General features: G+C 29.5%; 123 protein-coding genes, 1 pseudogene and 3 riboswitches (1 of these 127 running past the window's edge). Of the genes and pseudogenes, 105 read left to right on the top strand and 19 right to left on the bottom strand.

All coding sequences use genetic code 11. The features are described 5' to 3' along the window. From B5D41_RS14070 to B5D41_RS14075, 8 genes are all read left to right on the top strand, one after another. On the top strand, window positions 1–440 hold a 440-nt coding region (locus B5D41_RS14070; RefSeq protein ID WP_159442899.1), incomplete at its 5' end, for a hypothetical protein. Between the two features lie 45 nt (window positions 441–485). Continuing rightward, window positions 486–2,468 carry a heme lyase CcmF/NrfE family subunit gene (locus B5D41_RS05835; protein ID WP_078809685.1) on the top strand — a complete coding sequence of 661 codons (1,983 nt, stop codon included), beginning with the start codon at window positions 486–488 and terminating at the stop codon, window positions 2,466–2,468. Next, on the top strand, window positions 2,461–2,931 hold the full coding sequence (locus B5D41_RS05840; RefSeq protein ID WP_078809686.1) for a cytochrome c-type biogenesis protein: 471 nt from the start codon (window positions 2,461–2,463) through the stop codon (window positions 2,929–2,931). The genes B5D41_RS05835 and B5D41_RS05840 overlap by 8 nt, the downstream gene beginning before the upstream one ends. Window positions 2,932–2,948: 17 nt before the next feature. After that, entirely contained in the window at window positions 2,949–3,227 is a 279-nt protein-coding gene (locus tag B5D41_RS05845) for a hypothetical protein (protein ID WP_078809687.1), read from the top strand. A 131-nt stretch (window positions 3,228–3,358) separates the two neighbouring features. Further along, entirely contained in the window at window positions 3,359–4,078 is a 720-nt protein-coding gene (locus B5D41_RS05850; RefSeq protein WP_078809688.1) for a DUF169 domain-containing protein, read from the top strand. Window positions 4,079–4,286: 208 nt separating this feature from the next. After that, on the top strand, window positions 4,287–4,979 hold the full coding sequence (locus tag B5D41_RS05855; protein ID WP_078809689.1) for a GGDEF domain-containing protein: 693 nt from the start codon (window positions 4,287–4,289) through the stop codon (window positions 4,977–4,979). 20 nt (window positions 4,980–4,999) lie between these two features. Further along, the gene (locus B5D41_RS05860) at window positions 5,000–5,209 is read left to right on the top strand and encodes a zinc ribbon domain-containing protein (RefSeq protein ID WP_268794136.1); all 210 of its coding nucleotides are present in this window, start codon (window positions 5,000–5,002) and stop codon (window positions 5,207–5,209) included. A gap of 57 nt (window positions 5,210–5,266) precedes the next feature. After that, window positions 5,267–5,428 (top strand): hypothetical protein, encoded by a 162-nt coding sequence (locus B5D41_RS14075; RefSeq protein ID WP_159442900.1) that lies wholly within the window; start codon window positions 5,267–5,269, stop codon window positions 5,426–5,428. A 28-nt stretch (window positions 5,429–5,456) separates the two neighbouring features. Here the strand turns inward: B5D41_RS14075 and sigE are convergent, their stop codons facing one another. Then, window positions 5,457–6,194: an RNA polymerase sporulation sigma factor SigE gene (gene sigE, locus B5D41_RS05865; RefSeq protein WP_078809691.1), complete on the bottom strand. Its 738-nt coding sequence runs from the start codon at window positions 6,192–6,194 to the stop codon at window positions 5,457–5,459. A gap of 378 nt (window positions 6,195–6,572) precedes the next feature. Between sigE and B5D41_RS05870 the strand changes: the two genes are divergently transcribed. Then, window positions 6,573–7,718, top strand: a complete 1,146-nt coding sequence (locus B5D41_RS05870) for a M20/M25/M40 family metallo-hydrolase (protein ID WP_078809692.1) — start codon at window positions 6,573–6,575, stop codon at window positions 7,716–7,718. A 211-nt stretch (window positions 7,719–7,929) separates the two neighbouring features. After that, window positions 7,930–9,792, top strand: coding sequence for a methyl-accepting chemotaxis protein (locus tag B5D41_RS05875; RefSeq protein WP_078809693.1), 1,863 nt, complete (start codon window positions 7,930–7,932; stop codon window positions 9,790–9,792). Between the two features lie 115 nt (window positions 9,793–9,907). On the opposite strand, the gene B5D41_RS05880 is transcribed toward B5D41_RS05875, so the two are convergent. Continuing rightward, window positions 9,908–10,522, bottom strand: coding sequence for a BsuPI-related putative proteinase inhibitor (locus tag B5D41_RS05880; protein WP_078809694.1), 615 nt, complete (start codon window positions 10,520–10,522; stop codon window positions 9,908–9,910). Between the two features lie 276 nt (window positions 10,523–10,798). On the opposite strand from B5D41_RS05880, the gene B5D41_RS05885 reads away from it, so the two are divergent. From B5D41_RS05885 to asrC, 4 genes are read left to right on the top strand one after another with little or no spacing between them, the layout of a single operon-like run. Next, on the top strand, window positions 10,799–11,617 hold the full coding sequence (locus tag B5D41_RS05885; RefSeq protein ID WP_078809695.1) for a formate/nitrite transporter family protein: 819 nt from the start codon (window positions 10,799–10,801) through the stop codon (window positions 11,615–11,617). Window positions 11,618–11,642: 25 nt separating this feature from the next. After that, a complete protein-coding gene (gene asrA, locus B5D41_RS05890; protein ID WP_078809696.1) occupies window positions 11,643–12,653 on the top strand; it encodes an anaerobic sulfite reductase subunit AsrA in 1,011 nt (336 codons plus the stop codon). Continuing rightward, the gene (gene asrB, locus B5D41_RS05895; protein ID WP_078809697.1) at window positions 12,654–13,448 is read left to right on the top strand and encodes an anaerobic sulfite reductase subunit AsrB; all 795 of its coding nucleotides are present in this window, start codon (window positions 12,654–12,656) and stop codon (window positions 13,446–13,448) included. A 13-nt stretch (window positions 13,449–13,461) separates the two neighbouring features. Beyond that, complete coding sequence (gene asrC / locus B5D41_RS05900) at window positions 13,462–14,466, top strand: sulfite reductase subunit C (RefSeq protein ID WP_078809698.1); 1,005 nt, start codon at window positions 13,462–13,464, stop codon at window positions 14,464–14,466. A 55-nt stretch (window positions 14,467–14,521) separates the two neighbouring features. Here the strand turns inward: asrC and B5D41_RS05905 are convergent, their stop codons facing one another. Then, a complete protein-coding gene (locus tag B5D41_RS05905) occupies window positions 14,522–14,944 on the bottom strand; it encodes a DUF1232 domain-containing protein (RefSeq protein WP_078809699.1) in 423 nt (140 codons plus the stop codon). Window positions 14,945–15,181: 237 nt separating this feature from the next. Between B5D41_RS05905 and B5D41_RS05910 the strand changes: the two genes are divergently transcribed. The 7 genes from B5D41_RS05910 to B5D41_RS05940 all read left to right on the top strand — a co-directional run bounded on the left by B5D41_RS05910 (window position 15,182) and on the right by B5D41_RS05940 (window position 25,463). Further along, window positions 15,182–17,245, top strand: a complete 2,064-nt coding sequence (locus B5D41_RS05910) for a sensor domain-containing diguanylate cyclase/phosphohydrolase (RefSeq protein WP_078809700.1) — start codon at window positions 15,182–15,184, stop codon at window positions 17,243–17,245. 50 nt (window positions 17,246–17,295) lie between these two features. Then, window positions 17,296–18,669, top strand: coding sequence for a CCA tRNA nucleotidyltransferase (locus B5D41_RS05915; protein WP_078809701.1), 1,374 nt, complete (start codon window positions 17,296–17,298; stop codon window positions 18,667–18,669). Between the two features lie 158 nt (window positions 18,670–18,827). Further along, on the top strand, window positions 18,828–19,739 hold the full coding sequence (locus B5D41_RS05920; protein WP_078809702.1) for a L,D-transpeptidase family protein: 912 nt from the start codon (window positions 18,828–18,830) through the stop codon (window positions 19,737–19,739). 14 nt (window positions 19,740–19,753) lie between these two features. Beyond that, window positions 19,754–21,178 (top strand): ABC transporter substrate-binding protein, encoded by a 1,425-nt coding sequence (locus B5D41_RS05925; protein ID WP_078809703.1) that lies wholly within the window; start codon window positions 19,754–19,756, stop codon window positions 21,176–21,178. A 70-nt stretch (window positions 21,179–21,248) separates the two neighbouring features. After that, window positions 21,249–21,362: riboswitch (SAM riboswitch) on the top strand. Window positions 21,363–21,447: 85 nt separating this feature from the next. After that, window positions 21,448–22,644, top strand: a complete 1,197-nt coding sequence (locus B5D41_RS05930; RefSeq protein WP_078809704.1) for an O-acetylhomoserine aminocarboxypropyltransferase/cysteine synthase family protein — start codon at window positions 21,448–21,450, stop codon at window positions 22,642–22,644. Between the two features lie 32 nt (window positions 22,645–22,676). Continuing rightward, window positions 22,677–23,825, top strand: coding sequence for a homoserine O-acetyltransferase MetX (gene metX, locus B5D41_RS05935; RefSeq protein ID WP_078809705.1), 1,149 nt, complete (start codon window positions 22,677–22,679; stop codon window positions 23,823–23,825). 201 nt (window positions 23,826–24,026) lie between these two features. Then, window positions 24,027–25,463: a vWA domain-containing protein gene (locus B5D41_RS05940; RefSeq protein ID WP_078809706.1), complete on the top strand. Its 1,437-nt coding sequence runs from the start codon at window positions 24,027–24,029 to the stop codon at window positions 25,461–25,463. A 110-nt stretch (window positions 25,464–25,573) separates the two neighbouring features. Here the strand turns inward: B5D41_RS05940 and B5D41_RS05945 are convergent, their stop codons facing one another. After that, window positions 25,574–26,098, bottom strand: coding sequence for a hypothetical protein (locus tag B5D41_RS05945; RefSeq protein ID WP_078809707.1), 525 nt, complete (start codon window positions 26,096–26,098; stop codon window positions 25,574–25,576). A gap of 121 nt (window positions 26,099–26,219) precedes the next feature. Between B5D41_RS05945 and B5D41_RS05950 the strand changes: the two genes are divergently transcribed. The 12 genes from B5D41_RS05950 (at window position 26,220) to B5D41_RS06005 (ending at window position 36,152) form a co-directional block, all read left to right on the top strand. Continuing rightward, a complete protein-coding gene (locus B5D41_RS05950) occupies window positions 26,220–26,492 on the top strand; it encodes a DUF1540 domain-containing protein (protein WP_078809708.1) in 273 nt (90 codons plus the stop codon). An 81-nt stretch (window positions 26,493–26,573) separates the two neighbouring features. Beyond that, window positions 26,574–26,674: riboswitch (TPP riboswitch) on the top strand. Between the two features lie 47 nt (window positions 26,675–26,721). Beyond that, complete coding sequence (gene thiT, locus B5D41_RS05955; RefSeq protein ID WP_078809709.1) at window positions 26,722–27,270, top strand: energy-coupled thiamine transporter ThiT; 549 nt, start codon at window positions 26,722–26,724, stop codon at window positions 27,268–27,270. 13 nt (window positions 27,271–27,283) lie between these two features. Beyond that, window positions 27,284–27,928 carry a thiamine diphosphokinase gene (locus B5D41_RS05960; protein ID WP_078809710.1) on the top strand — a complete coding sequence of 215 codons (645 nt, stop codon included), beginning with the start codon at window positions 27,284–27,286 and terminating at the stop codon, window positions 27,926–27,928. A gap of 78 nt (window positions 27,929–28,006) precedes the next feature. Then, a complete protein-coding gene (locus tag B5D41_RS05965) occupies window positions 28,007–30,100 on the top strand; it encodes a molybdopterin-dependent oxidoreductase (RefSeq protein ID WP_078809711.1) in 2,094 nt (697 codons plus the stop codon). A gap of 13 nt (window positions 30,101–30,113) precedes the next feature. Then, complete coding sequence (locus B5D41_RS05970; protein WP_078809712.1) at window positions 30,114–30,563, top strand: 4Fe-4S dicluster domain-containing protein; 450 nt, start codon at window positions 30,114–30,116, stop codon at window positions 30,561–30,563. A gap of 60 nt (window positions 30,564–30,623) precedes the next feature. Further along, window positions 30,624–31,316: a twin-arginine translocase subunit TatC gene (gene tatC / locus B5D41_RS05975; protein WP_078809713.1), complete on the top strand. Its 693-nt coding sequence runs from the start codon at window positions 30,624–30,626 to the stop codon at window positions 31,314–31,316. A gap of 335 nt (window positions 31,317–31,651) precedes the next feature. Beyond that, window positions 31,652–31,939, top strand: a complete 288-nt coding sequence (locus tag B5D41_RS05980) for a TMEM165/GDT1 family protein (RefSeq protein WP_078809714.1) — start codon at window positions 31,652–31,654, stop codon at window positions 31,937–31,939. Between the two features lie 251 nt (window positions 31,940–32,190). Further along, the gene (locus tag B5D41_RS05985) at window positions 32,191–32,430 is read left to right on the top strand and encodes a hypothetical protein (RefSeq protein ID WP_078809715.1); all 240 of its coding nucleotides are present in this window, start codon (window positions 32,191–32,193) and stop codon (window positions 32,428–32,430) included. A gap of 278 nt (window positions 32,431–32,708) precedes the next feature. Further along, complete coding sequence (locus B5D41_RS05990; RefSeq protein WP_078809716.1) at window positions 32,709–33,527, top strand: ATP-binding cassette domain-containing protein; 819 nt, start codon at window positions 32,709–32,711, stop codon at window positions 33,525–33,527. Window positions 33,528–33,614: 87 nt separating this feature from the next. Beyond that, entirely contained in the window at window positions 33,615–34,349 is a 735-nt protein-coding gene (locus B5D41_RS05995) for a class I SAM-dependent methyltransferase (protein WP_159442901.1), read from the top strand. A gap of 384 nt (window positions 34,350–34,733) precedes the next feature. Then, the gene (locus tag B5D41_RS06000) at window positions 34,734–35,186 is read left to right on the top strand and encodes a hypothetical protein (RefSeq protein ID WP_078809718.1); all 453 of its coding nucleotides are present in this window, start codon (window positions 34,734–34,736) and stop codon (window positions 35,184–35,186) included. Between the two features lie 186 nt (window positions 35,187–35,372). Then, window positions 35,373–36,152, top strand: coding sequence for a hypothetical protein (locus tag B5D41_RS06005; protein ID WP_078809719.1), 780 nt, complete (start codon window positions 35,373–35,375; stop codon window positions 36,150–36,152). Between the two features lie 83 nt (window positions 36,153–36,235). Here the strand turns inward: B5D41_RS06005 and B5D41_RS06010 are convergent, their stop codons facing one another. The 3 genes from B5D41_RS06010 to B5D41_RS14475 form a co-directional block, all read right to left on the bottom strand. Next, window positions 36,236–37,603: an MATE family efflux transporter gene (locus B5D41_RS06010; RefSeq protein ID WP_078809720.1), complete on the bottom strand. Its 1,368-nt coding sequence runs from the start codon at window positions 37,601–37,603 to the stop codon at window positions 36,236–36,238. A gap of 120 nt (window positions 37,604–37,723) precedes the next feature. Beyond that, entirely contained in the window at window positions 37,724–38,005 is a 282-nt protein-coding gene (locus tag B5D41_RS06015; RefSeq protein WP_234983904.1) for a small, acid-soluble spore protein, alpha/beta type, read from the bottom strand. 171 nt (window positions 38,006–38,176) lie between these two features. Further along, entirely contained in the window at window positions 38,177–38,305 is a 129-nt protein-coding gene (locus B5D41_RS14475; protein ID WP_268794137.1) for a hypothetical protein, read from the bottom strand. 183 nt (window positions 38,306–38,488) lie between these two features. Here B5D41_RS14475 and B5D41_RS06020 point away from each other — a divergent pair, with 183 nt between their 5' ends. From B5D41_RS06020 to B5D41_RS06080, 13 genes and pseudogenes are all read left to right on the top strand, one after another. Beyond that, window positions 38,489–38,695, top strand: coding sequence for a DUF1657 domain-containing protein (locus tag B5D41_RS06020; RefSeq protein ID WP_078809721.1), 207 nt, complete (start codon window positions 38,489–38,491; stop codon window positions 38,693–38,695). 137 nt (window positions 38,696–38,832) lie between these two features. Beyond that, complete coding sequence (locus B5D41_RS14370) at window positions 38,833–39,375, top strand: stage V sporulation T C-terminal domain-containing protein (RefSeq protein WP_078809722.1); 543 nt, start codon at window positions 38,833–38,835, stop codon at window positions 39,373–39,375. Window positions 39,376–39,560: 185 nt separating this feature from the next. Next, window positions 39,561–40,574 (top strand): 4Fe-4S binding protein, encoded by a 1,014-nt coding sequence (locus tag B5D41_RS06030; protein WP_078809723.1) that lies wholly within the window; start codon window positions 39,561–39,563, stop codon window positions 40,572–40,574. Between the two features lie 162 nt (window positions 40,575–40,736). After that, window positions 40,737–41,477 carry a ZIP family metal transporter gene (locus B5D41_RS06035; RefSeq protein ID WP_078809724.1) on the top strand — a complete coding sequence of 247 codons (741 nt, stop codon included), beginning with the start codon at window positions 40,737–40,739 and terminating at the stop codon, window positions 41,475–41,477. A 69-nt stretch (window positions 41,478–41,546) separates the two neighbouring features. Further along, entirely contained in the window at window positions 41,547–41,915 is a 369-nt protein-coding gene (locus tag B5D41_RS06040) for an ArsR/SmtB family transcription factor (RefSeq protein WP_078809725.1), read from the top strand. A 153-nt stretch (window positions 41,916–42,068) separates the two neighbouring features. Beyond that, window positions 42,069–42,749 (top strand): nitrite/sulfite reductase domain-containing protein, encoded by a 681-nt coding sequence (locus B5D41_RS06045; protein ID WP_078809726.1) that lies wholly within the window; start codon window positions 42,069–42,071, stop codon window positions 42,747–42,749. A 38-nt stretch (window positions 42,750–42,787) separates the two neighbouring features. Beyond that, on the top strand, window positions 42,788–43,309 hold the full coding sequence (locus B5D41_RS06050) for a NapC/NirT family cytochrome c (RefSeq protein ID WP_078809727.1): 522 nt from the start codon (window positions 42,788–42,790) through the stop codon (window positions 43,307–43,309). 33 nt (window positions 43,310–43,342) lie between these two features. Continuing rightward, entirely contained in the window at window positions 43,343–43,789 is a 447-nt protein-coding gene (locus B5D41_RS06055) for a DMT family transporter (RefSeq protein WP_078809728.1), read from the top strand. Window positions 43,790–43,892: 103 nt separating this feature from the next. Continuing rightward, on the top strand, window positions 43,893–44,075 hold the full coding sequence (locus B5D41_RS06060; RefSeq protein WP_078809729.1) for a hypothetical protein: 183 nt from the start codon (window positions 43,893–43,895) through the stop codon (window positions 44,073–44,075). Between the two features lie 94 nt (window positions 44,076–44,169). Continuing rightward, window positions 44,170–44,493 carry a thioredoxin gene (gene trxA / locus B5D41_RS06065; RefSeq protein ID WP_078809730.1) on the top strand — a complete coding sequence of 108 codons (324 nt, stop codon included), beginning with the start codon at window positions 44,170–44,172 and terminating at the stop codon, window positions 44,491–44,493. 159 nt (window positions 44,494–44,652) lie between these two features. Beyond that, window positions 44,653–45,033, top strand: coding sequence for a rhodanese-like domain-containing protein (locus tag B5D41_RS06070; RefSeq protein ID WP_078809731.1), 381 nt, complete (start codon window positions 44,653–44,655; stop codon window positions 45,031–45,033). Window positions 45,034–45,286: 253 nt separating this feature from the next. Then, window positions 45,287–45,469: pseudogene (locus B5D41_RS06075) on the top strand (glutaredoxin family protein); the annotation flags it as partial. A 376-nt stretch (window positions 45,470–45,845) separates the two neighbouring features. After that, window positions 45,846–48,137 carry an adenosylcobalamin-dependent ribonucleoside-diphosphate reductase gene (locus B5D41_RS06080; protein ID WP_078809733.1) on the top strand — a complete coding sequence of 764 codons (2,292 nt, stop codon included), beginning with the start codon at window positions 45,846–45,848 and terminating at the stop codon, window positions 48,135–48,137. A 61-nt stretch (window positions 48,138–48,198) separates the two neighbouring features. Here B5D41_RS06080 and B5D41_RS06085 read toward each other — a convergent pair whose 3' ends face one another. Further along, window positions 48,199–48,768 (bottom strand): metal-dependent hydrolase, encoded by a 570-nt coding sequence (locus tag B5D41_RS06085; protein ID WP_078809734.1) that lies wholly within the window; start codon window positions 48,766–48,768, stop codon window positions 48,199–48,201. 179 nt (window positions 48,769–48,947) lie between these two features. On the opposite strand from B5D41_RS06085, the gene B5D41_RS06090 reads away from it, so the two are divergent. The 25 genes from B5D41_RS06090 (at window position 48,948) to B5D41_RS06195 (ending at window position 69,687) form a co-directional block, all read left to right on the top strand. Beyond that, window positions 48,948–49,607, top strand: coding sequence for a cell wall hydrolase (locus B5D41_RS06090; RefSeq protein ID WP_078809735.1), 660 nt, complete (start codon window positions 48,948–48,950; stop codon window positions 49,605–49,607). 823 nt (window positions 49,608–50,430) lie between these two features. After that, window positions 50,431–50,733: an NADH-quinone oxidoreductase subunit NuoK gene (gene nuoK / locus B5D41_RS06095; protein ID WP_078809736.1), complete on the top strand. Its 303-nt coding sequence runs from the start codon at window positions 50,431–50,433 to the stop codon at window positions 50,731–50,733. 38 nt (window positions 50,734–50,771) lie between these two features. Then, on the top strand, window positions 50,772–52,700 hold the full coding sequence (gene nuoL / locus B5D41_RS06100; RefSeq protein ID WP_078809737.1) for an NADH-quinone oxidoreductase subunit L: 1,929 nt from the start codon (window positions 50,772–50,774) through the stop codon (window positions 52,698–52,700). Window positions 52,701–52,704: 4 nt separating this feature from the next. Further along, window positions 52,705–54,168: a complex I subunit 4 family protein gene (locus B5D41_RS06105; RefSeq protein ID WP_078809738.1), complete on the top strand. Its 1,464-nt coding sequence runs from the start codon at window positions 52,705–52,707 to the stop codon at window positions 54,166–54,168. A 1-nt stretch (window position 54,169) separates the two neighbouring features. Beyond that, window positions 54,170–55,597: an NADH-quinone oxidoreductase subunit N gene (locus B5D41_RS06110; RefSeq protein ID WP_078809739.1), complete on the top strand. Its 1,428-nt coding sequence runs from the start codon at window positions 54,170–54,172 to the stop codon at window positions 55,595–55,597. 66 nt (window positions 55,598–55,663) lie between these two features. Next, the gene (locus B5D41_RS06115; protein ID WP_078809740.1) at window positions 55,664–56,017 is read left to right on the top strand and encodes an NADH-quinone oxidoreductase subunit A; all 354 of its coding nucleotides are present in this window, start codon (window positions 55,664–55,666) and stop codon (window positions 56,015–56,017) included. Continuing rightward, complete coding sequence (locus B5D41_RS06120; RefSeq protein WP_078809741.1) at window positions 56,008–56,502, top strand: NADH-quinone oxidoreductase subunit B; 495 nt, start codon at window positions 56,008–56,010, stop codon at window positions 56,500–56,502. The genes B5D41_RS06115 and B5D41_RS06120 overlap by 10 nt, the downstream gene beginning before the upstream one ends. 12 nt (window positions 56,503–56,514) lie before the next feature. Beyond that, window positions 56,515–56,910 carry an NADH-quinone oxidoreductase subunit C gene (locus tag B5D41_RS06125; protein ID WP_159442902.1) on the top strand — a complete coding sequence of 132 codons (396 nt, stop codon included), beginning with the start codon at window positions 56,515–56,517 and terminating at the stop codon, window positions 56,908–56,910. Between the two features lie 22 nt (window positions 56,911–56,932). Next, window positions 56,933–58,066 (top strand): NADH-quinone oxidoreductase subunit D, encoded by a 1,134-nt coding sequence (locus tag B5D41_RS06130; protein WP_078809743.1) that lies wholly within the window; start codon window positions 56,933–56,935, stop codon window positions 58,064–58,066. A 39-nt stretch (window positions 58,067–58,105) separates the two neighbouring features. After that, window positions 58,106–59,140, top strand: a complete 1,035-nt coding sequence (gene nuoH, locus B5D41_RS06135) for an NADH-quinone oxidoreductase subunit NuoH (RefSeq protein WP_078809744.1) — start codon at window positions 58,106–58,108, stop codon at window positions 59,138–59,140. Window positions 59,141–59,154: 14 nt separating this feature from the next. After that, window positions 59,155–59,529 carry a NuoI/complex I 23 kDa subunit family protein gene (locus B5D41_RS06140; RefSeq protein WP_078809745.1) on the top strand — a complete coding sequence of 125 codons (375 nt, stop codon included), beginning with the start codon at window positions 59,155–59,157 and terminating at the stop codon, window positions 59,527–59,529. A gap of 54 nt (window positions 59,530–59,583) precedes the next feature. Further along, a complete protein-coding gene (locus B5D41_RS06145; RefSeq protein WP_078809746.1) occupies window positions 59,584–60,081 on the top strand; it encodes an NADH-quinone oxidoreductase subunit J family protein in 498 nt (165 codons plus the stop codon). 128 nt (window positions 60,082–60,209) lie between these two features. After that, window positions 60,210–61,895, top strand: a complete 1,686-nt coding sequence (locus tag B5D41_RS06150; RefSeq protein ID WP_078809747.1) for a TIGR04190 family B12-binding domain/radical SAM domain protein — start codon at window positions 60,210–60,212, stop codon at window positions 61,893–61,895. A gap of 110 nt (window positions 61,896–62,005) precedes the next feature. Further along, window positions 62,006–62,353 (top strand): P-II family nitrogen regulator, encoded by a 348-nt coding sequence (locus tag B5D41_RS06155; protein WP_078809748.1) that lies wholly within the window; start codon window positions 62,006–62,008, stop codon window positions 62,351–62,353. A 54-nt stretch (window positions 62,354–62,407) separates the two neighbouring features. After that, on the top strand, window positions 62,408–63,616 hold the full coding sequence (locus B5D41_RS06160) for a cation:proton antiporter (RefSeq protein ID WP_078809749.1): 1,209 nt from the start codon (window positions 62,408–62,410) through the stop codon (window positions 63,614–63,616). A 252-nt stretch (window positions 63,617–63,868) separates the two neighbouring features. Then, window positions 63,869–64,033 (top strand): hypothetical protein, encoded by a 165-nt coding sequence (locus B5D41_RS14080; protein ID WP_159442903.1) that lies wholly within the window; start codon window positions 63,869–63,871, stop codon window positions 64,031–64,033. Between the two features lie 193 nt (window positions 64,034–64,226). Next, on the top strand, window positions 64,227–64,424 hold the full coding sequence (locus tag B5D41_RS06165) for a hypothetical protein (protein ID WP_078809750.1): 198 nt from the start codon (window positions 64,227–64,229) through the stop codon (window positions 64,422–64,424). A 20-nt stretch (window positions 64,425–64,444) separates the two neighbouring features. Next, on the top strand, window positions 64,445–64,585 hold the full coding sequence (locus tag B5D41_RS14085) for a hypothetical protein (protein WP_159442904.1): 141 nt from the start codon (window positions 64,445–64,447) through the stop codon (window positions 64,583–64,585). A gap of 116 nt (window positions 64,586–64,701) precedes the next feature. Further along, window positions 64,702–65,541, top strand: a complete 840-nt coding sequence (locus tag B5D41_RS06170) for a cytochrome c3 family protein (protein ID WP_078809751.1) — start codon at window positions 64,702–64,704, stop codon at window positions 65,539–65,541. Window positions 65,542–65,559: 18 nt separating this feature from the next. Next, the gene (locus B5D41_RS06175) at window positions 65,560–66,405 is read left to right on the top strand and encodes a formate dehydrogenase subunit gamma (RefSeq protein ID WP_200806426.1); all 846 of its coding nucleotides are present in this window, start codon (window positions 65,560–65,562) and stop codon (window positions 66,403–66,405) included. Between the two features lie 137 nt (window positions 66,406–66,542). Continuing rightward, a complete protein-coding gene (locus tag B5D41_RS14090) occupies window positions 66,543–66,704 on the top strand; it encodes a hypothetical protein (protein WP_159442905.1) in 162 nt (53 codons plus the stop codon). A 93-nt stretch (window positions 66,705–66,797) separates the two neighbouring features. Further along, entirely contained in the window at window positions 66,798–67,307 is a 510-nt protein-coding gene (locus B5D41_RS06180) for a protease complex subunit PrcB family protein (protein ID WP_078809752.1), read from the top strand. A 160-nt stretch (window positions 67,308–67,467) separates the two neighbouring features. Further along, window positions 67,468–68,568 carry a GerAB/ArcD/ProY family transporter gene (locus tag B5D41_RS06185; RefSeq protein WP_078809753.1) on the top strand — a complete coding sequence of 367 codons (1,101 nt, stop codon included), beginning with the start codon at window positions 67,468–67,470 and terminating at the stop codon, window positions 68,566–68,568. A gap of 33 nt (window positions 68,569–68,601) precedes the next feature. Then, complete coding sequence (locus tag B5D41_RS06190) at window positions 68,602–69,477, top strand: YIEGIA domain-containing protein (protein WP_078809754.1); 876 nt, start codon at window positions 68,602–68,604, stop codon at window positions 69,475–69,477. A 24-nt stretch (window positions 69,478–69,501) separates the two neighbouring features. Further along, on the top strand, window positions 69,502–69,687 hold the full coding sequence (locus tag B5D41_RS06195) for a capping complex subunit for YIEGIA (RefSeq protein WP_078809755.1): 186 nt from the start codon (window positions 69,502–69,504) through the stop codon (window positions 69,685–69,687). Window positions 69,688–69,695: 8 nt separating this feature from the next. Here the strand turns inward: B5D41_RS06195 and B5D41_RS06200 are convergent, their stop codons facing one another. Beyond that, entirely contained in the window at window positions 69,696–69,887 is a 192-nt protein-coding gene (locus B5D41_RS06200) for a hypothetical protein (RefSeq protein WP_078809756.1), read from the bottom strand. 230 nt (window positions 69,888–70,117) lie between these two features. Here B5D41_RS06200 and B5D41_RS06205 point away from each other — a divergent pair, with 230 nt between their 5' ends. The 9 genes from B5D41_RS06205 (at window position 70,118) to B5D41_RS06245 (ending at window position 78,138) form a co-directional block, all read left to right on the top strand. Further along, window positions 70,118–70,438: a hypothetical protein gene (locus tag B5D41_RS06205; RefSeq protein ID WP_078809757.1), complete on the top strand. Its 321-nt coding sequence runs from the start codon at window positions 70,118–70,120 to the stop codon at window positions 70,436–70,438. Window positions 70,439–70,461: 23 nt separating this feature from the next. Beyond that, window positions 70,462–71,628: a M48 family metallopeptidase gene (locus B5D41_RS06210; RefSeq protein ID WP_078809758.1), complete on the top strand. Its 1,167-nt coding sequence runs from the start codon at window positions 70,462–70,464 to the stop codon at window positions 71,626–71,628. Window positions 71,629–71,720: 92 nt separating this feature from the next. Then, window positions 71,721–72,452: an N-acetylmuramoyl-L-alanine amidase family protein gene (locus tag B5D41_RS06215; protein ID WP_078809759.1), complete on the top strand. Its 732-nt coding sequence runs from the start codon at window positions 71,721–71,723 to the stop codon at window positions 72,450–72,452. A 192-nt stretch (window positions 72,453–72,644) separates the two neighbouring features. Next, the gene (locus B5D41_RS06220) at window positions 72,645–73,220 is read left to right on the top strand and encodes an RNA polymerase sigma factor (protein WP_078809760.1); all 576 of its coding nucleotides are present in this window, start codon (window positions 72,645–72,647) and stop codon (window positions 73,218–73,220) included. A gap of 22 nt (window positions 73,221–73,242) precedes the next feature. Next, the gene (locus tag B5D41_RS06225) at window positions 73,243–73,776 is read left to right on the top strand and encodes a zf-HC2 domain-containing protein (RefSeq protein WP_078809761.1); all 534 of its coding nucleotides are present in this window, start codon (window positions 73,243–73,245) and stop codon (window positions 73,774–73,776) included. A 31-nt stretch (window positions 73,777–73,807) separates the two neighbouring features. Beyond that, window positions 73,808–74,662, top strand: a complete 855-nt coding sequence (locus B5D41_RS06230; RefSeq protein ID WP_078809762.1) for a hypothetical protein — start codon at window positions 73,808–73,810, stop codon at window positions 74,660–74,662. Window positions 74,663–74,694: 32 nt separating this feature from the next. After that, window positions 74,695–75,738: a lysylphosphatidylglycerol synthase transmembrane domain-containing protein gene (locus tag B5D41_RS06235; RefSeq protein ID WP_159442906.1), complete on the top strand. Its 1,044-nt coding sequence runs from the start codon at window positions 74,695–74,697 to the stop codon at window positions 75,736–75,738. A 5-nt stretch (window positions 75,739–75,743) separates the two neighbouring features. Next, entirely contained in the window at window positions 75,744–76,931 is a 1,188-nt protein-coding gene (locus B5D41_RS06240) for a glycosyltransferase (RefSeq protein ID WP_078809764.1), read from the top strand. Window positions 76,932–77,184: 253 nt separating this feature from the next. Next, window positions 77,185–78,138, top strand: coding sequence for a DMT family transporter (locus B5D41_RS06245; RefSeq protein ID WP_078809765.1), 954 nt, complete (start codon window positions 77,185–77,187; stop codon window positions 78,136–78,138). 166 nt (window positions 78,139–78,304) lie between these two features. Here the strand turns inward: B5D41_RS06245 and B5D41_RS06250 are convergent, their stop codons facing one another. Next, window positions 78,305–78,547: a YkuS family protein gene (locus B5D41_RS06250; protein WP_078809766.1), complete on the bottom strand. Its 243-nt coding sequence runs from the start codon at window positions 78,545–78,547 to the stop codon at window positions 78,305–78,307. A 355-nt stretch (window positions 78,548–78,902) separates the two neighbouring features. Between B5D41_RS06250 and B5D41_RS06255 the strand changes: the two genes are divergently transcribed. Both B5D41_RS06255 and B5D41_RS06260 read left to right on the top strand, forming a co-directional pair. Continuing rightward, entirely contained in the window at window positions 78,903–80,093 is a 1,191-nt protein-coding gene (locus tag B5D41_RS06255) for a NupC/NupG family nucleoside CNT transporter (RefSeq protein WP_078809767.1), read from the top strand. A 191-nt stretch (window positions 80,094–80,284) separates the two neighbouring features. Further along, window positions 80,285–82,537: a sensor domain-containing protein gene (locus B5D41_RS06260; RefSeq protein ID WP_159442907.1), complete on the top strand. Its 2,253-nt coding sequence runs from the start codon at window positions 80,285–80,287 to the stop codon at window positions 82,535–82,537. A gap of 863 nt (window positions 82,538–83,400) precedes the next feature. Here B5D41_RS06260 and B5D41_RS06270 read toward each other — a convergent pair. Continuing rightward, window positions 83,401–84,546 carry an iron-containing alcohol dehydrogenase gene (locus B5D41_RS06270; protein WP_078809770.1) on the bottom strand — a complete coding sequence of 382 codons (1,146 nt, stop codon included), beginning with the start codon at window positions 84,544–84,546 and terminating at the stop codon, window positions 83,401–83,403. A gap of 201 nt (window positions 84,547–84,747) precedes the next feature. Between B5D41_RS06270 and B5D41_RS06275 the strand changes: the two genes are divergently transcribed. The 9 genes from B5D41_RS06275 to B5D41_RS06315 all read left to right on the top strand — a co-directional run bounded on the left by B5D41_RS06275 (window position 84,748) and on the right by B5D41_RS06315 (window position 96,420). Beyond that, window positions 84,748–87,222, top strand: coding sequence for a U32 family peptidase (locus tag B5D41_RS06275; RefSeq protein WP_078809771.1), 2,475 nt, complete (start codon window positions 84,748–84,750; stop codon window positions 87,220–87,222). Between the two features lie 30 nt (window positions 87,223–87,252). Continuing rightward, window positions 87,253–88,125, top strand: a complete 873-nt coding sequence (locus B5D41_RS06280) for an alpha/beta hydrolase (RefSeq protein ID WP_078809772.1) — start codon at window positions 87,253–87,255, stop codon at window positions 88,123–88,125. A gap of 121 nt (window positions 88,126–88,246) precedes the next feature. Continuing rightward, window positions 88,247–89,101, top strand: a complete 855-nt coding sequence (locus tag B5D41_RS06285) for a DMT family transporter (protein ID WP_078809773.1) — start codon at window positions 88,247–88,249, stop codon at window positions 89,099–89,101. A 16-nt stretch (window positions 89,102–89,117) separates the two neighbouring features. Beyond that, a complete protein-coding gene (locus tag B5D41_RS06290; protein ID WP_078809774.1) occupies window positions 89,118–89,420 on the top strand; it encodes a hypothetical protein in 303 nt (100 codons plus the stop codon). Window positions 89,421–89,641: 221 nt separating this feature from the next. Continuing rightward, entirely contained in the window at window positions 89,642–90,961 is a 1,320-nt protein-coding gene (locus B5D41_RS06295; RefSeq protein WP_078809775.1) for a TolC family protein, read from the top strand. After that, complete coding sequence (locus tag B5D41_RS06300) at window positions 90,945–92,243, top strand: efflux RND transporter periplasmic adaptor subunit (RefSeq protein ID WP_159442908.1); 1,299 nt, start codon at window positions 90,945–90,947, stop codon at window positions 92,241–92,243. Before B5D41_RS06295 ends, B5D41_RS06300 begins: the two co-directional genes overlap by 17 nt. Before the next feature lie 2 nt (window positions 92,244–92,245). After that, window positions 92,246–95,323: an efflux RND transporter permease subunit gene (locus tag B5D41_RS06305; protein ID WP_078809777.1), complete on the top strand. Its 3,078-nt coding sequence runs from the start codon at window positions 92,246–92,248 to the stop codon at window positions 95,321–95,323. 113 nt (window positions 95,324–95,436) lie between these two features. After that, a complete protein-coding gene (locus B5D41_RS06310; RefSeq protein WP_078809778.1) occupies window positions 95,437–95,700 on the top strand; it encodes a TIGR04076 family protein in 264 nt (87 codons plus the stop codon). A 78-nt stretch (window positions 95,701–95,778) separates the two neighbouring features. Next, on the top strand, window positions 95,779–96,420 hold the full coding sequence (locus B5D41_RS06315) for a hypothetical protein (RefSeq protein ID WP_078809779.1): 642 nt from the start codon (window positions 95,779–95,781) through the stop codon (window positions 96,418–96,420). Window positions 96,421–96,532: 112 nt separating this feature from the next. On the opposite strand, the gene B5D41_RS06320 is transcribed toward B5D41_RS06315, so the two are convergent. Beyond that, window positions 96,533–96,757 carry a hypothetical protein gene (locus B5D41_RS06320; RefSeq protein ID WP_078809780.1) on the bottom strand — a complete coding sequence of 75 codons (225 nt, stop codon included), beginning with the start codon at window positions 96,755–96,757 and terminating at the stop codon, window positions 96,533–96,535. A gap of 149 nt (window positions 96,758–96,906) precedes the next feature. Between B5D41_RS06320 and B5D41_RS06325 the strand changes: the two genes are divergently transcribed. The 3 genes from B5D41_RS06325 to B5D41_RS06335 all read left to right on the top strand — a co-directional run bounded on the left by B5D41_RS06325 (window position 96,907) and on the right by B5D41_RS06335 (window position 98,757). Continuing rightward, window positions 96,907–98,073: a DUF2935 domain-containing protein gene (locus B5D41_RS06325; protein WP_078809781.1), complete on the top strand. Its 1,167-nt coding sequence runs from the start codon at window positions 96,907–96,909 to the stop codon at window positions 98,071–98,073. A gap of 226 nt (window positions 98,074–98,299) precedes the next feature. Next, entirely contained in the window at window positions 98,300–98,551 is a 252-nt protein-coding gene (locus tag B5D41_RS06330) for a LysM peptidoglycan-binding domain-containing protein (RefSeq protein ID WP_078809782.1), read from the top strand. 47 nt (window positions 98,552–98,598) lie between these two features. Beyond that, window positions 98,599–98,757: a Spo0E family sporulation regulatory protein-aspartic acid phosphatase gene (locus B5D41_RS06335; protein ID WP_078809783.1), complete on the top strand. Its 159-nt coding sequence runs from the start codon at window positions 98,599–98,601 to the stop codon at window positions 98,755–98,757. A 135-nt stretch (window positions 98,758–98,892) separates the two neighbouring features. On the opposite strand, the gene B5D41_RS06340 is transcribed toward B5D41_RS06335, so the two are convergent. Continuing rightward, window positions 98,893–99,117 (bottom strand): hypothetical protein, encoded by a 225-nt coding sequence (locus B5D41_RS06340; RefSeq protein ID WP_078809784.1) that lies wholly within the window; start codon window positions 99,115–99,117, stop codon window positions 98,893–98,895. A gap of 635 nt (window positions 99,118–99,752) precedes the next feature. Between B5D41_RS06340 and B5D41_RS06345 the strand changes: the two genes are divergently transcribed. After that, a complete protein-coding gene (locus tag B5D41_RS06345; protein ID WP_078809785.1) occupies window positions 99,753–100,916 on the top strand; it encodes an iron-containing alcohol dehydrogenase in 1,164 nt (387 codons plus the stop codon). A 72-nt stretch (window positions 100,917–100,988) separates the two neighbouring features. Here the strand turns inward: B5D41_RS06345 and B5D41_RS06350 are convergent, their stop codons facing one another. Then, a complete protein-coding gene (locus B5D41_RS06350; protein WP_078809786.1) occupies window positions 100,989–101,456 on the bottom strand; it encodes a YoqH family protein in 468 nt (155 codons plus the stop codon). Between the two features lie 83 nt (window positions 101,457–101,539). Continuing rightward, the gene (locus B5D41_RS06355; protein ID WP_078809787.1) at window positions 101,540–101,797 is read right to left on the bottom strand and encodes a hypothetical protein; all 258 of its coding nucleotides are present in this window, start codon (window positions 101,795–101,797) and stop codon (window positions 101,540–101,542) included. 229 nt (window positions 101,798–102,026) lie between these two features. On the opposite strand from B5D41_RS06355, the gene B5D41_RS06360 reads away from it, so the two are divergent. The 6 genes from B5D41_RS06360 (at window position 102,027) to B5D41_RS06385 (ending at window position 107,841) form a co-directional block, all read left to right on the top strand. After that, window positions 102,027–102,290, top strand: coding sequence for a hypothetical protein (locus B5D41_RS06360; protein WP_078809788.1), 264 nt, complete (start codon window positions 102,027–102,029; stop codon window positions 102,288–102,290). A 104-nt stretch (window positions 102,291–102,394) separates the two neighbouring features. After that, a complete protein-coding gene (locus tag B5D41_RS06365; protein WP_078809789.1) occupies window positions 102,395–103,162 on the top strand; it encodes a hypothetical protein in 768 nt (255 codons plus the stop codon). A 24-nt stretch (window positions 103,163–103,186) separates the two neighbouring features. After that, window positions 103,187–103,873: a vitamin B12 dependent-methionine synthase activation domain-containing protein gene (locus B5D41_RS06370; protein ID WP_078809790.1), complete on the top strand. Its 687-nt coding sequence runs from the start codon at window positions 103,187–103,189 to the stop codon at window positions 103,871–103,873. A gap of 107 nt (window positions 103,874–103,980) precedes the next feature. Then, window positions 103,981–104,167: riboswitch (Lysine riboswitch) on the top strand. Between the two features lie 56 nt (window positions 104,168–104,223). Next, window positions 104,224–105,804, top strand: coding sequence for a Na+/H+ antiporter NhaC family protein (locus tag B5D41_RS06375; protein WP_078809791.1), 1,581 nt, complete (start codon window positions 104,224–104,226; stop codon window positions 105,802–105,804). Window positions 105,805–106,030: 226 nt separating this feature from the next. Further along, complete coding sequence (gene lnt, locus B5D41_RS06380; RefSeq protein WP_078809792.1) at window positions 106,031–107,539, top strand: apolipoprotein N-acyltransferase; 1,509 nt, start codon at window positions 106,031–106,033, stop codon at window positions 107,537–107,539. A 26-nt stretch (window positions 107,540–107,565) separates the two neighbouring features. Further along, the gene (locus B5D41_RS06385; RefSeq protein WP_159442909.1) at window positions 107,566–107,841 is read left to right on the top strand and encodes a 4Fe-4S dicluster domain-containing protein; all 276 of its coding nucleotides are present in this window, start codon (window positions 107,566–107,568) and stop codon (window positions 107,839–107,841) included. A 45-nt stretch (window positions 107,842–107,886) separates the two neighbouring features. Here the strand turns inward: B5D41_RS06385 and lexA are convergent, their stop codons facing one another. Next, window positions 107,887–108,507, bottom strand: coding sequence for a transcriptional repressor LexA (lexA, locus tag B5D41_RS06390; protein WP_078809794.1), 621 nt, complete (start codon window positions 108,505–108,507; stop codon window positions 107,887–107,889). 185 nt (window positions 108,508–108,692) lie between these two features. On the opposite strand from lexA, the gene B5D41_RS06395 reads away from it, so the two are divergent. The 4 genes from B5D41_RS06395 to spoVB all read left to right on the top strand — a co-directional run bounded on the left by B5D41_RS06395 (window position 108,693) and on the right by spoVB (window position 112,678). After that, window positions 108,693–109,013: a LysM peptidoglycan-binding domain-containing protein gene (locus tag B5D41_RS06395; RefSeq protein ID WP_159442910.1), complete on the top strand. Its 321-nt coding sequence runs from the start codon at window positions 108,693–108,695 to the stop codon at window positions 109,011–109,013. Window positions 109,014–109,238: 225 nt separating this feature from the next. Then, window positions 109,239–109,415 carry a hypothetical protein gene (locus B5D41_RS14225; RefSeq protein WP_200806427.1) on the top strand — a complete coding sequence of 59 codons (177 nt, stop codon included), beginning with the start codon at window positions 109,239–109,241 and terminating at the stop codon, window positions 109,413–109,415. 669 nt (window positions 109,416–110,084) lie between these two features. Then, a complete protein-coding gene (locus tag B5D41_RS06400; protein WP_078809796.1) occupies window positions 110,085–111,017 on the top strand; it encodes a tyrosine recombinase XerC in 933 nt (310 codons plus the stop codon). Between the two features lie 65 nt (window positions 111,018–111,082). After that, window positions 111,083–112,678, top strand: coding sequence for a stage V sporulation protein B (gene spoVB, locus B5D41_RS06405; RefSeq protein WP_268794138.1), 1,596 nt, complete (start codon window positions 111,083–111,085; stop codon window positions 112,676–112,678). 11 nt (window positions 112,679–112,689) lie between these two features. Here the strand turns inward: spoVB and B5D41_RS06410 are convergent, their stop codons facing one another. The 3 genes from B5D41_RS06410 to B5D41_RS06420 all read right to left on the bottom strand — a co-directional run. After that, window positions 112,690–114,108 (bottom strand): FMN-binding glutamate synthase family protein, encoded by a 1,419-nt coding sequence (locus tag B5D41_RS06410; protein WP_078809798.1) that lies wholly within the window; start codon window positions 114,106–114,108, stop codon window positions 112,690–112,692. A 127-nt stretch (window positions 114,109–114,235) separates the two neighbouring features. Further along, window positions 114,236–115,279, bottom strand: coding sequence for a DNA polymerase IV (locus B5D41_RS06415; RefSeq protein ID WP_078809799.1), 1,044 nt, complete (start codon window positions 115,277–115,279; stop codon window positions 114,236–114,238). Window positions 115,280–115,332: 53 nt separating this feature from the next. Continuing rightward, on the bottom strand, window positions 115,333–115,343 hold the 3' portion of the coding sequence (locus tag B5D41_RS06420) for a tetratricopeptide repeat protein (protein WP_078809800.1). Its footprint extends 616 nt past the window's final position; 11 of the gene's 627 nt are visible here — the last part of the coding sequence; its start codon lies off the right edge, out of view; the stop codon is at window positions 115,333–115,335.

The raw sequence follows: 115,343 nt of genomic DNA on the forward strand, positions 1-115,343 counted from the left end.
CTAATTTAAATGAAGCTAGAGTGCAGACTGATGGCTATGGACTTAAAAACCATTTTTATCAATTAGTGAATTTAAATGAAGGAGAAAATGTCAACATAACAGTTAAATATGATCGTTCTAACACTGGACCATCTATTACTAGAACTAATAATCAAAATACAGACACAATTGCTAGTCAACAGCCTGTTAGTAATGAATCGAATTCTAATAATTCAATGTTATTAATTTTAGCAATTATTATTATTGGGATAATGGGCTATTTTATTTATAATATGATTAATGATGATTCAACTTCGACAAAGAATAAACATAGAAACAAGAAGAAAAATAATAAAAAATTAAGTCCAAGAGAAGAAAAGAAAAAAGCTAGAAACTTATTATTAGAAGGTAAGATAAGTGAAAAAACTTATCAAGATATTATAGATGATATAGAAGATTAAATTTTAAAGTAAATAAATTAAAGATTATCTAGGGGAGGTATTAGAATGTCAGAAGTTGGATCAGTTACCTTACTAATGTCATTACTATTTACAGTTTATACAATAATTGCTTATATTGTAGGTTTAATACAGAAGAATAAAAAATTAATAAAGAGTGCTCAAAATGGGGTTTTTACTAATGTCGTTTTGACTTCGGTTGCTTCAATTTCTTTGCTTTATGCATTAATTACTAGTGATTTTAGTATTGAGTATGTCGCTCATTATACTAATCGTGCTTTACCATTATTTTATAAAATTTCAGCTTTTTGGGCTGGAAATAGCGGTTCATTACTATTGTGGTTTTGGCTTCTTTCAATTTATGCCGCAATAATTGCTCTCTCTAACAAGCCTCAAGGAGCAAAGATGAGACCATATGCTAGTTTGATTATAATGGTGATTGGCTTATTCTTTGCAACATTACTGAACTTTGAAGCTAATCCTTTTACTGAGCTAGGATTTGTTCCTCAGGATGGGCAAGGATTAAATCCAATGCTGCAAAATGTCGGGATGGTAATTCACCCAGTAACATTATACTTAGGGTATGTAGGCTTTACAGTACCATTTGCGTATGCTATGGCAGCTTTATTCTTAAAGAAGACAGGTGCTATTTGGATTAAGTTAACCCGAAGATGGACATTGGTTGCTTGGCTATTCTTAAGTATCGGTATAATTTCTGGTGGTCAATGGGCTTATGTAGAGCTTGGCTGGGGAGGTTATTGGGCTTGGGATCCGGTAGAGAACGCTTCCTTATTACCATGGCTAACTAGTACAGCTTTTCTACATTCAGTAATGATTCAAGAACGTAAAGGAATGTTAAAGGTTTGGAATGTATTATTAATAATTATCACATTTGTTTTAACATTATTCGGAACTTTCCTAACTAGAAGTGGAATATTATCCTCTGTCCATGCCTTTGGTCAATCTGATGTTGGATTATATTTCTTGATCTTCATGGGAGTTGTTTTAGCAGGAGCTCTTAACTTGTTTGCTATAAATCGTAAAACACTTGAGAGTGAAAATGAATTTGAATCTATATTATCTAAAGAAAGTAGTTTCTTATTCAATAACCTATTATTGGTAGGAGCAGCATTTGCTACTTTTTGGGGAACAATTTATCCTATTATTTCCGAAGCAGTAAGAGGCGTTAAGATTACAGTTGGACCGCCATTTTTTAATGAAGTAATTGTGCCAATTGGAATCTTACTAGTTATCTTAACAGGAATTTGTCCTTTAATTGCTTGGCGTAAATCATCATTTGAAAATTTAAAGAAGAATTTCATGATTCCTTTTGTTGTAAGTATTATCTTTGCCCTAGGGCTTTATGTTATTTTAAATATTACAAGCTTATATCCACTATTAGCTACCACAGCTTGTATTTTTGTACTGATAACAATCATTCTAGAGTTTTATCGAGGAGTTAAGGTGAGGATGAAGATGACAGATGAAGGAGTTATGACTTCGTTATTCAGATTAATTAGTCGTAATCGACGGCGATATGGCGGTTATATAGTTCATTTAGCTGTGATTATTATGGTGATTGGAATTACAGGATCTAGTGCCTACCAAAAAGAGATGGAAGTTACAGTTAATAAAGGAGAAGTCATTGAATTTCATGATTATGATATTACATATAATGGCTTAGAAATTAATGAAGATCCCAACAAGACTACAGTTTATGCTGATTTAGATGTGAGAAGAAATGGAAAGCCCTATACTACCTTAAGGCCAGCAAAACAATATTTTAAAACATCAGAACAACCTGCTTCGGAAGTTGATTTTAAGAGTAGTATTAAAGAGGATTTATATTTGATTTTAGCTGGTTGGACAGATAGTGGTCAAAAAGCTATATTTAAAGTTGTTATTAATCCTTTAATCAGTTGGTTATTCTTTGGAGTAAATATTTTAATCATCGGTACCTTAATTGCAGTTTGGCCTGATAAGAGACAACGTTCTATTGAGTTGTTAAAGGAGATGCATAGAGATGGCTAAAAAGATGATTGCTACTTCGGTCTTAATAAGCATAATAGTCATTTTTACTTCAGGAATTAGTTATGCTTTAACAGTAAAAGAAGTAGGTAGTGAGCTAATGGTGATTAATCATGATATGTTAGTTTCAGTCTGTCCAAGTGAGACTGGTCAACAGATGAGAGACCAAATTTCTAAAATGATAGATAAAGGAATGACTAAAGAAGAGATTATTGATTCCTTTATTAAAGAATATGGTGAGAAAGTATACGCAGCACCAACTAAGGAAGGATTTAATCTAATTGTAGCGTGGATTTTACCCTTTTTAGTAATTTTAATTGGTGGATTATTCCTCTATTACTTTACTAAGAAATGGCAGACAGCTTATGAAGTAAATAATAATTCGAAGCAAGAATTGCAAATAAGTTCCGAAGAGCAGGAAGAATATGAAGAAAAATTAAATGATGAATTAAAGAAATACTTATAATCTAAGGAGGATATAACATGAGTTTAATAACTGGTATTGTTTTTGGGATCATGGGGCTTTATTTAATAGGATATCCTATAATAATGAGTGATGAGATTAATGAATTAGATTATGAAGAACGGTTATCCTCCTTAGAAGAGGATATCGAATTACAAAAAGAGGCTGTTTTTTCAGAATTAGGTGAAATAGAGTTAGATTATCAAATGAACAAGTTATCTGAAGAGGATTATCAAGAATTAAAGGGAAGATTACAGAAATTAGCTGTGGAAATATTACAGGAGGAAGAGAATAACTAAAGATTAAATACCTAAAGCTCTTTAGAGTATAAGAGTTTTAGGTATTTTCTTTTTTGGTTGCAGGAATTATAGTAACTATTAAGGTATTTATAAATAAGATGCATACAATTAATTATAAAGGAGGGGATATTATGAAAAGTAAGATAGCTGAAGCCATAAAATTAAATAATTCTCCGGTTGCTATATTATTAATAGATCAAAGACCAGACGATGCATTACAATTTAAAGAAGGAAAATGGGGTTGTGTTGTGGCAATGTTAAATAAAGCCACAGAAGGTTATACTGTTGTATTTGATGAAAAGACCTATGGATGTGAAGGTGGAGGAAAAGGTTTAGGCATTAAAGATTATGAAATGGGAGAGATTGAATACTTTCTTTCTACAGGTGAGGGAATAGATAGAGAAGGAGAATTTTACAAAAAGACTCCTGAGTATGCTAAAAGCTTTATTAAAAGCCTTCCTAATATTTCAGTTTCAAAAGAATACGTTGTTTTAAAGCCTTTAGACCAGATAACTGAAGATGAAACACCAGAGGGAATTATCTTTTTAGTAAATGCTGACCAACTTTCTGGATTAGTTTATCTTGCAAATTATGATAAACCTACAAAAGACAATGTAACAACATTTTTTGGAGCAGGTTGTCATAGTACAATATTAGAAGTCCTAGAACAAGGAAAAACAGAAGAACCAAAAGCGCTTATTGGTTTGACTGATCCTTCAGCTAGAAAATTTATTGATGAAGATATACTTTCTTTTAGTATTCCTTATGATCGATTTTTAGAAATGGAAAAACAAGTGGAAGAAAGCTTTTTAACTAAGAAGAATTGGGCTACAATTAAAAATAGAATCTAAAGAGTTTATGAGCATACCTTTAAAGGTATGCTTTTATTTTTGGGACTAATGTCATAATTAATTTGTGATTTTTGTCACTAATTTTACTAAAAAGCATCAGTAAAGAAGGTCATATTAAAATAATGTATAATTTTACATTAAATGGAAGATAATATAGTAAGGTGTGCTTTTAGACACGAGCCAAAATATATTAGAGATGAGGGGTAGGATGTGGAAGAATAAAAAACATGTAAAATTTTTTATTTTTATAAGTAATCTTATGCTAGGAGTTATCTATGGATTAGCATGTAATTATCTAATTATGCCTCATAATCAATTGGTCTATTTTATACTTACAGGTGCTTTTTTTGGACTGATTAACTATTTTGCATTTTATAAAATATTGGAAAAATATATTTCTTTGAAAAGGTATAATATAGAATTAAATCAAAAATTAAAGACTGATAAATTAACTGGATTATTTAATCGTAGGACATTTGAAAAAGATACTAAGATATTAAATAATAAATGTTACTCAATTATTTTTATTGATATAGATAATTTTAGAGAGTTTAATAATAAGTTTGGTCATAAAATAGGAGATTCTACTTTAAAAAAAGTTAGTCAGGCTATTCAGAATAGTGTAAGGGATGGCGATAAAGTATATAGATATGGTGGCGAAGAAATAGTAGTATTATTAAAAGATTGTAATAAAAAAAGAGCTTTAACTATCTCAGAGCGAATTAGATTGCAGATAAGTCAATTAGACAATTCTCCTTATTCTGAAATTACAGCATCGTTGGGAGTTGCTACTTATCCAGAAGACGGGAATCATATTCAGGATATTATTGAGGCTAGTGATATTGCCTTATTATCTGCTAAAGATAGGGGGAAAAATTGTACTATTCTTTATATGGGTTAGTAAAGTAGGAGGTGGAAAGGTTGGTTAGGAATTATCAATGTCCAAAGTGTGGGTCTAATTCCTATGAACGAGATGAAATTAGAGCTGCAGGTGGTGTTTTTTCCAAAATATTTGATGTTCAAAATAAGAAGTTTATAGCTGTAGTTTGCACAGATTGTGGATATACTGAGTTATATAAAAAAGGGAAAAGTAGTCTTTTAGGGAATATTTTTGATTTTTTCACTGGTTAATCTACTATATTTTGAAAACTGATTGGTAGTGAAAATATTGAGAAAACAGTAGACAGTATGACAGATATTAATGAAACTGTTAAAGCTGATAATAGTAATCAAATGATAAATGCAACTGCTGAAATTGAAGAGGTATCTTCCGAATTCACAGCTGCATCACAAAAATTACTAAGTATGGCACAGGAGTTACAGTGGGAAGTTAATCAATTTAAAAATTAGTAAAGAAAGAAGAAGGGAGCGGGACAGATTATTTCATCTTAGAAATTTGGTGTTGGAGTTTGTTAATAATTCTTTTCTCCAGTCTAGAGATATATGATTGAGAAATTCCCAAAATATCAGCTACTTCTTTTTGGGTCATTTCTTCTTTATCTTTACTTAACCCAAATCGTAAAATCATAATCTTTCTCTCCCTTTTTGTTAATACTTTCATAGCTTGTAATAATAATTCTCTATCCACATCTTCTTCTATATATTTGTAGATTAAATCAATGTCAGTACCGAGTACATCAGATAATTTTAATTCATTACCATCCCAATCTACATTTAGAGGTTTATCAAATGAAATTTCAAATTTCCTCTTATTATTACGACGTAAATACATTAAAATTTCATTTTCTATGCATCTAGAGGCATAAGTAGCTAACTTAATTTTCTTACTAACATCAAAGGTATTGACTGCTTTAATTAAACCTATGGTCCCAATGGAGACTAAATCTTCAAGATCTATTTTTGTATTTTCGAATTTGCGAGCTATATAAACCACTAATCTTAAGTTACGTTCAATTAATACACTACGTACTGCATCATCCCCATTTTCTAACTTAGAAAGTAAATAACTTTCTTCTTCAGTAGATAAAGGTGGCGGTAAAGCTTCATTACTTCCAATATAAGAGATATTTTTAGAGATACATATATCTAATCTCTGTAATAATTTAATAAATTGTAGTCTAAAGATTAATCTTCCTTTTTTAAATAATGATAACAAATATAACCCTCCTTTATGTAAATGATTATAAATCACCTATTAATGGTATTGATTACTAAAAATGGTTATATAATATGTATATTAAATTATAATCAAAAAATTACTATACTTACTATGTTATTACTAATTTAATAGAATAAATTTATTTAAGTCATAAGATAATATCTATAATGAGAATTCTATTCTAAAGTACTATATAATTTTGATTTTTACCCTAGTAATTTAAATTACTAGGGTTTGTCTAATTCTTGCATACTTTATTATTAAAAATGATATCAAAAGCAGGATAAATGAGTAATATTGATGAACAATATTATATATTATAATGAATAATAATATAATAGCAGGGAATATTTGATTTTCTCAAAGGGGAGAGAGATGTTTAAAGAAGAGAATATAGTAAATAAATTTATAGAATTAACTAAGATTGATAGTGAATCGGGACAAGAAAGGGCAATAGCAGATAAATTAAAGATGGAATTGCTTAATTTAGGTTTAGAAGTTAATGAAGATAATGTTGCAGATAAGATTCAAAATGATATTGAGGGTGATATTAAAGATAATACAGGTAATATAATTGCTAAATTAAAAGGTAGTGATCCAGAATTACCAACATTATTACTATCAGCTCATATGGATACTGTCAAACCTGGACAGGATGTAAAGCCAGTAATTGAAGATGGGACTATTTTTAGTGAAAGTGAAACTATATTAGGTGCAGATGATAAAGCAGGGATCACAATGATTTTAACGATTTTAAGAGAGTTAAAGCAAAGAAAATTGAGGTATGGAGATATTGAAGTAGTATTTACTGTCTGTGAAGAAGAAGGGTTACTAGGGTCTAGAAATTTAGCTGTTGATAAATTAAATGCTGATTACGGAATAGTTTATGATTCAGGTGAAGAAGTTGGTACTATTATCACAGAAGGCCCAGCTCAAACTGAAATAAAAATAATAGTTAAAGGGAAGGCTGCTCATGCTGGGAGGGAACCTTATAAAGGTATTGATGCTATTAAAATTGCAGGTACTGCCCTTGCTAAAGTGAATTTAGGCAAGATTGATGAAGAAACAACAGCTAATATAGGGATTATTAAAGGAGGAAAAGCTACTAATATAGTACCAGATGAAGTAGAATTAGTAGGAGAAGTTCGTAGTAGAGATGAAGTAAAATTAGAAAAACAGATACAACATATGATAGAAATCTTCAAAGACACAGCTAGAGAATATGGTGCAGAGGTAGAATTTGAAATTGAGCGATTATTTTCACCATTTAAACTTAATAAAGATCTTCCACTTATTCAGTTAGCTATTGATTCTGCTAAAGAATTAGATTTTACTCCTGAATTAATTACTACTAGAGCAGGTAGTGATGCAAATATTTTTAATGATTATGGTATTCCTACTTTTAACTTTGGTCTAGGTACTAATCATGGACATACACCTGATGAAAATATTCAAATAGAAAATTTTACAAAGATTATAAAATATTCTTTGAATATAATTGAAAATTTGAATTCTCTTTAAATAAAAATGACTCCATATTGGGGCCGTTTTTTTATTTAGAATGTAATTTTAGCTATAGCAGTAATTAATAAAGTCAGATTATTGTTCATTTTGTTAATAAAGTTATAATTCAATATATTAAGCAGGAGATAAGTAGTTATATGTAGTAATAATTGTATTAGATATAAATAGTTTCTAAATAAAATTAAATAAGAGCCTGGAGGGGAAATTTATGCTAAAAAATATGAACTTACGCAAAAAATTATTAAGTGTTTTAATCTTAATTTCAGTTATTCCAGTATTAATAGTCTCTGTCATTTTATATGGACAAGCTAAAGAAGGTATGGATGATACTGTAGAAATGAATATGGATCAAGCAATTAAAACTGTTGACTATTATTTCAAAGATAAGAAGGAACGAGCATTATCCTTAGCTAAAAAGTATGCTAAAGATGATATGCTTGTTTTTGAATTCAAAAATAAGAATCGTGATGTGCTAAACGCAAGAATTAAACCGATCTTTAAGAGTTTAAAAGAAGAAGGGATAACGGTTTTTGAATTTGAAGACCAAGATGGTATTGTTTTTACTAGAGGACATAATGTAGATAAGTATGGTGATGATAAAAGTGATAATCAAGCCATTAAGACAGCATTACAGGGAAAAGCAGTAAGTGGATTTGCACTTGGCAAGAGTGGATTAGCTGTTAGAGGCTTTGCTCCAATTAAGAATAGAGAAGACCAAGTTATAGGTGCTTTTCAGATTGGTTTTAATTTAAATGATGATATGTTAAAGGATATTAGTGATTTAATTTCTGGAAATATAGCTTTTTATAAAAAAGATAAGTTAATTCAAACATCTAGAGAAGAAGAGCAAGATAAAGTCGGAACTAATTTAGAAGATTCTTCAATATTTAAACAGATTAAGAATGGTAATGAACGGGTACAAGTTGCTAATCAGAATGGTGCTTTAGAAACTTTTCATCCGTTGTATGATCCATCAGGTAATGAAATTCAAGGGATGATTAGAATTAGTCAAAGTTTAAAATTCATGAATCAATTCCAACAACAAGTGCTTAAAGTAGCAATAATAAGTATAGTAGTCATTTTAATTTTAGTATTTTTATTTTCTAGCTTCTTTAGTAAGAAAATAACTGCTCCAATAATATCGGCTATGGAATTCATTACAGAGATTGCTAATGGAAATTTAAATGTAGAAAAACTTCAAGTAAAGACTAATGATGAAGTAGGTAATTTAATTGATTCACTTAATAAAATGCATCAGAAATTAAAAGAGATGATTGGTAGTTTAGTAGATACGACAGAAAATTTATCAGCACATAGTGAAGAACTTTCGGCTTCTGCCCAAGAAGGTAATGCTGTAATTGGGACCAGTATGCAGAATATCGAAGAGATGACTGCTAGTATTCAGCAAATTTCAGCTAGTAGTCAACAAGTGACTGGGATTGCACAGGAGGCTAATTCAAAAACTCAAGTTGGTAATGAAAAGGTTGCTAAAGCAGAAATGGGTATGAAACAAATTAATCAGAAGATAAAAACTACTGTAAGTACTATCAGTAGTCTAGATGATAAATCACAGGAGATAGGACAAATTGTAGAGTTAATAAATGATATAGCTGATCAAACTAATTTATTAGCTTTAAATGCAGCTATTGAAGCTGCTAGAGCTGGAGAACATGGACAAGGTTTTGCTGTAGTAGCAGAAGAAATTAGAGAGTTAGCTGAAGAAACCGCAAAAGCTACTAATGAGATTGCTAATTTAGTTAAAGAGACTCAGGAGAAATCAAGTAGTGGTTTAAAGGCAATTAAGCAAGTCGAAAATGAATCTAAAAAAGGTGAGGAAATTGCAATAGAAACAGGACAAATATTTACGAAAATAAAAAGTTCAATTGAAGACACTTCAGCGCATATTCAGCAGACTGCAGCATCTACTCAAGATTTAGCTAAAAATAGTGATGAAGTCATGGAAGCTTCAGAAGATATAGAGAATGTGGCTCAGGAAGTAGCAAATGCTTCTCAAGAGTTATCTGGAATGGCTCAAGAATTACAGAATTTAGTTGAAGAATTCAAACTGTAACTTACATTTCCTGGAAAATATTTTAAATCACATGATGATTTATTAATATTTTAAAGAAAGAGTTAGCAAGATATCTTGCTAACTCTTTTTAAATGTGCAAATAGATTCATATTAATTATTCAATCTCAAGGAATATATCTAACTTATTATCTTCAAGTTGTTGGGCTGTATTCCAACCTTGAATTCGGTACCTACCTGTTTCTATTTGTTGATTATTATTATTTTGTTGGTCCCAGATAGCCCGGTATACTACTGCTTCCTCAGGTTCTAAGGTAATTCTCTTAGTAACTTGAGCAAAAGAACGGTCTTGTGACCAAGTCCAGATTCTTCGTCCAGATTTTCTAGCGATGAATTCAAACCTTTGTCCTGAATTATAATTTAGGGCAATTGATGACCGACTAATATTAACCTTTACTAAGTTAAGCCTAATATTTTCACCTTGTTCATAACTTTCTTCATCTGTAAAGAGTATGATTAATAGGCCGTTTACTATTTCATAATCAAAGTTTTGTGTTGGTAAAACAGTTACATCTTCTTCAATAATATCCTCTCGGTCTTCAATAATTTCTTCCATATCTTCGTGATCTTCTACTGGAATAATTATTACTTGACCTACTTCTAAAACATTAATATTTTGTAGTTGGTTAGCCTCAACAATTTCTGCCACAGTAGTATTAAAACGACGAGCAATCTTATAGAGAGTGTCACCACGTTTAACTACATATTCCATTTTACAACCTCCTTCGCTTAATTATTTAAAACCTTCTTACTTTTATTCTATTCTAGACATTATTTTTAAGTGAAGGATTTCATTGAGATATTAGCCTTAATTTACTAAAAAAATCAAAAATAAATTTACAAAAAGTGAGATTTGTCACACCATGTCGAAAAATGATATGTTATCATGAGTATCGTGATGATCGTCACAAGGGATTTAAAATATTTTTTTGTAGAGGATAGTTCACATCTTCACAATACAATTATATAATTGAGAGGAGAGATATGGATGTTTACAAAAACTACTAATAAAGTTGCTATGGCAGCTAAAAAGAAAGTAGACTTTATGAATAATCAATTAATGAAATATTTTATTTTATCAGCTTTTGCTGGTGCTTTTGTAGGATTGGGAATTATGCTTATCTTTTCTGTGGGAGCGCCGTTAGTAGCTATTAATTCACCTTTTGTAAAACTAATCATGGGAAGCTCTTTTGGAGTTGCTTTAACCTTAGTCATCTTTGCTGGTTCCGAGCTATTTACTGGAAATAATTTAGTGATGACAATCGGCTGGTTATCTGGAGAGGTTAAATTTAAAGATGTATTAAAGTTATGGTTTTGGTGTTATTTAGGTAATTTAGCTGGCTCCATTGTAATTGCTTTATTAATTTTTAAGACTGGTTTAATAGCAGAAGGAACTGCTACAGGTGCTTTTATTGTAAAAGCTTCAGCTAGTAAGATGAATGCTCCTATTTATGAATTATTTTTTAGAGGGATTTTGTGTAATATGCTAGTTTGCTTAGCAGTTTGGATGAGTATTAAAGTTAAAAATGAGGTTTCAAAGCTGATCTTAATTTTTTGGTGTTTGCTAGCATTTATTGGTAGTGGATTTGAGCATAGTATTGCCAATATGAGTTTGTTGGCTATGGGCTTATTAACTCCACATTCTGAAGCAATTACTGTTATGGGATATATTAGAAATTTAATACCTGTTACTTTAGGTAATATGATTGGTGGAGGTTTACTAATTGGTGCTTTATATTGGTATGTGTCTAACAATCCTTTAAGTGCTAGTCAAAAGGCTAATCGAAATATTAAGAAAGCCGCTTAATATATAGAAAGGATAGGTGGAGAATATGTCATACAAATTAACTAAAGAAGAATTTAATAATCAATTACAGCAACTGACTGATGAATATAAAATTTATGCACCAACAATAAAAGAGGGAGAAGACACTTTTTCAGATACAGACTTACTAGTTTATGATGAGATTAAAGTTTTAAGTGATATTGAATTTAATAGTAAAACAAAGTTTTCTCCTAAAGAAATTGTTTTTCCTATTACTCAAACATTATTCTACTTTACTGAAGACGAATATAAAGAACCTAAAATAGATGATAAAGATATTCTTATTTTCTTAAGACCATGTGAAGTAAATAGTTTTGAACGTTTAGATAAGATATTCTTAGATAATGGTTCTGAAGAAGATATTTATTATAAGAGATTGAGAGAGAAAGTTAAATTTGTAGTTATGGAATGTACTGAAGGATTTGATTCTTGTTTCTGTGTAACAATGGATACGAATGAAACTGATAATTATTCTTTATTTTTACGAAAAGAAGCTGATCATATTTTATGTGAAGTTAAAGATGATGCATTAAATAACATCTTTATGGAGCAAGAGAGAGTAGGCTTTACTCCACAATTTATTCAAAAGAATAAACAAGAAGTTAAAATGCCTAAATTAGAAAAAATTAATCAAGATATTTTTACGTCGGAGATTTGGAAAGAATATAGTGGTAGATGTATAGCTTGTGGTCGTTGCAATACTGTCTGTCCAACTTGTAGTTGCTGGACGATGCAAGATATTATTTATCGTGATAATGAAAATGCCGGAGAGAGAAGAAGAGTATGGGTAGGATGCCATATTGATGGTTATACTGAAATGGCTGGAGGACATCGTTTTAGAGAAGAATACGGTGATCGAATGAGATTTAAGACACTTCACAAAATTTATGACTTTCGTAAACGATTTGGAATTAATATGTGTGTAGGATGTGGACGTTGTGAAGAGGTTTGTCCAAAATATATTTCATTTCTAGAAGCAATTAAGAAGTTAAATCAAGCTATTGAGGAGGGAGTTTAAATGAGTAATAATCCTTATTTACCTGAACATGCAGAGGTTATAGATATCATTCAAGAAACAGATGTTGAATATACTTTTCGGTTAGACACAGAATTAGAACCTACTTTTGGACAATTCTTAGAAGTTTCTATTCCTGGTTATGGAGAAGCTCCAATTTCTGTTAGTGATTTTGGAGATGGGTGGTTAGATTTAACTATTAGACGAGTTGGAAAATTAACTGATAAAATTCATGAATTAAAGATTGGAGACCATCTTGGAATCCGAGGGCCTTATGGAAATGGTTTTCCTATAGATAAGTTTAAAAATAAAGATTTAGTAATTGCTGCAGGTGGAACGGGGTTAGCTCCAGTACGAAGTATGATTAATTATTTTTATAATAACTTAGATGATTTAAAACAATTTAACTTATTAACAGGATTTAAGAATTCTGAAAGTATTCTATTTAAAAGAGATATCGATAACTGGAAAGAATCTATTGATTTATTAATTACAGTTGATGAAGGCACTGAGAAATGGGAAGGGAATACAGGTTTAATTACAGAATATGTACCTCAAATTGAAATATCAGCAGTTTCAGATATGGAGGTAGTAGTGGTTGGTCCACCAATAATGATGAAGTATACAGTAAAGGAATTTAAAAAACTTGGTATTCCAGAAGAGCAAATTTGGGTTTCTTATGAAAGAAAGATGCATTGTGGATTAGGAAAATGTGGTCATTGTAAGATAGATGACACTTATATTTGTTTAGAAGGACCGGTATTTAACTATAGTGAAGCAAAAGAATTAATAGACTAAGGAGGGAAAGATTATGTCGCTAAATGTTAAAGAATTTAAAAAGAATGCATATAGGATTACTAAACAACGAGGAATTACAGCATTAAGAGTTAGAGTTCCTGGTGGTCATTTAGAAGCTAAATATCTTTCTATTCTTCAAAAGGTTGCTGAGGAATATGGAAATGGAGATATTCATATTACAACTCGACAAGGATTTGAGATTTTAGGGATTCCTATGGATAAAGTTCAAGAAGTTAATAAGGAAATTGCTCCAATTTTAGAAGGAATGGAAGAAGCTATTGGAGTTGAAATTGGTAACCCTGAGGATGGATATCCTGCTGCTGGTACACGTAATGTGTCGGCTTGTATAGGAAATAGAGTCTGTCGAATTGCTAATTATGATACTACTAGATTAGCTCAGCGAATTGAACGAAATATATTTCCTAATGATTATCATGTGAAAATTGCTTTAACCGGGTGTCCAAATGATTGTATTAAGGCTCATATGCAGGACTTTGGAATTGTAGGTATGGCTAAACCAGAGTATGATGCTTATCGTTGTATCAGTTGTGGAGCTTGTGTGGATAAGTGTCAAAAAACTGCAACCGGTGCTTTGCATTTTGAAAATTATAAAGTAATTAGAGATGAGACGAAGTGTATTGGATGTGGAGGATGTATTAATGATTGTCCTACTAACGCTTGGAAACGAGATACAAGTAAAAATTATTATAAATTATTAATTATGGGTAGAACAGGAAAAAGAAATCCTCGTTTAGCTAAACCATTTTTAGAATGGGTAACAGAAGATGCTATTATTGATGTTATTAATAACACTTATAACTATATTGATAGATATATTGATCGCAGTCTATCGAAAGAACATGTTGGCTATATTGTTGACCGTACTGGTTTTAATGTCTTTAAAGAAGAAGTATTAGAAGGAGTAGATTTAAACCCAGAATGTAAAGTAGCTCAATATATTGATTTTGGAGGATATAAGACTAATAGAAATGTTCATTTTAATCAAGTAGGTGAATAGTAGAGAATGAGAAAAGCTCGAGGCAATCTGTTCTCGAGCTTTTTAAGTTTTATAATTAAATGTCAATTATATCATCATCTAATTCTTCATCATTCGTCTCTTCTTTCTTCCAAGTTTTATATTTAGAAACTTCACTGCTAAGTTGATTTAAGACTAAAGTAAAAGCAGCAGCATCATCAGTAAAGCCAATTATAGGAATAAAGTCTGGGATTATATCGGTTGGTAAGACTAGGTAAGCTAAACAGGCAATAATTAATCCTAAATGTTCATCTGCAATATAGTAATCACGATTTGAATGATCTTTTAACATAGAAACTAAAATTCGTACTTGATCTAAAAATTCAATTTTTTCACTCTGTTTTTGTAAAAAATTCTCTACCTTATTTAGAATTTTAGTAATACTATCATGTCCGGTTCCCCATTTATTTGTTAACTTTCCTAGAAATTTAAATATTTGAGCTTCTGTGAATTTAGCCATATTACTAGACTCCTTTCTATGCTAATTAGTTATATACTATCATATTTCAATTTATAGTATAAGATATCCTGCAAAATCATCGTGTATCTAGATTGATTATGTTGTATATATTAGTTTTATTTTTCTTTTGTATTAAAAAAGGATATTTATATCATAATGTCTAATATTGAATTGTAAAGTTGATAACATATATTATTATTAGTTTATACTTTTAATAAGAGGAGTTGAAAATATAGATTGAAGATAAAGAGTGAAGTGAAATTTTTCATTATATATATATTGGTTGGTTTTAGTTGGATTCTATTTTCTGATAAATTAATAAATCGTTTGCTAGTAAATCAAATATTTATTGGTCAATTACAAACGATTAAAGGTATGATTTATGTTTTAATTAATGGTGTAATAGGGTATTTATTTATTCGTAGAATTTTAGAAAAAGTTAAAAGAAATAAAGAAAAGATTAAAGAGAAAAATAAAGCACTTGAAGACAATTATTTAAAAATTCAATCATTAAATAGAAAGTTAATTAGAAGTAAAGAAAAATATCAAAAAATCTATAATAATGCCCCCTTAGCATTTATTATTTGGGATAATAATTTTGAAATTACTGATTGGAATAAGTATGCAGAGAAGATTTTTGGTTGGAGTAAAGAAGAGATGGTTGGAAAGAATATATTAAAACATTTAGTTTTAAATCCTAATATTGAAGATATGGATAAAATTACAGATGACACATTAAAGTATATTAATATAGCAAATATAAATAAGAATTTCACAAAAAAGCGTGGTATAATTACTTGTGAATGGTATAATCAACCTTTATATGATACGAATGGTGATATTTTTAAAGTCATTTCTTTGGCTAAAGATATTACTAATGAAAAGAGATTAGAGCAAAGATTGAAAGAGCAAGAACAGATGTATCGAACTTTATTTGAAAATACAAGTACATCTACTATGATTCTTAATAGGTCAGGTACAATTGAACTTGTTAATAACAAGCTAGTTGAAATGTCTGGCTATTCTAAAGAAGAGTTAGTCGGTAAAGGTTATGAAGACTTTCTAGCAAGTGAAGATGGTTTAGAATCAGTAAAAGAATGTCGTCTCCAAAGCAAGAGCGCAACTAAAAAAGTCCCCAATAAATATGAAATTAAAATTCTTGATAACTGGGAACAGATAAGAAGCATATTAGTTCAAGTAAACATTATACCTGACACAGGAAAGATAATTGTATCTTTTATTGATATTACTAAACGTAAGAAGAAAGAAGAAAAAATTAAGAATATGAGTTATCGTGATCCTTTAACAGGTTTATATAATAGAAAATATTATGATGAGAAATTAGAAAGATTAGATACTCAACGGGAACTTCCTTTAAGTATAATTATAGGTGATGCTAACAGATTAAAGCTTACTAATGATATTCTTGGTCATAAAACAGGAGATAATTTATTAAAAAAAATAGCAAAAATACTTAAAGAATCTACTAGAAAATGTGATATAATAGCCCGATGGGGCGGTGATGAATTTGGCATTATATTACCGCAAACTAGTAAAGTAGAAGCTCAGGAAGTTATTAAAAGAATTAAAGAAAAGGTTAAGAATGAAAACCTTAGTTTTGTTCCGTTACAAATTGGGTTAGGTTGTGCTACTAAAGTAGATATTGATCAATATATTGAAGAAGTATTTGAAGAAGCCGAAGAAGAGATGTATCAAGATAAGCAGGTTCAAAAGAATAATTCAGATAGTCAATTATTAAAGATGTTAATTAATAAATTGGAAAGTACAGATTATAAAGCAGTAGGTCATACTCCACAAATAGTAAGTTTAGCTCAAATAATGGGAGAGAGATTAGATCTAGAAAATCATAAATTAAAACAATTATCATTATTAGCTAAATTTCATGACATAGGTAAATTAATTAATTCTGATGGAATATCAGATGATAATGTAGAAATTGCCTATGATTTTAAAGAACATACTGAGACAAGTTATGATATACTTACTAGCTTTCAAGAATTAAGGCCGATTGCTAGTTATATTTTTTATAATTATGAACACTGGGATGGAAGTGGATTTCCTAAAGGGTTAAAACATAAGGAGATTCCTTTAATATCTAGAATTATACATATTATAGATGCGTTTGACACAATGACTCATGAGGTAGAGTATCCAATAGATATAGAAAGATATTCTCAAGAAGCTATTTCTGAAGAAGAAGCTATAGTAAAAATTGAAAACCTTTCCGGGAGTATATTTGATCCGAATCTTGTAGATGTTTTTGTTGAGATAGTAAAGTAATTATTAAATCTGTCAAATAGAATAATTATTCTTGTGAAAGGAAGTTAATCATGAAATATATTAATCAAATCATTAAAATATTAGATCGGTATGAAGGTGATGGTTATTTAGTAGGTGGTTTTGTTCGTGATTACTTATTAAATAGAGAAAGTAATGATATAGATTTAGCTATTAATGTCCAAGTAAAAGAAGTCGCAAGAGAATTTTGTGACATAGTAAATGGTAGTTTTGTGGTATTGGATGATTTGCATAATATTTATCGAGTTGTTATAGATGATATGATTTATGATTTTACTCCAGTAGTTGGCAATTCCATAAAAGAGGATTTGCTTAATAGGGATTTTACTATAAATGCTGTAGCTATTTCTTTGTCTACTATAAATTTTACTAATCAGGGGTATAAGATTAAGAAAATGATTGACCCTACGAATGGTAGAGAAGATATTAATAATGGAGTAATTAGAGCTGTAAATAAAAAGGTATTTAGAGAAGACCCCCTTAGGTTATTTAGAGCCATTAGATTTAAAGCAGAATTAAATTTCACTATTGAAAAAAATACAGAAGTAATTATGAAAGAAAATCCTAAAATGATTAAAGATATAGCCAGGGAGCGGATTCATGATGAATTAATCAAAATATTAAATACTAAAAGAGCGGCTAAAAACTTGTTCTATTTAGAGAATGAATTTTCATTATTATCGAATTTAATTTCTGATGTTAATGAATTAAAAGAGATAGGAGAATGTAAGTATCATCGAGAGGATGTTTGGACTCATTCCTTATACGCAGTTAAGAAGTTAGAGCAATTATTAGAAGAGGATTATTGGAATAAAAGAATCGATAGTGATAAAATACCATTACTCAAATTTGCTACTCTTTTTCATGATTTAGGTAAGTTAATCACTGAAGAGGTAATAGATGGTGAAATTCATTTCTATGGCCATGATAAAGAAGGAGCTAAATATATAGAACCGATTTTAAGAGAATTATGTTTTAGTAAAAAATCAATTACATATATTAAAAAAATAATTAGATATCATATGCGGCCATTATCTTTATATTATGCTGATAACTTAACAGATAAAGGAAAGTATCGTTTCTTTAGAACAGTTGAATCTTCAGTTGTAGATGTCTGTCTATTAGCTGCAGCAGATACTCTAAGTACTAAATTATTAAATAGTCGTCAGGATGAAATCAAAGATAATCTTGCCTTCTTAAAGGAGCTTATTAAAGAGTGGCAAGAAGTAGAAGAAAGAACAGCAGAGCCTCTATTAACTGGATATGATATAATAGAAATCTTTTCTATAGAAGAAGGGCCTCAAATTGGTGAAATTTTAAAAGAAGTAAACGAAGCTCAGGCACAAGGTTTGATTACAAATTATCAAGAAGCAATTGAATATATAAAGAATATTATAAATCAATAGTAATGGAAAACCTCTCAACTTGAGAGGTTTTTTTATTTTAATAGTATAATCTTAGTCCTTTATGCGTATCTATTTATACTAAAGTCAATGACTATATGAAAGTAGTCAGGAGTTAAAGAAAGGAGGGGACTTAGATTTTTAAAAGATTAAATTTATTGATGATCTTAATAATTATTTTTGGATGTACTTTAACTATATTCGCAATTGAATCGGGACCCACTTGTGATTGTGGTCAACTTCGTATTTTGGGTTTAAAGCAGTCAAGAATGCAAGGTCAAGATGTTCAGGAATTACAACGGCAATTAAAAGAATTAGGTTTTTATAAACGAGAATTAAATTTAGTCTATGACTGGAATACATATTTAGCAGTTAATAAATTTCAAAAAGCTAATAATTTAACAATTGATGGAATAGTTGATGAAAAAACTTGGTTAAATTTAGCTCAAGCTTTGGATAAGGGAAAGAGTCAAGAAGTTGCTAGTGAAAAATTAAAGCCACCAGAGGGAGAGGTTTTTCTTTTAATAGATGCATATAAGAAACAAATGACGGTTTATTCAGATGGTGAACCATACCATAAATTCCCGGTAGCTGTAGGAAAACCTTCGACTAAATCGCCGATTGGTGAGTGGGCAGTTATTGCTAAAGATGCTCATTGGGGTGGAGGATTTGGTGTTCGTTGGATGAGACTAAATGTACCGTGGGGAATTTATGGAATGCACGGCACTAATAAGCCTGGGTCTATTGGAACAGCAGCTAGCCATGGCTGTATTAGAATGTTTAATAGACATGTAAAGATACTCTATTCGTGGGTAGATGTTGGTACTAGAGTAAAGATTATTGGAAGAAGAGATCCGATTAAAATAACTCATAATCTTCGTTCTGGACAGTCAGGGAAAGATGTATTGTTATTTCAAGAGAAATTAAGAGAACATGGTTTAGATCCTGGTTATACAGATGGAAGATTTGGTGATAGTACTAAAAAAGCGATGAAAGATTTTAAGTATATTTATGGTTTGAAAGATGATTTAGTTGGAGATGAAAATACATTTTATATTTTAAATATTAAATAAAGGGGGGGTTAGGTGTGCTAGAAAAATTAAAGTCTAATTTTGATTGGCCTATATTAATTGGGATGATAGGATTAATTATTATTGTTACCTCGGCTTTAACATTTTATCTTAGCTATAAAGATCAGCAAGGTTTTACAATTGATCCTAAAGTAGAATTAGTGGCTGACAAGGAATATCAAATAACTTATTGGGATTATCCCCTCTTTATTGGTCAAGATGCAGAGTATAAAAAGTTTTTACAAGAAACAATTACAGAATTTAATGATATGTATCCGAATATTAAAGTGAAGTATGAATTACTATCATTTATAGAAGGCAGAAATAAATTGAAGAAAAGGTTAACAGAAGGGAAACCACCTGATATATATAATGATTTATTTGGTACTAAATTAATAAGTGAAGAATATCAGATTCCAGTTAATATATTCTTTGCCGAGAATGAAATAGAAGACTATAATCAGTTAGGAACTTCAGCATTTACTTATGATCAAAAAGTATGGGGATTACCGAATTGGTTATTACCTCAAGTTTGGGTTGGGAATCGCAAATTACTTACTAAGACAGATTTAGACCTGAGTAGAGTTAAAGAAAAAGGCTGGCCATGGGAGACTTTTTACCAAACAGCTAAAGAAATCAAAGGTTTAAATAAAAAAAGTTGTATAATCTTTAATCCATATAATTCAGAATTGTTTTATCAATTATTAAGTATGAATGACAGTCAGGAACTAGTTTCTAAAGAAGGTAAATTGCTTTTGACAGAGAAGAATTTAAAAGGTACTTTTGAATATTTAGATGATTTACGTAGTCATAAAGTATTCTATGAAGAACCAGAAGAGATGAATAAAAAATTACTACCTTATTTTTGGCAAGGTAGAGCAGGAGTGATTGCTCCAGTTAATTTATGGTTATTAAATAATTTGTATCAGCGAGATAAAAAAGAAAAGAATGTAGAATTAACTTTATTACCGATACCTACTAATGATCCTGAAGTGAGTAAAGTACCGCTAAAGGTAAGAGGTTTAGTGCTTTTTAGACAAGAAGAGTATAAAGGGGACGATCATACAAAAGCTGTTTATAAATTTGCTAAGTTTCTTAATCAACAGAAATCACTTTTTATAGCTAAGAAGTTAAGAGTGGTACCAAGTTATCTACCTTTAATTTCTCATTGGAAGCAAGAAGTAAATCTAACAACTGATATTCAAAATCAACTATTGACTTATGTAGACCGTGGTAGTTATAAGGAGTTAAGTGGTTTTAATAATGAGAAATTAGAGTTAGAGATTAAGCAAGTGATTGATGAGCGGTACGAATCATTCTGGTTAGAAGGAGAATCTATTCCTAAAGTAAGTAGAGAAATCTTAAATATTGCTGAAGATATATTAAATGTTACTGATAATGAAAAGAATAAGGTCGAAAAAAAGAATGAAGATAAAAAATGAATAATAGAGTTGACATATTTAGTGATTTATGTTATTATAATTTAAAGTAAAAAGTTAATATGAATGAAAGCTCTTATTAAGAGTGGCTGAGGGACTGGCCCGATGAAGCCCGGCAACCGGCATTCGTTTAGAATGCAATGGTGCCAAATCCTGCAACGAAAAAATTTTCGTTGAGAGATGAGAGAGGAGTATAATTATAATAAATTATAAACCTCTTCTCATCAGAGAAGAGGTTTTTTTATTTTTAATTAAAAATGGAGGTAATAAATATGACAAAAGAAGAAAAAAGAAATTTAGGATTTGACACACTGTCTTTACACGCAGGATATGAACCAGAGGAAACAACTGGGTCAAGAGCGGTGCCTATTTATCAGACAACATCTTATGTATTTAATGATGCTGACCATGCAGCACGATTATTTGCTTTAGAGGAAGAAGGGAATATTTATACTAGAATTGGAAATCCGACTCACTCAGCATTTGAGAAGCGAATAGCAGCTTTAGAGGGAGGCGAAGCAGCTTTAGCTACATCATCAGGGATGGCAGCTATTAATTTAACTATATTAGGTTTATTAGAGGCAGGAGATGAAATTGTTTCTTCTAGATGTATCTATGGTGGAACTTATAATCTCTTTTCAGTGACTTTACCAAAGTATGGGATTGAGACTACATTTGTAGATCCAGATGATTTAGATGCCTGGGAAGAGGCTATTACTGAAAATACAAAAGTTCTTTATTTAGAATCACCTGGTAATCCACTTTTAAATATTGTTGATATCAAAAAAGTAGCAGAAATTGCTCATGAAAATGATATTACAGTAGTCTTTGATAATACTTTTAATACTCCTTACTTATGTCAACCTTTAAGTTTAGGAGCAGATATTGTGGTTCATTCGGCAACTAAATATATAGGAGGTCATGGAAGTTCTATAGGAGGAGTTATTGTTGGTTCAGAAGATTTTATTTTTAAAGTTAGAACTGAAGGATATCGTGACACAGGTCCAGCTTTAAGTCCAATGAATTCGTGGTTATTTATTCAGGGATTAGAAACACTCTCTTTACGTATGGAAAGACATTCAGAAAATGCACAACAAGTAGCAGAATGGTTAGAAGAACATGATCAAGTAGAGTGGATTAAATATCCAGGATTAGAGAGTCATCCACAACATGAATTAGCTAAAAAACAACAAGAGAATTTTGGAGGTATGGTCTGTTTTGAAATTAAAGGTGGCTTTGAAGCTGGTAAGAAGCTAATTAATAGTGTAGAGTTATGTTCACTTTTAGCCAACGTAGGTGACACTAGAACATTAATTATTCATCCGGCTTCGACTACTCATGAACAATTAGGAAAAGAGGAGCAAGAAGAAGCTGGTATTACTGAAGGTTTAATTAGATTATCGGTAGGGATTGAGAATGTAGAAGATATAATTGCCGATTTAAAGCAAGCATTTGCAACTATTGATTAGTTTTTAAGTTTAACTGGAAGGAAGGGAGAGTTATGAGTATTTGTAATAGAGAAGTAGAGTATATTAGTGATGAGGTGAGTTTAACTTCACCACACAATCTGACTCTTTTTGATGCTAAAGAGAAATTTAAGACTGAATCCGGTAAAGAGTTAGGGCCTATAGAAATTAATTATGAAACATATGGTAGATTAAATTCTAATCAAGATAATGTAATTTTAATTGTTCATCATTTAACAGCTAACGCCCATACTGCCGGTAAATATCAGACAGGTGATCAAGAAGTAGGTTGGTGGAATAATTTAATTGGTCCAAATAAAGCAATTGACACCAATAAATATTATGTAATTTGTAGTAATGTGTTAGGGAGCTGCTATGGCACAACTGGTCCTGCTTCTATTAATCCAGAGACAGGAAGAGAGTATGGAACTGATTTTCCTGTAATAACAATTAAAGATATGATTAAGCTACAGAAAGCATTATTAGATAAATTAGGGATTAATCATCTTCGAGCAGTAATTGGTGGTTCCATGGGAGGTATGCAAGCCTTAAAGTGGGCAGTAGAGTATCCAGATTTTGTAGATAAGGTAATACCAATTGGAACACCAGGAAGACTTAAAGCTCAAAGTATAGCATATAATCAAATAGCAATTGAGGCTATCAAAAATGATCCAGATTGGCAAAAAGGAGATTATTATGGCTCTGGTCGTTATCCGAAGAAAGGGATGGCATTAGCTAGAAAGATTGGGATGATTACTTTTAGAAGCCCTGAATCTTTTCAGAATAAATTTGGTAGAGAAGAGTTGGAAAGAAAAGATTTTTATACCCTTGATAGTCAGTTTAAAATAAATAGTTATTTAGATTATCAAGGACAAAAGTTTATCGAACGTTTTGATGCAAATTCATTCTTATATCTTACTAAAGCCATGGATCTTTTTGATTTGGGTAGAGGATATGACTCATTTTCAACAGCTTTAAGTCGAATTCAAGCTAAAGTACTGTTGATTACTATTAATTCGGATCAACTTTTTCCACCAGAAGAATCATTAGAAGTAGTAAATATATTACAGCAGATGGGGAAATGGGCTGAACATTATGAGATAGATTCTAAACTTGGACACGATTCATTTTTAGTTGAGTTTGATAAATTCAAATTTCCAATTAGTGATTTTCTTAATAAATAATACTTTGCTAATATAAATCCTAAGCAGATATCTGCTTAGGATTTTTTTATTATAATTGTTATAATAATGGTCTCTAATAACTTAGTCACTTATGACTAATAATCTTTAACAAACAAAGCAGGAAGATAATTCTTACTATGGAATTATAATTATTAAGGTTAGTATAATACTCAAGAATATTTAAAAAGGAGTCATTTAAAAATGAGTTATGAGCCTACTAAATTAGAAGTGGAAAATATAATGACAAATCAGGATGATACTAAAGTTCCTAATCATATTGAAAATAATATAATTAAATTCATTCGGATTTTAAGAAGTTTAGGTATTAGAATTAGTTTGGTGGAGACCATTGATGCTATGGATTCATTAAATATAGTAAATATAGCCAAAAGAAGTGAATTTAAAATTGCTTTGCGTTCATTAATAGTTAAAAATTATGAAGAGAAGGTGATTTATGATAGGGCGTTTGATTTATTTTTTATGCCTGAAGAAATTGAAATGGACGAAAAAGAAGTAGAAGATAATAATGATGAAGAAGTAATTCATGATGCCATTGAACGTAAAGATTTAAAGGATAAGGAAAAGAAATTAGATGATCTAGAATTAGAATTAGATTTAGATGATGAACAACAAGAGTTATATGATGAATTAGATCCTGAAGTTAAAGAAAAGGTGAGTGAACAAGTTAGAGATAAGTTTGGCGAAGCACTTTTATATGCTCCAAAGACTAAATCGATGGTTAATAATTTTATTCGTGGTAGTTTAAAATACTGGAAAGCAAAATTAAATGAAAATAGAGATGGTCTTATTGATTTAGAATCAAGTCTAGATGTTAAAAAAACTGGAGATCAGGAATTAGATAAGACTTTACGAAAAATAGTAAATAAATTAGATGAAGAATCAGAGTTTCTTCTTGCTAAGGATATAAAAGAAATAGCAGATGAAGAAATGGGTGAAGTTACTGAGATTATTAAACGTCTTACGCGTAAATTAGCTACAAAATTATCTAGAAGATATAAGAGGAGTAATAAGAATAAGAAGATAGATTTGCGTGCTACATTACGTAAGAATATTAAATATGGAGGTTCGTTGATTGATTTAAGTTATAAAAGTCAAAAGGTACAGAAGCCAAAATTTTTGTTAATCTGTGATGTATCAGATTCTATGGCTAAGTATTCAAGTTTTGTACTCCAATTTGTTTATGGGCTTTCTAGTGTCGTTAAAGAGATTGAAAGCTTTATATTTGCAGAAGATTTAGAACGAATAACAGATTATTTTATTGATGATAATTCTTTTGAAAATCAGATGTCAAAAATAATAGCAGAAAGTGAAGGATGGGGAGGTTCAACTAATTTAAATCAAGCATTAGAAACATTTAATCGAAATTATAAATCTTTACTTACTTCTAGAACAGTAGTATTTATTGTTAGTGATACCAAAACCCTCAGGTTAAGAAAAGCAGTACAGAAGATAAAAGATATAAACCAACAAGTTAAAGAGATAATGTGGTTAAATACACTGCCTAAAGCAGCTTGGAGGAATAGAAAATCTGTTGAATTATTTCAAAAACATTCTCAAATGTTTAAATGTAATATGATAAAAGATTTACAAAGAATAATTAAAGAAGAATTTTTATAGAAAGTCAGTAGTTAATCTACTGGCTTTTTATATTTCTATCAAGTTTTTATTAAGTAGCTTCAATTCCTAAACCATTATGTGAATAAATTATCTTAATCTTACTCTGATCTTTATTTTTTAATAGTTATTGTTTTTAGTTTAAAAAAATATATCACTCCAAATGTTAATATATTTCTACCTTTATTAGGGCCAGGATTCCCTAATTGATGTCCACCATTGGACATATGGCGATAAGAAATATAGAAATTATCATAGCCTATAGAGATAGATTCAGTAAACATATTATGAGAGGATAGATAGTCATCAGTATTGTTTACATATCCTATGCCTAGAGATATTTTTCCATAAAGAGAATCTGTGAAATCTCTCCAGTAACCTATTTCACTAAATAGGTAAGTTGTAGAATGCTTTTGATTTATAGTTCCGCCAAACACTTGATAGTAGATATTCTTTTTTCTATATCCATATCCTACTTGAACAACATTTAGGTTTTCAATATCATTATATACACCTGTAGCTATTGAACCTGTCTCCAGTATATAAAATTTTTCTGCATAAGAGATATTATTAAAAAATAAAGTAAATAGAATTAAGGTAAGCAGGGTCATTATAATTTTGAATTTTATTTTAGTCATGAGAATGAGCACCTCCTATTATATCATATGAAATATGTATAGAATTTGTTTAAATTGAAATCATAATTAATAATTAAGGATTTATTTTTAACAATTAAATTTACCAAGGAGGAACTTTATAATGACCCAACAATCACATGTACATTGTACTGTTGATAATTGCCAATGGTGGTCTGAACCAAATTTATGTGTTGCGGAAAAGTTATTAGTTACTAGTGATGATTTTGCTAAAAAACTTCCTAATGAAATAGATGTTGAAGAGACCAATCAAATTGTTAATCAAGAAGGTTTATCACCGGTTACAGAATGTTATCAAAGTTGTTGTAAAACTTTTGTCCCTCGTGATAAGTATCAACGAGGAGAGGGAGGTACTAACCCTAATCAATTAACTTAATGTAGATTTTTATAATGAACTGCCTTTAATTATCTTGTTTATAAAGAATAAAAATGTTATAATGATTAACAGAACTAAATATTGGAACACTAGGGGTGCCTGTTTTAGGCTGAGAGGCTATCTAGCTGACCCTTAAACCTGATCTAGATAATGCTAGCGCAGGAAAGTGGTTAGATACTAAAGACTACTCTCCTTGAGTAGTCTTTTATTAAATAGGAAGGAGAAAATAATGAATAATCTAAAAACTAAAAAATTAACAGAATTAGGAATTGCTTTAGCATTAGCGACTATATTAAATTTTATTAAAATCTATGAATTACCACAAGGTGGTTCGGTTTCATTAGAGATGGTACCTATTTTCTTTATTGCCTTAAGATGGGGAATTAAGGAAGGACTGATATTAGGAAGTACATATGGTGTTTTACAATTATTATTAGGAGCTAAGATTTATTATCCTATACAGGCAGTTCTGGATTACCCAGTGGCTTTCAGTGTTTTAGGATTAGCGGGTATAATTAATACTTGGCTAAGAAAAGCAAAGATTAAGAAACGAATTATATTAGTTATTATTGGAGTATTATTAGGAGGAGCTTTGAGATTATTAGTTCATACTATTTCTGGAGTGGTCTTTTTCAGTCAATATGCACCGGAAAGTCAGAATGTATGGATTTATTCTTCAGTATATAACTTAAGCTATATGCTTCCTGAAACTATTATTACAATTATTATTATGATATTCTTACTTAAAAGTTCAGCAGATTTATTGGAGAGAAATTAAAGGAAGTGAGAAGATGCAGCGAGCAATTGTTTTTGCAAATGGGGAATTAATTGGGGATAAAGCTTTTTATCAAGATTACATTAATCAAGATGATATTATTCTTTGTGCAGATGGTGGGGCTGAATATGCTTATGAATTAGATGTTAAACCTGATTTAATTGTAGGGGATCTCGATTCGGTTTCTAAAGAAGTACTAGATTATTATCAAAATCAAGGTGTTCTTTTTAAAAAATATCCTACAGATAAAGATAAAACAGACACTCAGCTTCTTTTAGAAGAGTTAGCAAATCAAAATTATGATGAAATAATAGTTTTGGCTGCTTTAGGTGGTAGGCTAGATCATACTTTAGGAAATATATATTTAATGGATGGTTTATATCATCCAAAGATTAATATAAAATTAGTAAGTTCCCGAGAAATAGTAGAAGTAATTGAAGATAAGAAGATTATTAAAGATCAAATTAATAAAACAATTTCTTTAATCCCTATAACCTTAAAAGCAACAGGGGTTAATTTATCAGGATTTAAATATGAATTAGAAGACGCCATCTTTAAAAGGGGAGGTACTTTAGGATTGAGTAATATCATTCGTACAAATAAAGCAATGATTAGTATAGAAGAAGGAAGATTATTAATGATAATTAATGAAGATAATTGACTATGATATTTAATAGGAATATAATAATGTTTTATAGTAAACTAAAATTAAAAATAGTAAGCTGTTGGAGGTATTTAGATGAAAGAGGAAAATATATTAACTACAGCTTGTATTCGTAATTGTAGCGGAAGTTGTATAATTAAAGCTCATGTGAAGAACGGTAAAATAACACAGATTACTACTGATAATTTAATAGATGATAGTCTAGAGACACCACAGTTAAGAGCATGTGTTAAAGGAAGGTCATATCGAGAGCGGGTTTATTCTCCTAATCGACTTAAATATCCTATGAAAAGAGTTGGGGAAAGAGGAGAAGGTAAATTCAAGCGGATTTCTTGGGATGAAGCTTTAGATATTATAGCTGATAAGTTAACTAGCATCAAAGAAAATTATGGAAATAAAAGCATGATGGATTTGTTTCATTCTGGAGTTGTTCATACTGTATTACATTCGACTTGGAGACAATTATCGAATAGGTTTTTTAATATGTTTGGAGGTTCTGTTCAACAGGATTTTACTTCATTAAGTGAAGGGGCTAAGGATGCTGCTATTCCTTATATTTTAGGAGATATAGAATATAGCAGTCAATCTGACTTATTAGAGACTGAACTGATCATTATGTGGGGTTGGAATCCAGCCGAGACTACTTCTGGGACTAATACTTCTTGGTATATTGCTCAGGCTAGACAAAAAGGAATTAAGACCATCTGTATTGATCCTAGACATACAGAGACTGTAGCTACTTTAGCAGATGAATGGTTACCAATTAAACCAGGAACAGATATTGCTTTAGCCTCAGCTATGGCTTATGTAATGATTAAAGAAGATTTATGTGATGATAAATTTATCAATAAATTTACTATCGGTTATGAGGAATATAAAAAGTATATTTTAGGAAAAGAGGATGGAATACCTAAGACCCCTCAATGGGCAGCAGAAATTACCGGACTTTCTAGTCAACAGATTCAAAGTCTAGCTAGAGAGTATACTAAGGCTGATTTAGCTATGTTAATTCCAGGTTTAGGATTGCAACGTACTGCTTATGGTGAACAAATTTCTAGGGCGTTACCTACTTTAGCAGCTATGACTGGTAATATAGGACTTAAAGGTGGAAATTCTGGTATTCCTCAATATAATATGAAGACTAATGATATAGGATTAGGAAGGTTACCTACTTTTGAAAATTCAACAGGAATTGAATTCCCTATTTATACTTGGTCTGATTATATTTTACAAGGTAAAGATGGTGGCTATCAAAGTGATATCAAGGCATCTTATTTTATTGGAAGTAATATATTAAATCAAACTGCTGATATAAATAAAGGAATTAAGGCACTTAAATCTTTGGATTTTATTGTAGTCCATGAATTATTTATGACTAGAACGGCTAAGTATGCTGATATCTTACTACCTGTTACTACTTTCTTTGAACGAGAAGATATTATGGAGTATGATGGAGTAGCAGTTTTTATGCCACAAATTATTGAACCTATGTATGAAGCTAAATCTGATTTTGAAATTTTTACTGAATTAGGAGCTCGATTAGGTTTTGATTATACTGGTGGGAAGAGTAAAGAAGAATGGTTGCGAAATTTTGTTGAAGAATCTGAAATTCCTTATAGTTATGAAGAATTTAAAGAGGAAGGAATCTATAGAAATGATAATAGGGATTTGAAACCATCTTATTATCAGCAAATTCATGAAGGTAAACCGTTTAATACTCCTTCAGGTAAGATCGAAATTTATTCAGAAAGATTAGCAAGTTTAAATGATTCAGAAATACCACCTATACCAAAATATATTGAAAGTTGGGAAACACCAGATGATGAATTAATTAATGAATATCCTTTACAGTTGATTTTACCACATGATAAATATAGAGTGCATTCTCAATTTAATGATAATCCGTTATTGCAGAATTTAAAATTAGATGCTATTCAAATTAATACAGAGGATGCTAAAGAAAGAAATATCAGTGATGAGGATGAAGTTCTAATTTATAATGAACGAGGGAAAGTAATTTTAGCAGCAGATGTAACAGAACGAATTCGACCTGGAGTAGTTGCTATCAATCAAGGCGGTTTGGTCAATATTTTAACTAGTGCTCGACCTACTCCATTAGCGAAAGCAGCTACCATGCATACTACATTAGTCGAAGTTGAAAAAAATTAGGGGGAGGAGTTATATGCAGCTTAAATTTTATTTTGATCAGAATAAATGTATTAATTGTAATGCTTGTGTAGTAGCTTGCAAGTCATGGAATAATTTAGATGGAATAAGCTATAGGAGAGTGATTACAAAAGAGAACGGTAAATTCCCTGATGTATCTGTGGAGAATATATCTGTCTCGTGTAATCATTGTCAAGAACCAGCATGTCAAAGAGTCTGTCCAATTGATGCAATTAGTAAAGATAAAGAAAATGGGGTTGTTAATGTAAATCAAGATAAATGTATAGGATGTATGAAATGTAAAGAGGTGTGTTCTATTGATGCACCACAATTCTTGGATAAAATTAATGCAAAGATGCAGAAATGTGACTTTTGTTATGACAGATTAGGTGAAGGTAAAGCTCCTATTTGTGTAAAAGCATGTATAATGAGAACTTTAAAATTTGGTACTCTTGCAAATAACTGAGATTAGTGATAAAATTAAAATGCAAATTATATAACTTTAGTTTAAGATGGGGGAATGCTTATGTCAAATGAAGAGATGTCATTGGTTGATCATTTAACGGAATTAAGGAAACGATTGATAATTGCTATTGGGGTTTTAATTGTTGCTTCAATAGGTAGTTATATATATTCATCACAGATTATTGAGATATTAACTAATCCTGTAGGAAAGGAATTAGTTTATCTTTCACCACCTGAAGCTTTCTTTACACAAGTGAAGGTTTCATTTTTTGCTGGATTTTTAATATCTTTACCGATTATTTTGTATAATATTTGGCGTTTTATTTTACCTGGACTTGAAGATAATGAAAAGAATTATTTACTTATTTTAGTACCGTTATCATATCTTTTCTTTGTAGGTGGAGTAGCTTTTGGATTTTTTGTAGTAATTCCTTTTGGAATTAAGTTCTTTTTAGGCTTTACATCTGCTAATTTAGAAGCTATGTTCTCATTAAGCAAGTATATTTCATTTATTGTTAGTATTTTAATTCCGTTTGGTTTAGTTTTTGAATTGCCATTATTAATAACTTTATTAGTTAAAATGAATTTAATCACATCTAAATTTTTAACTGACAATCGTAAGTATGTAATAGTTGCTACTTTTTTATTTGCGGCGATTTTAACTCCGCCTGATATCATATCTCAAACGATGATGGCTTTACCTTTGATTGTACTTTATGAAGGTAGCATTATAGTAGCAAAGATAATTGAATAGAAGTTAGTACTTAAAACTAGTTGATAATATAAATGCTAACTACTTGTAATATTACTCAAGACGACTATGTAAGTGGAGTAGAAGAAGGATTTAGTCTATTAATAGATGTAGCAGAAGAATTAAAAAGAAAATATTTGGAATAATATTTTTAATAACAAATAAGTATAATTTAATAAAGCGTATAAATACCATTAACTTGATTTATGATGTATATAGGAGATCAATTAGTACTTATCGAATTACATTATGGTTTTTTGAATTAAATAGTGATAGGCTACAAATAGTATTAATAATTAAAAAGATTATTTAAAAACTATTTTTAAGGAGCGTTGGTTATGGACTGGAAATTATTTCTCATGGCTTATGGGATGTTATTTTTAGCGGAGTTAGGAGATAAAACTCAACTAGCAGTATTTACATTAGTGACTCAATATAAATCTCCAATTCCTATTTTCTTAGGTGCTTCAGCAGCTTTAGTAACAGTTACATTAATTGGAGCATTCTTTGGAGAAGTGGTTACCCGATATATTCCTACTGAATATTTACAATTAGGGGCAGGTGTAATTTTTATTGTGATTGGAATTTTTGTTTTAAGAGAAGCTCTTGGTGGTATAATTGTATAGTTAAAGTTAGGATAGAGTAGTAATTACTACTCTATCCTATTTTTTATTAATCAAAGTTTTCCATCCATTCTATAGAGTCTTGGACAGGGTAAGATTTAAATTTTTTTAATCTTTTTTGTAAATCTTTATTATCTTTTTCTTTTATTGATCCAGTTTTTTCTTTCATTTGCTAACCTCCCTTCCTAGTTATATTTTGAGTATAATTGGTTAAAATAATAACAACTAAATTATAGAAAAGGATGATAAAAAGAATGGTTAAGGAAATTACTTTACATTTGTCTGCCGAAATTGATGGCTTCATTTCAGATTTAGCATATCAAGAAGAGGTTTCTCAAGAGGAAGTAATTATTAAAATATTAACTAATTATTATTATAGTTTAGATAATGAAGGAGGTAGTGATGAGATCCCTGATGAATTAGCGATGTTAAAAGAAGAAGAAAACTTATTAACTATATCTGATACTTTTAAGAAAGAATTTAATGAAAGTTAATATTAATTTATAAAAATCATGAAAAATGTATAAGGGTTAGGAGAAGATTATTATAATTATAAGCAGGATTTTTTACTAAAATGTCTAAATAATTATATACAGTATTATCAAAAAAAGACAAGTTATTAAGTTAATATACTTTCTTATCTGACTTGAATCAGTAATATTTTTTGATATTGTCGTGTTACTTTTCTAATGGTTTGTGCACAAAGTCAGTTTTGGAATAGCAATTATTATTTTATCAATATCAATTTTTTATTAGATGAAGGGGGAAGTCAGTGGCTGCTATTATTGAGGTAGATAACTTAGCTTATCAATATGAGGATGGAACTAAAGCATTACAGGATATTAATTTGTGTATTGAAGAAAATGCTAGAGTTGCAATTTTAGGGCCTAATGGGGCTGGAAAGTCGACATTATTATTTCATTTAAATGCTTTATATTTAGCACAACAAGGAAGTGTAAAGATTGATTTTAAGGAAGTGAGTCACCAGAACAAAGATTGGGTTAGAAGTCAAGTTGGTTTAGTATTTCAAGACCCTGATGATCAAATCTTCTCAACAACAGTTTTTGAGGATGTCGCTTTTGGGTTATTAAATTTTGGTTGGGAAGATTCAGAAGAGATTAAAGTAAGAGTAGAATGGGCTTTAAAAGCAGTTAATATTTTAGATCTAAAAGATAAACCACCGCATAATCTAAGTTATGGTCAAAAAAAACGGGTTGCTATAGCTGGTATATTAGCAATTGAACCAAAAATTATTATCTTTGATGAACCTATGGCTTATTTAGATCCTAAAGGTCAAGAGGAATTCTTAAATATAATCAACCAATTGCATGAGAGAGAGAAAACATTATTAGTAGTTACCCATGATATTGACTTTGCAGCGGAGTGGGCAGATACTATAATAGTTATCAAAGATGGAAAGGTGTTAGCAACAGGAGGAACTAAGCTATTATCAAACTTGGATTTAATGGGAGATGCTAATTTGTCATTACCTACTATTACTAATTTGTTTAATCAACTTAATATTAATGGGGATATTACTTTACCACAAACTATTGATGAAGCAGTAGAAATTTTAAGTGATTTATTGTAATATCTAAGAATGATAGAGTTGAATTTTGTTTTTTCGTTATTAAATTATAATAGTTATGCTAGAATTAAAATCATTGAGGTGAATAATATGGAATTTTATACAGAAATCAGTAAGTATTATGATTATATATTTCCTTTAAGTGAGGAAAAATTTAATTTTTTTAAGAATAATTTATCTAAAAATGGAGAGGATAAGTCTTCAATTTTAGATATAGGAACATCTACTGGAAGTTACGCTGTAAGACTTGCAGAGTCAGGTTATAAAGTAACAGCTATTGATTTGGATGAAATAATGGTTCAACGATGTCAGCAAAAGGCAAGTGAAGCTGAGATAGAGGTAACAACATTTAAATTAGATATGATGAAATTAACTGATAAATTAAAACAAAAATTTGATGGAATTATCTGTATTGGAAATACCTTAGTGCATTTATCTAATTTAGATGAGATTACTGAGGTTATTTCACAAATACATGAATTGCTAAATTCAAGTGGTAAATTAATGATGCAAATAGTAAATTATGATCGTATTTTAAAGTATAAGATTAATGAGTTACCACGGATTGATAGAGAAGAAATAGGACTAACTTTTATTAGGAAATATAATTTTAGGAAGGATAATAAAATTGACTTTAATACTACATTAAAAGTAAATGATGATCAGTTTAAAAATTCTATTCAATTATATCCCTTAACCTCTACAGAATTAATCACAGTTATAGAAGAAGTAGGTTTTAATAATTATAAATTGTATGGTGATTTTAATTTTAATGATTATAATCAGGATGAATCAGGACCACTAGTGTTAGTGGCAGAAAAGTAGATAAAGATAAATAGGAGCAGATTATGCTCCTATTTATGTAATTATAATTTAAAATCTTTACTGTAAAAACATCTCCGATCTTTAACCCTATTTTATTATCTTCTAATATACCGAAGTCATTTCCTTTAATGTAATAAAAATTCTTATCTTCTTTAATGGATTCAGTATTCATTTATATAACTTAAATATATATTACTATAGAGTAGTGTAAAAAAATATTCTTAAATTATATGAGATAAGTCAGGTTATTAATAAAATTGAGATTGGGAAGGTAAAATTGATTAATATAACTAATATTTGTATAGTTGAATTAAAATTAGAACAGGGATGATTTTAGAAATAATTTATGTAATTGATAAACTGATTGTTAGAAGGAGGAGCATTGTGGATAATGATTTATTTGAAGACCAATTATTGCTTAAAAATCATCGTAAAAAAATTAAAGAGTATTTAGAAGGGAATATAGATGAAGAGAAATTATTAATAAAAAAAGAAATACTTAATCATATTCCTGATGAAATAGTTAAAAACTTGGAGTTTTTTGTTAAATTAGACTCAGAGTTTAAAAAATATGGTGAAAAACCCCAGTTGAATGATCCTGAGTTTAAAATGTTTTCTATTAATCATATTAAAGATAAAAGTTGGAGGGGAGTTTGGTTAAAGGCAACTGGGAGAGATAGTACTTTGTATTTAAATTGGCTGTTTGCTGGAATTAAACGTGAAAAATATAAAGAAAAAAGTTTGAACTATTGGTATCGGCAAGTACATCCTAGTGAAAAATATATTCCACATTCAGTAATAGTAGCTGAGAAAATGTTTAAAAAATATTATAAATAATTATTATATTATAAAATGCTAAATGAATTATGAATTTTATAATAGAGTAGAGAAAATATGTAAAAGTTAAAAGTATACATAACAAATGAAATATAACTCAATAACAAGGAGCTAGTTATAAATATGAATTAGGATATTTTTAGCTATTATAAGAGGATTAGAATATATCAGGAGGTAGAATAATATATGAAAAAGAGTAGAAGAAGAAAGGAATCATTTCTTAGTTACATATTGAATTGGAAAACAACTTTTGCTTTAGGACTAATAGTAACTTCAGCAGTTGTCTATTATATTCATTATAATATATTTAAAGATTTGCATCATATTTTAATCTTTCTTGTAGAGGATATAGCATTTATACCAATTGAAGTATTAATTGTAAGCTTAATTATTCATAGATTATTAGAGGCTAGGGATAAGCAAAAGATGTTAAAGAAATTAAATATGGTTATTGGAGCTTTTTATAGTGAATTAGGAAATGATTTAATTACAAAATTTGTTTCTTTAGATATAAATTGTCAAGACTTTAGATGTAAATTACAATTAGATTCATCATGGTCAGAAGATGAATTTCAGGAAGCAAGGAATGAATTGTTGAATTATGAACATAATATAAAAATTGAGAATATTGAAGAACTTCAGGCCATAAAAGAGTTCTTATCTGAAGAAAAATCATTTTTACTTGATCTTTTAGAGAACCCTAATTTATTAGAACATGATTCATTCACTGATTTATTGTGGGCAGTATTTCATTTAACCGAAGAGCTTATGTATAGAGAGAATATTCAAAAAATGTCCGCAAAAGATATAGAGCATATAGAAGGTGATATACAGCGGGCTTATGTGCATTTAATTGAAGAATGGATTTTTTATATGGATCATTTGGAAAAGGATTACCCATATTTATTTTCTTTAGCCGTTAGAATAAATCCATTTAATGATAAATCAAATGTAGAAATCAAATAATTGCTGTTAGTAAAATGATGAGGTTAAGTCTTAGAAAAGATTTTATGTCATTATTTAAGAATCATTTATCATATTTAATTAAATTAAGATGTTTTTTTGATATCTTCTAATAAATTATTAACTACATAAAAGAACCATGTAGTACTAATTACTCCGAAGATTACATTAGATACTGCCATTCCTGTCCAAAGGCCACTTGGTCCAGTATCAAAAATAAATATCAAAAGCCATGATAAAGGAAGTGCAACAATTCCAAATCTAATAAGATTATTAATAAAAGCTGGAGAACCATGTCCGATTCCTTGAAAGGAAGCTATTGATAAGAAACCTAGACCTAAGAAACCATATGTTAACGAAACATATTTAAAGTATTGAACTCCATATTTAATTACTTCTGGATTTGAATTAAATAATTTAACTAAGGTTTTAGGTATAAAGAAAAAGATAATTCCAACTCCACTCATAATCCCAAAAATTAGTTTTAATCCAGCAGTAGTTATTTTTTTAGTTCGATTTAGTTTATTAGCTCCAAAGTTATATCCTACCATGGTAGTCATTGTAGCCGCTAAGCCTAAGCCTGGTAAGACGGCTAATGTGTCTAATCTAAACCCTAATCCAAAGGCCGCTACTATATTTGGTCCAAAAGCAGAAGCCAACTTATTAAAGCCTACTAAAGCTACTGAAAAAATAGCTTGCGATATAGAAGCAGGAAATCCAACTTTGATAATTTTAATAATAATATTAAAATCAAATTTAAAGGATTTAATGTCTAATGATAATACATTATCAGATTTCAGAAAATAGAATAATGTCCAAATAGTAGCTATACCTCTAGCAATTACAGTAGCTAAGGCGGCTCCTTTCATGTCTAAGCGAGGAAAAAAACTTAATCCAAATATTAAAAAAGGATCTAATAGTATATTAACTATTGTAGCTATTCCAAGATTAATCATAGAGGTAGTCATGTTACCTTGACCACGTAAAATTCCATCTAAAGAGCTAAATAGAAAAATAAAAAGGCTACCTGAAAAGATAATTGTGATATAATCTAATGTTAATGGCATTAATTCAGTAGTTGCTCCCATAAATTTAAATATTTTAGGAGCTAATCTTAATCCGAAAATAGTAAATATAAAACTGACTAAAAATGCTAACAAGATAGTATGTAAGATAGCATTTTTAGCTTCTTTATATTGGTTAGACCCTAATAATCTGGATAGTAAAGAACTTCCACCAATAGCTATACCATTACCAATAGAAACCATGAACATTACTACAGGGAATGTTAAGCTAATAGCAGCTAAACCATTGGCTCCTAATTTTCCAACAAAATAGGTATCTACTATATTAAACATTGTCTGCATTAACATCCCGATTATAATTGGTAATGATAGTTTCAATAATGTTGGTAAGATTTTACCTTCTAAAATTAATTTTCTTTTATCTGCCATCAAACCCCACCTTTGTTATAGTTACCAACAGATTATACCATCTATATTATTATGTTGTCAAACGAATTAGACATTTGTCAATTTAAAAAGGTGGAAGGAATTCCTCCCACCTTTTTAAAGCTAATAGTAATCATTTACCATAGCATTTTCTGCTTGTTTAATCATCTTTTTAACCATTTGACCTCCAATTTGTCCACCTAAATTTCCTCCAATTTTTCCTGCATCTTTAGCTTTTAAATTTCCATTATACCCTCTTTGTAATGGTACATTTTCTTTTTGGGCTACATCGAATTTTATTTGATTTAAGTTATTACGATACTCAGAGTTATTTGGTGAATCTATATACCCTAGTTCTTGGGCAATTTCAAGTTTGAATTTGTTCATTGCTTTTTGTTTGTCCAAGGTTTATATCCTCCTTTCAATTATTCTATAATTATAGTATTCCATGGTGCAAAATGATTTATGTTATTAAAAGAATTACAGTGTAATTACTTTCTGTCAATTTGGATATGCTATAAGTTAAATATTTCATTGAATATGAAAAGGGATATGAAGAAAGAGGAGTGTGATATTCTATTCATTATCTTTAACTTTTTTCATATGGTGATGCTGATTAATTAATGCTTGTATATATTCCTTACGAGTAATTTGTTGGTTGATTAATTTATAGATTAAATTTGATTTATGTTTTAATTTCTTCATTCTTATTAATCAGCTCCTTTTGGAATTGTAATATAATTTGGTTCTATTATTAGTTTACTTATTATTATTTGTTTCATACTAGTATATCTTAACAAGGATAAAGTTGGAGGTTAAAACATTAAATAAAAGTTATAAAAATATTAAGATCTGGCAAACTAAGTATAGAAATAAGGAGGTGAGCAAATGACAACAAAGGATGATCTTCAGCAAACTTTAAGTGCTATGGAAGGTTTAAAAAGTCAGTTAGAGATTTTTGCTCAAGATACTAATGATCAAGAAGCATCTCAAATGTATAATAACTTAGCTCAAAATTTAAATAATACTGCTCAGCAGTTAAAAGGTAGAGCTGATTACGTTAAACAAGAAGAGCCACAATATCAGGGGAATTAGCAAAGATTATAATTATGTAAAATATTTTAAAATAATAAGCGATCACCAACTTGGTGATCGCTTATTTTATAGTCTAAATTAGCATAAAATTAAATTTGTTTCATATACTATTTAAAAAGCTAGGAGGTGTAATAATAATGAAAGCAACAGGAATAGTAAGAAAAATAGACAATTTAGGTAGAGTAGTAATTCCTAAAGAAATACGCAAAGAAATGAAAATTAATAATGGTAACACTCTAGAAATCTTTGTAGATCAAGATGATAGTGTGATTTTAAAGAAGTATAGTCCAGTAGAAGAACTAGATAGACTTGAAGACTATATTGATACATTAATAGAAACTACTGAGTGTAATGTTATGATTACAGACACAGATAAAGTAGTAGCTGGTTCTAAAGAGATGGAGCGATATGCTAAAAGACCAGTTGGTCATGGAGTTAAGCAAGCTATGGAGAATAGGAATACTGAAATAATTGAAACTGCTACAGAAGCTAATATTTGTGAAGGGTGTAATAAGCATGATAAATGTGAATTAGGATCGGTATTAATTTCACCAATTATTAAACAAGGTGATGTGTTAGGAGCTATAATTTTATCTTCAGAGAATAGGGCCTTAGGAGATTATGAAAGTAAGATTGCAGAAACTTCGTCGAAAATTTTTAGTAAACAACTAGGGTTATAATAATTACTATTAATAGAATTATAATAATTTAAAATTACTTAAATTAGAGTCTCCCTTATATAAGGGAGACTCTAATTTTGTGATAATAATCACAGATAAAGTATGATATTTAAACTTTAAATTTTTGATTAAATAGATTAAACTAGTAAGTATAGTACTGATTTAATCAAATTGGAGGGGAAATTATGAAAGATTCAGTAAAAAATTCAGTAAAAAACATAGTAAAGGTTAGAAATATTATTCAAGCATCTTTTATTATCCTATTATTATATATGGGATGGCGATTTTATCAATTCATTCGTTACTTTGAAACCGGAGGAGCAACAGAATTTATAACTAGACCCCCAGGAGTAGAAGGATTTTTGCCAATTAGTGCCTTATTAGGATTAAAACAATTGTTAGAAGTTAAAGTTTTTGACCCTATTCATCCAGCAGCATTAGTCTTACTTTTAAATATAATATTAATTTCATTTTTGTTTAAAAAAGGATTCTGTAGTTGGATTTGTCCAATTGGAACTATTTCTGAAGCTTTTGGTAAACTTGGAGAAAAAATATTTGGTAGGACTTTTGAACTACCTAATATTATAGATTGGTTTTTGATGTTGCCTAAATATATTATCTTAGCTTTTTTTGTGAAAACTATCTTTTTAGATATGTCAATAATGGCAGTAATAAACTTCATGCAATCTCCTTATAATTTAATAGCAGATGTAAAAATGTTATATTTCTTTTTAGATTTAAGCCCTTTAGCAATTAAAGTTTTAATCTTTTTATCTGTAGCTTCAATTTTAATCAAGAATTTTTGGTGTAGGTACTTATGTCCGTATGGTGCTTTATTAGGAATAGTTAGTGTATTCAGTCCAGTTAAGGTGACTAGAAATGAAGATAGATGCATTGATTGTGGCAAATGTACGAAAGTATGTCCTAATCAAATTCAGGTTCATGAAAAAGAACAGGTGGTATCACCAGAATGTGATGCTTGCTTAAATTGTATTAGTAATTGTCCATATTCAGAAGATGCTTTAAGTTTATCTATCTATAAGAAGAAAACATTATCTTTAATTAAATATTCTATTCTACTGATAGGAGTATTTATAGCAATAATTATGATTGCTAAAATAACAGGTTATTGGGAAACAAAGATTGGTATTGAAGTATATAAAGAATTGATTCCTAAAGCTGAATATCTTAATCATTAAATTAAAAAACAACTGTCATTAGACAGTTGTTTTTTAATTTTGTTGATATTGAAACTTTTTTATGAATAAATTATAATAAATAAATGCCTAATTAGGCATAATAACTTACATAAAATAAATTAAGGTAAAAATGTATAAATAAGTTTAAAGGAAGGTGAAGAAATGGAAAGACTTTTGATTATGAGCTTTATAGCGGGTTTAGCTATTGGTTTAGGTGGATTATTAGTATTCATTATTGAGAACTTAAGTAAAAAATTGTTAGCAACCATATTAGGGTTTTCAGCTGGAATAATGTTATTTATTACTTTATTTAAAATGTTACCTTCATCTATAGCCAAAGGTGAAATATTATATACTATAATTGGTTTAATAATTGGATTCTCTTTAACATTCGTATTAGATAGAATAACACCTCACCATTGTTTCCATCGTTTACATCATCAGGATGAAGATGGAACAGTTAAAGATAATCAATTAATTAAGATGGGATTATTTATTGGATTAGGGGTGGCGTTACATAATTTAGTAGAGGGATTAACAGTTGGTGCTGGTCATTTTACAGAAGATAATTTAGGAATATTTATTGCGTTAGCCTTGGCTTTTCATAATATTCCTATTGGAATAGCAATTGCTACTCCATTAAAACTAGGTAATTTGAATAATTTGAAAATTATCTTAATTACAATTCTTGTAGGACTATTTACTCCTTTAGGTGCTGTCATTAGTCTATTTTTATATCAATTATCAGATATATTCTTTTCTTTAAGTTTAGCTTTAGCTGGGGGAATTATGTTGAATATAATTGGGAGAGAATTAATTCCTGAATCATATGAATACCATAAAGGTTTTGCCAGTTTAGGATTAATTTTAGGTATGGTCTTTATTCAACTACTTCATCATTAGAGCATTATTGACAGATAAATATCTATTATTTATAATTGAAGATAAGGCATTCGAAAGGATTGGTGAAATATGGATGATGATAAATGTTTAAGTTGTGAAGTTTATAAGTTACATGAAGAAAATATTAAGTTAATTGAAGAAAGAGAATTATCAGAGGATATAATTATGAAATTAGCAGAAACTTTTAAAGTATTAGGGGATCCAACTCGAATAAAGATTATTAATGCACTAAGTAATGTTGAGCTCTGTGTCTGTGATATATCTGAGCACTTAGAAATGAGTTCTTCAGCTGTCTCACATCAGTTAAGAGTTTTAAGGAATTTAAATTTAGTTAAATATCGAAAAGAAGGTAGATCGGTTTATTATTCTTTAGATGATGATCATATTTTACAATTATTTAGTCAATGTTTAGAACATGTTTTAGAAGAAAATAATTAAATAATCATTATTTATTCCATCGTTAATCTTTAAAGAGTTTAACGATGGTTTTTATTTTGTGTTTTTATTCTAGTAAAGATTATCTATTACATGAATAGAAATAAATTTAATTGAAATAATAAAGGTGAAAAATATTATATAGGGGGAATTGATATGGATAAAACAGGCCAAGGAACCAAAAAAGATATATTGGCAAAAGGTGCAATATTACAAAGAGATGGTAGTTACGCTATAGCTCCTCATGCGCCAGGGGGAATTATGGAACCAGATGACTTAATCAAAATAGGTGAAGTAGCTAAAAAGTATAATTGTGAAGTTGTTAAAGCCACTTCTTCTCAGAGAATCGCCATAGTTGGATTAGAAGAATCAGATATAGATGCTGCCTGGCAAGATTTAGGGATGGATCCTGGTTATGCAATTGGTATATGTGTTAGAAGTATTAAAATTTGTCCAGGAACTACATTCTGTAAGCGTGGTCAACAGGATTCAGTGGGGATTGGATTAAAGCTAGATGAAAAGTATCATGGAATTGATATGCCTGGTAAGTTTAAGATAGGAGTCAGTGGATGTCCTAATAAATGTATGGATACTGAATTTAGAGATATTGGGTTAATGGGTACAGCAAAAGGATTTACTATTTATGTAGGAGGACGTGGTGGAGTAAAGGCAAGGTTAGGTGATGTACTAATTAGTAATCAGCCAGAAGAAGAAACATTACAGATTATTGATAATATTATTAATTATTTCAAAGATACAGGAGAAGAAAGAGAAAGATTAGGTGAATTTATAGATAGAGTAAGCTTTGATAAATTCAAAAATAAAGTACTTTCTTAGATTTAGAGTGGTGAGGTGATTATTAGGAGGGAGGAAAAATGGCTAAGGATTACTTAAATTGGAAAGTATTAATTGGGGCTTTAATCGTTTTAGGAATTGTAGGTTTCGGTACTATTAAATATACGGAAAGACCTGAATTCTGTACTAGTTGTCATGAGATTCAACCTGCTTATAACTCTTGGAGTACTTCTACTCATGATGGGGTTAATTGTATGGAGTGTCATGCAGATCCAGGAACGTTAGGACTACTTAAAAGAAAGCTATTTGCCACTAAAGAGATATATAAACATATTACTGGTCAAACAGAGAACATTGAAGGAGAAGTACCTGGAGAACGTTGTTTAGAGTGTCATGAAGAAATCGGTGAATTAAAAGAGATTGATCAATTAAATATTCCTCATCAAAAGCATTTAGATGCTAATGTAGAATGTGCTGCTTGCCATGAAAATGTAGTACACGGTAGTGCTGGTTATCGTAGACCGGGGATGAAGGTTTGTTCTAAATGTCATGATGTGTATAATCCAAATAAGTGTACTAAATGTCATCAAAAAGTTAATTAAAGGTTATTTGAATATAGAGGAGTTGCCAATATAATGCCAGATATTATTTTTTTAGTAATTGCCTTAATAGCTGGAGTATCTATGGCTATTCAGGGTTCATTAAATTCAGTTTTAGGTAAAATAGCTGGATTATGGGAGGCTACATTTGTTGTTCATATAATAGCTACTATTTTAGTAGCTATTATCATCTTCATACTAAACTTAGATAAAGGTGATTTTACTAATTTAGTAAATGCTCCTTGGTATACTTATTTAGGTGGTGCCTTGAATGTAATTATTCTTTATGGAGTGGTGATTAGTATTCCACAATTGGGAGTAGCTAATGCTACTACCGCTATCATTGTAGGGCAGGTAACTACTGCCGTAATTATTGATCATTTTGGATTTTGGGGTTTGGATTCAGTTGCATTTCACTGGATTAAGTTAGTAGGAGTAGGTTTATTAGCCTTCGGGGCACGTTTATTATTAAGCACTAGATAAAAAAATATTAATTTATAGGAAATTATAATTAGCTTTTCTTGACAATTTCACATATGATATTATATAATATTATTGGTATCCCCAATTGGGAGGGGGTAAATTAATGATTAAAAGGGCTTATATAGACTTAGAATTATGTCAGCAGTCAGAAGATTGCGATGCTATGGAGTATTGTGGAAAAGAAGCGATTCACTATGATGGTGGTATGATATTTGTTGACCAAGAGTGTAATGGGTGTGGAAAATGTAAAGATCACTGCGCGAATAAGGCGATTAAAATAGTTTAATTATAATTAAATTATAAAAAGGAAAAAAGTAAGCTTTATAGAATAATTTTATTAAGTGTTTAGATTTATTCATGTAAAAAGGAGGAGGATATTTATGGCAGGAGAAAATGTAATTGAATTAAATGGAGATAATTTTGAAGAAGAGGTGCTAGAAACTGATAAAAAAGTATTAGTTGATTTTTGGGCACCTTGGTGTGGTCCTTGTAAACAAATAGCACCTATCGTTGAAGAATTAGCAGATGAATATGCAGATGAAATAAAGGTAGGAAAGGTAAATGTTGATAACAATCAAAGTTTGGCTGCTAATTATGGAGTAATGAGTATTCCTACTTTACTTTTATTTAAAGATGGAGAAGTAGCGAATCAGCAAGTAGGATTTGTTGGTAAAGATGCATTGAAGGACTTTATTAATGGTTAGTGGTTAAAATAAAAAATAGAGGTAGATTTAAAAACCTACCTCTATTTTTTATTGTTTGTTTTTTATATTTGTTCTAATGTATTTATACCACAATATTATTTTAATCTATTAACTCAAGTTAATAAAATTATAATTAATAAATTAAGAGGAGAATTAAAGATGCAGAACAAATTTATAATTATATTATTAATTGCATTAGTTGTTTTTGTAATTTTTAAATCATTTTCAATGACAAGAAATAAAGGGTACGAATCTATTTCAGTTACTGAAGCTAAGGAAATGATTACAAAAGAAAAAGATGTAGTAGTGGTTGATGTTAGAAAACCGCATGAGTTTAATGATGGACACATTTCAGGAGCAAAATCAATTCCTTTAAGTCAACTTAAGGACAAATATAAGTCACTTGACTCTAATAAGAAGATTATTATGGTTTGTACAGCTGGGGTTCGTAGTGCTAGAGGTAGTAAGCTTTTAGTTCAGCAAGGTTTTGATAAAGTTTATAATCTGTCTGGTGGAATGTTAGCGTGGAATAAGTTATAAAATATTTTATTCTTATAAGTTTTTAAATTTAAGTATTAATAAATAAAAATGTTTTAAAAGGTGGAATATTCCTTAAAAGTTGGGATACCCCACCTTTTTTATATTTTAAAGAATAATATATATATATTATTGTGATATACTAATTGAAAGAGAAGTGATGATTTGAGTTTTTGCTATACTAAAGTTAGAAGGAGGGTTAATAATGGAAAAGCATATTAAGGTTTATACTACGCCAACGTGACCAGCTTGCCATCAAGTGAAAGATTTTCTTTCCGAGAAAAATGTAAATTATGAAGAAATGGACGTAGCTCAAAATGAAAACGCTAGAGAAGAAATGATCAATATTACCGGGAGAGCTGCTGTACCAGTAGTCTTAGTAGACGATGAGGCCATAGTAGGTTTTAATCCAGATAAATTAAATAAAATATTGCATTAATATTAAGGATAGGGATTAGTAAATTACTAATCCCTTCTTATAATCTCTGTACAAATAAATTCTTATTTTTATGATATTTATTTACAAAATAATATTTATTATTATTATTTTATTAATTATTAAACATTTTAGTATATAAATTTATATTTAAATAATGAATTTATAAGTATAAAAATAAGATTTTTATAATTTTTAGCAGGTTTTTTGTAATGTTAAGTATAAGTTATATAAACAGGTTGTATTCAAATTAACGAGCTATAATTAGATTAAAATGATTTGAATTTTTTATTATAAGCTTATATAATAATAGCTGTTAACTATAAAACTGTTATTATTATATAAAAGTTTTATAGTATTATAAGGAGGTAGAATTAATTTGAGTTTAGATTTATCTAAAAATGCGAAAAATTTATTAGAGAATAGATATTTACGAAGAAATGAAAAAAGGGAAATTATAGAAACTCCAAAAGAACTATTTCAACGAGTAGCTAAGAATATTGCTGAAGCTGAGGAAGACCAAGAAAAGCAAAATTATTATGAGGAAGAATTTTATAAGTTAATGACAGAATCTAAATTTTTACCAAATTCTCCGACATTAATGAATGCTGGAACTGAGTTACAACAGTTAGCAGCTTGTTTTGTTCTACCAGTACCTGATAGTATGGAAGGAATCTTTAATGCTGTTAAGAATGCAGCTTTAATACATAAGTCAGGTGGTGGAACTGGTTTTGCGTTTAGTAGACTTAGACCACAAAATGATGTAGTTAAAAGCACTGGAGGAATTAGTTCAGGACCGCTTAGTTTTATGAAAGTATTTAATAGTGCTACTAATACAGTTAAACAGGGTGGGAAACGTAGAGGCGCTAATATGGGGATGTTAAGAGTAGATCACCCAGATATCTTAAATTTTATTAATGCTAAAGGGGAATTGAATGAAGAGAATCAGGAATTATATGATCAATTTGAAACAAGTCTAGAAGAAACTTATTTAAAGCCTGAAATAATAGATGAAGAATTATCTAATTATAAAGAAAAATTATTAGACAAGCAATTTTCTAATTTTAATTTATCTGTAGCTGTTACTGATGAATTTATGGAAGCAGTACAAGAAGGTTGCAATTATAAAGTAGTTAATCCACGGAATGGACAAGTAGTTGGTGAGCTAGATGCGAAGAAAATCTTTAAGCTAATTGTGAATTATGCTTGGAAGAATGGTGAACCTGGGATTATCTTTATTGATGAGATTAATCGTAAGAACCCTGTGCCTAATTTAGGAGAGATAGAAGCTACTAATCCGTGTGGTGAACAACCACTTTTGCCTAATGAAGCTTGTAATTTAGGATCAATTAATTTATCTCAATTTGTTAAAAATCAGAAAGTAGATTGGAATGCTTTAAAAGATACTGTTAGATTAGCAGTACGTTTTTTAGATAATGTAATTGATATGAATAAATATCCATTATCTGAAATTGAAGAACAAGTAATGAAGGCTAGAAAAATTGGTTTAGGGGTCATGGGTTTTCATGAAATGTTAATTAGACTGGGTATTTCTTATAATAGCGAAGATGCTGTGGAAATGGCTAAAAAAGTAATGGAATTTATTAAGGAAAATGCTCATCAGTATAGTCAAGAATTAGCAGAGGAAAAAGGAGCTTTTCCTGCTTGGGAAGAAAGTGTTTATGAAAAACCACAAAGGAATGCTACTTTAACTACTATTGCCCCTACAGGTTCAATTAGTTTTTTAGCTGGGACTAGTGGAGGAATAGAGCCGTTTTTCTCATTTTCTTATACTCATACTGATGGTGAAGGTAACGTTTCTACTTTTGAATATGACTTTACTGAAGAAGCTGATACAGATATCTTAGTAACAACTATGGATATTGAACCAGAATGGCATATCAGAATTCAAGCTGCTTTTCAAAAGTATGTAGATAATGCAGTTTCTAAAACGATTAATCTACCGTATGTAGCTTCCAAAGAAGATGTAGGGGAAGCTTATGTATTGGCTCATGAATTAGGTTGTAAAGGTTTAACTGTTTATAGAGATGGTTCTCGAGGCAGTCAAGTTTTAGAGACTAATAAAGAAGATGAAGAGGAGAACCAAAAGAAAAAAGATAAGATTTATCCACAAAAGAGACCATTAGCTGCTTTAGGTGAAACAATTAAGTATGATACTGGTTGTGGTAAGTTATACTTAACTATTAATATTAATCAAGCCGGAGAACCAATTGAGACTTTCCTAACTACCGGTTCAGATGGTGGTTGTAGTGTTATGACTGAAGCAGTTAGTAGATTAACTAGTATGGCTCTAAGGTCCGGAATAGCACCAGAAAAAGTTATCGATCAATTGCGCTCAACTAGTACTTGCCCAAGCTTTATGTATAAGAAAGGTAAAGGAAATAAATTAACTGGTCGTAGTTGTTCAGATGTAGTAGGAAGAGCTTTAAATGAAATATTAAAATCAAATGAATTCAAGGATATGACTGGTGAAGTAACGGCTGTAATTGAGGAAGAAGTTATAAATAATCATAGTATAAATTCAAATATTAATGAGGAAATTGAAGATGTTACAATTCAGCGACCTAATTGTCCTGAATGTGGTCAAAGACTTCATTTTGAGCAAGGATGTAATTCTTGTAAAAATTGCGGTTATAGTAGTTGTGGGTAATAATTAAAATTTTAAATGGAACTAAAAAAACCTTATCCGGGGTTACCCGGATAAGGTTTTTTTAGTTAAGAATCGAAAATGAGATATTATAGTATCCAAGTTCAATAATAAATATGATAAACAGGATTAATATAGTAATTGAAAAGAAAGTGTTTTCTTTCCAACTACCTGTTGTTATATTAATTCCAAATTTAAAGCGGTATTCATTGGGGTATAAAATTGGTATTCCTAGTGGATTAAACATATCAGCAATTAAATGGCTAATGTATCCAATTAAGAGGCTATAATACCAAATTTTATCTATCCAATTAATTAGAAGTAATTTTTCAAGTAGGATTGAAAATAAGAAAACTCCTAATATGCTGTGGGTTAATCCTCGATGTTTAATACCGAATAATTTAATAATCCAACTAATCGGTTTTAGTTTATTACCAATTCTACTGTTAACATGATCTATATCAGGTAGAATAGCCCCTAAAGCTGCTGCACAATATAGATTAACTGGGCTAGATTTATATAGAATTAATAAAAATTCAAAATCAAAGTAATTATGTAATTGAAAACTATTTAGATTTTTAATAACAGTAAAAGCAAATAAGATTGAAAAAGCGAAATGGGTATGGTAAGTCATTAAGATCACCTCGAACATTTGTTTTGAGTATGCATGGGGTAATTATATAATTATTATTTTATTTTGTCAAATCAACGGATAATTTGTGGTTTATATAGTATAATTTTCTATACCAAATTTCCAAGAAGTTTGTTATAATAGTTTTGTGGTAATCTTATTAAGAAGAGAGGTTTTATTTTATGGTAAAAAATAAATTAAAAAGATCAATTACTTACATTATATTAATTTGCTTAATAACTCCATTTTTAACTGGAGTTTTATTAGTGCAACCAGCTATGGCAGCAGATAGTAGCAGTTATCAAAATATCTTAAAAGGATTATTAATGATGTTTTTCTTAAGTTTTATAGTTGATGAAGATGATTCTACAAATGATTCAAGTAATTCTAATATAACAGTTCCAGATATAGGGAATATAAATGATAATTTAAATCAAAATAATAATTATACTCGATATCAGCCTAGACCCGGCGAATTGGAGACTTTAGCTAAAGCTATTTATTCAGAAGCACGAGGTGAAAGCTATATTGGACAAGTTGCAGTTGCTGCTGTAATTTTAAATCGAATAGAAAGTTCTAAATTTCCAAATAGTATTGATGGAGTAGTTTATGAAAAGGTTAATGGAGCTTATGCTTTTTCAGCAGTTTTAGATGGTCAAATTGACTTAAACCCTAATCAGACTGCTTATAAAGTAGCAAAAGATGCATTAAATGGTTGGGATCCAACAGATGGTGCGTTATATTATTATAATCCTGAAACTGCTACTGCAAGTTGGATATTTAATAATACAGAAACAATTAAACGAATTGGTAATCATGTATTTGCTAGACGGAAAGTATAATATATTGAAAAACACTACAATTATTGTAGTGTTTTTTTACTTTAAAGAGATTATTTTACTTTTTTTGATTTATAAATAAAAATTTGATATAATATATATGGTCCCTATGGTAGGAGGGGGGCAATTTAAAATGAGGGGGATTACAATGAAGGAATCAAGAGCTAAGTTAGGTAGTATTTGTGCTGTGGTTTCTGCTTACTTTACTGGTTTTTGCTGAATTACACCTACTATACTTGCACTGCTAGGTTTTGGTGGTGTCAGTTTAGGTGGCTTAGTCATTTTAAATAAGTATCAACATGTTTTTTTATTGTTATCTTTTGTCTTATTAGGATTTTCTCATTATTGTTATCACTTTAAAGGAAAGAAAAAGAAGAAAGAAAACAGGAAGTTTTTATGGGTTAGTACAGTTTTAGTATTAGGTTTAATTCTTTATACATATCAATATTATATCATAGCTTACTTTATGTAACTAATAAAGCGCCCAAATAAGGGGGCTTATTTTTTTATGTATAGTAATATGTAATATCTACATAATATAAATAAATTTAGAATTTAGTTATATTTTTATAGTTAGACTAATATAATTTATTAAAGTTAAGAAATTGATATTGGCTTTGTTATTAAAATCATATAATTAAAGAATGTTAGTCCAGCGACATCAGAGTCCAGAGACTTTAAGAGTCCAGAGACCAAGACTATATTTATTTTTAAATATAGTCTTGGTCTTTTTTTATTTCGCTGGGGGAGGGAGGAGATTCAACAATTGATTTGATTGTGAAGTAGTTAACAATTAATATGAATCGAGAGTAGGAGGGTTATAAGAATGATTACTTTGACTCACTATTTATTACTGGCTGCAGCTTTATTTTGTATTGGACTTTTTGGAGCTTTAGCTAAACAAAATGCTATAGCAATATTAATGTCTATTGAGTTAATGCTTAATGCTATTAATATTAATTTAGTAGCATTTTCGCATTTTGTAGCTGATTCAGTAGGTTTAGTATTTGCTATTTTTGTTATAGCAGTAGCAGCTGCAGAAGTAACAGTTGGAATAGCAGTAGTACTCGCTATATATCGTCAATATTCTTCAGTGCATGTTAATGATTTTAGTCTTTTAAAATGGTAAGTTTAATAGCAAATAAATTTTGAAAGGGATGACCTATGATGGTAGATTATGCCTGGTTAATTCCATTATTGCCTTTTCTTTCATGGTTAATAATAATTTTATTTGGGCGTTTTTTTAAAAGTAAAGTTGATAAGGTTGGTATTGGCACTCTATTTCTTTCATTTTTAATGTCAATTGGAGTTTTGATAGACATAATTAAAGGAGCTACAGTTTCAAAGAGTCTTATTTGGGCAGTTCATGGTACAACTAAAATCACTATGGGTTATAGTGTAGATGCTTTCACTTCCATTATGTTTATAGTAGTTACTTTTGTAAGTCTAATGGTTCACATTTATTCTCAAGGCTATATGGAAGGGGATAGTAGATATAAACGATTTTATGCAGTATTATCTTTATTTACAGCGTCTATGTTAGGATTAGTTATAGCTGATAATCTTTTATTTCTTTTCATTTGTTGGGAATTAGTAGGATTATGTTCTTATCTCTTGATTGGCCACTGGTTTGAGGATATAGAGAATGTTTTAGCAGCTAACAAAGCATTTTTAACGACTCGAATCGGTGATATTGGAATGCTATTAGGAGTAATTATGATTTTTGCTATGGGTAAGACATTTGATTTTACAGCATTAACTAAGCTTGTTGAGCATGGAGAACTAGCAGGTGTTGGATTAACGATAGCAACTTTATTACTCTTTTTTGGAGCGATGGGTAAGTCAGCTCAATTTCCGTTACATGTTTGGTTACCTGATGCTATGGCAGGTCCTACTCCAGTTAGTGCATTAATTCACGCGGCTACTATGGTAATAGCTGGTGTTTATATGATAGCTAGAATGTTTTTAGTTTTTGCTGGAGCACAGACTACTTTAACAGTTATTGCTTTTGTTGGAGGATTTACAGCTATATTCGCAGCCAGTATAGCATTAGTTGAAGATGATATTAAAGGGGTACTGGCTTATTCTACTATTAGTCAATTAGGATATATGGTTATGGCCTTAGGAGTTGGAGCATATACGGCTGGTATATTTCATTTAATGACTCATGCCTTCTTTAAGGCATTATTATTTTTAGCCTCAGGAAGTGTAATACATGCAGTTCATACTCAGAATATACATAAAATGGGAGGTTTGCTTAGCAAGATGAAGATTACAGGTTGGACTTGGATTATAGGTTCAGCAGCATTAGCTGGCTTACCACCATTTAGTGGATTTTGGAGTAAAGATGAGATACTATTAGGAGCTTATCATTCTGATTATCCAATTCTTTTCTGGATTGGAGTAATTGCAGCACTATTTACATCATTCTATATTACTAGAGCTACTATACTTACTTTCTTTGGTGATCCAAGAGATCATGAAGCTTATGATCATGCACATGAATCACCAGCATCAATGACTATTCCTTTAATTCTATTAGCAATATTAGCATTTGGGTCAGGTTTTATAAATTCACCGCTAACTAATATGGCTTTCGGTAAATTTATAGCTTTAGAACATGGTCATCATCTAGACCCAAGTAGTTTTGTGCAGATGACAGCTATTTCAGCAACATTATTAGGAATCTTCTTTAGTTGGTTAATTTATGGAATTGGCCTTATCTCAAGGAAGAAAATCATTAAAGCTTTATATCCAATTTGGAAGATACTAAAGAATAAATATTATATCGATGAAGTATATAATCTTATAATTGTACAAGGAGGCCTGGCTTTTTCAAAGCTTATTGGTTGGATCGATAAATATATAATAGATGGGATAGTAAATTTAGTCGGTAAAGTTGGAGTCGTCTGGGGTGAGATTATAGGAAGTTTTGATGATAAGGCGGTAGATGGCATGGTTAATGGAATTGGAAATAGTTTTTTAATAGGGAGTCGAATAATAAGGAATCTACAGACTGGTTATTTACAGTCATATGCTTTAACTTTATTTTTTTCCGTATTAATTGGGTTAATCATTATAGTGATAGGAGGATAAGCTTATGTTAAGTATATTAATATTTACTCCTTTAATTGGAGCAATCATATCTTTGTTTTTGCCCAAAGATAATAATGACTTAATTAAGAAGTTTGCTTTAGGTGTTAGTTTAATTCCGATTGTGATTTTAGGAATTATGTTGACTGATTTTAACTTTAGCACAGGAGAGATGCAATTTGTAGAGCAGTTGAAATGGATTCCAAGTCTTGGTGTGAGTTATCATTTAGGGGTTGATGGAATTAGTTTTCCATTATTAATAATTAGTGCTGTAATTACTGTGATGTCAATAATTGCATCTTGGAATATTGATAAGCGTGTTAAAGGATTCTTTGCATTTATGCTTTTATTGGAAACAGGGTTATTGGGATTGTTTGTAGCACTTGATTATTTATTATTCTATGTCTTTTGGGAAGTAGTTTTAGTGCCAATGTATTTTTTAATTGGAATTTGGGGTGGGAAACGTCGTCGTTATGCATCAATTAAGTTTTTTATATATACCTTATTTGGCAGTGTAATTATGTTAATTGGTATTTTAGCACTCTATTTTGGAAGTGGTTTAAATACTTTCGATATCTTAACTATAGCACAGCAAGCTGAACTTTCTGCTACATTCCAATGGTGGTTATTTTTAGCTTTCTTCTTAGGGTTTGCTGTAAAAGTTCCAATCTTTCCGTTTCATACGTGGTTGCCTGATGCACACGTGCAGGCACCAACTGGAGGGAGTATGTTACTAGCAGGTGTGCTGTTAAAGATGGGAGCCTATGGCTTTTATCGGATTTCCTATCCTACTTTTCCCCAAGTAGCTCAATCATTTGCCTTGATAATGGGAGTATTGGGAGTTATTAATATCGTTTATGGTGCTTTGGCAGCAATGGCTCAAGAGGATATAAAGAAGATGGTTGCTTATTCAAGTATTAGTCATATGGGGTTCGTATTAGTGGGTTTAGCAGCAATGACTCCAATGTCTATAAATGGTAGTTTATATGTACTCTTTTCCCATGGATTAATTTCACCTTTAATGTTCTTTTTTGTAGGTAGTGTTTTTTATGAAAGAACTCATACTCGGATGATGGGAGAGTTAGGTGGATTATATAATAAGATTCCATTGGCTGCAGGTTTATTAGCATTTACTGCTTTCGCTAATCTAGGATTACCAGGATTATCTGGTTTTATAGGTGAATTTTTCACATTTACAGGAACGTGGACACAGTTTCCTATTTTAGTGGTGATAGGTGTACTTGGATTAATATTTACTGCTGCTTATCATCTAAGAATGATGCAGCGAGTATTAATGGGAGATATATCTGATAAATTCAATGATTTAACTGATATTAGTATTAGGGAACTTTGGGTGGTTATTCCTTTAATGTTATTAATTATTTGGGCAGGGATCTATCCAAATACTTTACTATCATTCTATAATCAGTCAGTAGATATCCTATTAGCATCGGTATTAGGGGGGATGTAATATGAATATCAATATATTACTTCCTGAGATAATTCTAACAATCACTATGATAATTATACTATTAATAGATCATATAGCTATGAAGGGAAGAACAACTAGGGTTACAGGGGTTATAGGACTATTATTAGCAGGTGGATCACTTTTCTTTCTTACTGATAATCTAAATCAGACTTGGGGAAAGTCATTTATATTTGATGCTTATTCGCTTTTCTTTAAGGCTTTATTAATAATAGTAGCTTGTACAATAATTCTGATTTCATTTAAATATGTTAAGAAGAAGGGGATAAGAGCTGGAGAATTCTATAGTCTTATAATTTCTGCAACTTTAGGAATGTTAATTATGGTTTCCTCTTATAGTTTAATTACAATTTATGTAGGTTTAGAATTAATGTCTATTTCTGCCTATGTGCTTACAGGGATGTTACAAGATAATAAAGAATCAATAGAAGCATCTTTAAAATACTTCTTAATTGGTGCTTTAACCTCAACTGTATTGCTCTTTGGTATTTCATTAGTATATGGGGTAACTGGTACTATAGATATTACTCAGATTGCCCAGGTGATAGAGACTGGTCAAGGAGCTTTAACTATGGCTGCTATAAATCCACTGTTAATGATGGGAATAGTTTTCATAATAACTGGATTTGGATTTAAGGTAGCAGCTGTGCCATTTCATATGTGGGCTCCCGATACTTATCAAGGTGCTCCAACATCAATAACTGCTTTTCTAATTGCCGGTTCTGAAGCAGCAGCGTTTGCAGCATTATTACGAATTTTGAATGTAGGGTTTATTAAGTTAGCAGGTAATTGGTCATTACCAGTAGCTATTTTAGCTTTATTATCTATGACTCTAGGTAATATTGGGGCGTTAACTCAGACTAATATTAAAAGAATGATGGCTTATTCAGCTATTGCTCAAGCAGGTTATATATTAGTAGGAGTTGCAGTTGCTACTCAAAACGGTACTTTTTCGGTACTATACTATCTATTAGTATATGCATTCATGACGTTAGGTAGTTTTGCAGTGATTATTATGCTAAGTAATAATTTAAATAGTGATGAGATTAGTAGTTTTAAAGGTTTAAGTGAAAAGTCACCCTTTTTTGCAGGAGCTATGACGATATTCTTCTTATCATTAATTGGAATTCCCCCAACCGGAGGGTTTTTAGGTAAGTTTTATATCTTCCGAGCTGCTGTAGGAAGTAATTATTTATGGTTAGCCTTAATTATGGCAATTAATAGTGTAATATCTTTACCTTACTATTATGGAGTAGTTAAGAATATGTATTTGGAGAGTCCTATAAATAAGGTGAAGCTTAATATACCATTAGAACTAAAAGTAGTAGTTGGGGTATCTATAGTTGCCATTTTAGGATTAGGGATTATACCAGAGACTTTTATTAATATGGTTGAATTAGTAGTTAAATAACTAGCTTCATATTAAGTATTAAAGGTAATATATATTATTAACCTAAGATTTTTAGGAGGTGACAAAATGTATGACTTTAATGGAATTCTAATCTTCTTCTTGTTAGGAGCAGGGTTACCGATAGGTGCTTTAATTGGATCATATATTCTTTCGCCTAGAAAATCATCTCCACAAAAATATAAAACTTATGAATGTGGTATAGATTCTCACGGTAAAACTTGGGTTCAATTTAAGATTTGTTATTTCTTATATGCATTAGTATTTTTAGTTTTTGATGTAGAAACGATATTCTTATATCCATGGGCAGTTACATTTCAACAATTAGGTATGTTTGCTTTTGTTGAGATGTTTGTCTTCATCGCAATCTTAATTATAGGCTTCTTATATGCCTGGAAAGAAGGTGCATTAGAATGGTGTTAAATATAAATGATGATCGAAAGTCTGTTATACATGATGTTTTAAATGAAAACAATATAATTCTAACTACTGTTGAGAGAACTCTTAACTGGGCACGGGGAAATTCTATCTGGCCCTTGACGTTTGGATTAGCTTGTTGTGCCATTGAAATGATGGCAACAGCAGCGTCGAGATATGACTTAGCTCGATTTGGATATGAGGTATTTAGACCTTCACCACGACAGGCTGACTTAATGATTATTGCTGGAACTATTACTAAAAAGATGAAGCCAGCGGTGCAAAGAATATATGAGCAGATGCCTGAACCTAAATATGTAATTGCAATGGGAAATTGTGCGATTAGTGGAGGGCCTTTTGCTGAGTCATATAATGTAGTGCCTGGTGGTGATGAATTTTTACCAGTAGATGTCTATATTCCTGGTTGTCCACCTCGTCCAGAAGCTTTAATACATGGTTTTTTACAATTAAAAAAGAAAATACAATCATAAAGGATGATTAAGATGGAAGTAGAGTTATTAAAAGATCAAATTACTGATAGTAGTTTAGAGGTTAAACCTGATGATTTGATACAAGTTATGAAAATATTAAAATCTGATTCAGAGCTTGCATTTAATTACTTGAGTAATCTTACTGCTGTTGATTATGAAGATTATTTTGAAGTAGTTTACCATTTAACTTCATTAAAGTATAAGAATTTACTAGAAGTTAGAGTTAGGATAGATTATCAAGATCCTACAATTACTTCAGTGGTTGATATTTGGTCAAGTGCAGATTGGCAGGAAAGAGAAGTATATGATTTATTTGGTATTAATTTTAGTAATCATCCAAATCTAAAGAGGATTTTATTAACAGAAGATTTTGTAGGACATCCTTTACGTAAAGATTATGAAATGTAGATAAGAAATGGAGGTGTAAAATATGAAGATCAATTTTAAAAAGAAGGATGAGATTCAGCAAAAAGGAACTAAAACCCAGCAATTGGAAGTTAATTTTGGTCCTCATCACCCTAGTACTCATGGTGTCTTCTGTATGGTTTTAAGATTAGATGGAGAAAATGTAGTTGGAGTAGATCCAAAGGTTGGGTTTTTGCATCGAGGTATTGAAAAGTTAGCTGAAAGTAGAACATATCCACAATGTATACCATTTACGGATAGATTAGATTATATTTCTTCAATGACTAATAACTTAGCATATGTGCAGACAGTAGAGAAGTTAATGAAAGTAGAGGTACCACAAAGAGCAGAATATATTAGAGTCATAATTGCCGAATTACAACGAATCGTGAATCATGTTATTTTTTGGGGAACCTTTGGCAATGATTTAGGAGCTTCTACAGCTTTGATGTATGCGTTTCGAGAAAGAGAAAAAATTCTTAATATATTTGAAAAGTTGACTGGCTCTAGGATGACTTATAGTTATATGAGAATTGGTGGAGTAGCTAAGAATTTATCAGATGAATTATTAATTGAAATTGAAGATTGTATAGATAATTTTCCAGAAGCTCTTAAAGAATATCATGGATTAGTAACTGGGAATGAAATTTTTCAGGCTCGGTCTAAAGGGGTAGGAGTTTTAACGGCAGAAGAAGCAATAGATTATGGTATTAGTGGACCTAATTTACGAGCTAGTGGAGTGGATTATGACTTACGTAAGGATGAACCATATGGTGTCTATGATAAATTTGATTTTAATGTTCCTGTACGACAGAATGGAGATGTGCTTGATCGATATTTAGTGAGGATGCAAGAGATGGAAGAGAGTTGTCAAATTATTAAGCAGGCTTTAGCTAAGCTACCGGATGGAGATATTAAGGCTAAAGCACCTAAAAAAGCACCAGAAGGTACAGTTTATCATCATATTGAGGCACCTAAAGGAGATTTGGGTTTTTATTTAGTGAGTGATGGATCTAAAAAACCTTATCGATTTCGAATTAGACCAGCATCCTTTATAAATCTAATGGCTTTAGAAGAGATGATGATAGGAGAGAAGGTAGCCGATGCTATTGCGATCTTAGGAAGTATTGATATTGTCCTAGGTGAGGTGGATAGGTAAGATTGTTACTTAAAAACAAGATTAGAGGAGACGATTTATATGGAGGTTTTACAGAATTTGTTTGTTAATATAGCTCAATTTTTACGTAATGGTATGACAGATATGAATTTGTCTCAAGTAACCATTGAAACAGTTATGGATCTTTCGGCAGGGATTACTGTCTTAGGAGTTATTTGTCTTGTAGCTTTATACTTAGTATATGCTGAGCGAAAAGTTAGTGCTTTTATTCAGATGAGATTAGGACCGAATCGAGTTGGCCCACGAGGATTATTACAGACGGTTGCTGATTCTTTAAAACTGGTTAGTAAAGAGGATATTATTCCTGAGCGAGTCGATAAAATAGTTTATATTTTAGCCCCTATCTTTACTTTTATACCTGCAGTTTTAGCTTATGCTGTAATTCCCTTTGGTAAGGGAATGATACCTGTGGATTTAAATATTGGTATATTCTACTTTATTGCTGTAGGTGCTTTAGGTACTATTCCATTAATTATGGCTGGATGGAGTTCCAATAATAAATATTCATTATTAGGGGCTATGCGGAGTTTAGCTCAAATGCTGAGTTATGAGGTGCCATTAGTTTTCTCTATCTTAGGAGTAGTTATGATTACAAGTTCATTAAGGATGAGTGATATCATTAATGCTCAATCTGGTGTATGGTTTATAGTATTACAACCACTAGCTTTTATAATTTATGTAATTGTATCAGCAGCAGAGACTAATCGAGCTCCTTTTGATTTACCAGAAGGAGAGTCAGAATTAATAGCAGGTTATATGACAGAATATAGTGGTATGAGATGGGCTATATTTTTCTTAGCAGAATATGCTCATTTATTTGCTGCTGCAGCTATGGCTACTACTCTATTCTTAGGAGGATGGCGTGGACCTATATTACCTTCTTATATTTGGTTTACTATAAAAACAGCCATTATGATTTATATCTTTATGTGGGTGCGCTGGACTTTTCCTCGAATTAGAATAGACCAGTTACTGAGTTTAGGTTGGAAGATATTATTACCACTATCTTTAGCTAACGTGTTAGGAACTGGAGTGATATTATATCTGGTTAACTGATTGGAGGTGATTGAATGTATGGACAAGGATTATTAAAGGGATTATCAATTACTATTAAGCGATTTTTTGGTAGCAATATTACTGAAGTATATCCTGATGAGTATCCTGAATTGCCTGAAGTATTTCACGGTTCTTTTCAATTAAATGAAGACAAATGTGTTGGTTGTAGACTTTGTGCAAAGTGTTGTCCCAATCCAGTAATTGAAATTGAAACTGTACGTGACGAAAATAATAAGCGTGAATTGACAGAATTTAAAGTTAATCTACAATATTGTCAGTTTTGTGGTTTTTGTATTGAGAATTGTCCTACTCAAGCTTTGCAGACTACCCAAGAATTTGAATTATCAACATATAATAAAGATGATTTAGTTTTAAATTTATTAAAGTAGTAATTAAAAAGCGGTAGACTGTTAATTGAGATAAAGGTAAGGAGATGAGTAGATGTGGAGTTAGAGTTATTAAGTTTTTGGATATTAGCTATTATTACTATAGGTTCAGCGTTGGCAGTAGTCTTTTTGCAGAATATAGTGCATAGTGCTCTGTCTTTAATCTTAACTTTTATTGGAGTAGCAGGTTTATATTTATTAATTCAAGTTAACTTTATAGCCGCTGTACAAATTTTAGTTTATGCAGGGGCGATAGCTATCATTTTAGCCTTTGGAGTCATGTTGACCCAAAGAGATGATATGTCTAAAACAAATTTATTTAATAATCAAAGAGGTATTGCTTTCTTAATTACTTCAATTTTATTAGTAGTTATTGGACGAATAATCTGGATTACTACTTGGATGCCTAATACTCCTAAAGATTCTACAGTCAATCAGATAGCAACCATAATGTTAAAGCAACACGCTATTCCATTTGAAGTAATAGCTATATTATTGCTAGTGGCAATGGTAGGTGCTATAACGTTAGCTAAAGGGAAAGAAAAAATTGAATAATTTAATATTAATAAATATAAGTCCAGCGGCAAATTAGCCCAGAGACCAAGAGTCCAGAGGCTGAGATATGATCTTAAATTTAAGATCATATCTCAGCCTTAAGTAATTTAATAAATGGAGGGATAATTATGAAAAATGCTGATTTAGTCTTATTACACCCACCTAGTGTATATGATTTTAGAAAGAAGTCAATTTTATATGGGCCGATTAGTGATTTGATTCCTTCTTCAACAGTATTTGAGATGTATCCGTTAGGCTTTATGACAATTCAAAGTTATTTGGAAGAGAAAGGGTATAAGGTAAGGATAGTTAATTTGGCTGTGAAGATGATGAAAGATGAGTCATTTGATGTTAGGAAGTTTATTTCTAATTTAAAACCTAAAGCGTTTGGGATTGATCTTCATTGGTTACCCCATGCTCATGGCTCATTAGAGGTCGCTAAGATAGTTAAAGAAGAGCATCCTAATATACCGGTTATTTTTGGAGGATTATCATCTACTTACTTTCATAAGGACTTAGTAGAATATCCACAGATAGATTATGTATTACGAGGAGACTGTACAGAAGTTCCCTTTCTTGATTTATTAAAAGTAATTGAAGGTGAACAGTCATTAAAGGAAGTACCGAATCTAACTTGGAGAAATGAAGGTAAAACTAATATTAATTCTCTTGAGTTTAATCCAGATACATTGGATTATGTAGATATACGACCAGATATTATGATTAAAAATGTATTTAGATATCATGATCTGGAGAGTATGTTACCTTTTAATAATTGGTTTGAGAATCCAATTACTGCTATCTTTTCAGTGAAGGGATGTGTTCAAGGTTGTGTTACTTGTGGACGTTCTAAATGTACTAACCAGTATTATAATCAAAGAAAAGGACCAATCTTTAGAAGCCCAGAGAGTATGGTTAAAAATATGAAAATGATTGCTAAATTTTCTCGAGGGCCAATATTCATTATAGGGGATATAAGGCAAGGAGGTGAGGATTATAGGACTGAATTATTAGATAGGTTAGCTGAAGCTAATCTAAAGAATGAAATTATATTTGAGTTATTCAGTTCTGCTTCTAAAAAATTTTTAGAGATGATAGATGATTCAGTAGATAGTTGGAGTTTAGAGCTTTCTCCTGAAAGTCATAGTGAAGAAGTAAGAAAGGCTCAAGATGGAGTAACATTTTATACTAATCAGGAGATGGAGAAAACTTTAGATATTGCTACTAATCTAGGGTGTAATCGAGTCGATATCTTTTTTATGATTGGCCTTCCTAAACAGACTCCAAAATCTGTACAAGAAACTATAGATTATTGTGAATATTTATTTAGAAAATATGATAAGCGAGTTTCTTGCTTTATTTCTCCTATGGGACCTTTTTTAGACCCGGGAAGTTTAGCTTTTGAGCATCCAGAAAAACTTGGGTATAAAAGATTTGCTTATACATTAGAAGACCATAAGGATAAATTAGTTAATCCTACTTGGGAAGAAATTTTAAGTTATGAAACCAAGTGGATGAGCCGAAAAGAGATTGTAGAACAGACATATAGAGCAGCAGAACGATTAAATGAATTAAAATATGAATATAATAGAATAGATGGGGCTACTAATCAAAATATTGATAAGAGAATTAAAGAAGCTAGTAAATTAAAACAATTATTGGATAATAATTTAGAGGAGAGTAAGTTATTAAAACTTAAAGGAGAAATTAATGAATTCAGTATATCTACTGTCTGTGATAAGACAGAATTAGATTGGCCAACAAAGTTTATTAATTTTAAACCTTTGGGAATTCTTAAAATGTTAATGGAATAAATTAAAACCTATATAACTTACAAACTTAATTAATTATGGTATTGATTTGAATTATTACTAATAAATATGATATAATGTTTATCTAAATAAAAGATAAAGGAGGATAAGATATGGAATTATTAGTGATGGTTATTGAAAAGAATGATGATCTAGATAAAATATTAGAAAAATTTCAAGAAATAGGAATTCAGGGAGTAACTATTCTAGATAGTATGGGAACAGGCCATTTATTGACAGAGGATATCTCTATTTTTGGTAGATTAATGCAGTTTGCTGAAGGGAATAAAAAGTATAATAAGACTGTATTTACTATCATTAAAGATGAGCGAACAATGAATAAAGTTGTTTCCACTGTAGAGGAAGTTGTAGGAGATATAGATCATCCTCATACTGCCTTAGTATTTACAATACCTCTAGGTATGGTAAAAGGTTTAACCAATGTAGATAAATATTGTTAATAAGAGATGAAATATTAACTATATAATTAATATTTTGTATTAGGAGGTGTTAAAATGGAAATAAATTTAATTTTAATCATAGGAATTATTCTATTATTAAGCTTAGTACTAGGTACTTTAGCCAATAAACTGAAATTACCAGCTGTACCAGGGTATTTAATAGCTGGTTTATTAATAGGACCATCTTTGTCTAAATTAATTAATCAACGTATGGCTGAACAGCTACAACCAATTAATGGTATAGCTTTAGGGATTATTGCTTTAGTTATAGGTAGTGAGTTTAGTCTAGATTCAATTAAAAAGCTAGGTAAGTCTGTAATATTTATGGGTATTTTCGAAGTATTAGGAGCAGTAGTTTTGGTAACAGCAGTTATGATGTTATTTGTCAATGACTTTCCATTAGCATTATTATTAGGTGGATTAGCAGCTGCTACTGCTCCAGCTGCTACTGTGGCAGTGATTAAAGAGAGTTATTCTTCAGGACCATTAACAAATAGTTTATTAGGAATTGTAGCTTTAGATGATGTGTTAGGAGTAGTCGCTTTTGGAATAATATCTGCAGTTGTTAAAGCAATGGTTGGAGGTGTAGCTAATACTTCTATTATTTCTATGATACAATCTCCGTTTATAGAGATTATTGGTTCAATCGTTTTAGGAAGTATAATAGGTTATATGCTTAGCTATTTTGCAAATAAAATAAATAGCGAAAAAACTTTATTGGCTTTAGTTTTAGGAAGTGTATTTTTAGCTAGTGGCTTAGCAAGTTTTTTGGAGTTTTCTCCTATTTTAACTAATATGGTTTCAGGAGCTGCTGTTAAAAACATTTCATCTCGTCATAAGAAGATATTTAACTTAATAGAAGGTATTGAAAAACCGATATTTATTATTTTCTTCGCTTTGGCTGGTGCTCGATTTGAGATTCATAGATTAGTTGATATTGGAGTTGTAGGAGCGATATATGCTATAACTAGAGTAGCAGGTAAGGCCTTAGGAGTAAGATTAGGTGGAGAATTAGGTAATGCTTCAGCAGAAGTAAAGAAATATTTAGGAATGTGTTTAATGCCTCAAGCTGGTGTTGCAGTAGGATTAATTATTATAGCTCAACAATCATACCCCCAAGCCAGTAATTTCATTTTAAATATTTTATTAACGTCAGTAATGATATCAGCATTAATAGGTCCAGTATTATCTAGAGTAGCATTAGAGAAGGCTGGGGAGGTCGGAGCATTACAAAATCAACATAACAAAAGTCAATTTAAATAATTGAGATGTCTTTTGATGGAGAGATGAATATATAATTAATTCAATAAAAGTTGTGATAAAGTTATAAGTCAGTGCATATAATGTAGTAAGTAGTTTAATTAAGTTAATAAATAACATTTAAGATAATATAGCTAAAAATTAAATGCATGAATGGATTATATGAAAGGGGAAGAATAGATTTGATTTTATACTGCTAAAGTGAAATATTTCACTTTGTCCATTCGATGCTATTAATGGAGGGTAACAAAATAAATGGATGACCTAAGGTGTAAATGTGATAAGTTAGTTGCTAAGGTCGAAGGGGACAGTGTAATTATTAAATGTCGTCATTGTAAACGTTTTTTAATTATTCAAACTAGGGATATAAAATCAATAGAGTATACAGACAACTTAAAGACAAGAGTCCAGAGGCTTTGAGCCCAGAGGCCAGTGTTATGTGATATCTGCATAATACTGGCCCTTTATATATTTAACAATAGAATATATTTGTAAAGTTCAGAGACTAATTTAGAGTCCAGAGACTATAAGTCCAGAGGCCAGCGGTATTTATATACTGCTGGCTTTTTTTATTTATTCTGGATTTTTAATGAAACGAAAGGAGGTGTGAGTAATGACATTTATTTTGACTATTAGTGCTATTTTAATTCTTGTTTTTAGTTTAGGAGCTAGTTGGTTATTGGTGGATGATACTTTTAAAATTGAAAATCGCTTTTTAAAAGGTGGAATGTTTGTTGTGCTTAGTGGCTTATTATTAGTGATTACTTCTGCATTTTATACTATGTTAATTTGGCCGCCGCACATATTTTAAAATGAAATGGAGGTGATATAGTGAACGATTACTTGCGGTGCAAGTGCGGTAAGATCGTTTGTGAGATAGTAGAGAATAAGATCATCATTAAATGTAGACATTGCAAGCGATTTATTACTATTATTACACAAGGAGTTACAGAGATAGAATATAGTGGATGATATAAAAAAGATAATAAGGATAGTCCAGAGACTTTGAGTCCAGAGGCCGGTCAAATTAGTGTTTTACTGGTCTCTATTTTGTTTTTTGTAATTATTGAAAGGGGTGACAATAAGGAATGGAATTGAATAAAAAATTCTATTTAGGGCTAATTTTGATGTTAAGCTTAATGTTTTTTTTAAATAGTGTTGCTGCAGCTAGAACAGACAAATACTGCTTAACATGTCATGGGTTAAAAGGATTTACTACTGAACACAATGATAAAGAAATATCATTAACAGTTAATCAATCTATTTTAAAAGATTCAGTTCATAATAATAATAATTGTGTAACCTGTCATATGGATATCCAGGGATATCCGCATAAAAATGTTGTATATGGTACTGAGTTAGCTGTTAAAGTAGCTAATAATTGCCAAATGTGTCATTCAAATGAAGCTAAAGGTTATAAAGAAAGCCGTCACTGGGAGGTAACTAAAGAAGGTAAAACAGATGTTAGTTGTAGTAGTTGTCATGGAAAGCATGATATTCAGAAGAGTGATTTTACCAAGCAGGAAGAATTAGAACTATGTTCAGAATGTCATAAAGGAATAGTACTAGAAAGTACTAAAGAAAGTTTTCATGGTAAAGCAGTTGAATTAGGAAGTAAAAGAGCAGCTAGTTGTGTTGATTGCCATCATGATTCACATCGAATTTTAGGGCCACAACATCAAGAGTCATCTGTATCTGATAAGAATCTTCCTAAGACTTGTGCTAAATGTCACGAAAAGCCTAGAAAGAATTTTGCTAAAGGTGTTCAGCATGCTGAGTTAGAGCCTGAAGGAGAAGGAGCACCAATGTATTATACATTTAAGTTCTTTACATGGTTAACTATTCTGACAATTACTTTCTTAATAGTTCATATTTTAATTGAGTTAATAGGTAAATTTAGGCGGGCTAATAATGATGAAAGTCATTAATTCAAGGAGGTGGAAAGTGTGGAAAATATAACTTTTTCTAAAGAAAAAGGATTAGTGTTTAAAAGGTTTAGTCTTAACCAAAGATTTCAACATATATTGGTGTTTATAACTTTTACTCTTTGTGCAGTTACAGGATTACCTATTAAGTATGATGGTGCAGCATGGGCTCCCCAAATAGTTGACCTCTTTGGCGGATTTTATGCTATGCTCTGCGTTCATATAATTAGTGGAGTAATTATGTTATTGGTATTTATATACCATTTAATCTATTTAGCTGGATATGCTTATTTAAAAGGACCATCTTGGGATTTTATGCTTAAATGGCAAGATGCTTTAGACTTTGTTCAGAATATTAAATATAATTTAGGATTTACTAATAAACCACCAGATTATGGAAGATATTCATATAAAGAAAAGTTTGATTATTGGGCTGTCTTCTGGGGTATGTTTATTATGGGAGGATCTGGACTTATGATGTGGTGTCCAGAAGCTACTGCTAAGTTTTTTCCACGGTGGGTAAGTTCTTGTGCTAGAATAGCTCATAGTGATGAAGCAATTTTAGCAATTTTAGCTATCTTCGTTTGGCATTTCTATAATGTTCATCTAAGTCCTGATTTTTTCCCAATGAATTTAGTCTGGTTTAATGGAAAGATTAGTAAGACAGTAATGGAACATGAACATCCTACTGAATTAAAACAAATTATGGATAATATATCTGATAAAGAGGAGTTAGATGATGAACTTGTTGATACAACAAGTTTTAAGCATACTAATAACCGTATTTTAATTGTTATAGAGATATTATTCTATACAGGTATTTTAATTTGGTTTTTGATGTTTTTTTTACCATTAGGATTAATGTAAAGCAAATAATTATTATATAAAAGAGAATATAATTAGCTATAGATAGAAACTCTCCAAGTTCAAGTATAAATTTTTGCTATTTATGAAAGAATACTAATATATGAACTATTTAAATCTAAGTTAAAAGGAGGAAAACTATGGGAAATTTTGAATGTAGTAGCTGTGGTGCAGAATTCTCCGCTCCTTTATGTTGTGGTGGAGAGATGACTAAAGCAGGTAGTAATTATGTTTGTGAAAATTGTGGTAAAGTAATGGATGAGGTGTCTGCAAGCGTTTCAGAAGTAAATTGTTGTGAATAATTACCGATTTAAAAGCATCCTGGATTTACAGGGTGCTTTTGTTATTGACAGATAAAAAAGGGGGTGATATCATTATTTGAGGGAGGTTATACGATGAAGTTTAAAGTTACATTATTGATGTTAGTAGTTATGATATTGGCTGTAGGCTGTAATATAGTTGAAGATATTGATTCTATGCCTACAATCTATGAGGCAGAGCGGAATTTAGAAGGAGAATGGTCAAAGGATACTTTACCAAGAGATGGAGAATATAGAGTAGTTACTACAGAGAATAGAGAAGAAGTATTAAAAGATTTACAACATAAACAGTATTATGAAAGAATTAGTAAGTTAGATTTAACAGATAAGGTGGGTATTTTAGCTTACTTAGGAGAAATGCCAAGTGGAGGCTATGGTATTCAAATCGATAAGGTGATTGAAAAAGATAATAAGTTAGTCGTTAAAGTAACACAAGTTAGTCCTGAAGATGATGAGGTTTCAATTACTGTGATTACTCACCCTTATGATTTAGTTGTAATTGATAAGAGTAAATTTAAGTCTAAAGAAATTTCCGATTTAGATTTAATTGTGGTTAATCAAAATGGAGAGTTTATTAACAAATAATCATAAGTTTTAATTCTAAATTCAAATATATTATTTTATAATACAGAGCAGTTAGTTATAAATAGGCTAATTGGTCTGTATTTTTATATTAATTAAAAAGAGTTAGTTTGGGGAAAGTATGTAAAAGAGTTAAAGTTCAACTAGTATTAGGAGGGTATAAATGCTAGAAAAAGGTAAAGTTTCTGGTAGACAATTAGAGTGGTTACTTATTATGTCGATGCTACCAACAGTGATGTTAATTTTGCCAAGCGCACTTGCTCCATATGCTAAACAAGATAGTTGGTTAGCAATAATTATCATAGGAATTATTGGTTTATTAACTGGATACATAGTTGTTTTATTAGGAAACAAGTTTCCTAATAAAACTATTATTGGTTATAGTCCATTAATTGTTGGTAAATTTTTAAGTAAAATAGTTAGTTTGATTTATATATTATTTTTTATTCATATTACAGCTGTGATTATCAGAGAGTTTGGTGAAGTTTTAAATGTAACATTTCTAAAAAATACTCCATTAGAAATCATATTGATTTCAACTATTTTAGTTTTAGCTTCAGCTGTCAGGAATGGAATTGAAGTTATTTCAAGAGTTAACGAGTTAATTTTACCAGTGATGATTGGGATTATAATTATTATTTATTTTCTTATTTTACCAGATTTAAACTTTGCTAAATTAAAACCTGTATTAGCAAATGGAATAATGCCAATTTTAAAAGGAGCATATCCAACTTCACTTTTTTTAACTGAAACATTTGTATTAATTACTATTTTGCCGGCTATTAATAAGTCTAAAGAAGCATTAAGCTCAACTTTTAAAGCAGTTTTAATTGTAACTTTTTTAGGTTTAATAATGATGGTTGAAATTGTTGCTTTATATGGTGGTGATCAAAGTGCTACCTTACAGTATCCTATGCTGTCTTTAGTGCAATATATTAGTCTGTTTGGTTTTGTAGAAAATATAGATGCTTTAATAGTAGTAATGTGGATTGGAGGAGGGTTTATTAAAATTGCTATTTTTTATTATTGTTTAGTAATTAATATCGCGGAAACTTTTAAATTAAAGAGTTATAAATCAGTAGTATTACCAACAGGTATCATATTAATTACTTTTTCTTTAATGCTTTTTGAAAATATCACTCAATTAGGAACAATAGTCACAGAAATTTTACCACCATATTATTTAGTATTAAAGATAGGAATTCCTTTATTACTATTAATGATTGCTACATTTCGTGGAAGTAAAGAAAGTAAACACAATTAGATTATTTTTAATTTTTATATAAGAGGTGAAAATATGGAACATTTATCGGAGATAGTAATTGGAATATTAATGGGAACTATAGCTAGAATAATTATGCTTAAAGAAGATTATCGTCAATATCCTAGCTTTCCTGATGCTTTTTTAATACATATAACTATTGGTTTTGTGGCTGCCGCTTTAGGTGCAGTGGCTTTACCTGCTTTATTGGAAAATAATTTTGTAGCAGTTACTTTTTTAGTTTTAGCTATTCAACAGTTTAGAGACGTAAGAAAGATAGAGAAGAATGACTTATTAGCATTAGAAAATGTAGAATTAGTTAAAAGAGGAGAGGCTTATATTAATGGAATAGCTAAGAGCTTTGAAGCCAGAAACTATATAGTAATTATTACATCTTTAGTAACTACTGGAACTTTAGAGTTTATGAAGACATCATATCCTATCTTAGAAATAGGATTAGCAGTTATTTTAGGGATAATGACACCTTATTTAATAGATAAATGGACAAAAGATCAAGTAGTTGGTGATGTAGCAGAAGTAAAAAAAGTGACTTTAAAGTTTGATGGTCATAATCTATTAGTAGATGGACAATATATATCTAACCAAGCATTAGATAATGCTAAAGACCGGATTTTAGAGGAAGGAATTGGAGTAGTAATTAAGCCTTATAATCATGCTGGAGATATTAGTTTAGCTAATTATGGTCAAAGACAAGCAATTGCTCATGAAGCAGCACGAATTTTAGGGGTTAAACGTTATATAGAAACCCGTAGAAACTTTAATACCGGTGAAGTAATTATGATGATTGTACCTATGAGGAAAGATGTGGAAGCTTTATTAAAAGTAATTAAACAAGTTCCGTTATTAGAGAGTACTAAACGTGAAAAACATATTCAGATCGGTGCTGACTAAGACAAAGGGGAGGAAACTTAAGTTATGCCAAATATTAAAGAGATATTAGCTGTAATTACTTGTGAAAAAGATGTAGTAGGAGGAACTCTACCAATCTTCTATGCCAAGGATAAGGAAGAACAGGAGTTAATTGCTGTAGAGTTAGGTAGAATTTTAGCAGCAGATGTTCATAAGTTATCTACAGGGGTTATAGTTTTAAAAGATTCATAATGTTAAGTTTAATATTTTACTTTATGTTCTTGAAAGATATCACAATGACTATCATCCCAATTAACACAAAGATCACATTGGGCTTCTGTTAATGATTCTAAATTTCCTAAAAAGGATATACCATATCCTTGAGCTACAGTAATTGATTCATATTCTGGACATTTACCAGCGACTTGATGTAATAATTCCTCATTATACAATAAGATTCCCTCCTTAAATTTTAGCTATGATTATTTTACCATGAATCCATATTCATTATTCTAGCTAAAAAATTTAATTAATTAAATTTTTTAGCTAGATTCTGTATAGTTGCAAGATTTTTATCATTCTTAGCAGGATTTAGCTAATATAATCACGAATAAATTGTAATGTGGTTTAAGTAACAAATAGATTCAAAATTTAGTTTTGATTAAAGTATGAGGTGGCTTAAATGAAACGAAAAACAATTCTATTAGTTATTCTTCTTCTAGGTTTATCAATAATTATTAGTGGTTGTAATGGAAGGGGAAATTTAAAAGTAGTTGTTTATGATCAACAACAGAATTTGATGGATGATGTATATATTGGCGTATATACTTCTAGTTATGAAAAACGGATTAGATTTGCATATACTCATCATGGTCAAGCTGAGTTCCCTGGATTAAGCAGTGGAACATATTCGCTTAAAGTAATTGGTGAAAATTTAAATGAGAATTTAAAAATACATATTAAGAATCAAGAAACTAGATATATTAAAATCACTGCTAACTAAATGAGTAAGAGAGGAGTTGTAGGATGCGAAATGTAAAGAAAAAATGGTTAATCTTCTCTTTATTAATTATATTTTTATTATTAAATAGTTTATCAGCAAGTGCAGTTTCCGATTTAGAAAAAGAAGTGGCTAAAAATAATTTAGAAAAATATTCTAAAGAATATGGTTGGCTTGAATTAAAGCCTAAAATTCAAAAGAGAGTTTATAAAGTATTTGATAGTTTAGCAGTTAATGCTGAAAAAGATGCTTCAGACCTTGACTTTAAACTTTACATAGCAGATACTAAAAAGATAAATGCTGTCTATTTAGGTAATGGTTATTTAGTATTATATAAAGGGTTAATAGATGACTTGGAAAATAATAACCAATTAGCAGCAGTTTTAGCTCACGAATTAGGACATGGAGTTAATGATGATATTCAAGATAGTATAGATTTAATTCAAGGAATTAAGCTTGGTACTGTTCTAATTGATTTAGCTAAGGATGGTAAGGTAAATCAAAAAAAACCGGATTTTATAACTGCACTTAGTATGCAATTATTACAAAAAGGTTATAGTAGAAAACAGGAAAGAGAAGCTGATAAGTATTCAGTCTTTCTGACTAAAGAAAGTGGTTATAATCCTCAGGGAACTATAGGATTGATGAAAGTATTACAGAAGAAAAGTACCGGAGGTAATTCTAAATTATTAGAAATTTTCTCTGATCATCCTAATACAGATAATAGAATAGATTATTTATCAAACTTAGTTAATAAGATAGAAAGTGCTGAGAAATTATATTATTCACCAATATCTACAGCTAGAAGGTTGACTAAAGGATTATTGACTGATGATATTAATATGATGTATTCGACATATTCTCAAAGAGTACAGAATAAGATAAGTTTAGATGAATTTAAACGGAGAAAAGATTTACAAAAGATAAGGAAAAGGATAAGTAAGATGAAAAAAGAATATAAAATAGGTTACTCTATTGAAATTAGAAATCAAGTTGAAGGAACGGCTAGAGTAGCTATTTCTTACTTAAATACTAATGTTAAGAAGGTTGAGATTAAGGAATTAAAGAAAGATGAGAATGAAATTAAAAAGAAAATGAAGTTTGATGATAATAAAATAATAATTTCATTAGCTATTGATCTAATTAAAGAAAGGTATGGATGGAAAGTAATAAAAGGTCCAGTAATATATTAAGAAGCAATCGGTTTTTTTATATTCAGTATAATTTCTTTTTAAATTCAATATTTATAGATTAGGTGGTATTGAATTTAGGGAGGGATAAGAAGATGTGGCTGATTATTAAAAAGAAATATCTAATATATATTATTATTATTCTATCAATGGTTATGTTTCAATTAGGAAAAAGGTATAGCAATTTACCTGTTTTTATTAGAATCAGGAGTCCATTACAAAAAAAGGTGATAGTGATTGATCCAGGTCATGGGGGGATAGATGGAGGTGCTAATAGAAGAGGGTTATTGGAAAAAGATATTAATTTACAGATTGCATTAAAATTGAAAAAAATATTGGAAAAAAATAATGCTAAAGTTAAAATGACTAGAGATAAGGATATAGCATTAGATCATTTAAATAAGCGGTCTTCTAATAGACATGTCAGAGATTTATGGTCTAGAGTAAAAATTATTAATCAAAAAGATACAGATTTATTTATTAGTATTCACATTAATGCTGGGGCACCTCACTTAAATGGACCATTAATATTTTATAATCAGAATAATAAGAAATTAGCTAATTTACTTCAGGACAAATTAAATACTTTAGAGTATAAAGGTAAAAGCCCAAGCAATAATTATCCTTTAAAAGGTGATTATTTTCTTTTAAGAAATGCTAATAAACCAGGAGCTTTGGTAGAAGTAGGTTATATTACTAATCCTACAGATAATATATTATTACAGGATGAAAAGTATCAATGGGTAGTAGCTGAAGTATTATATAATGGAATAGAAGAGTATTTTTCTAGTTTTACTTTTTATTTAGAAATATTAGAAAAGGCTTAAAATTTAAGATTGTAATTTTTAAAGAGACCTCTAATTATTAAGAGGTCTTTTTTGATTTTTTTCATATATATGATATATTAAAAGAGGATATATTTGGATTTCATTTTTTTAAAAAATTTACTTAAAAAATGAACTTTTTTGTTTTTGATGCGTCATAATTAATGAAGAGGAAATTATGGAGGGGAACCTTAAATGGAAGAATGTGATGAAATTTTAATTAAAAAATGTCAATCAGGCGATGATACAGCCTTTAGAGAATTAATTGACAAGTATAAAAAAGGTGCTATTAATGCAGCCTATCGAATGGTTAATGATCGGCAGTTAGCTGAGGATATAGTTCAAGAATCATTTATTAGGGTTTATAAATACATAGATGATTTTAGAGGAGATTCTAAATTTTTTACTTGGTTATATAAGATTATTCTAAATATTTGTCGGGATCACTTTCGCAGTCAGCCTGATAAAACTCCTATTTCGTTAGAAGATGCTCCAGTTTCTAATCTTTTAAGAAGAGAGATTCCTGATTTTGTGGAAACTCCTGAAAGATATTTAGAAAATAAAGAATTACAAAAATTGCTTAAAGAAAAGATTAATTGCCTTTCTTTTAAACATCGGGAAGTAATAGTATTGAGAGAATTACAAGAATTTAGCTATAAAGAAATTGCTAATATTTTAGAAATTCCTTTAGGCACTGTGAAATCAAGAGTAAACGCTGCTCGGTCTTATTTACAAGATATGTTGACTAATAAAGAAACAGTGGTTAGATGATATATATTGAGGAGGGAAAGATATGAATATAGATTGTAAATATGTACAGAAGAATTTATCAGCTTATTTAGATGAAGAAATTTCGTTATTTAATCAAAAAAGAATTCAAAAACATTTAATAAAATGCAAAAAATGTCGATTAAAATATAAAAATTTAGAGGTAACTGTGCAAACTTTAAATACTTTTCCAGATATAAGTCCTTCCAAAGATTTTACTAATAAAGTGATGGAGCAAGTTACAAAGGAGAAAAATACTAATCTATCTTTAGAGCAGTGGATAAGTAATATATTTAAGACTTATAAATTGACTACGGTTACTATTAGTTTGTTTAGTGTATTAGGTATTAGTTCATTAGCATTAATAGCTAATAAGCTTCCGTTTTTTACGATTGGTAAAATATTTTATCATTTATTTAATAGTTCTTATTTTGTAAGTGATAAGTTAGTACAGGTTTATCCTCAATTAATGATTTACTTACAGAGTACTTTATTAATTAGTTTATTTGGTTTTGTATTTATGTTTCAGCAATTTAATAAAAAGAATAAATCTAAATAGTTGTAGGTATAGGAAAAGGAGAGTTAATTTAATGATTATAGATAGAATACAGATAAATAAAATAACACTCTTATTATTATGCATATTTGTAGTGTTATTTATTAATTGTAATATTGCTTTGGCTAATGATAAATTAGAAACCGATAATTTGATTAAACATGGAAATGTTAAAATTACTGCAGATCAGATAGTTGAAAATGTTATTGTAGTTGGGGGTAAAGTAAGCATTGCTGGTACTATTCAAGAAGATGTAGTAGTTCTAGGTGGAGATTTAGAAATTAAACCTTCAGCTATTATTTTGGGGAATATTGGAGTCATTGGTGGAAAAGTTAAACAATCTCCTGAAGCTAAAGTAACCAAAAATATATTTAATTTAGAATTATCTACGTCAGATTTTGATATTCTATTAGTAGGACTATTGTTATTATTGACTTTTATGTTTACTAAATATTTAATTGGAATTATCTTATTCTTAATGAGTATTTTACTTAATTTAACAGTTTCAAGTCAGATTAAATCAATTGGAAAGACAGTGTCAACTAATCTTATAAAATCTAGCTTACTTGGTGCTTTAGGTTTATTATTAATGTTATTATTAGTTATTATTTCTGCTATTAGTATCATAGGTTCAATAATTAGCCTTTTATTATTAATAGTAATAGTATTTGGAATCATATTAGGATTAAATGGTATAGCTTGGTTAATAGGTGAAAAAATAGCAGAATTATTAGCTATCAAGATAGATAAAGATATAACGGTTAGTATTTTAGGTATGTCATTATTAATTTTATTTTGGTTTATTCCAATATTAGGAGGATTGTTTTTAGGAATTTTAGCCATACTAGGATTTGGAGCAGTAATTTATAATATTCTACCATTAAGATAGATAAATCGTGATAGGAAAGTGGAGTGAAAATTGTGGATACTAGGATTAAAAAGGGTTTAATATTCTTTTATATTGTAAGTTTATTAGTAAGCGGTATAATAATTTACTATACAGCAAATATAGAAACATGGAAGCGATTAGTAGATTTGAAATTAAGATATATATTATTAACTTTAATTTTAACAATTGTAATGTGGATCTTTGATTATATGAGGATTCGAGAATTAGCTAAAGGAATTGGTGAAGAAGTTTCATTACCATTAGGATTAAAAATAGTTTGGACTAATTTATTTTTAGCTGCTGTAACTCCTTTTCAAACTGGTGGAGGTCCAATGCAAGTCTTTTTAATGTATAAAAACAAAATTCCTATTTCTAGAGGAATAGTAATTACTTCTATGAAATTTATAATTGCTTTATTATTTTTTGCAGTAGTAAGTCCTACTATTATTTTATTATATCCTGATTTATTACCTCAAGGTAACTTTAAATATGTTTTTTCTTATATTATCTTTTTCTTTACTTTAACGGGGGTTTTGTATATATTTACAATTCTTTTTCCAAAACGAATTAAAAGTCTCTTATATATAATAGTAAATTTTTTAAATAGATTTAAATTTATTAAAGTAGAGTATACCGATAAGCTATTAAAGTTTGGTTTAAAAAATATAAATGAATTTAATACTAGTTTTAAGGTATATTTAACTAAAGGTAGGAAAAACTTATATTTAAGTATTCTCTATACCTTTATGTTTCTATTAATTCAATTTAGTATTCCAATTTGGCTGATTCGAGCTTTCGGTTTCGAAATTTCAGCTTTTAATATTATACTTAACCAAATTATTTTAACAACTCTTATGTATTTTACACCTACTCCTGGTGGAAGTGGTATTGCAGAAGGCGGATTTATGTTATTATTTTTGAAGTATGTACCAAAGCATTCTATTGGATTAGTGATTTTACTCTGGAGATTCTTCGTTATTTATTTAGGGGTTATCTTAGGATTATATATTTTCATAAAAGTCCTAGGAGAAGTTACATTGGATAAGATTATGAATGTGGAAAGCGAAAGGAGTTAAGAAATATGCATATAGCTATGTTTACTAATAATTATAGACCTTTTGTAGGTGGAGTTCCGATTTCAATTGATAGTTTTGCTAATGAGTTTAGAGAAAGAGGCCACCAAGTTACTATTTTTGCTCCTGAATATAAAAAGACTACTGAAGATGAGGAGAATATTTTTAGAGTTCCATCATTGAAGATGATTAAATATGGAAATAGCTGTTTGCCTATTCCCCTATCAGGATTAAGTAACTTAAAAAAGGAGTTTGCTAAACTGAATATAGATATAGTTCATTGTCATCATCCGTTCTTTTTGGGAAGGGTAGGCCAGAAATTAGGTCATAAATACAATATTCCAATTGTATATACATACCATACTAGATATAAAGAGTATTGCCATCATTTACCGATCGGTATAGACAAGTTTTGTGAAGCAGCTTTAGATAAAATAGTAGAAAATTTCTGTAATAATTCAGATTTAGTTTTTGCTCCTACTCAAGGTATGACAAATTATCTATTTAGTATAGGAGTTAATACACAAATCAAAGTTATACCAACAGGAATTGATTTAAGTCATTATGATCAAATAGAAATTAATGATTACCAGTCGCAATTACAAGCTACAAATGATGATATTTTATTATTTGTAAGCAGATTATCTGCTGAAAAAAATATTGATTTCTTACTTAAATCGTTAGAGCCAGTATTAAATTCAAAAGAAAAGTTAAAGTTATTAATCGTAGGAGATGGACCCGAAAAAGAAAACTTAATTGAATTAAGTGTGGAATTAGGGGTTAAGAATCAAGTTGAATTTCTGGGTAAGAAAAATAGAGAAGAATTAATTAAGTTATATAAATTATCAGATATTTTTGTATTTTCCTCATTATCAGAAACACAAGGAATGGTAATTACAGAAGCACTAGCTGGAAAAACACCAGTAGTTGCTTTAAATGGTACAGGAGTAAAGGATATTATTATTGATGGTAAAGATGGTTATTTGTTAGCTCCAGACGATAAAAGAGGTTTTGCTAATAAAGTAACTAAATTATTAAATGATCGTGATTTACTTGACGAGATGAGTTTAAACGCTTTAGAAAAAGCTAATCAATATAGTATTCAAAATTTAGCTCAAGATATGCTAAAATATTATCATAGTTTATGTAATTTTCGAGCAAATTATCAACCGGAGTTTGCTGCTGGACAAAGATAATACACCAAAAGATTGATCAAAAATTAATTTATAAATGTAGGATTGCATAAACAAAGATGTAATCCTTTTTTATTGTCAATAATGGTTTCTTATAACTTAGTCACTTATGACTTAAAATAATAAAAAAATTAACATACTTAAATAATTACATAGAACAAATATTAAATAAACTTATTATCTTCTTTCATATATAAATAATTAATGATAAAATTAAATTAAGTATTCTAACTAAAAAAGAGAGGGTAGATTTAGTATGAGAGAACATCAAATTTTTACTAATAAATTCTGGGTACCGATTTTAGCAATTACTGCTTGCATTCTTTGGGGTACAGCTTTTCCATTTTTGAAAATAAGTTATCACGAATTAATGATTGAGAAAACTGATTTTTTCTCTAAATTGTTATTTGCTTCTTATCGTTTTTTTATTGCTTCACTAATATTATTAGGTCATTTATATTTTAAGCAAGGGAAGGAAAGTTTAAAAGTTAAAAAAGAATTTATTAAACCATTATTAATTTTAGGGCTATTTCAAACAACTTTACAATATTCATTTTTTTATAATGGCTTAGCGAATACTACTGGAATTAAAGCTTCAATTTTAGGCACTAGTGGAATATTTTTAACTGTGGTTACTTCTCATTTTATCTATGTTAGTGATAAACTAAATACTAGAAAAATTTTAGGGTTAATAGTTGGATTTTTAGGAGTATTAATTGTTAATATCAATAGAGGTAGTTTTGATTTTGCTTTTAATTTTTTGGGAGAAGGTTTTATTTTAATTGCTGGTACGGTATCAGCTGTAGCTGCAATATTAGCTAAAGATTTAGCTAATAAAATTTTTCCACAAATAATAACAGGTTATCAAATGTTATTAGGATCTTTAGTTTTATTTTTAATTTCTATTACTAGGGTTGAAGCTAGTAGTCTTAACTTTACTATCAAAACTTTTTCAATCATGATATATTTAGCTTTTGTGTCAGCAGTTGGTTTTGGTTTATGGTATACTTTAATTAAATATAACTCTCTAGGCTATATTAGTATTTATAAATTTATGATTCCAGTTAGTGGAGTGTTATTTTCTAATATACTTTTAGTGGAAGAAAATATTAGTATTAATATATTAATTGCATTATTGCTAGTTTCAATAGGGATCTTTATCATAAATTTTCGTATAAAAAAGAAGAATACAAAAGTATTACAGGAATAATTTATTATTAACCTCAGTTATGTATTATCCCATAGCACTCACAATTTATTTCTTAAATTTAGATTATTTAAATCAAAATATTAGTATATCACAAGAGAATAATGAAGTGACACCTTCTACATAAGAGTAATAAAAACAACCGCAGTAATCTGCGGCTGTTTTTTAGTTAAACTAGTCTATTTTTAATTTCATCTCTTACTTGTGTTGCTGATAATCCATGAGCATTGATCACTTGTGCTTTAGTTTTAATATCAGACATATTCATCATATTATTATCTTCTCCACTAACTATAACTGCATCGACACTTTGAAGGTTATTACTATCTAAATTAACAATTTCATAATTACTACCTTGTAATTCTTGACTGACATTTGTTAAACCTTCTTCAATTGCAATTCTTCGTTTCATTATATCAAATCACCTCTTTTATTAAATATTTTAGTATATGTGTATTTTTCTTATTTAATATTTTGGCTTTTTATCGGATAGAAAATACATATTAAATAAAATTAAACGTTTAAAATTTCATCAAAGTACTGTTATGTTAAAATTATAGAACTAAAGTTTATTAGAAATGTTATAGTATATTATACGTATATCAAGTTTGAGTTAAGTAATTGAATTTTATAATAAATTAATAACTATTAGGGCAAGCTAAATTTTGATTACTACAAACTAATAAAATAAATTAACATTTAAGAATATTTATTAAAATTTAATAATTGGTCTACAAATATATAAAATAATTATGGAGGTTATTAATATGTCTGGAGTAATCGGAGTTATTGGTATGTTAGCATTACTAGGGATTGCTTTTATTATTTCTGAAAATCGTAAAGCAATCGATTATCATCCAGTTATTGGAGGGCTTTTGTTACAATTAACATTTGCTTTTATTATTTTAAAGTTACCAATTGGAAAACTGCTTTTTGAACAATTGAGTGATTTTGTAGCTGAAATTTTAGGTTTTTCAACTGATGGAGCAGATTTCCTTTTTGGTGCTCTAATGGATACAGGATTTAGTTTTGCTTTATCTGTAATCCCTACAATTATATTTTTCTCTTCCTTAATGTCAGTTTTATATTATTTAGGCATTGTACAAAAAGTAGTAAAGGTAATGGCTAAAGTTATGAAAAAAGCTATGGACTTAAGTGGAGCAGAGTCTTTATCTGCGGCAGCTAATGTATTTGTTGGACAAACAGAAGCTCCTTTAGTAGTTAAGAGATATGTTCCAGATATGACTCGATCAGAAGTAATGGCTTTAATGACTGGTGGAATGTCTACAGTAGCTGGTGGAGTAATGGCTGGCTATATTGGTATGGGTATTAATGCAGGATATTTACTGGCGGCTAGCATTATGTCAGCTCCAGCTGCTTTAGTAATGGCCAAGATTATTATACCTGAAACTAAAGAATCTGCTATTTCTGGTGATATAGATATTGATTTAGAAATTGAAAATACTAATATTATTGATGCTGCAGCTGAAGGAGCAAGTGAAGGTTTGAAATTAGCTTTAAATGTAGCTGCTATGTTATTGGCATTTGTATCATTAATCGCTTTAATCAACTATCCTTTAAGTTTTATAGGGATTAGTTTAGAAGAAATTTTAGGATATCTTTTTGCACCGTTATCTTTTTTAATGGGAGTACCAGTAGAAGAAATCCAAGAGGTAGGAAGTTTATTAGGACAGAAGATGGCTATTAATGAATTTGTAGCTTACTCTCAGTTAGCAGGAATGATAAAAGAGGGAACATTATCAACAAAGTCGGAATTAATCGCTACTTTTGCTCTATGTGGCTTTTCTAATTTTTCTTCTATTGCTATTCAAGTTGGGGGTATTGGTAGTTTAGCTCCTGAAAGAAGAGGAGAAATTGCCTCTTTAGGTATTAGAGCATTAATTGGTGGAACACTAGCTACTTACATGACTGCTACAATTGCTGGTATATTATTATAAAATAAAATTTAATAATTGGTTTAGAATAATTACTAGACTAAAACCTTTCTATAAATTAGGAAGGTTTTTTATTACAAACCATCAAAAAATGTAGAAAGATTGATCTTTTTTATTGATTTTGTAGTAAAATGCAGGAATGTAAGGGTGATAAATTGAATTTACATAAGAAGAAGGAAAAGGAGGTAAGTAAGTTGAAATTAAATTCAAAAATAATTGCATTAATCAGCAATCTTTTTCTATTAATAATATTTAATTTTTATCATTATTTTACTTATGGAATTTTAGATATAGTTGAACTATTAATTAGTATTACATTAGGCATAATATTATTATGGTTAATTTTAAAATATGATAATATTAAATTATATTCTAAACAATGCCAAGAAAAAGAGCATAATTTAAATTTTATTTTTAATAATATAGATGCAGCAATCTGGTCTGTTAATTTAAAAACAGATGAAGTATTAATTTCTAGAGGATTTGAAAAATTATGTGGCTTTTCGAATCAAAAATTTAAAAATGTATCAAATTTTTGGAAACAAATTATTCATCCAGATGATTTAAAACTCCTTAATAGAGAAAAAGATAAATTACTTTCAGGAGAAATTATTAGTTTAGAATATCGTATTATATGTAAAGATAATAAAGTGTGTTGGGTTAAAAGTAATATAACTCCTAATCTTAATTCTAATGGTGATGTATATGAATTTAATGGAATCATGGTAGATATAACTGATCGTAAAAAAATAGAAAAAGAAATAATAGAAACTACAAAGCGTTATAATTCTATCTTTGAACAGAATCCTGATGCAGTTTTTACTATTAATTCAGAAGGTAATATAATGCGTGTAAATCATATTTGTGAAAAAATATCTGGTTATAATAAAGAGGAACTACTTAATATGAATTCGGATGAATTAGTTATTTCTACTGATTTAGATAAAGTAAATCAACATTTTAATGAAACACTTAGTGGAAAAACGGAAATTTTTGAATGTACTATTATACATAAAGATGGACATCATATTAAATTAAGTTTAAAATACTTCCCATTAATTGTAGATGAAGAAATAGTTGGGATATGTGGGATTGGTAGGGATATTACTAAGCATAAAGACATGGAAGAAAAGATTAATTACATGGCTTACCATGACACTTTAACTGACTTACCTAACCGTAATCTATTAAATAAATTACTTGAAGAATTTATAGTAGATACTACAGAAGAACAACAGAAATTAGCAATTCTGTTTATTGATTTAGATCGTTTTAAAATGATTAATGACACAATAGGTCATGATATTGGTGATATGGTATTACAACAGGCAGCTGAACGCTTAATTAAAAGTACAAGGAAAGATGATATAGTAGCACGCTTTGGTGGTGATGAATTTATTGTTGGTATGAAAGATATAAATAGAGGAGAAGTTGATAAAGTAGCGCAAAGAATAATTGATGAATTTTCTAATCCATTTATTGTAGATAATTACGAAGTTTTTACGACTCCAAGTATTGGTATTAGCTTATATCCTAATAATGCAGATAATGTGGAAAGATTAATTAAATATGCTGATATAGCAATGTATTCAGTTAAAGAAAGTGGAAAGAATGATTACCAATTCTTTAATTATAATTTAGATGAAAAACTTTCACGAAAAGTAGAATTAGAGAAAGGGTTAAGAAAAGCATTAGCTAATAATGAATTTACTCTTCGATATCAACCACAGATTAATATCGTTACAGGAAAAATTATTGGAGTTGAAGCATTACTTCGTTGGAAGCATCCACAACTTGGTAATATTTCTCCAGGAGAATTCATTCCAATAGCAGAAGAAACAGGACTTATTAAATCAATTGGCGAGTGGGTTTTAAAAACAGCATGTAAACAAAATAAAGCTTGGCAAAATTCTGGTTTACCTCCTATATGCATGGCAGTTAACGTTTCTAAACAACAATTTCACAGTGAAGATTTTGTAGATATGGTAACTCAAGTTTTAGAATCAACTCAATTAAACCCTAAATATTTAGAATTAGAAATTACTGAAAATAGTATGTATAAAATAGAACATTTAATTCCAACTTTAAATCAATTAAAGGATATTGGAATTAAGATAGCAATTGATGACTTTGGAACAGGATATTCTTCATTAAGTATTTTAAATCGTTTACCAATAGATAATTTAAAAATTGATCAAAATTTTATTCATAATATTGTAAACAATTCAAATAAAGCTGCACTCACAAAGACTATAATTAATATGGGAATTGATTTGAATTTTAATGTAACTGCTGAAGGAGTAGAGACTTACGAACAGAAGTTATTTTTAACAGAAAATCAATGTAATATTGGGCAAGGATATTTGTTTGCACATCCTTTATTACCAGAAAAAATTAAAAATATTTTAAATAAATCTAATCTGTCAAGTTATTCTAAAATAGAATAGTTTATTAAAAGATTCAGTTACAGATTATTTAATATCACTAAGAAAAGAAGTAAAGATATAACTCTCTTAATATTAATTTCTCTTCTTCTCTTAGTGATTTAATTTGATTACCTGTATTCATATAATTTCTCTCCTATATTTCAAGAATGATTAGTGTTATTACGACTCTTTGATTTTGAACTATTATTTCTACAATTAATATAGAATCCAAAAAGCGCTAATAATATAGCAGGTAATACACTATTTATTAAAAAGCCTATCAAAACAAATAATATTAGATAAATACCTAATATAGTATAGTCTTTTTCTTTCTGTGATTTATCTTCATACCTCCATAACATACCTCCAATACATAGCAAAGTTAAGAATATTCCTACTATTATTTTAATAGTAATTCACCTCCTTATTGTAGGAGCATGTTCTTGTTATTATTTACTTTATTTTATAATGAACATTGTGCTAATAGCTAGAATAGAGGAAAGGGGAGGCATTGCTAATGATATAAAGTTGGTATAGTTTTTAATAGAATATAGAACATGCTAGTAATCATTTTAAAAAGATTTTAATAATTAATATATAATCACCCCCTTAAAGTATAAATTAGACGTTAAGTTTAGAAACCCTTTAAATTTATTTGATTATTCTGAAAATTTAAAATATTAAATAAATTAAAATAATAGTGGTGCGTGGAAAATAACCTATCCTATTTAGTAATTATATTATTATAAAGATAAAGTTATTATAATAACTATACTATTCATATATTCAAAAATATTCACAAATTATCACCTGGGAAATTATGTAAAATAGATAATAAACTTTAAAAAGCCCTTCATAAGCAATAAAGGGCTTTTTTATTAAGATTATTTTCCATAGTAAGCTTCTTTATAAAGGCTTTTCATATCTTCGATTGTAGGTTCATTAGGATTAGTTAAGGTACATGGGTCTTGATGACTATTCTTAGGCATACGCTTTAACGCATCCTCAAACATTTCTTCTGTAACATCAAATTTATTAGATATCTTTTTAAATGTAATAGGGATATTTACTTTAGAATTTAATTTACGTACTGCATCTGCTAAATTATCTACTTTTAAAGATTCCTCAATAATTCTGAATTTATTATTGGCAGCTTCATAGTTGAATTCTATTACATAAGGTAATAAAATAGCATTAGCTAATCCATGTGTGAAATGTAATTCGCCTCCAATTTTATGAGCTAAAGAATGGACTATACCTAATGAAGCATTAGAAAAAGCCATCCCTGCAATTGTAGAGGCATCGTGCATCATTTCTCTTGCTTCTAAATCATCACCATTTTTATATACTTTAGGTAAATATTCAAATACTAGTTCAATAGCTTTTAAGGCTAATGCATCTGTATAGCTTGTTGCACCTGTAGAAACAAAAGCTTCAATAGCATGAGTTAATACATCCATACCTGTATTAGCAGTAATGTGTTTTGGCATTGTTGAAGGTATTTCAGGATCTACAATAGCAATATCAGCAACTAATTCTCCAGACACTAATGGATATTTGATTTTCTTTTCGGTGTCTGTAATAACCGAGAAGGCAGTAACTTCTGAAGCAGTACCGCTAGTAGATGGAATAGCAATAAATTTAGCTTTGTTTCTTAATTTAGGAATAGAGTTTACTTCTATAATATCCTCAAATTCTAAATCTGGATATTCATAAAAACACCACATACCTTTTGCGGCATCCATTGGCGATCCTCCACCAAGAGCAACTATCCAATCCGGTTTAAAGTCCAACATTATCTCTTTACCTTCTAATATTGTTTTTACTGACGGATCTGGTTCTACTCCTTCAAATACTTTAACTTCTAAGCCTGCATTTTCTAAATGAGCTACTATTTTATCTATAAAACCAAATTTTCTCATAGCTCCTTCGTCAGTAACTATAATGGCTCTTTGACCTTCTATTTCTTCTAATTCTTGTAATGAATCTTTGCCATGATGAATAATTCTAGGAAGCATGAAGGTTGACAAAAATAATCACTCCTATTTTGATATTTTTATTATAGTAACAACAATATTTATTATATCCCATTAAACTATTTGTTATTTAGCCAATTATAGTCTTTAAATTTTAATTGAAATTAAGCTTGTAATAAGATACAATGAAGACTGGTTAATATTTTTAAAGTCAGTCGGTGATGATATAGGGTAGAAAGGGGATAATGATTACATATGTATAATTATCAATTAGATGAAATAGAGTTACTTTCTCCAGTAGGTAATCGTGATAGTTTATATGCAGCGGTTCAAAATGGATGTGATGCTATTTATTTAGGAGGTAAGTCTTTTAACGCCCGTGAAAATGCAGAAAATTTTTCTTTAAAGGAATTAAAAGAAGTATTTAATTATGCTCATATTCGTGGAGTTAGAGTTTATGTTACGGTTAATACTTTATATAAAGATGAAGAAATAGAAGAGGTACTTAGATTTATAGAAAAGATCTATGATTATGGAGTAGATGGAGTAATTGTCCAAGATTTAGGAGCAGCGCGGTTAATTAATAAAGCTTTTCCTGATTTAGAATTACATGCTAGTACCCAGTTAACTATACATAATTTAGAAGGAGCTAAATATTTAGAGAAGCTTGGCTTTTCTAGAGTTGTACTTGCTCGAGAACTATCATTAAAAGAGATAAAATTGATTATAGAAGAGACTAATCTAGAAGTAGAAGCATTTGTACACGGTGCCTTATGTGTATGCTATTCAGGTCAGTGTCTAATGAGTAGTTTAATTGGAGGACGTAGCGGTAATAGAGGACGTTGTGCTCAGCCGTGTCGTTTACCTTATACGTTGGTTGATTTAGAAAGTGAAGAAGTAATCGGTGAAGAGTTTGCTAATACTCACTTGCTTAGTCCTAAGGATATCAATACATTAGAAATCTTACCTGATTTGATTGATATAGGAATTACTTCTCTTAAGATTGAAGGCAGGATGAAACGTTCTGAATATACTGCATTACTGACTAAGATATATCGTAAGTATATTAATAATTATTTAGGAAATAGGCAACAAAACTATAAAGTTAATACAAAAGATCAAGATAAGATTACCCAGATATTTAATCGTGGTGATTTTATTCCTGGTTATTATTTAGGTAAAGATGATTTAGATTTAATTAGTTACCAACGACCAAAGAACTGGGGATTAAAGATTGGAGAGGTAATCAGCTATGATTATCAGAGTAAGGATTGTAAGATAAGATTAAGTAAAGAAATTAATCCAGGAGATGGAATCGAGATATGGACAGATAAAGACAAGAATCCTGGACTTACTCTATCAGATTTTGAAAAAATAGATGATAATATAATCCAAATTAAGATTACAGGAAGGATAAGAAAAGGTAATCCAGTTTATAAAACTGCAGATAAAGAATTATTAGAAAATTTACAAGAAACTTATCATCTGCCAGATACTATTAACAAGATAGAAGTGTATGGACATTTAACTGCTAAACTAGGAGAAGCAATGGAGTTAAATATCTGGGAGGATGATGGCCATTATGTATCGGCAAAGAGCACTTTTATTCCTGAGGAAGCAAGAAAGCAACCGATTACCAAGGATGATTTAAAGGAACAATTGAATAAATTAGGCAATACTCCTTATACTTTTGAAAATATAGAATTAGATATTGATAATAATTTATTTATACCTATCTCTAAGATAAATGAATTACGGCGTGATGCAGTAGATAAGCTAAATCAAACAAGAAGTAAACAGTTTATTAATACACCAAAAAATAATAAGATAAAAAAAGAAAATTTAAAATTAGCATCTGCTAATATAGAGAATAAAGAAGAATTAACTGTTTACCTTAAGCAAGTAGATTATATGGAAGCTATTTTAGAAGTGGGAATAGATAGAGTTTATTGTGATAATAAGGGGTTAAATTTAAATGAGATTAATGATCTAGTACAGATGGCTAAAAATTATGATACAGAGCTATTTATTAAATTACCACAGATTGCTCGTCAAAATGAGATGAAAAAGGTTAAACAGCAAATTAAAGAATTAGAAACTAGTAAAATTGATGGATATCTTGTACCGCAGTTAGGAGTAGCTCAATTATTAAAAAAGTCTAATAAGAAGTTAATTGCTGACTATCCGGTTAATAATTTTAATAGTTATATTATTAATCATTGGAAAGATGAAGGATATAATGGAGTAGTTTTATCACCTGAGCTTAATTTACAAGAAATAAGAGAGTTAGCTAAGTATAATAATATTAATAAAGAGCTTATAGTTTACGGGCATTTACCGATGATGATTACTGAATATTGTCCAATTGGAAGTGTAGTAACTGGTTTTGATTTTGATAAGGACTGTAATAGAGAATGTTTACAAAAAAATTATGGATTATTAGATCGTAAAGATATGATAGTTCCGATTGAAGCTGATCCAGCTACATGTTCAACTATTCTTTATAATAGCCAATTTCTTTATTTAGTAGATTATTTATCAGAAATTACTGAGGTGAATTGTCAAAGTTATCGTTTAGACTTTATTTTAGAAGATAAAGATGAAGCTATTGAAATTTTACAAGCGTATCGTGCTAAGATTAATAATGAATCATTTGATTTTGCTAGATTAAAGGCTAAGATGGGTAGGAAAGGATATACTAAAGGGCACTTTTATCGTGGCGTAGAATAACAGTTGTAGCTATTGGGGAAGGAGTAAATCATGGTCAATTCTATGAGTACTTACATATATAAAGAAGTTAATAATCTTCCAATACATTTAAATTTTTATAGCAGCAACATCAAAAATTCACCTGTGATTGTGTATATTCATGGTGGAGCATTAATATGGGGTTCAAGAAAAGATATTATTTCTAAACAAGTTGACTTATATAATGAAGCTGGATATTCAGTTATTTCTTTAGATTATAGGTTAGCACCTGAAACTAAATTAGAATATATAATTGAAGATATTAATGATGCTCTAATTTGGATAAAAGAAAATGGCCAAAATTTATTGGATATCGACACCAATAAGATAGCATTAGTTGGAAGTTCTGCAGGAAGTTACTTAAGTTTATTAACTGGTACTTTTGATGAAAAGCCTAATACCATCGTATCTTTTTATGGCTATGGTGATATACTTGCTGATTGGTATGTAAGACCTAGTGCTCATTATTGTAAAATGCCTTCAGTTACTAAAGAAGAAGCATTTAATGTTATTGATAATAACATCTTAGTGCAAGGAGATAGGGAAAGGTATATATATTATGTATATTGTAGGCAAAATGGTATTTGGACAAAACAAGTAAGTGGCTATAATATTATTGAAGAGAAAGAAGAAATAATCCCCTTTTGCCCAATATATAACTTAGATACAAGTTTCCCACCTACTCTCTTAATACATGGAGATAATGACACCGATGTACCATATGAGCAATCGTTAGAAATGTCAAAAAGATTAAATGAATATGAAGTATATAATAGGCTGATAACTGTTAAAGGAAAAGGACATGCATTTGATTATAATATGTCAAATCCAGTTGTAAAAGATCTCTTTAAAGAAGTAGTTAATTTTTTAAATTCGAACATATAGATAAAATAAAAATCAAACTTCAAAGAAAGGGGTATTATATTCTTATACAGGAAATTAATAATCTTACGTAGTAGTAATATAAGTAAGGTATATAATTATATAATCAGAACAGGAGGTAATTATGCAGTCTAAAAATAATAAGCTAGGTTATATTTTTATTATTATAGCGATGTTAATCTGGGGGAGTGTTGGAATATTTGCTCGCTTTATTCCAGAAACTTCACAAGTAATTGTTTTTTATCGAGTCCTATTTGCTTTCATTTCGTTATTACTTATATCAGTTTATAAAAAAGATTTAAAATTTGATTTAAAAGGTAACAGTATGCTACTGATATTAGCAATGGGTATTACTCTAGCTTTAAATTGGATTTTCTTTTTTAAAGCAATTAAAACTACTACTATAGCTAGTGCTACTTTAAGTTATTATGCTTCACCGATTATTTTAACTATATTATCTGTCTTATTTTTAAAGGAAGAGTTAACTAAGAAAGGGATAATTGCTTTAGCATTAGGGTTTATTGGTATTACAATAATGTTATTAGGTGGTAGGAATAATGAATTAGCTTCAGCACAATTATACGGAGTAGGTTACGGATTAATAGCAGCTACTTGTTATGCTTTATTTGCTTTAACTAATAAATTAATTTCTAACCTTTCTGCACAATATTTAACTTTATTACAAACAGGAATAGCATGTGCAATTTTGTTACCATTCATCACCAATTATCAATTACCAAGTTTAAAGTCATTATTGCTATTATTTGTTATGGGGATAATGCATACAGCTCTTGGTTTAATTTTATATATTAAAGGATTAAGAATTAGTAAAGTTCAAGATGTAGGAGCTTTGAGTTATCTAGATCCTGTAAGTGCTATATTTTTTGCTATGATTATCTTTGGTGAAATACCAACTGTTACTACTTTAATTGGTGGAGGACTAATCTTAAGTGGGAGTTATATAGTTGTATCTAAATAATTTTAGGAGGGAACTTATGAAGAAAAGTATTATTATATTATGTATTGCTGTATTAGTTTTATATATTACTAATCCTACTCCAGTAGAATTTAGTAATTGGCTTGATGAAGAAATATCTAAGCAAACAGAAGATTCTAATATTCTTGAAAAAGGATTAGCAAATTTAATCGAAAAACCATTAATTAAATCTTCTGCGAACCATAAAAATTATTATTTATTTACTGTTTTTAAAGTTGAAAATAAATACTATAATGAAATTGTAGTTATAGGAGTTTTAGATAACTTTATTAAAATTAAAGGATCTTTTACTCCTAAATAATATATCGTTAATTAATTTATCAATTTAATATTTTAATATTATAAAAGCACTCAAATGAGTGCTTTTATTACTTTTGTGACTTTTCTCATAGAGTTTTTATATAAATAAGGTTATTATTAAACCAAGTTAACTATTTTTTTAAGCATTAATGAATGAGTATTCATTCATAACAAAGAGATAGTAAATTGATTTAAAAAATATAATTCATGGGAGGAGAATAGATGAAGATTTTATCTAACAAAAAAATATTTATATTGATATTAATCTTACTTATAATTAGTAGTCTAAGTTTGATCGGTTGGACAGCAGAAAATAATAATTATCAAAATTTTAATCTATCAAAAATTATTAAATTAACTTTAAAGGTTAATTCTCAAATTAAAATTGCTAGACAGAAATTAAAAGTTACTGAAGCAAATTTAGCAAAAAGCAAGGCTAATAAATTACCAAAAGTTAATTTTGAATCCAGTTATACTGAAGTTGGAGAGACTGAATCAAAAGTGACTAATAAAGACACCTATCAAGCTGGTCTTAATGGTAGTTATCCTCTATATACAGGTAATAAATTATCTAAAAGAATAAATATTAGGGATAATGAAGTAAAAAAAGCTAATCTCAATTTGGATAATAAAAAGAATGAAGTAATATTTAAAGTAACTACAGATTACTATAGGCTGTTAAAGGCTAAAAAATTAGTTAACTTAACTAAAAAGGCATTAACTCAAGTGGAAGCTCATTTGCAAGTAGCTAATTCCCGTTATGAAGCAGGCGCTGTATTAATTACAGATGTATTAAAAACAAAAGTCAGAAAAACAAAAGTACAAAAGGATTTAATTAATGCTAAGAACAAAGTAGAAATTATAAAATCTCAACTTAAAAATAGTATTGGTTTATCTCAAGTTAAATCTATTTCAATTAAAGGTGGATTAAAACAAACAAATTATAGTTTATCTTTAGAGGAATGTTTAGAAGAAGCTTTTATTAATAGAGCTGATTTGAAGCAATTTCAATTAAATTTAGTTAATTATCAAACTAAACTTGAAATAGCTAAAGCATCAGATTCACCAGAACTTATGTTAGTTGGAAATTATAAATGGACCGGTGGAGAAATGTTACCAGAAGATAATAATTGGGATTTGACATTAAATTTACAATTACCACTTTATGATGGAGGTCAGACTAAAGCAGTAATAAAAGAAGCAGAAGCTAATTTAAAACAGATGAAAGAAATTAAATGGCAATTAAAAGAAGGTATTGCTTTAGAAGTGAAAAGTTCTTATCTAGATAAGGAATCTGCTGCAAAAATGGTAGAAGTTACTTTCAAAAGCATACAAGAGGCTAAAGAGAATTTAAGAGTTGAAAGATTAAGATATAAAGAAGGAAGTGCTACTAGTACAGAAGTTATTGATGCAGAAATCTCTTTAACGACAGCTAAAACCAATTATTTAGAAGCAAAATATAATTATCAGATGGCGGTCGCTAGATTAATTAAGGCAATGGGGAGCTATGATAGGAGGGGACAATATGAAAAAAAGTTATAGATTTAAGGTAGGATTACTTGTATTATTAATTTTAACAGTATTATTAACTGGATGTGGACAACAAGAAAATGAAGAAGTAAGTAATGTAAATTCTAAAAATATTGAACAAGTACAAAAAGATACTAAATCTGGCTCACAAAAAATTGAAGTAAATGTTTTGAAAATTGAAAAGGAAGATTTTAAATCAGAATTAGAGATTACCGGTACTATTGAAGGTATAAAAGAAGTTAATACTTTTGCTGAAACAAATGGTAAATTAATAGATTTAAAGGTAAATGAAGAGGAAGAAATTAAGAAGGGAGAGATTATTGGAGTTTTAAAAAGAGATATATTAAAAGCTAAAGTAGAACAGGCGAAAGCCAATTTAGAAGTGGCCCAAACAAATTTGAATAAAATAAATGCTGGAGCAAGAAATCAAGAATTAAAACAAGCTAAAGCAAGTGTTAATCAAGCTGAAGCTAATTATAAAAAAGCTAATGCCGATTATAAAAGAATTAGTAAATTATATAAAGATGGAGCGACCACTAAAGAACGTTTAGATACTGTAAAAACTAATTATATGGTAGCTAAAGCTAAATTAAATTTTGCTCAAGAAAATTTAAATTTGATTCAAGAAGGAGCACGGAAGGAAGATAGAATTGCAGCTAAATTTAAATTAAAACAAGCTCAAGCAGCATTAAAGCTAACTAAAGAAAAATTAAATAATACTGTAGTTACAGCACCAGTTTCTGGAGTTATTACTGATGTTTTTATTGAAGAAGGAGAAATGGTAAATGCTAATAAACCATTAGCTTATCTCGTAAGTATGAATCAGGTTCTATTAAAGGCAGATGTTAGTACTAAGGAATTATCTAATTTAGCTGTAGGGCAAACAGCTTATATTAAGGTTAATAGTTATCCTAAAGAAATATTTAAGGGGCAAATTAGTAAGATTGGATCTAAAGTAGATAAACAGAGTAGAACTATTGAAGTTGACATTATAATTAATAATCCTGAATTCAAATTAAAATCAGGTATGTTTGGAAAAGGAAGAATCATATTAAATACTTGGAAAGATGTAATTATTTTGCCTAAGAGTGTTGTAAAGTCAAAACAACAAAATTATATTTATGTAGTTAAAGATGATTTTGTAGTTAAAAGAAAAGTTGAGGTTGAATCAATTTCTAAAAATAAATACTTGGTAACAGAAGGTTTACAACCAGGTGAACAAGTTATCACTTCTAATTTTAATCAAATAAATCCAGGAGAACAGATCTATATTAGAAAGCAGGGGAGTGAATAATCATGAGTCTACCTAAATTTTCTGTTGAAAAACCTTATATAGTAATTGCTTGTACTTTAATTATTTTATTATTAGGAGTCCTTGCTTTTAATATTCTTCAGACTAAATTATATCCAGAGCTCAACCCAACAGTAGTTACAGTTTTAACTGAATATCCTGGAGGATCTGCTGAAGATATAAATGATTTAATTAATGAACCTTTAGAGGATAAATTAGCTGCCGTAGAAGACGTTCAAAATATAGAAACTAAAGCCCAACAAGGCAGCTCAGTGGTTACATTAGAATTTGGTTACGATAAAGATATTAATGTAGCATCAGTAGATGTTCAAAATGTAATTAATCGGATTAAAGATGAATTACCAGATGATATTGAAGAACCACAGGTATTAAAGGTGGATTCTTCTAATAAACCTGTTTTAACTGTGGCTGTAAACGGCAATAATTCTTTAGTAGAATTAAAAAGTTTAATTGAAAATGAAATTAAGCCTAAATTTCAAGTTATTTCTGGTGTTTCATCAGTCACTACTTTTGGTGGTCTAGAAAGAGAAATAGCTGTAAAAGTAGATAAAAATAAATTAAAGGCTTATGAAATTCCAATTAATTTGCTTACTCAAAAAATTAAAGATGAGAATTTAACTAGTCCTGCTGGGAAGATAACTACTAATGATAATGAATATTTAGTTAGGGTTGTAGGTGAATATCAAAGTATAAAAGAATTAGGAAATATAGTTATTAGTAATTTTAATGGCAGATTAGTTAGACTACATGATATAGCTGAAGTAGCAGATAGTTATGAAGAACCTACGAGTAAATTTAGAGTAAATGGTCAAAAAGCAGTAGCTCTTAATATTAAAAAGGCTGATGACGCCAACACTGTAAAAGTAGTAAGTAATGCTAAGGAAAGATTAACAGATTTAAAAAAGAAATATCCTCAGCTTAATTTTAAAATAGTAGATGATCAGTCGGATTTAGTCAATATAGTTGTTAATAGCATGATTGGTAGTCTAAGAAGTGGAATTATATTAACAATTCTTATTTTATTTCTATATTTAGTAAGTGTTAGAAGTACTTTAATTGTTGCTCTTTCAATTCCTACTACCTTCTTAGTAACTTTAGGACTACTTAAAGCTGTTGGGTTAACTTTAAATATGGTTACTATGTCTGGATTAATTTTAGCTACAGGAATGTTAGTTGATGATTCTATAGTAGTTATTGAAAGTATAGTAAGACATGTTAAAGAAGGTAAAAAGCCATTTCAAGCAGCTATTATAGGAGCAGAAGAGATAACCTTAGCCAGTATGGCAGGGACTACTACTTCAATTATCGTATTACTACCTTTAATCTTTGTAGGTGGTTTTGTTCAACAGATGTTTAAACCTTTGGCTTTAACTTTAATCTTTGCTTGGACGACATCTGTATTTTTATCATTAACTTTAATTCCATTCTTAGCTTCTAGGATTTTGAAAGATAAAGCTGGATTAAATAAGTTAGAAAGTTTAGTTTCGTTCTTTAATAAAGGAGTTGAATTTATTAAAGATAAATATATTAAAATTTTAGAATTTAGTTTAAATAAATGGTTTATAGTTATACCATTAATCCTAATAATCTTTGTAGGAACAATGCGGCAAGTTCCTAAGATTGGCGCTGAAAAATTACCTAAAATGGATTCAGCTCAAACAAGAATTTCGATTGAAGCTGAACCTGGTTCTTCTTTAGAAAAGACAGGTCAAATTGTTAGCCAAATAGAAAAAATTCTAGCTCAAGAAGAAGAGATTATTATCTTTTCTAGTCAAATAGGTGCTGAATCAGGTAACTTATCTAATGCAAAGACAGGTGCTAATGGGGTACAACAGGCTAACCTTTCAATAGTACTCACTGATAGACATGACCGTACTGAAGGTATTTGGGATATACAAAAACGTATTAGAAATAAAATTTCTAAAATTCCTGGAATTAGAACAGCAATTGTTAGAGAAGTTGGTACTACTGTAGTATCTACAACAAAAGCACCTCTTGTAATCGAGGTTTATGGTCGAAATTTACAGACTTTAGAGAAGTTAGCTATGAATATAAAAGAAAAAATGAATGACGTTCCAGGCTTAGTAGACTTAGCTACTACTTGGACTTTGAATAATCCAGAATATCATCTTAATATAGACCATGACCGCTTAGCTGACTTAAATTTAACTACTAGAGAGGTTAGTAATCAAGCTATGATCAGTTTTGAAGGTCTAGAAGTATCAAAATTCAAATTACCTTACAAAGATGATTTAGATATTAGAGTTAAATATCAAGATAATGATCAAAATGAGATAATTGATATCAAACAAGCAATGATTAAATCACCAAAAGGACCCGTGATTACTTTAAAATCACTAGTAGATATAGAAAAAACCAAAAGAGCTAATTTAATTACAAGAGAAAAATTCAAGAATAAAATATCAATTATAGGTTATAACCGAGGACGGCCTTTGAGTAAAGTAGCTAATGATGTTAAGGATAAATTAAAAGGTGTCAAACTACCAGATAATTATGAAGCAAAAGTTACTGGAAAACAGGAAGATTTAAAGAAATCAATGAAACGAATGGGAATTAGTTTTGTTTTAGCTATTCTATTAATTTATATAATCTTAATAGGTCAATTTAAATCCTTTATCTATCCGTTAATTATTATGTTAGCTATTCCTCTAGAGATGACTGGAGTTGTAAATGCTTTACGCTTTACAGGAAAATATCTTTCATTACCTGCTATCATGGGAGTTATTCTACTAACAGGAATTGTAGTTAATAACTCAATATTATTAATTGATAGAGCTATATCTAATCGTAAGAAAGGTATGGATGACAAGCAAGCAATTATGGAATCTGCTTCTACTAGATTTAGACCAATTTTAATGACAGTAACTTCAACCATTGGAGGAATGTTACCTTTAGCTTTAGCATTGGCAACAGGCTCAGAACGATTTGCTCCATTAGCTACCAGTGTAATTGGTGGTTTAATTGTTTCTACATTTTTAACTCTTATTCTAGTGCCAGTAATGTATAATTTAGTTACAAATATTAGTGCTAAATTTCAATAGTAAATATAAATATAATTAAAAATTTCTCCTGTCTTTGATTATTATCATATTATTGATTATTAGATAGTGATATTATGGATTAAAGATAAGTTATGAAGATAAGGGGGGATTAAGTGAGTAAGAAACCTAAAATTAAAATATCATTAGTAGATAAAAAAGGTCAGGGACATTGTCATCATGGTCATAAGATAGGTGATACTTTTGATTTTGATACACAAAGAGGAAAATTGTGCTCTATGGCAATGCATGTAGCTTTTCCATATATAGATATATTAAGATATGGTGGTGAACTACCCCAAAATGAAGATGGTGAAATGCTGTTTTGTTGTTCAGATGTAGATGTTATTAATGTATTTAAGATTGAAGCATTAGAATAGTAGAATAAGTGATTCAAGTTTTGTTTAATATAATCATATAAGTTATATAGCAATACAAATAATAATAGGAGTGATTAGATGAGTCAAATGTTAGGTCCAATCCATCATTGGTTATATAATCAAATTAAAACAGTAGAAGATAGAGAAGTAAAGGTAGTAAAAGCTTTTACAGAAAAATATGGAGTAGAAGTAAAAGAATTAGCAAATGATATTAGAGGCGAATACGGTGAGTTAAAGGATGATTCGGCTTTAGAAGATTTAATAGTAAATAGCCACATCCATCCTTGGTTAGAAGGTGCAATCGATACAGCTCAAACTAGAGAAGCAGTTATCGTTAAAGAATTAATGGATAAGTATAATGATCAGAATTTATTACAAGAAATCTATCAACAACATGGGGCTTATTTAGCTAAGCAATCTGGTGAAGATATAACAAATAATGATTTAAAGACAGCTTTTGAAGCATTACAGAATACTTTAGTAGAACGAATGCCTTGTGACCGCTTATCACAAGTAATTCAAGATGATAGTAATAAAATTGTTTGGCGACATAATAGTAGGCTTCACACTGAGTTTTGGCAAAAAGTAGATGTATCAATTGAATTAATGCATCAATTATATGCTGATTGGATTAAAGGATTTATGAGAACTATTAATCCTCAAATTCAACATGAACGTAAAATTACTAATGACTACTATGAAGATATATTTACTTTATAATTAAAAATAAATATATACAAAGTTGTATATTCATAGATAAAACATGGGTGATTAATCACCCATGTTTTATCTATGAATAAATTTAATCTTTTTTGTACAAATTACAGCTGTTTTATGCTTCTGCTTCTTCATCAAATGGAGCTCCACCAGCAAGCTTTCTTACAGCTGCAATAGCATCAAATGGTATCTCTACTCTTACATCCTCATCAATTAAAGTAATAAAATCTAATCCTATTTGACATAGAATTCCTTCTTGAACACAACAACCTTCTCCAGCAGTAATAATAACCTCAACAAAATCACCCATTTGTTCTTCTAGCAAGTCTTCAAAAGGCATTTTTATTCCCCCTTTAAAATCTATATATTATATATTATTAAAATTTCATTGAAGTGTTACAAAAAATAGACTTTTAAATAAATTTATTTTGAATTTTATCGCACTAATCTACGAGAAATGACATATGATACAAATTAAGGAGGGATAATATGAAAAAAGAGCGAATAAAAAATCAAATTGTTGATGATAGTTTAAATGATATTCGTTTCTGGGTAGCAAGAATGAAAGAGCACGCTCTCTTTATTAAATTAGGTTTACCTGCTGATCGTGTAGGATTAAGAGAGGAAGCCCAAGATTTTATTGATGAATTTGAAGAGTTAGAAGAAAGATTAAATAATGTAACAGAAATCAATACTGAATTACTACAAAACTTAATTGATGCTGTTTCAGATTTAATAGGGTTTAAGCAAGATATTTTAAATATGTTAGTTGAATGTGAATTACGCTCCAGCTTAATGCCTTCATTAGTAGACCATCTTATTAGCGAAGCAATATACTTTCAAGAGATTTTGATTAATACTCCAGAACCTAATACTTTTAGAGAAATACTTCAAGAAGAAGTATTTTGGCTACAAATCATGGAAGAACACGTAGAATTCATAATTCATTTGCTTGACCCATCTGAAAAAACATTATTAACCCAAGCAGAACAATTTCGCGAAATTTTTTCACGTTTACTCGAAATCGCTCGTGATTTAGAATCGATGGCAGAGTCACTCCCTGATTGTTTTAATACAGTAATTAGATTTACAAATGAAGTTATAGAGGCAACAACTGAATTACGTGATTTTAAGGCAGCAGCTCACGAGTTAGTTGAAGATTGTCAAGTATTAAGTACAGTTCCAACTCCAATTCTAACAGCTCATGTCCGCTTAGAAACTGATAAATTCCTTGAAGAATTAGATGAATTAAAAGATAATATACCTGAATGTGATGCGGAACCACCAACAGGTGAGTTTGATTTTGAGACTTTGGCTAGAAATAATACTGATAATTTTAGAGGAAGACTTGAAGAAAGATTCTTTGGAGCAACTAATCTAGTTGAATTAACAAATATACTGGATGAATTTGGTATTCAGATACCAAGTAGAACAGATTTTAATAGAAATATAGTTATTGGAGCAATTGAATATGATATTGATAGTCTAAACTTAGAAAATATGACTATTCAAGTAGTAGTTAACCGTAAACAAAGAGGATATCATTTAATTAAAATGTTAAAAAATCAATTACCTAATCCAGGTAATTATACGTTAGAATTTGTAACAACTAGAGGAACTACTTTAGACCGAGATCAAATAAATATAGAATCTTAATGAAGTTTAGCAAAAGCAGTTATCAAATTTGATAACTGCTTTTGTTTTTATCAAAGAAAAGTGAGTTACATTATTTTTAATAGTTAATGTGATATTTATCAGAAAAGATAGTGATAACTTTAGCTGAAATTAATCTTAAAAATTAATATAATATAATTAAAGATATTAAGCTATTAAAGGAGAATTTATTATTGATATTTTAGAGAAAAATTTAACGTTAGCTGTGATGTCATTAATTATAATTTTAGTAATTATGTTTATTCATACAAGTAATAATGAATACGGTTGGGAAAGTTACAATTATGAAATTATTAAATATCAAGTTAAAGCTGGGGACACTTTATGGGCAATTGCTAAAAAACATAAACCAAAACAAATAAAGATTCGAGAATATATTTATTACTTAAGAAAGTTAAATGAAGATAAAGTTAAGTTAATTATTGGTGATGAAATAAAAGTATATAAGATTAAATCATAAGCGTAAATTAACTATCATAAATAATTTTAAAAAAGGAGCTATTAAAGATGAATATTAAGTGTCTAAAAACAGAAATTAATAAGTCGAAATTAGAGCTTGTTCAAATAGTGAATAATAAAGACGATTTAGTTAGAGAAAAAGTAATTGAAAAAAGTGAGAAATTAGATAAATTAATTATTAATTATATGAAAATTAAAAAGAAGTAGCTTATGAATTTTGCATATAGGCTATATCTCCCGTAGCTACTGTAACTACGGGAGTGATCTATAAAAAACAAAGGCAATTCATACTATGAATTACCTTTGCCTTAACTATAAATACACTTAATCTTTTATGATAACTTATACTTCAACTTCTTCGTCAAATGGAGCTCCACCAGCTAATTTTCTTACAGCTGCAATAGAATCAAATGGTATTTCTATTCTTACATCATCATTAATTAGAATAATATTATCTACTGCTACTTGACATAAGATTCCTTCTTGTGTACAACAACCTCCTCCGGCAGTAATAATTACTTCTACATAATCACCTAGTTGTTCTTCCAACAATTCATCGAATGGCATTCTATCTACCTCCTTTAGCTTTAATTTACTATATTTTATGATGGATCTCTTTGAATTGTTACAATAAATTATATTCTATATTAAATTATATGATATTTTAAAAAATAGTAACATTAGTGTTATCTCAAAATTTTAGGTAGGATATGAAAAGACAAAGATAATTCATATTATGAATTACCTTTGTCTTAAGTGTAGAGATCTTTAATCTTTTATGATAACTAAAATTTTATGCTTCTTCCTCAACTTCAGATAAAACTCCTTCTTGTGAACAACAGCCTGCACCAGCGGTTACAATTACTTCTACATAATCACCAATTTGTTCTAGTAACTGTTCTTCTAAGGGCATATTGTTAACCTCCTGTTGTGATATTTTACTATATATTATGAATGCTTATTCTAATTTGCTACAAAATACTGCATTTTATACTAAGGTATATTATTTATATTAAGTAGTAATGTGTTTTTTATTTTATAATTTATTTAGATTAGACAAATAATATAATTATGATATTTTATAAATTGACCTAAAAAAGGCTGATAAATAAAGATAAAGGAATTTATAATTCTGACATAGAATATAAATCAAGGATACATAGAAATATAGTTTAAAATAAACTAGAGGAGGCTGCTTAATAATGGAAAACTTTTCATTTCAAAATGCTACTAAAATAATCTTTGGAAGAGAAACAGAGAAACAAGTAGGTAAAGAAACAACAGAGTTTAGTAATAAAGTATTATTACATTATGGAGGAGGAAGTATTAAAAAATATGGTGTATATGATAAAATAATTAATTCTTTAAATGAAGCAGGAGTAGAAGTAATTGAATTAGGTGGTGTACAACCTAACCCACGTCTTAGTCTCGTCAAAGAAGGTATAGAGATTTGTCGTAAAAAGGATATTGATTTTATTTTAGCTGTTGGCGGTGGAAGCGTTATCGATTCTGCTAAAGCTATTGCTGTTGGTGTACCATATGAAGGAGATGTTTGGGACTTTTATATGGGAAAGAAAGAAGTTAAAGAAGCGCTCCCAATAGGTGTAGTATTAACGATTCCAGCAGCAGGAAGTGAATCAAGTGTAGGATCTGTAATTACAAAAGAAGAAGGAGAATATAAAAGATCTATTGGTTCAAATTTAATTAGGCCTAAATTTGCAATTCTTAATCCAGAAATAACTTTTACTCTTCCAGACTATCAAACCGCTTGTGGGGCCGCTGATATTATGGCACACATTATGGAAAGATACTTTACTAATACAGATAATGTGGACTTAACAGATAGATTATGTGAAGGAACATTAAAGACCATAATCAAAAATATTCCTATTATATTAGATGAGTCTAAAAATTATGAAGCAAGATCCGAAGTGATGTGGGCAAGTACAATAGCCCATAATGGCTTATTAGGTACAGGTAGGATTGAAGATTGGGCATCACATGATATTGAACATGAGATTAGTGGAATATATGATGTAGCTCATGGGGCAGGATTAGCAACAGTCTTTCCAGCATGGATGAAGTATGTATATAAAGAAAATATGAATAAGTTTATTCAATTTGCTATTAGAGTTTGGAATGTTGAATTTGATTTTGATAATCCTGAAAGAACAGCTTTAGAAGGTATACAAAGAACAAAAGATTTCTTTAGTTCTATTGGATTACCAGTGACATTAGAAGAAATGGATATTTCTGATGACCGCGTAGAAGAAATGGCAGAAAAATGCACTGAAAACGGTCCTGTAGGAAATTTTAAGAAATTAAATAAAGGAGATGTATTAAGCATTTATAAATTAGCTAAATAAATATAAAAACATAAATATTAACTATTATAATCATAGGGAGAGTTATTGTAATTTAGCTCTCCCTAATTAATTTTATTTTCTCCTATATCTGCTTCTAAATGGTGAATTATTATTGTCTTCATTATTCCCGTTATCTCCATCAACTTCTTCACCAAAAACAGTACCCTGTAAAATTACAGGGCCAATTCTTGTGCCATCTTCTTGTTGAGGGCGTACAGAAACATCAATTGGTGGTAAGGTTCCTCCAAAATCCAGGAAAGTAGTACCTGCCCACACATCTTCGTTTGGTGTTGGTTCTAAAGGAACATCAGTCAATTCTTCAGCTGGATCATTAGGGATTTCAAGGGTAGCTATATAAGAATTATAAGGTCCAAATGTTCCTGGATCAGGTAGGTTTATTCCTACAACTGTTGCTCTTTGGAGTGGTGGTTCAAAATCAGTAATTTCAAATACTGATACTCCAACAATAAAGAGATCTTCCGCCGGTCCAACTGGCTCAAGTGGATGTGTTTCAACATAAGAATGATTACTTTGTAACATCGTTATACCTCCTTCTTCTATTTATCATATCTTATGACGAAAAACCTCAAATTGTGAATGACTTTATTCTATTATTAGTTAATTTATTTTTTAAATATTTGCTGTGCAGCTTTATGGGTAAGTCTTTCCCAAAGATCATCGTGTATATCATCATTCCAGTCGAAATCTCCTTCTTTTAAAGCACATTTTACCCTATCCTTTATACCAAAGTGAAAAAGAATATGATTTGGTTGACTACCTTCAATATGATCATAAGCATATTCAAGTGTTTCTTTTGGTAATGTATTAGCTAAATAATCAACAGCCTGTTCTATATCTTCTTCTGTTATAAGATGTAACATGTTTTTTCCTCCAGGATTGATTTAATATATAATTTATTATCAATATATTTTATTAATTTTATACTTTACAGAGGAGATTGTTAATTCAGTATTGTAATTAATTAATATAATCACTTAACTATCTCTCGATTTTTTAGTTATAAATTTAATCAAGAATTTTGTTATAATTTTGTTTTTAAAGGATATACTTAAACTGAAAAGAAATTTTATTTATTAGGAGGTAAGTTATATGTGGTTTGATAAAGAACCAATAAGTGATCAAAATTTACCATATGATAGATTCAATATTTATGTTAATAAAGATTTGGTAGGCGAAAAAGTACCTTTAGCTGAAAATAATGATATTCATCAAGTAGAAAATCATTTAGAAAAAAAAGGAATTAATGACTTTAATATTCTAATAAAAGGAGGACACTTTGTTATTAAAGCAAACAAACCTTCTGAAGTAGAAACTATAAAGGCACTCCTTGGAAGTTATTTAGTAAATAGATAATTTAAAAATTAATTGGTTAAATAAAAGCAAAATAATAACATATATAAGTAATAAAAACTCAATGTTTTTTAGGAAATAAGATATTATAAAGGAGGACAATTAAAATGATCAAGGAAATAATTACTAATACTATAAAAGACAGAGTCTCCAATGCCAAAACTAAAACTAAATATCGTCAGGCATTAGTGGGATATGCTGATGCTACTGATAGTGATTTTAAAAAACTTAAAAAGATAGTCGCTCCAGAATATAAATTACCCGAAGATATACTCTCTAATGCTAAAAGTGTTATTGCTTTTTTTATACCTTTTTCTAAAAAAATAGTAAAAGACAATCAGCACAAAAATAAATGTACAAAGGAATGGGCAATTGCATATAAAGAAACTAATGAATTAATTAATCAGATATGTAATGCTTTACAAGAAAGATTAAGTGAAGAAGAGATTAAAGTTGGTTGGGAAGAATCCACTCATAATTTTGACGAAAAAAGATTAATTAGTTTATGGTCCCACAGAAGTGCAGCAAAAATATGTGGTTTAGGAGATTTTGGTCTTAATAAGATGTTAATTACTGAACAAGGTAGCGCAGGAAGATATGGTAGTCTTGTGATAGACAAGTACGTTAGTCCTTCAGATAAATTTACAGAGACGCCATGTCTTTATTATCAGAATGGTACTTGTGGTGTTTGTATCGGAGAATGTCCAACAGGAGCGTTAACTAAAGAAGGATTAGATAGACACTTATGTTATTCATTACTTTTAAAGAATGATCGAAATTTTAAAAATGAACTTGGAGAAGCAGATAGTCTTTTTGATGTTTGTGGAAAGTGTCAAGTTGGACCTTGTGCTTTTGAGATTCCAAAACAAAATTAAATTTTAAACAAAGGAGATGCTATTATGAAAGAAGTATTATTAGATGATATTGATTTTAGAATTAATTTTAAAAAATTATTAAAAAAATTGAAGACTGAACTACAAAGTGAAAATGCCAACAGAATTAAAGAGCTTGCTAATGAGGCTATGGAAGTAGCTAAACCAAAAGCACTTTATAAAATTACTTATATTAATGAACATAAAGAAGATTCTGTAATTATTGATGGGATTGAGTTTAATAGTAGAATTCTTAGTGTAAATTTTGAATCTGTTCAAAGGGTATTTCCATTTATTGCAACTAGTGGTGAGGAAATAGAAGAATGGTCAGGTCAATATAATGATATGCTGGAAAGCTATTGGATAGATGTAATTAAAGATATGGCATTAGATGCTGCTAGAGATGCTCTTAAAAAACATATCTCAGAATTTAATAATCCAGGATCAATTTCAAAAATGAATCCAGGATCCTTACCTGAATGGCCAATAAGTGAACAGGAAAAATTATTTGAACTTTTAGAAGATCCTACTGAGAAAATAGGGGTTAAACTTACCAGTAGTTTTCTAATGCAGCCAGTGAAGACTACTTCAGGAATTTGGTTTCCAACTGAAACAAGTTTCAAGAACTGTCAGTTATGTTCTAGGGAAGATTGTTCTAATAGAGAAGCTGCATATAATAAAAATCTTTACAAAGAACGTTATAAAAAAGAGTAATTACACGAAAAATAACTAAATTTACTCTTTTTCATCCTTGCATAACTAACTGACATATGTTATACTATTTTTGAAAATTGCATAATTAATGCAAGCCTCATCTGATATGATGAGGTAGAGGTGCAGTGAGTCACAAGTAATTTTAGTGAGCTATTAAGATTAGCTATGATCTAAAATGAAAAGGACTATTGCCGAAGTATTAGAGAAATCTTAATTTCTAATACTGGGTTAATATCTAATAGGTATTGGACTGCTTTTGAAGACAAATGTCTTCGGGAGTGCGCTATCTCATAAATTGGGATGAGGATTTTTTATTTTTAAATATATAATAAATGAGGAGGCAATAATTAATGGAAGAATTCGGAATGATATCTTTACTTCCGCCTTTATTAGCAATTATTCTAGCTTGGTGGAGTAGAGAAGTCTTAGTTTCACTATTTGCAGGGGTTTTTATTGGAGCAACTATTTTAGCAAATTTCAATCCATTAACAGGTTTTATGAGAACAGTTGATACTTATATGGTTAATTCGTTAACTGATTCTTGGAATGTAGCTATACTTTTATTCTTGTTAACTTTAGCTGGTATGGTAGGAATCATTAGTAGATCTGGGGCTACTCAATCGGTGGCCGATTTTTTAGCTAAGAAGGCTAAAACAGCTCGAAAAGCACAGATTGCTACTTGGTTTATGGGATTATTAATCTTTTTTGATGATTATGCTAATACTTTAATCGTTGGTAATACTATGAGGTCAATTACTGATAAACTTAAAGTTTCTCGAGAAAAATTAGCTTATATTGTAGACTGTACGGCAGCACCGGTGACTAGTATGGCATTTATTTCAACTTGGATTGGTTATGAAATGGGGTTAATTCAAGACGCCTTTACTAAGCTAGGTATGGATCAAAATATTTATACAACTTTCTTACAAACAGTCCCTTATCGATTCTATAGTATCTTTGCTTTGGTTTTAGTACTATTCATTGCATATTTAGGGAAAGATTATGGTCCAATGTATGATGCAGAAGTACGTGCTAGAACAGAAGGTAAGTTATTAAGAGATGGAGCTACACCTATGGCTTCAGAAGAGTTAACTGATATGAAGGTGCCTGAAGGTAAGCGCTTGACTTGGTATGATGCATTTATCCCTATAATTTCTGTAATAGTAATTACTATTGTTGGTCTTTGGTATAATGGAGGAGGAGCTGAAGGAGCAACTATTAGACAAGCATTTGGAGATGCTGATTCTAGTGTAGTATTATTATGGGCATCCTTTGGTGGTACATTTGTCGCTGGATTGCTTTCATTACTCAAAGGAGTTTTATCTGTTGAAGAGATAATGGAGGCCTGGATAAATGGAATTAAATCTTTAGCCATAGCTTCAGCTATCTTAGTATTAGCTTGGTCTTTAGGTGGAGTCATTGAAGAGTTAGGAACTGCTAACTATATTGTAAGTATTACAAAAGGAGTTCTACCACCTTTCTTAGTACCGACTATGATGTTTGTTTTACCTTGTATTGTTGCTTTTGCTACAGGAACATCTTGGGGAGCTAATGCTATTATTATGCCACTGGCAATTCCTATGGCTGTTAAATTAGGAGCACCATTAACTCCAACTATTGGTGCTGTATTAACTGGATGCGTTTTTGGAGATCATTGCTCACCAATTTCAGACACAACTATTATGTCTTCAACTTCATCAGCAGCAGATCATATCGATCATGTTAAAACTCAGATTCCTTATGCTGTTACTGCTGCTCTTATAGCTATTTTAGTTGGCTTTATTCCAGCAGGATTGGGTATTTCAGCTATGATTACTATCCCAATAGGTTTAGTTGCTTTATTTTTAACTGTTAATTTCTTAGGTAAAGATGTTACTAGTTTAAGTGAAGATATAGCTGAACTAGACGAAGGTGTAGTAAAAACAAAATAACATTTTTAAAATAGATAGAATAAAGACTACTTGAGATTAAAACAGAATCTTGAGTAGTCTTTATTTTTTTGATATACTTAAAAGATGGATTTTATTGCAATTTTATGGTATAATAATTTTATAATTAATTATATCTATAGGAGGTTTTATATGCTCTGGTTAGGATTAGCAGTAGCCGTATTGTTAGCACTAATTTTGATATTAAGAAGTTAGGTGGCAAAATATAATGAAGAATAAATTAATAAATATAATTTTACTTATAATTAGTGGTTTATTAACAGGATTACCATTTTCATACCCTAATTTATATTTTATAAGTTGGTTTAGTTTAGTACCACTTTTGTTAGTCATTAAAGACCAAACACCAAGAATGGCATTTAGAAGTGGGGTGTTAAGTGGGATATTCTTTTTTGGAACTGCAATTTATTGGATAGTCTACCCTCAACTTATTTTTGATTTATCATTGACATTTGCCGTTATTGTAACTATATTTTTAAGCATTATGTTAAGTATTCTAATTGGTACTTTTGCTTTAATAAGTAATTATTTAATAAAACATTATCAAAATTTTATTCTATTTTTAATCCCTGCTACTTGGATGATTATTGAATATTTAACAAGAACTATAGATAGTAGTTTTTCATTTGGTATTATCGGTTATACTCAAGCATATTTTCCAATCTTAATACAGATTGCAGATATAACAGGAGTATATGGAGTAACTTTTCTTATTATTTTAATTAATGTATTAATATATAAAATAATTTTACACTTTAAATATAATAAAATTTTAAATAAGTTAGAAGTAATTACAGTTAGTTTACTTTTGATTTTTGTCTTTAGCTATGGATTAATTAATTTAAATTTTCCTACTAATGAAGCAAGAAGAAGTTTAAAATTAGGTTTAATGCAACCTAATATCTCTCAAGAAATTAAATGGGACCACCAACATAGGACTAATATAATTAATTGGTATGTTAGATTAACTGATCAATTAATAGAAGATAATGATTTAGACTTAGTAATTTGGCCAGAAACTGCAATTCCTTTTGTATTAAGTCCGGATAATATGAATTGGCAGAAGTATTTATTAAGAAGAATTAATAAGTTTAATGTGTCATTATTTACTGGAGCGCTAAATAAAATTAATGATAATGTATATAATCAAGCTATTTTAATTAATCAACAGATAAAGATGACGGATAATTATAGTAAATTAAGTTTAGTTCCTTTTGGTGAATATATTCCATTTAGAAATTTACTACCTGCTTTTGTAGGTGAACTGGTCAATGATAAAACATCAGGAGAAAAAGAAAAATACTTCAAATTAAAAGGAGTGACTTGGAGTAGTCCTATCTGTTCGGAAATTTTAAATGCATCTTTAGTTAGCGAACTTGCTTCTAACAGTCAGTTTTTAATTAATATTTCTAATGAAGCATGGTTTCATCAAAGTAATGCTCCAATTCAAATTTGGCAAGCTGCCATTTTTAGAGCAGTAGAAAATAGGAGACCTGTTATTAAAGTAAGTAATACTGGAGTTAGTGGAATTATTAATAAAAAGGGGAAGGTTATTAAAAAAATGTCTCCTTTTCAACCGGACACTCTTATTTATGAATTAAAATTAGCAAGAAATAATGAAATAACTATTTATAATAAATATAATTATTATTTTCCTTACTTAGTAATATTGGTTATTTTATTTATTCTTTTAAAAAGAAACGAATCTCTTTTTTGATAATATAATACTTTGAGGTGATGATTATGAGTAAAAAAGCGGTTAATAAAGCTGGTGAAGAGTATGAATTACTATATAGTGAAGAGATTGATTGGAATAAATGTATAGGTTGTGGGAATTGTATTAGGATATGTGGGCAAGATGTATATATACTAGTAAATACTCCTCAAGGCCAAAAAGCAGATAATCCAAACAATAATAAATGTTTAGGAGATGCTCACTGTTATAATGCTTGTCCAACAAATGCTATTAAATTCAAAAAGACAGAAGAGAATAACGCAGAAGATGATAACTTTAAATAAAAAAGGTTCTAAGATTTTAATCTTAGAACCTTTTTTATATGTAATTTACAAATTTCTATAAACTCCGATTACTTTTCCTAAAATCTTTACATTAGAAACTATAATTGGCTCCATGGTTTTATTCTCAGGTTGCAAACGAATATGTTCGTCTTCTTTGAAAAAGCTCTTTACAGTAGCTTCTTCATCTAATAAAGCTACTACAATATCTCTATTTTTAGCAGTATTTTGTTGTTTAACAATTACATAATCTCCATCTAAGATTCCAGCTTCAATCATACTATTACCTTCAACAGTAAGTATAAATAATTCATCACTAGTGTCACTAATATATTCAATAGGAAGTGGAAATGTATCTTCGATATTTTCAATAGCTAGAATAGGCTCTCCAGCAGTCACATTACCAACTATAGGAATATTAACTAACTCTTTATTGGTTTTATTTAAATCTGCAGGTTCATATAAAACCTCAATTGCTCTTGGTTTAGTAGGGTCTTTACGAATATATTCTTTTTCTTCTAAAGTTTTAAGATGGGAATGAACAGTAGAGGGAGAGCTTAATCCTACTGCCTTAGCTATTTCACGTACAGACGGTGGATATCCTTTCTGATTTATCTCTTTCATTATAAAAGTTAAAATTTGTTGTTGTCGCTTAGATAGTTCTTCCATTGCTGCACCTCCATTATAATCAAATTATTTATATTATACCATAAGTAACTCCTTAAATCAAACTCGTGTTCCCTTAATATTAGAACTTTTGTTCGTTTTACCTTGACAAGGAACAGATGTTCGTATATAATATAATTAGAACAGGTGTTCTAGAAACTAGCGTTCTACATAGGAGGGGATGTATTATGAAGGATTATGCTGTTAATTGTTATCCGCGTTCTAAACAGAATAAAAATTCAAAAAGGGGAATTTTGAATTTAGGACTAGTTTTAATTATTTGTACAGTTATGTTTTTGCTTATAAGTAATACAGTTGTAAGTACTGGAACTATACATATGAAAAAGATAAAAGTTAAACCTGGAGATTCACTATGGATAATAGCTAAAGCACATTATTCTTCAAAAATAGATGTTAGAAAGAAAATTTATCAAATTAAAAAAATCAATAACTTAACTAATGCTAATATCCAACCCGGCCAAATAATTGAAATTCCTCAAAATAAGTAATTTAATCTACAAATATGCAGGGGTTTTATTCAAAATATAGAATATATTATATGGGCCAAATTTTAAAGTAATAAATTATAAAAAAATCACAAAAATATTGATTATGAATAAGTATATGATATAATAGTAATTGCTTGGCTAAGATAAATTATTTAAATGCAAATGGAGATTGGCTAATATAATAATTAAATTAAATATTTAAAAAATCAAAGGGTGGGTTGGATCATGAATAGTCCTGAAATTTCAGAATGTGTTCTAGAGCATAAAATATGCACTGGATGTCGAGAATGTGATTATTGTGATTTAAATGAAAACAAGGTATGTAATAATTGTATGAAATGTGTAGAAGGTGATGACTCCGATTTTAGAGCTATTAAAGTCACTGACATCAAATACGAATAATACTTAATTATTAAAAAAAGTAACCGTTTAGCGCGGTTGCTTTTTTTAATTTGTTACACAAAAAAATAACTTACTAAAATATCAATTAAATAATTTATATGGATTGACTGTAATTAAATTAAGGAATAATTAAAAAAACAACTAAAAGAAATCGAAATTTAAAAATTACATTTAAAACTAAAAAAATATAATTTGAAATAAAAAATATAATTTGAAATAAAAAATATAATTTTTTAATCCCTAGAGTTTATAAACTCTAGGGATATGGCAAGTAACTTAAAATGAATTAGAAAAAATCAAATTAGTATTTTAAGAGAATAAAAACGTTTTTATTTGTAAACATCATTGGAACAAAATACGAAAGCATTTTTTGAAACTATCTATTAAAACTTTCTACAAAGAGTTAATAGATAGTTGTTAGATAATAAGATTATTAATAAAAAAACTAGAATTAATTATTGAAACCATAAATAAGATTAATAATAGTTTTGTTCAAAGATTTTATTGAAACGCCTTACTATTTAATAACTATATTATTGCTTTAATGAGAACTTAGCTCGAATATTATTTCGCAAAATTCATCTTTTACGAAATAATATAAAAAAGCAGGAGAAAATGAATTATTTAAAGAAATAAATATATACATTGTTGTTTTAGGAGGTCTTACATATGAAAAAACTTCATTATACAAAAGCTGTTAATAGTTTTTTAAAGTATCTAGTTGCTGAACGAGGTTTTTCGGAATTAACCATTAAAGAATATGAACGTGACCTGGATTTATTTTTTCGTTATCTTCAAAATGAATTTAATTATGATCCTGATAAGATTTATATTGATACAATTTCTAGATATGAACTAACGGAATTTCTAGGTGATATTATTTTGATTAAAGATAATTCTCCAGCTACTAGAAATCGAAAGTTATATAGTATTCGTTCTTTCTTTAATTATTTAGTTAAACAGAATATATTAGAAAAAAATCCAGCCCATTCTATTGAAGCTACAAAATCAAATTTACGAGCGGAACCTATTTATCTTCAATTGGATGATGCAAAACAATATATGGAAGCTATTCGCAATTCTAATTCTTCTACTTCTATTAGAGATTTAGCGATTGTGAAAGTCTTTATTTATTGTGGTTTGCGAGTTTCTGAATTAACAAATTTAAATTTAGAAAATATTGACTTTCAAGATAAATCAATTAAATTTTATGGTAAAGGAAGTAAAGAACGTTATGTTCCTGTGCATACTGATGTAATTCAGTCAATTCAAGAACACTTAATTTATCGTGATACCATTCAACCTAATAACAAAGATGCTCGTAAAGCCCTTTTCTTATCTAATCGAGGTAATCGTATTAATGTAAGAACAGTTCAGATTATGGTAAAAAAGTATGCAAAAAAGGCCGGAGTTCGCAATGCTAGTAAGATTACTCCACATAAATTACGTCATACCTTTGCTTCAATGCTTTATAAACAAACTAAAGATTTAAGAGTATTACAGGAATTATTAGGACATAGTGATATATCTACTACTCAAATTTATACTCATACTGATAAGGAACAAAGAAAACAAGCTGTAAACCAAATGCCGGATTTATAATAAATCTGGCATTTTTATTTTTGGAAATTTGTAATGAGCCACCTTTAAATGAATATAATTAAATATTGAATATATATAATTATATAAAGGAGGCAATTACAATTAATTTCAAAAAACAGACATTACTCCAAGGTACTTTTATTTTAATGATTGCAGGCCTAATTAATCGTATTTTAGGATTTGGTTTAAGAATGATTCTAGTACCGATTATTGGAGCGGAAGGTATAGGATTATTTCAGATGGTCTTTCCTATTTTCATCACTTTTGCTATCATTGCTACTTTTGGCTTACCAATAGCAATTTCTAAATTTGTTTCTGAGCGAATAACCAAAAAAAGTTTTCGCGAAAGTTTAAGATTATTAAAAATATCATTAGTTTTTGCTTTATTAACTGGTAGCATCTTCTCATTTATATTTTATCTAAATGCTCATTTTATTGCTACAAGACTATTGAACAATCCACAGACTGAGTTGATTTTAAAGGGTATTGCCCCTGCTCTCTTCTTTATAACGGTCTCTTCAATATTTCGTGGTTTTTTTCAAGGATTACGTATGATGACTCCAACAGCAATTTCTCAAATTGTAGAACAGGTCACACGAATTATAGTTACTTTAGTTATTGTTAAAAGTTTACTAGATTATAGTTTGCACTATCAAGCAACAGGTGTTGCTTTAGGAATTAGTGCTGGTGAAGCTTTAGGATTATTATGTTTGATCCTAATTTTTCTTAAAGTACGTCTTGATATGCATCAAAATATTACATCTGAAACAGAATCAGAAAGTGAAAAAAGCAATAAAACTCTCTTTAAAAATTTAATTAAATTTGGTTTTCCGATTACTGTTGGTAAAATAGTTGCTTCTTTAATGTATAGTATGGAAGCAATCTTAATCCCTGCTAGATTGCAAGCGGCAGGACATTCAATTTCAAAAGCAACTGAGCTTTATGGCCAGCTATCTGGGATGGTACAACAGATAGTTTATCTCCCAACAATTATCACTATTGCTATTACATCTAGTTTAATCCCAGCAATTTCAGAATCATTATCTATCAATAATTATTTTGAACTTAAAAATCGTTATCAAGAAGCACTAAGATTAACAATTTATGCTGGTTTACCAGCAGCAATTACCTTCCATCTATTCCCTAAAAAAATCTGTGATCTATTATTTGGCTATCCTCAGGCTGGAGAAATCTTAAAATTAATTTCATTAGGAGTAATCTTCTTATATCTATTACAAATTTTAAGCGGAGTATTACAAGGATTAGGAAAACCTAATATAGTAGTTATTAATTCTATTATTGGCTTAATTATAGAAATATTCTTAATCTATTACCTAGTTAAGGAACCTAATATTGGCTTAAATGGTGCAGTACTAGGTATTGTTGCTAGATTTATAGTAGTAGCTATATTAAACTTTATTGCTATTGGTAAAAGTATCGGTTTTGGTTTAGATATCAAACAATTATTTTTAAAGCCTATTTTTGCATCAGGTTTTATGTTAATTGTACTTCCAGCAACCTATCAATATTCTTGGAATCTATGGCATAATAATTTAATTAGTTTATTCTTAGCTATTACCACTGGTTTAATAGGTTATTTATTAATTTTAATTGTAATCGGAGGAATTACTACTAAAGATTTAAATAGAATTTTCAATTAAAATAACTAAAGTTAATGTAGTCTTTGTTCATCTGTTTCTTCTACTTCATCTTTTAGCGTAAATGGTTCTATTCTTTCTTCAAACTCTTTATTATCATATTCTCTATTTATTGAAAAACCTGCATAGTCTATTCTAGACATTTGAGCAATATCTTTGTCAACTGTGCAGAGATCATTACGGTTTAATTCTGATAATTTTGTTTTTCCTAATGTACGTACGACTTGTTTCATTTCTGTAGTACAAGATTTAAGATAATTTACTAACTTTTCAACTCCTTCTTCAATATCAAAATCTTCTTTATGCTCACCAGTATAAAGCATCATATCAACAGGTGGTTCCCAAAGAGTAGCCTTAGTCATTTGAGTTTGAACCATAGCTATTACCGCCATAGTTCCAATATAGACTGCATCTGCTCCTAGGGCTAAAGCTTTTAAGTAATGTCCAGGAGTTGTTAGTCCTCCAGTAATAATTAATGTAACTTCATCTTTAACATTATTTTTTTCTAAATAATTTGTTGCTCGATTTAATGCATGTAAAGTGGGCAAGCCTACATCATCCTGTAAAGTAGTAGGCCCACCATGGGTTCCACCTTCAGAACCATCAATAGTAATGAAGTCAACATCTGCTTGTAACATTATATCTAATTCTTTTTCTAAATAGTGGGTAGCAGCTATTTTAATGCCTACTGGAACTCCATATTCACTTCTTAATTCTTCTACTAAATTAATAAAATCTTCTTTATTCTTTACACCAGGTAAATTAGAATGAATTACTGCTGGCTGTCCTTCTGCTAATCTAAATTTATTTCTATATTCTTTACCAATTAATCTAGCAGGTGTCTTCATTGAAGCAGATGCCTGAGCCCCTTGTCCTAACTGTATTTCTATAGCATTTAATTTTTTTAATGCCTCATGTTCATTCATCCAACCGCCTCGATTATACTGACCTATAAAGTATTTAGCATTTTCCCACTCCTCTTCTAGGAGTGGAGCTTCTCCAGAATTAGTAGCTGTCTCGATTTCAGAAGCAGCTTTAGCTAAAGCAGTCTTCATTTTCTTACTTAAAGCACCTCCATAAGACATACCAGCAATCATAATAGGATTTTTTATTTTAAGAGGTTTTTTAGCCTTAGGGCCAATAGTGACATTAGTATCTATTTTGGTTTTCCCGTCAATAGGAAACTTTACTAAATGCACTGGATTAAATAAGATCTTCCCCCATCTTGATAAAACATTAGGGCTTCCTAACGGTCTTGATAATGGTTTGCCTGTTTCAGCTCTAATAGTAGTTTCAATTAAATTTTTAGGCTTAACTTTTTGAGTCACAGTTACCATTTCATATAAATTATCAGTATACTTATCTTTCATCAATCTTTCCATAAAACTATCCATCATTGAATCCGAAATTTTTCTCATGAAATAGCTTATCATTTTCTCATCTCCTATTATAAATAATTCTGTTAGTAATATTAGTCTTTTTTAATTATTAAAAATTATTCATTCATATATTAATTTGAAAATCAAAAAGCACTTAAGGTTTCTCCCTAAGTGCTAGTATTTAAAATAAGCTTAATTGTTGGTAAAAATTATTCTTTAAATTAGTTAAAGTAACCCCGATTAACCTAACCTTTTTTTCTAATTTCTCATTTTGTAATAGACCATTAGCAATTTGATATATATCATAATAAGAATCAGTATAACTATTAATTGTTTTGCTTCTTGATATAACTTCAAAATCCTCATATTTAATTTTTAAGACTACAGTTCTACCATAAACTTCTTTCTTTTTAACTCTATTAACTACTTTTTTACTTAATTTTTTCAGATAATCTATTAAAACTTCATTATTAGATATGTCTTTAGAAAAAGTAGTTTCTTTTCCAATAGACTTAGGAGTCCCTGGTGGAGTAACTTTTCTATTATCTTTTCCTTGGGCTAATTGATAGATTCGATAACCTTGTTTGCCAAATTGATCAATAAGAAATCTGGGGTTAGCCGTAATAATATCACTAACTTTATGAAAATTATATTTTTTTAGTTTAGCAGCAGTCTTAGGTCCTACTCCCCACAACTGATTAACATCTAGCGTTGCTAATATTCTTTTAGCATTTTGAGGAGAGATAATCTTAAACCCATCAGGTTTATTGAAATCTGAAGCAAATTTTGCTAAAAATTTATTATAACTGATTCCAATTGAAGCTGTTAACTCTAACTTGCTCTGTATTTGTCGTTTTATTTTTCTTCCGATTTGAACACTATTTTGAAAATTATCACTTACATCTAAAAAAGCTTCATCTAAAGCTAAAGGCTCTATTAAATCAGTATGCTTAATAAAGATATCATGTAATTGAGAAGAGACTTTTTTATAATTTTGATGATTAGGTTGTAAACAAACCCCTTTAGGACATAGTTTTTTGGCTTTAACCATAGGCATAGCTGAATGGACACCATATTCTCTAGCTACATAAGAAGCAGTACTAACTACTCCACGTTTACTTGTTCCTCCAATGATAACTGGTTTACCTTTTAATTGAGGATTATCTCTTATTTCAATAGCAGCATAAAAAGCATCCATATCAACATGAATAATATTTAATTCCATATTAAACCCCTCTATATCCGATTATTTTATCCTGTTTCCATAATTATTTATTATTAATCCATAA

It is taken from the genome of Selenihalanaerobacter shriftii (genome assembly GCF_900167185.1).
Classification (GTDB): Bacteria; Bacillota; Halanaerobiia; order Halobacteroidales; family Acetohalobiaceae; genus Selenihalanaerobacter; species Selenihalanaerobacter shriftii.

Excerpts from the sequence above, each read along its gene's own strand:
- B5D41_RS05835 (WP_078809685.1), top strand. The coding sequence starts at position 486 with ATGTCAGAAGTTGGATCAGTTACCTTACTAATGTCATTACTATTTACA.
- B5D41_RS05840 (WP_078809686.1), top strand. The coding sequence starts at position 2,461 with ATGGCTAAAAAGATGATTGCTACTTCGGTCTTAATAAGCATAATAGTC.
- B5D41_RS05845 (WP_078809687.1), top strand. The coding sequence starts at position 2,949 with ATGAGTTTAATAACTGGTATTGTTTTTGGGATCATGGGGCTTTATTTA.
- B5D41_RS05850 (WP_078809688.1), top strand. The coding sequence starts at position 3,359 with ATGAAAAGTAAGATAGCTGAAGCCATAAAATTAAATAATTCTCCGGTT.
- B5D41_RS05855 (WP_078809689.1), top strand. The coding sequence starts at position 4,287 with ATGTGGAAGAATAAAAAACATGTAAAATTTTTTATTTTTATAAGTAAT.
- B5D41_RS14075 (WP_159442900.1), top strand. The coding sequence starts at position 5,267 with ATGACAGATATTAATGAAACTGTTAAAGCTGATAATAGTAATCAAATG.
- B5D41_RS05870 (WP_078809692.1), top strand. The coding sequence starts at position 6,573 with ATGTTTAAAGAAGAGAATATAGTAAATAAATTTATAGAATTAACTAAG.
- B5D41_RS05875 (WP_078809693.1), top strand. The coding sequence starts at position 7,930 with ATGCTAAAAAATATGAACTTACGCAAAAAATTATTAAGTGTTTTAATC.
- B5D41_RS05880 (WP_078809694.1), bottom strand. The coding sequence starts at position 10,522 with ATGGAATATGTAGTTAAACGTGGTGACACTCTCTATAAGATTGCTCGT.
- B5D41_RS05885 (WP_078809695.1), top strand. The coding sequence starts at position 10,799 with ATGTTTACAAAAACTACTAATAAAGTTGCTATGGCAGCTAAAAAGAAA.
- asrA (WP_078809696.1), top strand. The coding sequence starts at position 11,643 with ATGTCATACAAATTAACTAAAGAAGAATTTAATAATCAATTACAGCAA.
- asrB (WP_078809697.1), top strand. The coding sequence starts at position 12,654 with ATGAGTAATAATCCTTATTTACCTGAACATGCAGAGGTTATAGATATC.
- asrC (WP_078809698.1), top strand. The coding sequence starts at position 13,462 with ATGTCGCTAAATGTTAAAGAATTTAAAAAGAATGCATATAGGATTACT.
- B5D41_RS05905 (WP_078809699.1), bottom strand. The coding sequence starts at position 14,944 with ATGGCTAAATTCACAGAAGCTCAAATATTTAAATTTCTAGGAAAGTTA.
- B5D41_RS05915 (WP_078809701.1), top strand. The coding sequence starts at position 17,296 with ATGAAATATATTAATCAAATCATTAAAATATTAGATCGGTATGAAGGT.
- B5D41_RS05920 (WP_078809702.1), top strand. The coding sequence starts at position 18,828 with ATGATCTTAATAATTATTTTTGGATGTACTTTAACTATATTCGCAATT.
- B5D41_RS05930 (WP_078809704.1), top strand. The coding sequence starts at position 21,448 with ATGACAAAAGAAGAAAAAAGAAATTTAGGATTTGACACACTGTCTTTA.
- metX (WP_078809705.1), top strand. The coding sequence starts at position 22,677 with ATGAGTATTTGTAATAGAGAAGTAGAGTATATTAGTGATGAGGTGAGT.
- B5D41_RS05940 (WP_078809706.1), top strand. The coding sequence starts at position 24,027 with ATGAGTTATGAGCCTACTAAATTAGAAGTGGAAAATATAATGACAAAT.
- B5D41_RS05945 (WP_078809707.1), bottom strand. The coding sequence starts at position 26,098 with ATGACTAAAATAAAATTCAAAATTATAATGACCCTGCTTACCTTAATT.
- B5D41_RS05950 (WP_078809708.1), top strand. The coding sequence starts at position 26,220 with ATGACCCAACAATCACATGTACATTGTACTGTTGATAATTGCCAATGG.
- thiT (WP_078809709.1), top strand. The coding sequence starts at position 26,722 with ATGAATAATCTAAAAACTAAAAAATTAACAGAATTAGGAATTGCTTTA.
- B5D41_RS05960 (WP_078809710.1), top strand. The coding sequence starts at position 27,284 with ATGCAGCGAGCAATTGTTTTTGCAAATGGGGAATTAATTGGGGATAAA.
- B5D41_RS05965 (WP_078809711.1), top strand. The coding sequence starts at position 28,007 with ATGAAAGAGGAAAATATATTAACTACAGCTTGTATTCGTAATTGTAGC.
- B5D41_RS05970 (WP_078809712.1), top strand. The coding sequence starts at position 30,114 with ATGCAGCTTAAATTTTATTTTGATCAGAATAAATGTATTAATTGTAAT.
- tatC (WP_078809713.1), top strand. The coding sequence starts at position 30,624 with ATGTCAAATGAAGAGATGTCATTGGTTGATCATTTAACGGAATTAAGG.
- B5D41_RS05980 (WP_078809714.1), top strand. The coding sequence starts at position 31,652 with ATGGACTGGAAATTATTTCTCATGGCTTATGGGATGTTATTTTTAGCG.
- B5D41_RS05985 (WP_078809715.1), top strand. The coding sequence starts at position 32,191 with ATGGTTAAGGAAATTACTTTACATTTGTCTGCCGAAATTGATGGCTTC.
- B5D41_RS05995 (WP_159442901.1), top strand. The coding sequence starts at position 33,615 with ATGGAATTTTATACAGAAATCAGTAAGTATTATGATTATATATTTCCT.
- B5D41_RS06005 (WP_078809719.1), top strand. The coding sequence starts at position 35,373 with ATGAAAAAGAGTAGAAGAAGAAAGGAATCATTTCTTAGTTACATATTG.
- B5D41_RS06010 (WP_078809720.1), bottom strand. The coding sequence starts at position 37,603 with ATGGCAGATAAAAGAAAATTAATTTTAGAAGGTAAAATCTTACCAACA.
- B5D41_RS14475 (WP_268794137.1), bottom strand. The coding sequence starts at position 38,305 with ATGAAGAAATTAAAACATAAATCAAATTTAATCTATAAATTAATCAAC.
- B5D41_RS06020 (WP_078809721.1), top strand. The coding sequence starts at position 38,489 with ATGACAACAAAGGATGATCTTCAGCAAACTTTAAGTGCTATGGAAGGT.
- B5D41_RS14370 (WP_078809722.1), top strand. The coding sequence starts at position 38,833 with ATGAAAGCAACAGGAATAGTAAGAAAAATAGACAATTTAGGTAGAGTA.
- B5D41_RS06030 (WP_078809723.1), top strand. The coding sequence starts at position 39,561 with ATGAAAGATTCAGTAAAAAATTCAGTAAAAAACATAGTAAAGGTTAGA.
- B5D41_RS06035 (WP_078809724.1), top strand. The coding sequence starts at position 40,737 with ATGGAAAGACTTTTGATTATGAGCTTTATAGCGGGTTTAGCTATTGGT.
- B5D41_RS06040 (WP_078809725.1), top strand. The coding sequence starts at position 41,547 with ATGGATGATGATAAATGTTTAAGTTGTGAAGTTTATAAGTTACATGAA.
- B5D41_RS06045 (WP_078809726.1), top strand. The coding sequence starts at position 42,069 with ATGGATAAAACAGGCCAAGGAACCAAAAAAGATATATTGGCAAAAGGT.
- B5D41_RS06050 (WP_078809727.1), top strand. The coding sequence starts at position 42,788 with ATGGCTAAGGATTACTTAAATTGGAAAGTATTAATTGGGGCTTTAATC.
- B5D41_RS06055 (WP_078809728.1), top strand. The coding sequence starts at position 43,343 with ATGCCAGATATTATTTTTTTAGTAATTGCCTTAATAGCTGGAGTATCT.
- B5D41_RS06060 (WP_078809729.1), top strand. The coding sequence starts at position 43,893 with ATGATTAAAAGGGCTTATATAGACTTAGAATTATGTCAGCAGTCAGAA.
- trxA (WP_078809730.1), top strand. The coding sequence starts at position 44,170 with ATGGCAGGAGAAAATGTAATTGAATTAAATGGAGATAATTTTGAAGAA.
- B5D41_RS06070 (WP_078809731.1), top strand. The coding sequence starts at position 44,653 with ATGCAGAACAAATTTATAATTATATTATTAATTGCATTAGTTGTTTTT.
- B5D41_RS06085 (WP_078809734.1), bottom strand. The coding sequence starts at position 48,768 with ATGACTTACCATACCCATTTCGCTTTTTCAATCTTATTTGCTTTTACT.
- B5D41_RS06090 (WP_078809735.1), top strand. The coding sequence starts at position 48,948 with ATGGTAAAAAATAAATTAAAAAGATCAATTACTTACATTATATTAATT.
- nuoK (WP_078809736.1), top strand. The coding sequence starts at position 50,431 with ATGATTACTTTGACTCACTATTTATTACTGGCTGCAGCTTTATTTTGT.
- nuoL (WP_078809737.1), top strand. The coding sequence starts at position 50,772 with ATGGTAGATTATGCCTGGTTAATTCCATTATTGCCTTTTCTTTCATGG.
- B5D41_RS06105 (WP_078809738.1), top strand. The coding sequence starts at position 52,705 with ATGTTAAGTATATTAATATTTACTCCTTTAATTGGAGCAATCATATCT.
- B5D41_RS06110 (WP_078809739.1), top strand. The coding sequence starts at position 54,170 with ATGAATATCAATATATTACTTCCTGAGATAATTCTAACAATCACTATG.
- B5D41_RS06115 (WP_078809740.1), top strand. The coding sequence starts at position 55,664 with ATGTATGACTTTAATGGAATTCTAATCTTCTTCTTGTTAGGAGCAGGG.
- B5D41_RS06120 (WP_078809741.1), top strand. The coding sequence starts at position 56,008 with ATGGTGTTAAATATAAATGATGATCGAAAGTCTGTTATACATGATGTT.
- B5D41_RS06125 (WP_159442902.1), top strand. The coding sequence starts at position 56,515 with ATGGAAGTAGAGTTATTAAAAGATCAAATTACTGATAGTAGTTTAGAG.
- B5D41_RS06130 (WP_078809743.1), top strand. The coding sequence starts at position 56,933 with ATGAAGATCAATTTTAAAAAGAAGGATGAGATTCAGCAAAAAGGAACT.
- nuoH (WP_078809744.1), top strand. The coding sequence starts at position 58,106 with ATGGAGGTTTTACAGAATTTGTTTGTTAATATAGCTCAATTTTTACGT.
- B5D41_RS06140 (WP_078809745.1), top strand. The coding sequence starts at position 59,155 with ATGTATGGACAAGGATTATTAAAGGGATTATCAATTACTATTAAGCGA.
- B5D41_RS06150 (WP_078809747.1), top strand. The coding sequence starts at position 60,210 with ATGAAAAATGCTGATTTAGTCTTATTACACCCACCTAGTGTATATGAT.
- B5D41_RS06155 (WP_078809748.1), top strand. The coding sequence starts at position 62,006 with ATGGAATTATTAGTGATGGTTATTGAAAAGAATGATGATCTAGATAAA.
- B5D41_RS06160 (WP_078809749.1), top strand. The coding sequence starts at position 62,408 with ATGGAAATAAATTTAATTTTAATCATAGGAATTATTCTATTATTAAGC.
- B5D41_RS14080 (WP_159442903.1), top strand. The coding sequence starts at position 63,869 with ATGGATGACCTAAGGTGTAAATGTGATAAGTTAGTTGCTAAGGTCGAA.
- B5D41_RS06165 (WP_078809750.1), top strand. The coding sequence starts at position 64,227 with ATGACATTTATTTTGACTATTAGTGCTATTTTAATTCTTGTTTTTAGT.
- B5D41_RS06170 (WP_078809751.1), top strand. The coding sequence starts at position 64,702 with ATGGAATTGAATAAAAAATTCTATTTAGGGCTAATTTTGATGTTAAGC.
- B5D41_RS14090 (WP_159442905.1), top strand. The coding sequence starts at position 66,543 with ATGGGAAATTTTGAATGTAGTAGCTGTGGTGCAGAATTCTCCGCTCCT.
- B5D41_RS06180 (WP_078809752.1), top strand. The coding sequence starts at position 66,798 with ATGAAGTTTAAAGTTACATTATTGATGTTAGTAGTTATGATATTGGCT.
- B5D41_RS06185 (WP_078809753.1), top strand. The coding sequence starts at position 67,468 with ATGCTAGAAAAAGGTAAAGTTTCTGGTAGACAATTAGAGTGGTTACTT.
- B5D41_RS06190 (WP_078809754.1), top strand. The coding sequence starts at position 68,602 with ATGGAACATTTATCGGAGATAGTAATTGGAATATTAATGGGAACTATA.
- B5D41_RS06195 (WP_078809755.1), top strand. The coding sequence starts at position 69,502 with ATGCCAAATATTAAAGAGATATTAGCTGTAATTACTTGTGAAAAAGAT.
- B5D41_RS06205 (WP_078809757.1), top strand. The coding sequence starts at position 70,118 with ATGAAACGAAAAACAATTCTATTAGTTATTCTTCTTCTAGGTTTATCA.
- B5D41_RS06210 (WP_078809758.1), top strand. The coding sequence starts at position 70,462 with ATGCGAAATGTAAAGAAAAAATGGTTAATCTTCTCTTTATTAATTATA.
- B5D41_RS06215 (WP_078809759.1), top strand. The coding sequence starts at position 71,721 with ATGTGGCTGATTATTAAAAAGAAATATCTAATATATATTATTATTATT.
- B5D41_RS06220 (WP_078809760.1), top strand. The coding sequence starts at position 72,645 with ATGGAAGAATGTGATGAAATTTTAATTAAAAAATGTCAATCAGGCGAT.
- B5D41_RS06225 (WP_078809761.1), top strand. The coding sequence starts at position 73,243 with ATGAATATAGATTGTAAATATGTACAGAAGAATTTATCAGCTTATTTA.
- B5D41_RS06230 (WP_078809762.1), top strand. The coding sequence starts at position 73,808 with ATGATTATAGATAGAATACAGATAAATAAAATAACACTCTTATTATTA.
- B5D41_RS06240 (WP_078809764.1), top strand. The coding sequence starts at position 75,744 with ATGCATATAGCTATGTTTACTAATAATTATAGACCTTTTGTAGGTGGA.
- B5D41_RS06245 (WP_078809765.1), top strand. The coding sequence starts at position 77,185 with ATGAGAGAACATCAAATTTTTACTAATAAATTCTGGGTACCGATTTTA.
- B5D41_RS06250 (WP_078809766.1), bottom strand. The coding sequence starts at position 78,547 with ATGAAACGAAGAATTGCAATTGAAGAAGGTTTAACAAATGTCAGTCAA.
- B5D41_RS06255 (WP_078809767.1), top strand. The coding sequence starts at position 78,903 with ATGTCTGGAGTAATCGGAGTTATTGGTATGTTAGCATTACTAGGGATT.
- B5D41_RS06275 (WP_078809771.1), top strand. The coding sequence starts at position 84,748 with ATGTATAATTATCAATTAGATGAAATAGAGTTACTTTCTCCAGTAGGT.
- B5D41_RS06280 (WP_078809772.1), top strand. The coding sequence starts at position 87,253 with ATGGTCAATTCTATGAGTACTTACATATATAAAGAAGTTAATAATCTT.
- B5D41_RS06285 (WP_078809773.1), top strand. The coding sequence starts at position 88,247 with ATGCAGTCTAAAAATAATAAGCTAGGTTATATTTTTATTATTATAGCG.
- B5D41_RS06290 (WP_078809774.1), top strand. The coding sequence starts at position 89,118 with ATGAAGAAAAGTATTATTATATTATGTATTGCTGTATTAGTTTTATAT.
- B5D41_RS06295 (WP_078809775.1), top strand. The coding sequence starts at position 89,642 with ATGAAGATTTTATCTAACAAAAAAATATTTATATTGATATTAATCTTA.
- B5D41_RS06300 (WP_159442908.1), top strand. The coding sequence starts at position 90,945 with ATGAAAAAAAGTTATAGATTTAAGGTAGGATTACTTGTATTATTAATT.
- B5D41_RS06305 (WP_078809777.1), top strand. The coding sequence starts at position 92,246 with ATGAGTCTACCTAAATTTTCTGTTGAAAAACCTTATATAGTAATTGCT.
- B5D41_RS06315 (WP_078809779.1), top strand. The coding sequence starts at position 95,779 with ATGAGTCAAATGTTAGGTCCAATCCATCATTGGTTATATAATCAAATT.
- B5D41_RS06320 (WP_078809780.1), bottom strand. The coding sequence starts at position 96,757 with ATGCCTTTTGAAGACTTGCTAGAAGAACAAATGGGTGATTTTGTTGAG.
- B5D41_RS06325 (WP_078809781.1), top strand. The coding sequence starts at position 96,907 with ATGAAAAAAGAGCGAATAAAAAATCAAATTGTTGATGATAGTTTAAAT.
- B5D41_RS06330 (WP_078809782.1), top strand. The coding sequence starts at position 98,300 with ATGTCATTAATTATAATTTTAGTAATTATGTTTATTCATACAAGTAAT.
- B5D41_RS06335 (WP_078809783.1), top strand. The coding sequence starts at position 98,599 with ATGAATATTAAGTGTCTAAAAACAGAAATTAATAAGTCGAAATTAGAG.
- B5D41_RS06340 (WP_078809784.1), bottom strand. The coding sequence starts at position 99,117 with ATGCCATTCGATGAATTGTTGGAAGAACAACTAGGTGATTATGTAGAA.
- B5D41_RS06345 (WP_078809785.1), top strand. The coding sequence starts at position 99,753 with ATGGAAAACTTTTCATTTCAAAATGCTACTAAAATAATCTTTGGAAGA.
- B5D41_RS06350 (WP_078809786.1), bottom strand. The coding sequence starts at position 101,456 with ATGTTACAAAGTAATCATTCTTATGTTGAAACACATCCACTTGAGCCA.
- B5D41_RS06355 (WP_078809787.1), bottom strand. The coding sequence starts at position 101,797 with ATGTTACATCTTATAACAGAAGAAGATATAGAACAGGCTGTTGATTAT.
- B5D41_RS06360 (WP_078809788.1), top strand. The coding sequence starts at position 102,027 with ATGTGGTTTGATAAAGAACCAATAAGTGATCAAAATTTACCATATGAT.
- B5D41_RS06365 (WP_078809789.1), top strand. The coding sequence starts at position 102,395 with ATGATCAAGGAAATAATTACTAATACTATAAAAGACAGAGTCTCCAAT.
- B5D41_RS06370 (WP_078809790.1), top strand. The coding sequence starts at position 103,187 with ATGAAAGAAGTATTATTAGATGATATTGATTTTAGAATTAATTTTAAA.
- B5D41_RS06375 (WP_078809791.1), top strand. The coding sequence starts at position 104,224 with ATGGAAGAATTCGGAATGATATCTTTACTTCCGCCTTTATTAGCAATT.
- lnt (WP_078809792.1), top strand. The coding sequence starts at position 106,031 with ATGAAGAATAAATTAATAAATATAATTTTACTTATAATTAGTGGTTTA.
- B5D41_RS06385 (WP_159442909.1), top strand. The coding sequence starts at position 107,566 with ATGAGTAAAAAAGCGGTTAATAAAGCTGGTGAAGAGTATGAATTACTA.
- lexA (WP_078809794.1), bottom strand. The coding sequence starts at position 108,507 with ATGGAAGAACTATCTAAGCGACAACAACAAATTTTAACTTTTATAATG.
- B5D41_RS06395 (WP_159442910.1), top strand. The coding sequence starts at position 108,693 with ATGAAGGATTATGCTGTTAATTGTTATCCGCGTTCTAAACAGAATAAA.
- B5D41_RS14225 (WP_200806427.1), top strand. The coding sequence starts at position 109,239 with ATGAATAGTCCTGAAATTTCAGAATGTGTTCTAGAGCATAAAATATGC.
- B5D41_RS06400 (WP_078809796.1), top strand. The coding sequence starts at position 110,085 with ATGAAAAAACTTCATTATACAAAAGCTGTTAATAGTTTTTTAAAGTAT.
- B5D41_RS06410 (WP_078809798.1), bottom strand. The coding sequence starts at position 114,108 with ATGATAAGCTATTTCATGAGAAAAATTTCGGATTCAATGATGGATAGT.
- B5D41_RS06415 (WP_078809799.1), bottom strand. The coding sequence starts at position 115,279 with ATGGAATTAAATATTATTCATGTTGATATGGATGCTTTTTATGCTGCT.